Consider the following 115,343-nt stretch of genomic DNA (forward strand, 5'->3'; position numbering starts at 1 on the left):
TCAGAGATGTGTATAAGAGACAGGTCCTGAATATCGCCCGCGATCAGGCCGGCGCTGACGTACGCGAAGTAGATGCCGACGAACAGAATCCAGAAGAACGAGTAGATCTCCGCCGCGATGAAGCCCTCGATGGTGTGTAGTTGTTCGATTCCAAATAGCTCGAACATGAACCCGGGGAACGCCTCTTCGAAGACGTCCATCTCCTCCTGAACGCCCGGGAACATCGAGAAGTAGAGCGCCGATAACACCGCGAAGACGGCAAGCAGAATAGCTGACCCACGAACCCGCTTTCTGGATTCGATGCGGAGGATGGCCGTCATGGTCGACTCCTCAGAGATCCCTCCGGACGAAATAGGCAGTCGCGAGCCCCACCAGGACAAGAAAGACCGCGAGGAGGAGTCCGGCGTCGAGGAGGGCGTACTCCTCGTGGACGAGGATTGCCGTCGGATCGTAGTACCGACTCGGCGTCACGGTACCGACCCACTCGAAATCGGGGTTCAGCTGGGCGAGGCCGTCGACGAGCCAGAGAACGAACACCAGCCCCAACGCGGCGGCCTGGGCGGTTTCAACCCGGTCGAGGACGACGGAGAAGACGAGACCGATTCCGGCACAGACGAGCAGGTACGGGACGCCGAGCAGGTGGACCATCGCGAGCGCGATTGGATTGACCGACTCCCCGAGAAGGGACACGCCGAGCAGGAGCGTGCCGAGCAAGGCGAGCGACAGCGCGACCAGTGGAACCCACAGCGCCCCGATCTTCTGGAGAACGACCGATTCGCGAGAGACGGCACTCGAGAGGGTGAGATCCATGCGTCGCGTTCGAACGTCTCTCGAGATCATGCCGGCGCTGACGTACGCGAAGTAGATTCCAGCGAGGAGCACCCAGACGAACGGGAAGATGTACCCGCCGAGAAAGCCCTCGATCGTGTGGAGCTCTTCGACTCCGAGCAGGGCCAGTATGTACTCTGGGTACACCTCTTCGAACAGCGCTGCCTCCTCCTGGATACTCGGGAAGACGACGAGAAAGAACGCCGACAGAACGACGAGCAGGCCGGTCAGCGTCAGCGTTCCGCGCAGCAGCCGCCCGGACTCGGTGCGCAAGATTGCGGTCATCCGATCTCCTGGGAGTCAGTCCCGTAGTAGTGTTTGAACACCTCGTCCAGCTGTGGATCGCCGATATCGACGTCCGTCACGTCGTACTGCACGAGGTGCTCGAGTAGCTCGATCGACTCTCCCGTATAGGTAAATCGAGCCGTTCGGTCGACGAGTTCGACGTCGATCATCTCCGTCGTGACGAACTGGTCCGGATCGACTGGTCCCGCGAGTTGCACTCGGACGTCCTTCCCGCCTCGCTCGAGTAACTCCTCGATGGTCTCGAGTGCAACTAGCTCGCCGTCGCGGATGATCCCGACGCGGTCACAGACGCGCTGGACTTCGCTGAGAACGTGTGAGGAGAAGAAGATGGTCGTTCCAGCGTCGCGTTCGTCCTCGAGAAAGCGGTGCAACCGATCCTGCTTGAGCGGATCCAGGCCCGACGTTGGTTCGTCCATGATCACGAGATCTGGATCGTGCATGAACGCCTGGACGATGCCGAGCATCCGGCGATTCCCGTGCGAGTAGGTTTCGACCGGTTTGTCGAGCGGCGGCCGAAACAGCTCCAGCAGTTCGTCCCGTCGCTCGTCACCCCGCAGTCGGGCGAAGTACTCGAGTACCTGGCGGCCAGTTAGCCGTTCTTCGAACCCGAGCGTGTCAGGGAGATAGCCGACGTTGGCTTTGGCTCGGGTAAGGGCTCGTCGGTCGCGAATATCTGCACCGAGCACCGTTGCAGTGCCGGAAGTCGGCTTGAGCAGGCCGAGGAGGAGCCGGATCGTCGTCGTCTTCCCTGCGCCGTTCGGTCCGAGGTAGCCGAATATCTCGCCGGGTTCGACGGCGAAGCTGACCGCGTCGTTGGCCATGACGTCGCCGTATTGCTTGGTGAGACCGTCTAGCCTGATTGTGGCTGTGTCGGCAGTGGGTTCAGCCTCGCGTGCCGCAGTCTGGCCAGACATGAGTTGTCCTCTCGGGGTGTGACGTGGTCGGATGCCGCGACGTGCTATGCTACGCGACTCGACATCGTCACCGGGCATAAACTCCTGTCTCCCCTGCTACGACTGTTCACCTTCCCAACGGAACTGAGTGGGAAACAGGCCGTGCCGTCTGTCCCCGTTAGAACGCCGTGTCGGTTGCCGTCGTCAGTCGTCGCGTAGTCGCGTAGCGGCCACTAGTGAGGGAGCAACAACTGCTGAGATAGTGGTCAAACGATCGTTTCAGTTAGCCGTACTGTTTTGTTATCGAATTGCGTCAGTGACTGCATGGACAAACTCGATCGACGCCACCTGCTCGGACTCAGTGCGGCAGGCTTCGGGGCCGTTGTCGGCTGTCTGGACAGCAACCCGGAGGCAACGGCAGAGAACGGCTCGGACGAGCCAGATGGGAACGGCAGCGAGGGCGAAGATGGAGACGGAGACGAGAACGCGAGCGGAGACGAAGACAGGAACGGAACCGAAACCGCCCAGCACCCACCCTGTCCCGACTACGGCGATTCAGTCGACCGTGTCGTCTGCTACGACGCCATCGACCCCGAAACCGAACCCACGTACCTCGAGCCGTCGGCTCGGACCGTCGAGGAGGGAACAACGGTCGAGTTCACCCTCACGAACGATTCGGACGAGACCCTGGCGACGAACTTCTACAACTGGCGCGTCGACAAGTACGTCGACGGCGAGTGGTACCGGGTTGCGCCGCTCGGACATCCCGATCCGCTGATGTACGTCGAACCCAGCGAGCAACATACCTGGACTGTCACCCCCGATAACGACGGTATACTGGACAGCGACCGAATCGCGTCGGGCGGCGGAACGGAGGAACTGACGCTCGTCGGCGTCGGATCAGGGACGTACGCTTTCCGCGCTCGCGGCTGGTTCGAAGACAGCCGTGACGACGAAATCCTGGCGTTCGCGACGACGTTCGAACTCGAGTCCGCTGACCTCACACTCGAGTCGACGGACGCGATCGAGGAGGTCGAACTCGAGTCGGGTGACGATATCGACGGTGACAGCAACGACGCCGGCGATGATGATGGCGACAGTGCTGACGAAGATAGTGACACACTTGTCGCACACTCCACCCGTGGTGACTCCGACGACGAGTATCATCGTCTCGCCGCGTTCGAACTCGAGGTGGTCGACGAACCGAGCGACGAGGGCAATGCAGATCCCCAGCACGTCATTACGGAGCAACTGCTTCGGTTCGAACAGCTCTGGGATGCGATCGCGCTCGCGGACGAACACGACGTCTCCGCGGTTCGTCTCGAGGAGTACGACGCGACGTATCCGGTCTTCGGGCGTGGTTCAGACGGACTCTACGAGTACCAGGGAGAGTACTACCGTGTTCGAACACGGGAACTCGAGGAGTGACCGGAGCAAGAATAACGAGGGACTGGTCAGGCTGTCGCGTGCTGTTGTTCGAGTGCAGCCTCGCACTGTTTCGCCCGAATCGCGAGCGCGAGAAACAGCGCGAGCAGCGTGAACGTCACCTCGCCGGCGGCGATGACCCCGAGTGCATCGGCCTGCAGGAACATTGGTTCGTCTCGCGCGACGGGAATCGCGGTGTGATGAGGGTCGCCGACGATTGGGATGAAGTAGTCGACGAGTAGGTTGCTCGTATACCAGCCGAGCGCGACTGCGACACCCCAGACGGGAAAGTCAGTGATCCGGTAGAGGACGAGCGCCTGGACGACCATCCCGAGGTGGCTCCAGAAGAGGAACTGGAACATCAGCGGATGGAGATACGAGTAGGAGTCGTAGAACGCGAGCAGGGTGTACGGCGTCCAGAGCCCGAGGATGACGTTCCCGAAGAACGCGAGTGCGGTTAGCCACGGCAGCTCGTAGCCCAGTTTCCAGGCGGCGATAGCCAGTGCGATGAACAGCGTCGCCATCGGACTGTCCGGCACCCAGGGCCACATCACGGCCGGCGTCTGGGCGAACTGTCCCGAGTAGTACCAGAAGCCAAAGACCGTCCCGAGGAGGTTGATCGCCACGACGAGCCAGGCGAATCTGAGTCCGAGGTTCTCGAGTAGCCGCGGGACTGGCGCGAGGTATCGCGGCAACCGGTCGTGGTCGCGATCGCGAATCTGCGGCCTGGTCGACGTTGACATCGATTCTGTCCGGTTCGATGGGATGAATCCGCAAAACAGTAGCGGTTAACGTCAGCGGCGGATTTTCCGAACCATGTCCAAATAATGGTGTGGATAGGAGAACTGTGGTTGAAAGTAGACCATTCTTATAAACGAGTTATAACTAACGGCTCGTCCGCAACAGATACGCGTAAGTGCCATGGGTGAAAACGCCACACTATGGCAGAGACCACAGATCTCGAGGAACTTCGACGTGGGACCGATCTCATCAAGCGCGGCTTCGCACAGATGCAAAAGGGCGGCGTCATCATGGACGTCGTCAACCCCGAACAGGCCCGTATCGCCGAAGACGCGGGTGCAGTCGCCGTCATGGCACTAGAAGCAGTGCCAGCAGACATCCGCAAACGCGGCGGCGTCGCCCGGATGGCAGATCCAGCAGACGTCGAGGAAATCGTCAACGAAGTGTCGATCCCGGTGATGGGGAAGGCCCGAATCGGACACACGAAAGAAGCACAGATACTCGAGTCCGTCGGCGTTGACATGATCGACGAGTCGGAGGTGCTCACTCCCGCAGACGACGCCTACCACATCGATAAGCGCGACTTTACGGCTCCGTTCGTCTGTGGTGCGCGCAACCTCGGTGAAGCGCTTCGCCGGATCGAGGAGGGAGCGGCGATGATCCGGACGAAGGGCGAAGCCGGCACCGGCGACGTGAACCAGGCTGTCCACCACCAGCGGACGATCAAAGGGGAGATCCGCCAACTGGAGGGAATGAAGCACGAGGAACGCGAGGCCTACGCCCGCGAGATCGAAGCACCTGCGGAACTCGTTCACGAAACGGCCGAGATGGGGCGTCTCCCGGTCGTCAACTTCGCCGCTGGCGGTATCGCGACGCCCGCAGACGCGGCGCTCATGATGCACCACGAGTGTGACGGCATCTTCGTGGGCAGCGGTATCTTCGGCGCAGAGAACCCGCCAGTGATGGGCGAGGCAATTGTCGAGGCTGTGAACAACTGGGACGAGCCGGACGAACTCGCAGAGATTTCGAAGAACCTCGGCAAGGGGATGAAAGGCGACGCGAACGTCGATCTCCCCGAGGAAGAGAAACTCCAGGACCGCGGCGTCTAAAAAGAACACCCCTCGAACTCGGCAGTGGGTTGCGGGAGGTCGAACGGCGAACGACGGAACGCGACGAGTCTCGTTGCAGACGACGCGGGCAGTCAGTTCCGACAGTTCGTCACGTTACTTCGTCTTTGCTTTGTCCTTCTCGTCCTTCTTGTCGTCTTTCGCTCCTGCTTCCTCGGCTGCCTTGCCCTTTCCGTGATCTTTGCCCTTCTTGTGAGCGTCTTTCTTCCCCTTCTTCGTCGGCTTCTTCTTGATTTTGGCCACTGCTCCAGCGTTAACCAGCCCGGCACCCTGCTTTTTCGATGGGAGCCCGAGGTCGGTCGCCGTATCGGTCATGACGTAGCGGGCTTCCTTCGCGGAGTAGCCCTTCGCCATCAGCAGCGCTGCCGTTCCGGTTACGNCCCTGCTTTTTCGATGGGAGCCCGAGGTCGGTCGCCGTATCGGTCATGACGTAGCGGGCTTCCTTCGCGGAGTAGCCCTTCGCCATCAGCAGCGCTGCCGTTCCGGTTACGTGCGGCGTTGCGAACGATGTCCCGGTTGCAACACCGTACTCGCCACTTGGGAGCGTTGAGAGGATCTCGACACCCGGTGCAGCCAGTTCGATCTCGGGGCCGTAGTTCGAGAACTCCGCGAAGCCATCGTCCGGCGTCGTCGCACTCACTGCGACGACTTCTTTTGCGGATGCCGGATAGGAGACCTCCTCGCCGCCGTTGCCGGCCGAGGAGACCATCAGAAGGCCACGCTTGTGTGCGAACTGAATCGCCCGCTGGACGAGCGGCGAGTACGGCCCGCTCAGACTCATGTTGGCGACATCACAGCCCTTGATCGCAGACCAGATGATCCCCATTGCAACGTCGGAGGCGTAGCCGACACCGTCCTGGTTCAGTACCTTCACGGCGTGGAGCGTCGACTTCGGTGCAACACCGACGACGCCGAAGTCGTTGTCGGCTGCAGCGATCGTTCCGGCAACGTGCGTGCCGTGGCCGTTGTCGTCAACCCAGTTGATCTCGGGATAGCCAACCGCGCGGTTGTACGCGATACCGTCGCCGATATTCCCGGCGAGATCCGGATGGGTCGGGTCGATTCCAGTGTTGATCACTGCAACGTTCGCACCCTTTCCGCGCTTGCCCGCGGCGCTGGCTTTCCGGGCACCGATTCGTTCGACACCCCAGGGAACGACCTGTCCACTCCCGTTGTCGGTATCATCGTTCGTATCCGAGCCGGCGTAGTAGGTCTGGTCCACCGCAACGAAATCGATATGACCGGACTCCGCGAGTGCCTCCATCTCCTCGAGTGTCGACTCGACAGTGAGGGTGTTCACGGAGTGAATCGCGTGGATCACGTTGTCCGCCGCGTCCTTGGTTTGCGTTTCTCCCATCTCGGTCGCGTATCCGACGTTGAACCGACTCGGCTCATCGCCCGAGTCAGCCTGTACGCTCGATACGCTCGCGAGCCCGCCCAGAGCGATTCCCGCACCGCTGACCGCTTTGAGCACGTTCCGTCGACCGGTACCGTTGTGCGTCATTTCATCCGACATGACAGTCGCACCCAGAATATCGACGTAAATTGTATAATCCCGTCTACCAATCAGTATCCGAAACCTGAACTACTCGAGTACAACACTCACTTCGAATCTAACGTGCTGACAGAATCGAGCGCCGCGTATCGAGACGATAGGTTGGCGTACGTGAAGGTTTCGCCACGATAAACGGTAAATACTCCACAAACAGCGGCCAGCAGCGAGTAGCAGTCCACTCAGCGATTCTCGCCGCCGGTCTTCCACCAGGCCTGAAGTGGCGGCAAGAGCCCCATACACCAGGCTAGGAGCAGCGTACAGTAGGTGACGAGCGCACCACAGCCAAGCGAGAGGACCACGACCGGAGCGAGCCATGTCCCACCAACTGCGAGCAGCATTGTGAGTACGAGCGCCCCGAACTGGACCGACCAGTGCTCCCAGTACTGGCGAACGTGCGCCGGATCGCGAGCCGCGAGTAACTCAAAGCCGACCGTGAGCATGCCGCCGCCGGCGAACAACAGCGGCGAGAGCGACGTGTCAGTTGCCAGCGCAAGGACGGCACCAATCGCGAGGGTGAGCACGGCAAGCGCGGCGTCGACTCGAGTACCCATTGCTGTGTCTGTGGCGGTATGCAGTACAGAGGGGATAGCGGTATCGCTGTAGAGTTGTATAGTGGTGTTGGAACCGTTACAGGTCAATCCGGACGAGCAACGAGCCAATCGGAGAACACCACACGCCGATCAGGAACGGTCGCCATAGACGTGCGTTCCCTCGCCGATCGCCGTCTGGTAGGCACGACTCTCGATTCCTGCGTCGTCGAACGCATCGAGCATCGCGCCGGCGACCGCGCCGCGGTCCGACTCGGTCCGGCAAATCGCGAGGATGGCAGGGCCGGCACCGCTGACGGTGACGCCAGTCGCACCGGACTCGAGTGCGGCCTCGCGGACGGTGTCGTAGCCGTCGATCAGGGCGCTGCGCTCGGGGGTAACGATTTCGTCTGCCATGCCGCGACCGACGAGTTCGGGATCGTTGCGCGTCATGCCGACGGTGAGGGTGGCGGCGTGGCCGACGGTGTCGACGACATCGCCGAGTCGGGCCTGCTCGGGGACGACGCCGCGTGCGTCGCGTGTCGAGACGGTTGTCTCGGGCAGGCAGACGACGACGGGGAGCGACGCATCGACCTGCGTGATCCCGTCGTCGGTGACGATGACGAAGCCGCCGAGCAGCGACGGGGCGACGTTGTCGGCGTGAGCCGTGCCGGAGACGATCGCTTCGCCCTCGGCGGCGATGGGAACGAGTTCCTTTCGAGAGAGACCGCGGTCGTAGAGTTCGTTGAGGGCGACGGCAGCGCCCGCTGCGCTGGCAGCCGAGGACCCAAGGCCGGAGGACGGCCGGACGCCTTTGTCGATCTCGATGTGTGCGGGTGCGTCGAGTGCTTCCGCGACGGCACCGACGGTGTTCTTCGCTGGATCTTCGGGAATGTACTCGCTGCCAGTTCCGGTCACGGTGATCGTCGTTTCGGTGGCACGTGACACCCGGACGATGTCGGCGGGTGCGCCGAGCGCGACGCCGAAGACGTCGAAGCCGCTCCCCAGGTTTGCGCTCGTCGCTGGAGCCCGCACGGTGAGCATGGCGAATCATTGCGACACAGCAGGCAAAAAGGTAGCGGAGCGCGGTCGTCGACTGGCTCCGGTGGTTGCAACGGTTCTGGCCGTTGTGACGCGTGTCCGCTGAACGCGCTACTCGGTTGGCCAGGACGTTATTCGTTACTCGTCACTCGTCGTCCGATGTGTTGTCGAACGTGAAGACGTCCTCGGCCTCGTCATTGCCGTCTTCAGCCTCGACGTCCGCGGTCTCGTTCTCGTTCTCGCTCTTGACCTCGTCCTCGGAACGGTCCGAGCCGGTGTCGGCATCGCCATCGTCACCATCATCATCGCCATCGCCTTCGACACCCTCGGCACCCACATCCGCTCTCTCCGACCCACTGACAGGGCCGAGCGGATCGCCGCCAGTGCTCGAACTCGAGTCCAGTTCGATCTCGCCGTCGGCACCCTCGTCACCGCCCGCCTCGACGGCGAGTGGATCTGGCTGGTCCTCGACCGTGGCTGCATCGCGACTGTCCGCTGCGGTCGATTCGTCGGCGGACTCGAACGCTGTCTCCTCGTCGAACGTGATGCCGGCATCCGCGTCGGTGTCCGCATCCGTGTCGGTGGCCACGCCGTCGCCGAGATCGAGTGCCGACCGTCCGGCCTCGAGATCGACGTCCGGATCGAGTTCGGCCTCCTCGACGTCGGTGTCAAACCGGTCGAGGGCTGCCGAAAGCTGGCCGGACTGCTGGGAGAGGTTCGACGCCGAGTTCGTGACCTCCGTCAGCGCCGTCGTCTGCTCTTCGGCGGCTGCCGCGACGTTCTCCGCTTCGCTCGTCGTCTCCTCGGAGACCGTCGCTGCGTCGTCGACCATCGCGACGACTTCCTGGGTCGAGGCCGCCTGCTGTTCCGTCGCCGCCGAAATCTCCTGGACGCCGACGTTCGTCTCGCGGGCGAGTTCCGCAATCTCCTCCAGCGCATCCACTGCTTCTTGCACCTGCTGCCCGGCGTCGACGATATCCGAACTCGTCCCCTGCACTTCCGCGGCCGATTGTTCCGTTCGTTCGCGGATGGACTCGAGTCGGTCCTCGGCTTCGTCGGCGGCTTCGGCAACGNTGTTCCGTTCGTTCGCGGATGGACTCGAGTCGGTCCTCGGCTTCGTCGGCGGCTTCGGCAACGTCTTCGGAGAGCGCCTTGACCTCCTTTGCGACGACGGAGAACCCTTCTTCGTCCTCGCCGCTGGCGGAGCGGGAGGCTTCGATATTGGCGTTCAGCGCCAGCATGTTGGTCTGCCGGGCAATTTCCGAAATCGTCGCAATCAACTGGTCGATCTGTTGGACCTCTTCCTCGAGGCGTTCGATTTCGTCGACCGCACCGCCGGCCTCGGCTTCGATCTCGTCCATCGCAGCGATCGCGTCCTGGGCAGCTTCCTGCCCGTCCTGGCCGGTTGTGACCGTTCGCTCGGCGATATCTGCGACCTGATTCGAGGACGCAGCGATCTCTTCGGTCGTGGTCGAGAGCGCGCTCATCTCCTGGTTGACCGACTGCAGCGACTGATTCTGTCGCTCTGCGCCGTCGGAGATTTCCTGAACCGATTCGGTGACCTGCTGAGAGGCCGAGCGAACCTCCTCGCTCGAGGCGGTTACCTGTTCGGAGGCCGTTGCGACGTCCGTTGCGAACTGGCTCAGTTCCGCGACGGTTTGCTCGATCTCCTCGAGCATGACGTTGAAGTCCGTCGCGATATCGGCCATCGCCTCGTTGTCGGTCTCGGTGTCCATTCGAGCGGTAAGGTCACCGTCGGCGGCGGCCTCCATTACGTCGCTGTACGCATCAGCCGTTCGCTCGAGTTCGTCGTTGATCTCGGCGATGCGTTCGCGTTCGTGTTCGGCCTCCTCACGCGCAGTTTCAGCTTCGTCGATCGTTTCAACGAGCGAACCGCGCATGTCATCGAACGAGTCGTAGAGAACGCCGATTTCGTCGATACGTGTAGATTCGACGGTCGTATCGTACTCGCCGTCTCTAATCGCCACCGCACGGTCGGAGAGATCACTCAGCGATCGGGCGGTGTTCCGGCCGAGAATCGTCCCGAAGAGACCAATGAGTGCAACCCCGGCGAAGGTGATCAGCAGGCCGAACTGGGTTGCGCTGTTGGCAAAGCCGAGCGCGTCCGCTTCATCCGTGTGAACGAGGACGGTCCACCCGTCACCAGTCGTGTAGTAGCCGGCGACGTACCCCTCTGGATCGAAGTTGTACGGCTCGCTCTGGAGTGTCTCGCCTGGCGGACTGTCGACGCGGATCGAGCCGCGTGCGTCCTCCTGGCTCGCCTCGAGAACGCCGTTTGCATCCTCGTACTCCATGAGGAACGTCTGTTCCTCTTCACCCATGTTGCCGCCGAGATAGGCGTCGTCGCCGACGATCTGTCCCTGTTCGTCGACAACAGTGAGAACCGTTCCCGAGTCAGCCGCAGAGACCATCCCCGTCGAGCGCTCGGCGAGATCAAAGCTAAAGATCAACGCTCCGTCGCCGCCATCGACGCCGATGTAGTAGGAGACAACCGCCTGCTCGTCGGTCGCAAGCCCGGTCTGGTCCGGCGTCGCGTACGGCTCCGTGCGCTGGACGAGGTTCGTCGAGAGGTCCTCGTTGAGTTCGTCCGTATCAGGGAACTCGAGTTCCTCCACCGTCTCGGCATCGCTACCGATACCGGTGAGAACCTCACCGGACTCCGTGTCGACATAGAGCGCGTTGATACGCGCTTCAGAGAGATCGTAGTAGACGCTCTCGAGATAGGAGTCGATCGCCGCCACGTCACCGCTCTCAGTTACCGGCGCATCAGCCGTCGTGGCAACCTGATTCTCGTTCTGTGTGAGCCACTCCTCGAGTGCGACTCCTTCCTGGTACGCTGCATCCTCTCGCTCATCGAGCGACGTAGCCTCGACGTTTTCCGTGAGTAACGTCGTCGAAACCAATCCGAGGCCTCCGATCGAGAGCCCGAGGACGAGGAAGACGATACCAAACTTCACTGCGAAACTTCGTCTGATGAACGACGGTATGAGACGCCGTCCCTTCCACACCATAGGTGCTAACGATAAGCAATGTACTTAATTCTTATCGTTAAACGTGATTATCAGTGGATACTACACCAGTCGCGTGGATTGAACAAAATAATCGGCTGGAACGAATTGCCCACTTCGTATAATTTGTGCGACATACACAGCCGTTCAATCGAACACACAAATCGATGCTACCGACCGTCCAGCGAACGCGTTACTCCTCGTCTGGCGTGTTTCCGAACGTGAACACGTCGTCGGTGTGAGCCCCGTCTTCGCCGTCGCCGTCGCGCTCGTCGTCCCCGTCCTCGTCTTCGTCTTCATCCAAGGCGACCTCGTCAGCTCCGTGCGCGCTCTCGGCTTCGTCCTCGCCGTCAGTGTCGCCCAACTCGCTCTTGGTACCCCACTCGTTGTCCGCCTCCGAACCGATGGCAGCCGCGGACTCCGCATCCTCATCTGCACCGTCGACCGGCCCGAGCGGATCAGCGCGGGTACTCGAGTCCGGTTCGTCGAGAGCGCTGTCGTCGGCAGGTTCGGGTGGTGTGCCAGCGTCGTCGGAGTGAGTCCCCGAGTCGGTATCCGACTCGAGTGACTCCAACGGCGAGTCGAACGCTGTCGACGCCGTATTTTGATCGAGTGCGAGTGGATCAGAGTCGTCGGCGTCTGGAGCAAGCGGGTCGGATTGTTCGGTATCTTCGGTATCTTCGGGAAGCGAGTCAGACTGTTCGGTATCTTCGGCAAGTGAATCAGACTGCTCAGTACCTTCGGCAAGCAGGTCAGATTCCTCGACAGGATCGGCGAGCAGATCTGACTGCTCGGCAGGTTCACTGCGCTCTGTCTCGGAGTCGACTGGATCGAGCAGGTCATCCGTCGTAGTCGACTCGTCGACGGATTCGAACGCTGTCTCCTCGTCGAACGTGATGCCGGTGTCTGGGTCCGTATCCGCGTCTACGCCACCGTCCACGTCTACATCCCCGTCCGCATCTGTGTCATCACTCACAGCATCCACGTCATCGCCGAGATCGAGTGTCGTCTGTTCGCCCTCGAGATCCACGTCCGGATCGAGTTCGGCCTCCTCGACATCGGTCTTGAACCGGTCGAGCGCCGCTGAAAGCTGGCCGGACTGCTGGGAGAGGTTCGACGCCGAGTTTGTGACCTCCGTCAGTGCCGTCGTCTGCTCTTCGGCCGCCGCTGCGACGTTCTCCGCTTCGGTCGTCGTCTCCTCGGAAACCGTCGCCGCGTCGTCGACCATCGCGACGACCTCCTGGGTCGAGGCCGCCTGCTGTTCCGTCGCCGCCGAAATCTCCTGGACGCCGACGTTCGTCTCACGGGCGAGTTCCGCAATCTCCTCTAATGCCTCGACTGCCTCCTGGACGCGCTCGCCAGCGTCGACAATATCCGAACTCGTCCCCTGCACTTCCGCGGCCGATTGTTCCGTTCGTTCGCGGATGGACTCGAGTCGGTCCTCGGCTTCGTCGGCGGCTTCGGCAACGTCTTCGGAGAGCGCCTTGACCTCCTTNTGTTCCGTTCGTTCGCGGATGGACTCGAGTCGGTCCTCGGCTTCGTCGGCGGCTTCGGCAACGTCTTCGGAGAGCGCCTTGACCTCCTTCGCGACGACGGAGAACCCTTCTTCGTCCTCGCCGCTGGCGGAACGGGAGGCTTCGATGTTGGCGTTCAGCGCCAGCATATTGGTCTGTCGGGCAATTTCCGAAATCGTTGCGATCAGTTGGTCGATCTGCTGGACTTCCTCCTCGAGGCGTTCGATCTCGTCGACTGCATCGCCGGCCTCGGTTTCGATCTCGTCCATTGCCGCCATTGCACCACGAGCAGCCTCCTGACCGGTCTGGCCGGTCGACACCGTCTGTTCGGCGATGTCCGCGACCTCGTTTGAGGAGGCGGCAATCTCCTCCGTCGTGGTCGAGAGCGCGCTCATTTCCTGGTTGACCGATTGGAGCGACTGATTCTGTCGCTCTGCGCCGTCGGAAATCTCCTGAATCGACTCGGTGACCTGCTGGGAAGCCGAGCGGACCTCCTCGCTCGAAGCGGTCACCTGTTCGGAGGCCGTTGCAACGTCCGTTGCGAACTGACTCAGTTCCGCGACGGTTTGCTCGATCTCCTCGAGCATGACGTTGAAGTCCGTCGCGATGTCGGCCATCGCCTCGTTGTCGGTGCCACCCTCGATTCGAGCGGTAAGGTCACCGTCGGCAGCGGCCTCCATTACGTCGCTGTACTCGTCGGCGGTCCGCTCGAGTTCGTCGTTGATCTCGGCGATGCGTTCGCGCTCGCGTTCGGCCTCTTTGCGGGCGGTTTCGGCCTCGTCGATCTGCTCGCGGAGTGCGGCGCGCATGGAGTTGAAGCCGTCGTAGAGCCGGCCGATGTTGTCGATGCGCTTGGTTTCGAGGTCGACGTCGAGGTCACCGTCTTCCATCTGACCGGCCTTGTCCGTCAGGCGATCGATCGAAACGGCCGTGTTCCGGCCGAGCACCGCTCCGACCATCCCGATCATGAGGACGCCGACGATCGTTGCGATGTATCCCCAGTCGTTGACCGTGTTGACGAAGCCGTAGGCCTGATCGGTCGGTTCGTGCGTCAGGACGACCCAGTCAGTGCCGTAGACGCGGGCCGAACTGACGACGTACTCGTCAGTGTCGAAGTCGTAGGTGTCGAGAACGCTCGCGCCGTTGCCCGACACCTCCCACGTGCTCGCACCCTCCGTTCGCGCGGTGTCGAGGAGGGTGTCGTCGCCGCCGTAGGCTTCGCCGAGTGCCGCGTAGTCGTCGCCGTAGCCGGCGTTGTCGAGAACGACCTCGTCGTTGTCGTCGACGACGACGGTCGCGACCTGTTCACCGTCCTGGAACTGGCCGCCGTAGGCCTCGAGTTCGGCCGTGTAGACGATTGCTCTGTCGTCCTGCCCGGGAACGGTCAGTACGTACGTGATGACCGCGGCATCCTCGCCAAGTTCGCCGTCGAGAACGTACGGTTCAGAAACCCAGGGGACTTCAGCCGTCGCCTCGTCGAAGGCAGTTTCAGGAACGGACTCGAGTTCGTCCGTCGACGCGCCGCGGACATCGCTGTCGGTGCTTGCGACGATTGCACCCTCGTCGGTGTCGGCGTAGCTGATCGAGAAGATATCGGCGTCGAGGTGTTCTTCCCAGTCGAGCAACCGTTGTTCGATCGCGGCTGGCTCGTCACTCGCGACGACGTCCGAGTGTGCGAACGTCGCGATTGTCTGTTCGTTCTGTTCGTTCCACATCTGGAGTCCCTGTGCTTCCTGTCCGGCGAAGGATGTCTGATCGGCCTGGACGCGCTCTTCGACCTCGTGTGTGATACCAGCGGTTGCCACGAACCCGATCAGCCCCACCGAAAGTCCGAGCACCAGTAACGCGATACCGAACTTGACCGCGTACCGGCGTCGGATCGCTGCAGGTACTACTCGTCGGAGATCCATCGATATGCAACGCGTGTGATCGTTCCCACATAAATTGTCATTTGAGAGTATCAGTTCCGATAATCGGCCAGAAATGCAGTAATTACCAGTGTTTGCTGAACACGTCGGCGATATCGGAGCACACTACGGACGGTTGTAACCCTCATACATACGTTGTTACTACACTGTTAGTTTCAGGAAACAGTCCTATCAACTCCGCGGGAGCCACGGGTGTGTCACCTGTTCACCTCCGGAACCGTTAAGAAATCTAGGTCGAAAGGACATTCCAGTATGACTGACTCTACCGGGGACCGGTCGACTTCGTCACCAGTCAGTGGGGAACACAGGGAGACAGCGACACAGCAGGGGCAGGCGGACGGCGACAAGAGTGGGGCTCGGTCGCTCCGCCGTCGTCGATTTTTGCAGGCAACCGCTGCGACGACCGCAACGGCCTCGCTCGCCGGCTGTACGGACAGCTACGAGACGCTCGTCGAGAGCGCAACGTCCAACGAGGACGACGACACCGTCACGATCGGCGTTCTCGCACCAAATCCGGACAGCGACTTCATCGGTCGGTCGATGGCACAGGCGGCACAGGTCGCTGTCGAGGAACTCAACGAAAACGGCGGGATTAACGGCCACGAGGTCGAACTCAGTGTTCGGGATACGAACGCGAGCGCGTCTGAGGCCCGTCGACAGTACCAGCAACTCATTCTGGAAGACGGCGCAGTCGCCACGACGGGCGTCTTCGACAGCCCCGCGCTCGTCAACATCATGGACGACATCGCCGAACAGGAGACGATTCACCTGACGACGGGTGCAGCAGCCGCACACGCGACACGACTCGTCAACGAGCAGTACGACGAGTACAAGTACCACTTCCGGGTGGGCGTCATCAACGAATTCGACCTCGGACGGGCCAAAATTGACTTCCTCGACGATATGGCCGACGAGATCGGCTGGGAGTCGATCGCCGCGCTCGCGGAGGACTACCAGTGGTCCGAGGGCATCTGGGAGGCGACACAGGATCGACTCGACGACCTCGACCTTGACGTCGTCATGGAGGAACGCTATCCGCCCGCGACGGACGACTTCACCGACCTCTACAGCGAGGCGGCAGCGGAGGGCGCAGACGCCGTGCTCATCACGGCGGCACACACGGGCAACGAGGCCACCCTCGACTGGGCCTATCCGAACCGACCCGAACAGCAACCCCAGCCACAGCCGTTCGCGTTTGGCGGCACGCACGTCCCGATGCAGTTGCCCTCCTACTACGAGCAGACCGACGGTGCCTGCCAATACGGGTTCAGCCAGATCAACGCGACGGCCCAGAGCACCACCGGCGAGCTAACCCAGGAATTCGTCTCGACCTACCAGGACCGATTCGACGGCGAGAGCCCGGTGTACACCGGCTACGGAACCTACGACGCAGTTCTCGTCTACGCCGAAGCTGTCGAAGCCGCCGGAACATTCGACGCCGACGACGTGGTTCCCGAACTCGAGTCCATTCAGTTCTCGGGTGCGTCGGGTCCGGTCGAGTTCTACGATCCGACCCACGAGTTCGCCCACGACCTCGCCTACGAGGCGAGCGACCCGCTGTACTTCCAGTGGCAAGAAGACGACGACGGAACGGGCGTACAGGAGATTATCTGGCCGGAAGAAGAGGCGACGAGCCAGTATCAGTCGCCAGCGTGGCTCCAGTCCCCGAGTCCCTAGTTCCTAGCCCTTAGCCGCTAATCGCGGCTCCCGTCACCGCTGGATCCAGACTCACCGTTACTGTCATCGGCGTCGGCAACCGTCTCCCCACTCACGCCGACCGCCTGTGAGACATCGACGTCTTCCGGTTCTTCCTGTCCGCCAACGACGAGTTCGCCAGACTCCGTTTCGACGTAGACGTCGTCCGCGAATCCGCCCTCCGCATGTGGGTGTTCGGGGTCCTCGAGTTTCTCGGGCGTCGAGGGCGCTTTAGTCAGCCCTTCCGGTGGTTTGAACTGGCCGAGTGGCTCGTCGATCGTGATATCCCAGCGCTCGAAGAACTCCCGGTAGCGATCGTAGTGAGCCTCGACCTCGTCCGTCGGAAACTCCATCATCTCCGTCCAGCCGTGGTTGTAGAAGTCGAAATTGGCCTGAATGTGCGTAATTTCGCGGGCTTCGGCCTCCGAGTAGCCGTCGTTGAGCGCCCGCAGGTACGTGTCGACTGTCGCCTCAAAGAGGTCGTCGAGGTGGGCCTCGCGCTCGTCGGCGTGCTCGGGGGCAGCTTTCTTCAAAAAGACGCGGGTGTGCAGTCTGACGAGCCCCGATTTGGCGACCGACCGAACGACGGGCGTCTCGAGTGCCGTTCGCGATGCGAAGTGGCGCGCGTTCTGACGGAGTTTCATACGTGACCCATAGTGGTGCGACCCTAAAGAGGCGTTCGGGGCCGCTGTGCCCGCTGCGGATGCGGACCGTGTCTGTTCCCGAACACTATGTTAGCAATGTTCATGTTTAGTAGCGAATCGGTGAAGAACGTTCAGGAATTCGAGATCGAAGGGAAAAATGACTGAGATAGCAATCCACTTTAACCCGCATTACGAACGGTCGGGATATGACAGAGTACGTCATCATCGGAGACGGGATCTCGGGTAGTTCGGCCGCCGAGACCCTCCGGGAGGAAGACCCGGAGTCGACGATCACCGTCATCACCGATGAGGGGGAGCCACTGTATAATCGTATTCTCATCAAAGAGCACGCGAAAGGCAAACTTCCCGAAGCGCCGATCTCGATCCACGACGAGGAGTGGTACGACGAACGCGATATCGAGCTTTCGCTCAACACGCACGTCTCGTCGATCGACGCCGACGAGAACGTTATCCACACCCACGAAGGCGAGGAAATCTCCTACGACAAGCTGCTCGTCGCAACCGGTGGCACGCCGACCCAGCTGCCAGTCGACCACAGCGACGCCGAGGGCATTCACCACTTCTGGACGTTCCAGGACGCCCGCCGAATCCGCGAAAGCGCAGAAGCCGCAGAGAAGGGCGTCATCGTCGGTGCCGGCCTCCTCGGCATCGACTTCGCCGCGGTCTGTGGCGCACAGGGCGTCTCCGGCAAGTACCTGATGCGCGGCGACCGCTGGTGGCGCTACGCGCTCTCGGAAGACGGCGCGGAGATCATGCACGAGGGGATGCGCGATGTCGGCGTCGAACCGGTCTTCGACAGCGGTGTCGACCACTTCGAGACGGACGACGAGGGAACGGTTACGGCCGCCGTCGACCCCAACGGCGAGCGCTACGAGTGTGACTTCGCAGGCGTCGCTATCGGCCTAACGTTCAACACGGAGTTCCTCCGCGGTGTCGACCTCGAGATGGACAACGGCATCGTCGTCGACGAGTACATGCAGACGAACGTCGACGACATCTACGCGGCTGGGGACATCACGCGCTTCTACGACGTGCTGCTCGGCGAGCAGGCCCAGAACGGCTCCTGGGGCTCGGCCAAGGAGCAGGGTCGCGTCGCCGCGGTCAACATGGCTGCAGACGACGAGGACGAGGTCTTCGAGTGGGTCTCCTCGTACTCGATTACGCACTTTGACTTCCCGTTCCTCTCGTTCGGCCACCCGACGATCGGTGACGAGCACGTCGAACGACGCTACAGCGACACCGAGTGGCGCCGCATTGCCTTCAAGGACGGCAAGGTCGTCGGCGGCGTCCTCATCGGCGACCTCTCGCCACAGAGCACGCTCAAGCAGCTCATGCGCGAACAGCGCGAGGTTGCCGACCAGGCAGCGGTACTACTCGAGCAGTCCGTCGACGCTGACAAGCTCGCACCCACACAGGAACAGTAACGGCAATGTCCACGTCTGGCCTGATCGGCCAGTTTCGGATCCTGTGACGTAGCCGCACACTACCGAACGATCGTCACCGGTACCGGTGCGCGCCGAGCGACTCGTTCTGCAACACTCCCTAACAACGCCCGCGAGACACCCGTCCGCCCGTGGCTCCCGATGACGATCCGGTCGACCGGGTGCTCGCGCGCATAGTCGACGATCGCCCGCGCCGGTCGCCCCTCGATCAGTTCTGTCTCGAAGGAGTGGTCTCCGCTGTGGTCTCGCGCCCGCTCGAACAGCTCCGTCGCCCGCTCGCGTCGCTGCTCGAGCATCGTCCCCGTCCCCAGATGGCCGACCTCGCCGTACCCACTCTCGGAGAGGTCCACCACGTGAACCACCGTCAGCTCGTCGTCCGGGTGCTCAGCGAGGGCGTACTCGAGTGCAGCCCACCCAGGTTCTGACTCGTCGAGGGCGACGAGCAAGTGCATACGTCTCCCTACGGCCCCATCACACTTGAGTTTGTGTATCATACGCATGGTGAGGAGCGAGTGGCGGGAGCCGACCTTGCAAGGCCAACGTTCGAAACGAAAGGTATCGACGGGGAAGAACAGTGGTGCAGATTCACAATGAGCACGAAATCCCCGTCGAAGGCCGACCTGTTGCGGCCGATTCGAGAGACATCGACGGCGTACTACGTTCTGGTTGCCGTCGCAGCACTCGCGTTCGGTCTCTTCTTGCTCGGGTGGGCCTACCAGCTCGCGGAGGGGATGGTCGTCACGGGACTGGGCGACTGGGGAACCGGCGGCGGGGTCACCTGGGGCGTCTACATCGGCGCGTTCATCTGGTGGGTTGGCATCGCCCACGGCGGAATCATCCTCTCGGCTGCAGTGCGACTCCTCGGAATGGAACGCTACATGCCAGTCGCGCGGCTGGCCGAGTTGCTCACGATCGGCGCGCTCTCTGCGGCCGGCTTCTACATCGTCGTCCACCTCGGGCGGCCGGATCGGATGGTGACGAGCGTTATCGGCCACTACCACATCACCGTCCACGCATCACCGCTCGTATGGGACGTGACGGTTATCACGGCCTACTTCGTGCTGACGGCGACGTATCTCGGACTGACGCTTCGGTACGACATCAGCCGGCTCAGGGACGACCTTCCGGACCGATATGGGCCGATTTACGCCCTCCTTACGATCGGCTACTCCGAGCGCGAGGATGCGGTCATCCAGCGAATGGTCTGGTGGATCGCCCTCGCGATCATCATCATGGCACCGCTGTTGCTCCACGGCGGCGTCATTCCGTGGCTGTTCGCCGTGATCCCGTCGATGCCACGCTGGTTCGGTGCCGTTCAGGGCCCGCAGTTCCTCACCATCGCCCTTACCTCCGCGATCAGCGGTGTCATCATCCTTTCGGCGGCGTTCCGGCGAGCGTACGACTGGGACCACATCATCACTGACGATGTCTTCCGTGGCCTCCTGCTCTGGCTCGGCTTTTTCAGCCTGCTGTTCCTCTGGCTCCAGTTACAGCAGGTCACCACCGGGAGCTTCGCCCCACCGATCGACCTCAGTGTCGTCTGGTCTGCGACACTGGGCGACCCGATCTACATCGTCGCCATGTTGCTCGTCGGACTCGTTCTCGCGTTCATCTTCGCGCAAACGCTCCGCCCCTCGCTGTTCTCCAGGGGACGTGCAATCGTCTGCGGTGTTGCCGTCCTCACCGCGACGCTCCTCGAGAAGGTTCTGTTCGTCGTCGAGGGAATGTACCACCCTTCGTTCGAGATTTACGCCGCCACGCCCGGTCACTACTTCCCGAGCCTGATCGAAATTGCGTCCGTCATCGGCACGATCGGGATGGTCTCGCTGTTCTTCCTGCTCGTCGCGAAAGTCGTCCCGGTACTCGAGTTGCACGCGATCGAACACCTTCAGGTGGACCATCAGGAGGACCGGACGAGCGACCACACGAGTCGACAGTCGGCGTCGGAAGACGAGTAACGCGGTGTCGCTGACTTCCGTACTCGTCTCCACCTTCCTCACCGCGCCCTCACGTATTCGAGTCGCCGTCCGACGGCATCGCCGCTGCAACTGCTCGAAGCCACGCCTCGAACTCAGCGGAATCGGTGGAATTGGCGGACTCGGCTGAATCGACGGACTCGGCGGCCTCGAGCGCCGCTGAGGCGGCACCGGTCGCGTCGACGCCACAGTCGAACGCCCGCTCGACGTCCTCGGCGGTTCGAATCCCGCCACCGACGAAGACGCTGGTTTCCGGAGCCTCCGCAGCAACAAACTCGACGAACGACTCGAGTACATCCGGATTCGACCGCACCATGCCACCCTCGGAGGCGATATCTGCGGGCTGTTCGAACAGCAGGCAGTCCGGCGCGGAGTCGAACGCGAGCGCCGCCGCGGCAGTCTGGTGGTCCGGGACGCAGACGATCGATTCCAATCCGAGTGCGTCACAGCGCTCGACGAGTCGGCCAACGGCCGCAAGGGTGTCCTCGTTCTCGGGGTGATTGACGAAGACGCCGTCAGCGCCGGCAGCGGCGACCGCCTCGCAAGTCACGTCGCCGATACTCGCATCTTCGTGACGGACAGCCGTCTGGGCGACGATCGGAAGCGTGGTCTCCGACGCGACGAGGCGAATATCGGGCACCTGCGGCGCGAGCGCGAACCGATGGCCGGTGTCGGCTGCGACGCGCTCGACCGTCGCTGCGAACTCGCGGAGGTCGTCGCCCACGACCTCGGGGCTGGTCTTGGTGTTGACCAGAAAGAAGGGGTACTCGAGCTCGTGCATATCCGCGCATTCGACGGGGCGGTGTATCGCAGTTGTGGTCCCTGGTGCGTCGTACTCTGCGGACGAGGCAGGTGGGACAACAGACTGTGGGAACCGAAGTCACACGCAGGCAAGATTGATTAGCTCCCGTTCGGATGGACGACTATGGTCGACAAACACGTCGTTCGACGGAGCTACGACCAGCTCGCGGCGGCGTACGCCGCCGAGCGAGCGGCGGGCGAGCGTGAGGCCGAACGGGCGGCGCTGGCGGTGGTACTCGAGTCCCTCCCCGCTGGCGGTCGAGTGCTCGACGTTGGCTGTGGCCAGGGGACCCCGGTGTTGTCGGCGGTTGCGGACGGAGAGTGGAGCGAAGACGGAGATGGGGACGGGGACGGGGACGGGGCTGCAGGCGAGTACCAATATGACACCGTCGGAATCGACGTCTCACGAACGCAACTCGAGTTCGCGACCGACACCGTACCCGCCGCGTCGCTCGTGCAGGGAGACATAGACGCGACTGCCGATCCGTGCCGACTGCGTCGACGCCGGTATCGCGCTCCACTCGATCGTTCATCTGCCGCTCGCGGAACACCAGACGTGTCTCGATGAACTCGCTCGCGTGTTACGCCCTGGCGGGCGCGTCCTCGTCTCTGAGGGACTCTCGGAGTGGCAGGGGTCGAACCCGGACTGGCTCGACAGTGGCAGCGAAATGCAGTGGCATATGGCCGGCGCTGACGCGACGCGGGAACAACTCCGGGACGCTGGCTTTGCGATCGTCGACGAGTGGGGAGCGACGGAACGCTTCGCCGATCAGGACGAGCGCTGGCAGTATCTCGTCGCGGAGCTCGACACCTGAGCGCGAAAGGTGGTGTGTGAGTGTAAACGCGGCTCGTTCACTCCGAATACCCCTCCTGCAGGAACGTCCCACTAGTCTCGTACATCGAAACCAACTCCTCGATGAGTTCCTCGTGTGACTGATCCTCCTCTAGGTGTTCGTCAAGTCGATTCTTGAGCTCATCACTGATCTCGAGTGTATGGTTCATGTGAAATCGTGTTACCGAATCGCACTCCAGTGACATAGACGTACGGCGCGCAACAGACGGCCCTGTCGGTAGCGCGGGGGATGACCGCGGCCGGCACCAGACGGCCCGACCTTTAGGCGTCGGTTCCGCATATCGGGTGGTATGGCAGCAACGCTAACTGACGACGAGGTCGGGAAGACGGTCGTCGACGCAGAGCAGAAGGAACTCGGAATCGTCGCGAAGGTCGAAGACGGCCGTGCCTACGTCGACCCCAACCCGTCCGTAGCCGAACACGTGATGGCCGCAGTGGGCTGGGAGGGCGAAGACGAGGAGGACTACCTCGTCACGGAGGACATGATCGCCTCTGTCGGGGACGAGATCGTGTTGCAGGGCGATCTCTAACGTCAACTGTTCGTCTCGGTGCTGTCCCCGTGCTGACCGCCGCCGTTCTCATCGTTCCCGTCATTCTTCTCCCCTGAGTCACCCGCCGACCCAGCCGCCGCAGCCGCCTCGTACATCGTCTCGCGCTCCTCGAAGTACACCGGTGCATCGGTCTCCGCCTCGAAGCGAATCACCCGCTCGAGTGCGGCCTGTCCGTCGGCCGCCTCGGACTGTAACTCCGCAGCTAGATCGGTATACTCCGCCGCCAGCTGCTGAAACGCCTCCATTCGCGTCTGTTTTGCCTCTACGAGGAACTGCTTCTCCTCGACGTCGTCCTCGAGTGCCTCGATCTCGTCGAGGTCCGCCTCGTCCGAATCGGAGCCGACGCCGGTTCCCGTGGTTCCCGCCGTTCCGGCCGACGGGGTTGCCGTGCCGTTGACGCCAGAAGACTGGGACTCGAGTCGGGACCGGATTTCGGCCATGTCCTCGTCGATGTCGTCGAGCAGGTCGTCAGCCTCCTCGCGCATGGTTTCGACGTGGCCCGTGAGTAGTCCCGCCTGGGTTCGACAGTACTCGACGAAGTCGTCGACCGAGAGCGTGTTCCGACCGTCGCTGTCGTCGCTCATGGGTGGTCATTCGGGGTACCGACCGAAGATACTTTGGTCGCCCCAGTCGGCTGTTCTCAGTGCTAGCAACTACCACGTCATTTGGCTTTCAGACTCGTTAAGTTGCTTCGGCCACTGACACAACTACAATGATCGAGCACCGTTGCTGCGACCGCTGTTCTCACGGTATTCGACGAGGAACGACCGATGAGTAAGGAGACGATCGAGGTACGCGGTGCGGAAGAACACAACCTGAAGGATATCGACGTGACGATTCCCCGCGAGGAACTCACCGTCGTCACCGGCCTCTCGGGTTCCGGGAAGTCCTCGCTGGCGTTCGAGACCGTCTACGCCGAGGGCCAGCGCCGGTATATCGAGAGTCTCTCGGCCTACGCACGAAACTTCCTGGGTCAGATGGACAAGCCCCAGGTCGAGACCGTCGAAGGCCTCTCGCCGGCAATTTCGATCGACCAGAAGAACGCGGCGAACAATCCGCGCTCGACGGTCGGGACGGTAACGGAGCTCCACGACTACCTCCGCCTGCTGTACGCCCGTGTCGGGACGCCTCACTGTCCCGAGTGTGGCCGTGAAGTCGGCGAGCAGTCGGCCCAGAACATGGTCGAGCGGATTCTCGAACTCCCGGAGGGAACGAAGGCCAAACTCGCCGCACCCGTTGTCCGCGACCAGAAGGGTGCGTTCGAGGACCTCTTCGACGAATTAGTGTCTGAGGGGTACGCCCGCGTCGAGGTCGACGGCGAGGAGCACGACCTCACGCTCGACCGCCCGGAACTGGACGAGAACTTCGACCACACGATCGACGTGATCGTCGACCGCGTCAAGGTCTCGACCGAGGCCCGCCCGCGAATCGTCGACAGCGTCGAAACCGCACTCGACGAAGCTGAGGGCGTCCTGAAGGTCATCCTCCCCGATGCACCCGAAGCGGTGGCGGCCGAACTCGGCGAGGAAGCCCGCCGAACCGGTGCACTGGGCGACGAGTTCGAGGACGACGACCGCTCCGTCGTCGAGTTCTCGAAGGATCTCGCCTGCACCCACTGTGGTATCGACGTCCCGGAGATCGAGACCCGCTCGTTCTCCTTCAACTCGCCACACGGTGCCTGTCCGGAGTGTGAGGGGCTCGGCGAGACAAAGGAGGTCGACGAGGACCTCGTCATTCAGGACCCCTCGAAACCCATCAAACACGTCTTCGAGGCCTGGAGTTACAACCGCTCGTACTACAAGACGCGCCTCGATTCCGTCGCCGAACACTTCGACGTCTCGCTTTCGACCCCGTTCGAGGATCTGGACGAGGACGTCCAACAGCAGTTCCTCTACGGCACCGACCGCGAGGTCGTCTTCAAGCGCAGCACCAAAAACGGCATCCGACGCAAGCAAAAGCGCTTCGAGGGCGTCATCCCGAACCTCGAACGGCGCTACCTCGAGACCGACTCCGACTCTACCCGAGAGCACATCGAGGACTACATGTCCGTCACCGAGTGCCCGGCCTGTGATGGCACCCGTCTCAAACCCGCCTCCCGCGCCGTGCTCGTCGACGACACCGCCATCACGGAGATCAACGCGATGTCTATCGGCGACGCGCTCGATCACTTCGAGTCGATGGAAGCCGACCTCACCGAACGCGAGAAGGTCATCGCCGAGGAGATTCTCAAAGAAATCAGGGCTCGTCTCGGCTTCATGGTCGAGGTCGGACTCGAGTACCTCACGCTCGATCGGGAGGCCTCGACGCTCTCCGGTGGGGAGAGTCAGCGCATTCGGCTGGCGACCCAGATCGGGTCCGGACTCGTCGGCGTCCTCTACGTCCTCGACGAGCCCTCGATCGGGCTCCACCAGCGGGACAACGATCGACTGCTCGACACCCTAGAAGAGCTTCGGGATCTGGGCAACACGCTGTTGATCGTCGAGCACGACGAGGAGACGATGCGCCGTGCGGACACCGTCATCGACATGGGTCCCGGACCGGGCAAGCGCGGCGGCGAGGTCGTCGTCAACGGCCCCGTCGATGAGGTCAAAGACTGCGAGGACTCGGTCACGGGCGACTACCTCTCCGGCCGCCGGCAGATTCCGGTGCCCGAAGAGCGACGCGATCCAGATGGTGCACTAACGATCCTCGGCGCGCGCCAGCACAATCTGAAAGATCTGGACGTGGACATCCCACTCGGCTGTTTCACGGCGATCACGGGCGTCTCGGGCTCCGGCAAGTCGACCCTGATGCACGACGTGCTCTACAAGGGCATCGCCCGCCAGATGAACGACAACACGAGCGTCATCCCGGGCGACCACGACAGCCTCGAGGGGCTCGAGGACGTCGAGACGGTGCGCCTGATCGACCAGTCGCCGATCGGTCGCACGCCGCGGTCCAATCCCGCGACCTACACCGGCGTCTTCGACCACATCCGCGACCTGTTCGCCCAGACCAAACTGTCGAAACAGCGCGGCTACGAGAAGGGGCGCTTCTCGTTCAACGTCAAGGAAGGCCGCTGTGAGGAGTGTGGCGGCCAGGGCACGGTGAAGATCGAGATGAACTTCCTCTCGGACGTGTACGTCCCCTGTGAGGAGTGTGACGGCGCGCGGTACAACGACGCCACGCTCGACGTCACCTACAAGGGCAAGACGATCTCGGACGTGCTGGAGATGGAAGTCGACGAGGCCTACGAGTTCTTCGAGTCGAACTCCCAGATCCGTCGCCGCCTCAAACTGCTGAAGGACGTCGGACTGGACTACATGACCCTCGGCCAGCCCTCGACGACCCTTTCGGGCGGAGAGGCCCAGCGGATCAAACTCGCAGAGGAACTCGGCAAGAAAGACAGCGGCAACACTCTCTACCTGCTCGACGAGCCGACGACCGGCCTGCACAGCGAGGACGAGCGCAAACTGATCAACGTCCTCCATCGGCTCACCGACAACGACAACACCGTCGTCGTCATCGAGCACGAACTCGACCTGGTGAAAAACGCCGACCACGTCATCGACCTCGGACCCGAAGGTGGCGAAAACGGCGGCGAAATCGTCGCGACGGGAACGCCGGAGGAGGTCGCCCGACTCGAGGACTCCCATACCGGCCGCTACCTGCGGGATCTGCTTCCAGCCGTCGACATCGACGGGCCACGCGGCGAACGTGTCGAACCCGTTTCGGCACCGATGGACGACGACTGAGGTGGAGACGCGCGACTGTTCGGGTTCGTCTCGCGGATTCTCTTCGTACAGGTGCTCCGTCTCGCGGTTTCTCACAGGAAAACGGATAGAAACTCGAGCCATCAACACTGCCATCGTCCGAAACCTTCGCTCGTTGTGACTCGTTGCAACGAACGAATGCGCCAACGATCCGTTCGAAAGTGTTGTCGGGGAAACTATTATATGGCGATTGGTGATAACCATAGTTGGTGTCAATGAACCGACGAACCATCCTCAGACGAGCCAGCGCAGCAGGACTTGGACTCGCTACGATCGGTGCGGGAAGTGCCGCCGCACGAAACGACGACCCGGAGGTCCGCCGAGTCGAAATCGACGGCGAAACGTACCTCGTGTTCGGCGACGCAACTGTTGACGACCTGAGCGAGGACGATCTGTGCACCTGCGACAACTGTGACCCCGTCCTCTGTGACTGGTGTGGCCCCTGCCGATAACCGACGCCCAAACACGGCTCATTTTTCGTGGCGACGAATCGGAATCGAGAGTCCGTGCTCGATACTCGAGTACCACTTCCATTCTCCCAAGCAGTGCCGCGATTCACTGTGCGTCGGGACAGTGCTGTCAAACGAGGTGCTGGCGGTCAGTCCGGGTGTAGTCGGAACCGACCCATCAGAGACACCGAAGAGATGAGCCGTAGTCACAAAGATCTTGTTAACTACATATACAACAATATTAACACAAAACACTCAGTGGACACCGTCGACGCCAACGAAAACCCGAACGATTACCGGAGCCGACGCAAAACCCACTCATAGATACGTATGCGAGGGATTCGATGACGGCGGACACGCTCCAGCGGCGACTGCTCGGCGGCGGCCTCGTGGCTCTCCTCGTTGCGGCCGGTCTGCTCACTCTCGACGGGGCAGACGCCACACTCAATCAATTCATCGTGGGCTGGCTCGCAGCCGGTGGCGCGCTGCTTGTCGTCGCCGGGATCCGAAATCGGTTCCTGCTCGGCGTCGCGACCGTGGGCTGGCCAAAACTCGCCGCTGCCGGCCTCGCAATTCTCTCGGTCGGCTCGAGTACCGTCGGCTTCCTCCAGCTATTCGTCGCCCCCGTCGGCTGGGGCCTCCTGAACGGCATCCTCGCCGTTCTCGCCGCACTGGTGCTCGCGCTGGGTGCACTCGAGTGCTGGCTGGGTGGTGTGCTGCTCGATGCGGAGTTATTCGCGGTCGAGTGAGCGCGATTTAGCCGCGACGCGACACAGCCCATCGCGATTCGAACGGGACCAAACCACGACTCGTTTGTGCAGTGACTACATACCATACCGTATGCGCGTCTACGTAGCGCTGCGAAACCGGCTGCTTCGCTGTTCGACCGACGGCACGTCGTGGGAGACCGCGACCCGACTCGAAGGACGGGCACTCGAGTGCGTCGCCGCCACACCTGCCACACCCGACCGCGTGTTCGTCGGGACCTTCGAGAGCGGGCTGTTCCGGAGCACCGACGGCGGGGAGACGTTCGAGCGACTCGAGACAGACGACGTCTTCGCGAGTGATGCCGTGATGTCGCTCACGATCAGCCCGCACGATCCGGACGTGATCTACGCGGGGACGGAGCCGAGTCGAGTCTACCGCAGCACGGACGGCGGCGAGTCCTGGACGCACCTCGACGGGCTCATCGACCTTCCCTCGGCGTCGGAGTGGTACTTCCCGCCGCGTCCGGAGACGCATCACGTCCGCTGGCTCGAGGTGGACCCGTTCGATCCGGATCGGCTCTACGTCGGCATCGAGGCCGGCGCGTTCGTCTTGAGCGACGACGGCGGCGAGACGTGGCGCGAGCGCCCCGACGGTTCGCGAATCGATAACCACAGTCTGGCGACACACCCGGAACGCGAGGGACGCGTCTACACTGCGGCCGGCGACGGCTACGCGGAGAGCGACGACGGCGGCGAACACTGGGAACAGCCACAGGATGGACTCGACCACCGCTACTGCTGGAGCGTCGTTCCCGATCCGACCGATCCCGAGCGCGTGCTCGTCTCGAGTGCGAGCGGTGCGTCGTCGGCTCATACGGCGAGTCGGGCGGAGTCGTACGTTTATCGCAGGTCGGGGTCGGGGTCGGAGTCTGGGACAGGATCGAGGTCTGGCTCGGGGTCCCGGTCAGCGTCAGAATCACCAGCCGAGGGCGAGCCGTGGGAGCGCCTCGACGGAACCGGATTGCCGATGGGTGACGGTGTCGTCCGCGCCGTCTTCGCGGCTGCCGAGGAATCCGGGGCGATCTTCGGGGTGAACAATCAGGGGCTGTTTAGAACCGAAGATTTCGGCGATTCCTGGGACCGGGTCGACATCGAGTGGCCCGAGGGAGCAGAGACGCAGACGCCGCGAGGGCTGGCGGTAGTCGAGACGTAGCGAGGGAGGGATTGAAGGCCGGGCTACGGTTCCAAGGGAACCCCAGACGCCTCATCCGTCCGCCGATACTCGAACAGCGAGACGATCATCGCGGCGTGCAGCGGCGCGATGAGCGCGCCCGTCAGAAACGTCCCAACGACCGGCACGCTGGCGAGGACCCAGGCACAGATACCAAGGAGCAAAACCAGTCCGAGCACCGTCCAGCGCTCACCGCGGACCACATCCTCGCTCCAGCGGATCGCAGTCAAGGGCGACGCGCCAGCAGCGACGAGTCCGGGCGTGGGAAAGAGCAGGACCAGCACGAACAGGATGAGCACCAGCGGAACGATTCCCAGCAATCCCATGTTCTGGAGGAATTCGACCGAACTGAGCAGCCGATTCCCTAGATCGAGCCCAACGACGAGACCGAAGTACGACGGAAGCGGCCCGAGGTGTGCCTCGCCGTCCAGAAGCGCAGTGAACGTGAGCACACCCGCGGCGCTAACCGCGAGCAGTGAGATGAGGTAGAGACCGAATCCCCAGACGAGATACGGGAGTTCGAGCCCAGCGAGCGCCTCGAGCGGGAGCGTCGTCTGCCCGATCGCGGTTGGGTAGCCAGCGTACTCGAGATGGATCGTCGCCTGCTCGAGGTCGCCGTACTCGAGTACCGGGATCGGGTCGTGGCGCCGCATCGTGTCGATGACTGCGAGGACGAAGCCGGCGAGTGCGAAGGGTATCAAGAGGGCGGGGGTACTGTGGAGTCGGGAACCGGCGGCCAGGAAGGCGGCCTCGACGGACCAGTTGTGTTGGCGTCGGGCTGTGTCCTTCGAGTCCGGGTCCAGGTCTGGATCCGAATCCGAATCCGAGTCCGAGTCCGTCTCAGACACGATTAGCTCCCCTCCGCAAGCGCCAGCAGTCCCTCGTTGCTGAGGACGTACACCACGCCGTCACCGACAATCGGCTGCGTAAAGTAGATTGAATCCTCGTACGCCCAGCGCCGTTCGCCGGTGGCGGCGTCGATCGCGACCAGTTCGGCCATCTGGTAGCTGAGGTAGACGACGCCGTCGGCGACGATGGGATGCGTATCGGGGCTGTAGTCGGCCGTCCACTCGCGCTCGCCGGTTTCGAGGTCGACCGCGTGCAGTGCCTCCGTGCCGTCCGTGACGAATACCGTCCCGTCAGCGACCGCAGCGCTCCCGTCGATGCCGTTCCCGTCGTGGAAGTAGTCCCACACCAGACTGCCGTCGGCGCGGTCGAACAGCGCGACGCCGTTTCGGTCGGGAACCACAATTCCCGCATCCGTCACCGTTGGTGCCTGAAACTCGCGGTACTGGAGGGCGCTTTCCTCGCGGGGAGCTGGGCGGGCCTGCCAGCGAGTCGCTCCCGTCTCCGCGTCGAAGGCGACGAGATCACCGGGGGTACTCGAAACGTAGACGGTGCCGTCGGAGACGGCGGGTTGGTTCGTCCCGCTCGATAGTTCCTGACCGACGACCCGCTCCCATCGCTGCTGGCCGCTACTCGCGTCTAGCGCGATAACTCGGTCGGTTGCGGGGGTGATTGCATACACAATCCCGTCCACAGCGACAGGGGAAGGTTCGCGTGCCGGTGAACCGGACCAGTTGCTGGTATTCTGGCCGGGCGCATGCCAGCGCTCGGTGCCGATGGGGCGTCCGAGCAGTTCGTAGCCGCCGCTGGCGTTCAGGCCGTAGACACCCGTTCGGCTGTAGACGGCGAGCGTGTCGCTTCGGTAGGCCGTCGCCTCGGCGCGGGCCGGCGTCGACCAATACGATCCCGACCGCTCGAATTGGATCTCACCGGTGTCGCGGTCGAAGGCAACCAGGGAGTCACGGCCAACGCCGTACAGGGTGTCACCGACGAGTATCGGTGCCGTCATCCCGTGCATCGAAGCGTCCGTATCCTGTTGCCATACGAGTTCGGGGGTCGATTTCGGACCTGATGCGTCAGGGTTGTAGGCCGTTCCGGCGGGGTCGTATCGCGCCAGGGGCCACTCGATTCGATCAGCGCGGTCGGCGTCCACCTCACCGCCGGCGAGTATCGTGTTCGTTCCGGCCAGCGCCGCGGCCGTCGCAGTAGTGCCGACGGCACCGGCAATTCCGGCAGCGCCGACGAGGAGGTGTCGTCTGGAGGGCATCTGTCCGGCAGTTTAGTCAGACAAATACTATGTCTTTTCGTTAGTCGAGAGCGGCGGTTATACCCGCGTCGAATCGGTACACAACGGACAACGCTTGACGGACCACTGGACTGGCGACGTGCTGTTCGGATCGTGGCGATTCCCCGGCAGCCACTAAGCGCTTCGAAATCCTTTTAGGCGCTACACGGGGATAGTAGGGTAACTGAGTGATATCATGGACGTCGACATCATCTCCGAATCGGAGAACCCCATGTTGCACCGGACGGACGTCACGTTCGAACTAACCCACGAGGACGCCACCCCGGAGCGACTCCAGGTGCGTGACAGCCTCGCAGCGAAGCTAAACAAGGACGCCGACGAGGTCGTCATCCGCAAACTCGAGACGAAGTTCGGGATGCGAAAGACCGTCGGCGAGGCCAAGGTCTACGAGAGCGCAGACCACGCCCGCGACGTCGAGCAGGACCACATGCTCGAGCGAAACAAGATCGGCGTCGACGACGAGGCCGAGGCAGAAGCCGACGCGGAGGAAGCATAAATGGCGCGCTACGAACTCTACGGCGACGACGGCACCACCGAAGGCGACCAGTGCCCTCGCTGTGGCGACGTCTTCCTCGCCGACCACGGCGACCGCAAGCACTGTGGCAAGTGCGGCTACACCGAGTGGGAGTAACGACGCCCACCGCTGAGTCGTGACCACAAGTTCAGCCACACGAACACGCGTGCTCGGCATCGAAGGCACCGCCTGGGCCGCCAGCGCGGCCGTCTTCGACACCGAGACCGACGACGTTTTTATCGAGACCGACGCCTACGAGCCAGACAGCGGCGGCATTCACCCCCGCGAGGCCGCAGAACACATGCACGACGCCATCCCGCGCGTCGTCGAGACGGCACTCGCACACGCCCGTGAAACGTTCGACGGGCCCGACACAGAGCCGCCCGTAGACGCCGTCGCCTTCTCGCGCGGCCCCGGCCTCGGTCCGTGCCTGCGCACAGTCGGCACGGCAGCGCGGGCGCTCGCCCAGTCGCTCGACGTGCCGCTTATCGGCGTGAATCACATGGTGGCTCACCTCGAGATCGGCCGCCACACGGCTGACTTCGACTCGCCGGTCTGTCTGAACGCGAGCGGGGCGAACGCACACCTGCTCGCCTACCGCAACGGCCGCTACCGTGTGCTCGGCGAGACGATGGACACCGGCGTCGGCAACGCCATCGACAAGTTCACCCGCCACGTCGGTTGGTCCCATCCCGGCGGGCCGAAGGTCGAGGAGGCCGCGAAAGACGGCGAACTCATCGACCTGCCCTACGTGGTGAAGGGGATGGATTTCTCCTTCTCGGGGAGTATGAGCGCCGCGAAGCAGCGCTACGACGACGGTGTCCCCGTCGAGGATATCTGCTACTCGCTGCAGGAGACCATCTTCGCCATGCTGACGGAAGTCGCCGAGCGCGCACTCTCGCTGACCGGCAGCGACGAACTCGTCCTCGGCGGCGGCGTCGGACAGAACGCCCGCCTGCGCGAGATGCTCGCGGACATGTGCGAGCAGCGCGGGGCGGACTTTCACGCACCCGAGCCGCGATTCCTGCGCGACAACGCGGGCATGATCGCCGTCCTCGGCGCAAAGATGTACGAGGCCGGCGAGACGCTCGCCATCGAAGACTCGCGCGTCGATCCGAACTTCCGGCCGGATCAGGTGCCCGTCACCTGGCGAACGGACGAACCGGAACTCGCGGTCGGCCGCGGTGGAGTCGGCTCAGGCGAGGAAACGGGGCAGGTTCAGGGTGCCGAAGCCGTCGTTGACCTCGACCCCACCGCAGACTGCGTCACCAAACGCCGACGGCCCAAAGCCTACCGCCACCCCGACCTCGACGAACGCCTCCGCACGGAGCGGACTCGCCTCGAAGCCCGCCTGACGAACCTCGCCCGCCGCGAGGGCGTCCCCACCCCCGTGCTCTCGGACATCGATCCGCAGGAGTCAGTACTCGAGTTCGCCTTCGTTGGCGACTGCGATCTGCGCGCGGTTCTCGACGACGAGGCGGGGACGACACACGTCCGAGACGTGGGTCGCCACCTCGCTCGACTTCACCGGGCTGGCATCGTTCACGGGGATCCGACGACGCGAAACGTGAGAATCGCTGCGGACCGCACCTACCTCATCGACTTTGGCCTCGGCTACCACACCGACCACGTCGAGGACTACGCGATGGACCTGCACGTCTTCGACCAGAGTCTCGTCGGGACCGCGAACGACCCCGAGCCGCTCCGCGAAGCGGTCCGTGAGGGGTATCGCGAGGTCGGCGAGGAGCGGGTACTCGAGCGACTGCTCGATGTCGAAGGGCGCGGCCGGTACGTCGGCGGCGAGAGCTAACGGCCGTTTACGATCTCAGCGAGGACCGAGGGCCGAGGGCCGGTTCACGGCTGCGTTCGGTTAGCCCCAGTCGGCTCATCGGGTGCCGAGACCCAGACACTCTTGTCCCGACGCGAACAGTCACGACCAATGGAGACGAGTACGAGTACCGAGACACGCAGCGACACCGACGCGACTGACGACACAGCGCCCACCGTCCTCCTCACCGGCTACGAACCCTTCGGCGATTTCGAAACCAACCCCGCCCGCCAGCTTGCCGCGCGCCTCGACGGCACCGCCCTCGGCACCCACACCGTCGTCGGCCGCGAACTGCCCGTCGTGTTCGATCAGGCCGCGGACGTACTCGAGTCCGCTATCGACGAGCACGACCCAGACATCATCTGCGCGCTCGGGTTGGCCGGCGGTCGGAACACGCTCTCGCTCGAGCGCGTTGGGATCAACCTCCGGGATACGGGCGCCTCCGGCATTCCGGACAACGACGACCGACAACCTGTCGACGAGTGCGTCGTCGCGAATGGGCCGGACGCCTACTTCACGACGCTGCCGGTGCGGGAGATGAAAGAAGCAATGCAGGACGCCGGCGTGCCGACGACGCTCTCGACGGACGCCGGAACGCACTGCTGTAACAACCTGCTGTACGCCGCGCGCCACCTCGTGGAGACCGGTGTCGTCGACGACTGCGACGTGGGGTTCGTCCACGTCCCGTTCTCACATGTGCAGGCAGCGGCACGCGACGAGGGTGAGCCGAGTATGGCACTCGAGACGATGCAGGAGGGGCTGCTGGTGGGACTGGAATCGGCGTGTTCTCGGTGACAGCCTGTTGGCGGAGGACGTGCCGAATTCGGCGAACGAGTCGAAAACCGAGAGTGACCAATTTCCACAGACGAGACGGGCACACAATACTCTTAATGGGGAAGACCGTACTGTCCCGTATGGCAGATAAACCGACCTCCGGTGAGATTCTTGGCGTCCCGTACAACTTCGAACGACCGAGCTTCGGCCGCATGCTCTCGTCGTACTGGCAGCCCGGCGAGGGGATGCTCGTCGAGAAGCCCTTCGGCGTCGGCTACACGCTGAACCTCGCCAACTGGCGGTCGTGGGTCGTTGTCGCGGTCGCTGGCGCACTCCTCTGGCAACAAGAGCAGGGTTCCTCGGCGGACACCGAGGAGGCACAGGACGAACCCGTCGAAGTAATCGTCGACGACGACGAGAACTGACGCGCGAGACGACTGTTTTCCTGATACCCAGTACCCCGACCACATCCAAACGCGCCTGTCTATTTGGACGTGCATTCTTCCCATGGAAGACGATGGCGGCGGCGCACTACAGGTCGGTTCGAATACCGCTTCCGCGGGCAGCAACCGACGGCTATATTCCCGCGGCGGCCGCCGCCTCGAACATGGCTATCCGCTTCGTCACCGGTAACGACGGCAAGGCACGCGAGGCGCGGACCTACCTCGACGGCATCGAAGCCGTCGAGCAGGTTCCCTACGACTACACCGAAATCCAGAGCGACTCACTCGAGGAAATCGCACTCCGCGGGGCCGAGGAGGCACACGCGGAACTCGAGGGCGGGGACCCAATTCTGGTCGGCGACACCGGCCTGTTCGTCGACGCGCTCGGCGGTTTCCCGGGGCCGTACTCGGCGTACGTCGAGGACACCGTCGGCGTCGAGCGTCTCTGGCGACTCGTCGAACCGGAGGACAATCACAGAGCCCGATTCAAGACAGTACTCGGCTTCACGGACGGCGAGCGGACAGAAACCTTCGAGGGGACGCTCGCGGGGACCATCGTCTCGCCGCGGGGCGACGACGGCTTCGGCTACGACCCGATCTTCGAGTTCAACGGGCAGACGCTGGCCGAGATGGATGTCGAGGAGAAGAACGCGATTTCCCACCGCGGGCGGGCGCTGGCGACGTTCTCAGACTGGTACGCAGACCAGTAACGCACGCGGAGACAGGCGACCACCGTATTTGACTACTCGCGAGGGTCACAGTTCGGGCCCGGATACGACCCGTCTTCAACCGCGGGATACAGCTTTTCAGGGTCGAATACCGCCGCGAACGCGTCCGGCGTGCGCACACTGATCGAGAGCCGCGGCTGCATCGAGAGCCCCGCCTTCGCGGAGTTCAGCCGCTCGTCGTAGGAGAGCAAATGCGCCGCCTCGCCGCGGTAGGCCGAGGCCAGCGCCGGATGGTCGTCGTCTGGGTGGTCGACCGCGACGCGATCGGACTCGAGTCGGTCTCGATGCGCGGCCGCCAGATCGGAGTCTGCGAGGTCGGCGACGAGGGCCTCGGTCGCCGCGAGGAGGTGGTCGCTGGCGACGAGGTCAATCCAGGAGTGACTGCGGACCAGGTCCAGCGCCCGACGAGCGTCGCCATCGACGAACAGGTCGGCCGCGAGGACGGACGAATCCGCGACGACGCGGGCCGGATCGGGGTGGTCTGTGTCCCCTCGGGATCCGTTAGCCATCGGTCTCACCCGACGCCGACTCGTCGTCGGTCAGTTCCGCAGCAATCGAACGGATTTCTTCGAGTGTGATGTCAGTGGATTCCGCGCGGTCGAAGAGGTCGCCCCAGGTGGCTGCCATTGGTCGAAATTCGAGACAGGGAAAGAAAAGCCACCCGGAGATCGGAGTCCGGAACCGCGAACGTTAGGGTCGAGGCTGCCACCTCGCTATCACTCGGAGAGTAGCCAGAACACGACCGCACCGAGGACGAACGCGACACCGACGTTGACGACGAGGCCAACAACGCCGACGCCGGCGACGAGGGCGAGCGCGCGGCGATCCGTGAACGGAATCGGATCGAACGCCGCTCGGCCGAGTTCGATGGCGACGACGACCAGTAGGACCCCGAGCAGGGCCATCGGAAATGCGGCCAGCAGCGCGCCAGTTGCGATGAGTGCGAGGGCGATGTAGCCCACACCGAGCAGCACGTTCGCACCCGCAGTCCGCGCACCGAAGGCGTACTTGCCCGCGAGGCCGCCGCTACCGTGGCACATCGGCACGCCGCCGGCAGGAATTGCTGCGAGGCAGGTGACGCCCATGCTCTGAGAGAGCCTGTCGGCCGACACGTCGCGGTCGTAGAGATCACCACAGAGCAGCGCAGTCGCGATGGCCGCGTTGCCGATCGTCATCCCGAGCTGCGCGACGGTGCCCTCGAGTGCCGCGCCAGAAATCGTCGGCGAGCCAGCGGGGAAGAGCGCGAGTTCGGGGAGCCGCGGGGCGGGGACGCCAGCTGCGAGCACTGCGGCGACGCCACCGAGTGCGAGCACGACGAGGACGCTCGACTGGCGGTAGCCGAGGAGTGCGAGCAGGCAGACGAGCGCGAGACCGGCGACGGCAATACCGGGCGCGCCGAGCGAGAGGTCGACCGCGGCCTCGAGTAGCAGGAGTGCGACCGCGAACTGCACACCGCGGATAACGGGTTCGCCGACGACGCGCTGGAGGTGTCCGACGAGGCCGAACGAGCCCACGACCAGCAGGACGCCGCCGGCGAGCAGCCCGGCCGCCGCGAGTTCGGGATAGGAAAGCGAGCCGACGATCGCCAGGCCGACGAGGGCCTTCATCGGCTCGACGGACAGCGGCATCCCGTAGTACAGCCCCCAGACGATCTGGAAGACGCCGAAGCCGACGAGCACGTGTGCAAGCGAGACACTCGTCGTCGCAGCGAGCGCGACGAGCAGCGGCAGAACAGTAACCGAATCCCCTAGCGCACCCGTGAGTTCACTGGCCGAGAACTCGAGTTCGGTCTGTTCGTCGCTCCGGAACGAGTACGCCATTCGGTGGTGCTTTGCCGGGCAGCGGTTTCACTGTTTTCAGAAATCGAGTATGGTTGCGTCAGCGGTCGTCTAAAACCAGAATCAGTTACGGTCCGGAATGCGTGCTGGCACCGCAGGTCGTCCTCACCGGCACTGTCCGCGAGCGGGGACTCGAGTACCACCGGACGGCCACGCAGTGCCACGTGTTCCAGTCTATCCAGGCAAACGAGCCAGCGGCTGTTACCGACTGCGGATCAGCAGCCTGAAGAGCGGCCGCTGGGAGCGTGTTCGTATGGCTGATCTCGGTAAGATAGATCGCGAGTTCTTCGAGCGCCGGATCGCGCCGAATCTCGGTGCTGACCGTGACGACGTGGCGCTCGGGCCGACCCACGGTGTCGACTTCGGCGTGCTCGACATCGGCGGGCAGGCGCTCGTCACCGCGACCGATCCGCTCTCGATCCCGCCCGCGCTCGGGTTCGAACGCGCGGCACGGTTCGCGCTCGACCTCGTGCTCGCGGACGTGGCCGTCAGCGGCGTTTCGCCGTCGCACCTCTCGGTCTGTTTCACGCTTCCCGAGACGATGTCCGACGAGGAGTTCGCGACCGTCTGGGAGACGATTCACGAGGAGTGCGTCGATCTCGGGGTCTCGGTCGTAACGGGTCACACCGCTCGGTACTCGGATCCGTCCCATCCGTGGGTGGGCGCGGCGACCGCGATGGGCGTCGGCGAGCACGGCGATATCGTCCGCCCTGACGGAGCGCGCGTCGGTGACCGGCTCCTGCTGACGACCGGGCCCGCCGTCGAGTCTGTGGGGCTCCTGAGTACGATTTTCGCCGACGAGATCGACCTCCCGGCGGACGTGCTCGCCGACGCACAAGAACGCCTCGACGAGGTGTACGCCGTTCGGGACGCGCTTACGGCAGCCGCGGCAGGTTCAGGAGCAGTCACCGCGATGCACGACGTGACCGAAGGCGGGCTCGCCGGCGCGCTGAACGAGATGGCCGCCGGCGCGGGCGCTCGGTTCGCGATCGATCGCGAGGCCGTACCGATGCGTCCCGGCGTCGCTGAGGTCTGTGAGTACCTCGAAATCGACCCCTGGGCGATGACCAGCAGCGGTTCGCTTCTCATCGCGGTCGACCCCGACAGCGCTGCTGCAGTCACGGCTGCACTCGAGAACAGAGGCACTGTCGTCGCGGACATTGGTCAGGTAGAACGCGCCGAGTCCGAGGACGACTCCGCGGCAGGGGAGGTCGTCGTCGATGGAGAGCGACTCGATCATCCGAACGAGGATCCGTCGTGGGCGGCGTACGCGAAGCTTGCAACTGAGTAGCATAGCCTGACGTAGCTGCAGGGTGTGCGCTGAGTAACCCGAACCAATCCGAATTACCCACTCCGCAGCGAACAGTGCACCATCATCGATTTGTATAACCAGTGAATACCAACAGCTATGAGAACACCAGCACCCGACAGCCGCCCCGTCGCGCTCACGATCGCGGGCAGTGACTCCGGCGGCGGGGCCGGCATCCAGGCCGACCTCGCGACGATGACCGCCCACGGTGTCTTCGGCACGTCGGCGATCACCGCCGTTACCGCCCAGCACACCCGCGGTGTCGAACGCTCGTTCGCCCTCCCCACCGAGGAGGTCGCGGCCCAGATCGATGCCGTCACCGGCGACTTCGCCGTTGGCGCGGCAAAAACGGGAATGCTCGCGACGACCGAACTCGTCGAACTCGTCGCCGAGAAGGCAGCCATGTTCGAGTTCCCGCTCGTCGTCGACCCCGTGATGGTCGCGACGACCGGCGACCGGTTGCTGGAATCTGATGCCGAGCGCGCCTACGAGGACCTCCTGGCGGAGGCGGCCCTTGCGACGCCGAACACGGACGAGGCCGAGGTACTGACGGATATCGCGGTCATCGACGAGGAGACGACCCGCGAGGCCGGTGAGGCGATCCGTGACCTCGGCGTCGACGCGGTGCTGGTGAAAGGCGGCCACGTTCCCGGTGAGACAGTCACCGACCTGCTCGTCACGGAGGCAGGGACGACGGCGTTCGAACATCCACGGGTCGACACGGCGGCGACCCACGGCTCGGGCTGTACGCTAGCTGCGGCCATCGCGGCCCGCTTGGCGACCGGCGACGACCTCGAGACCGCGGTCGGCGGCGCGACCGACTTCCTCGCCCGCGCGGTGCGCTACGCCTACGACGTTGGGGAGGGTGACGGCGCGGTGAATCACGCCGTCGACCTGCGAAACCAGGCCGCACGGGAGCCGACCGCCGAAGCCGTCCAGACGGTCGTCGACCGGCTGGTCGATGCCGACGTGGCCCCACTCGTCCCCGAGGTCGGAATGAACGTCGTCGGCGCGACGCCCTACGCCGAATCCGTCGACGACACGGCCGCCGTCGAGGGACGGATTACGCGCACTCTGTCAGGCATCCAGTCGAACCGCGGCGTTCGCTTCGGTACTTCGAGCCACGTCGCCCGCTTCCTGCTCTCCGCGCGCGAATTCAGTCCGAATCTCCGGTTCGCCGTCAACTGCCGATTCGGGCCAGACATCGAGGCGGCGCTCGAGGAACTCGAGTGGCCCATTGCCGAGTATGACCGCAGGGACGAGCCGGCGGACGTAGCTGCACGAGAAGGCGAGACGATGGGGTGGGGCGCACAGCAGGCGTTCGGAGGCCGTAACGACGAGAAGTCGCAGGAGTCGCAGGCGTCGCCCGCAGCCGTGATCGACCGCGGTGCAGTCGGCAAGGAGGCGATGACGAAACTCGTCGCGGCCGATCCGGCAACGCTCGCGGAGCGTGTCGTGGCGCTCGACGCGGCACTCGAGTACTGAGACGACCCGCTCTGTAAGCAGCCAGGTCGTCACGGAACAGTCGCCGCAAACCGAACGCTCATTCCCCAGCGCACCGACACCACCTCGCATGGTCGAGAATCCATTCGATGTCGAGATTCGCGTCGGTGAAGTACTCGAGGCCGAGGCGTTCCCGGAAGCGAACAAGCCCAAGATGACCAAACTCTGGATCGATCTGGGCGACAAACACGGAGAGATCCAGTCTGCGGCGCAGTACGACCACCACTACGAGCCCGAGGAACTCGAGGGACGGCGAGTGCTGTGTGCGACGAATCTTGGCTCCGTCCGCATCGCGGGCTTCAAATCCGAGGCGCTGACGGTCGGTGTTCCCGACGAGGAGGAGTATCCGGTGCTCGTTGAACCGGACCGAGACGTGGACGTGCCGCTCGGCGGCCTGCTATTCTAAGACGGTAATCACTTCCACTGCGGATCCCGCAGGGTTTTTGGGATGGAAAGCCAGGCTCCGAGTATGACAGAGGCGACGGGCATCGTCGGGGAGTTCTTCTCGCTCAAGGAGGGCACCGACGCGGAGTTGCTGGCGATGCAGTGTGGCGATTTCTACGAGTTCTTCGGCGAGGACGCAGAAACGGTCAGCGACGAACTCGATCTCAAGGTTTCCCAGAAGTCCTCGCACGGCTCGTCGTACCCGATGGCCGGCGTGCCGCTCGACGACCTGACGCCGTATCTCAAGGCTTTAGTCGAGCGCGGCTACCGCGTCGCCGTCGCCGATCAGTACGAGACCGACTCCGGCCACGCGCGTGAGGTCGTCCGTGTCGTGACGCCCGGGACGCTACTCGAGACGAGCGACGCAAATGCGCAGTATCTGGCGGCGGTGGTCGACGGCGGCTCCGGCTCCACGGCCAACGGCGCGCGCTACGGCCTCGCCTTCGCCGACGTGACTACCGGCCGCTTCCTCGTCGCCGAAGCCGCGGACACGGACGAAGCGCTGACGGAACTCTACCGGTTCGATCCCGTCGAAGTGCTTCCGGGGCCCGAGAGCCGAACGGACGACGACTTGCTCGGAACGGTTCGGGAGCGCATCGGCGCGACTCTCACGCTCCACGAGACGGAGGCGTTCGCACCGAAGCGCGCCGACCACGCAGTACAGGAACAGTTCGGCAGCGAGACCGTCGACCGACTGGCGGTCGGCGAGGCGGCCATCGCCGCTGCGGGCGCGATCCTCTCGTACGTCGAGGAGACCGGCGCGGGCGTGCTCGCCTCGATGACGCGGATCCAGTCCCACCACGGCGACGACCACGTCACCCTCGACGCGACGACCCAGCGCAACCTCGAACTGACCGAAACGATGCAGGGCGAGCGCGACGGCTCGCTGTTCGCGACGATCGACCACACCGAGACCAGCGCCGGCGGCCGACTCCTCAAGGAGTGGCTCCAGCGCCCTCGGCGCGCACTCGACACCCTCGAACAGCGCCAGGAGAGCGTCGCAGCGCTCGCTTCGGCCGCGCTCGCTCGCGACGAAATGCAGGACACGCTCGGTGAGGCCTACGACCTCGCGCGGCTGGCCTCCAAGGCGACCCACGGCAGCGCGGACGCTCGCGACCTCGTCGCTGTACGCGAGACGCTCGCCGTGCTGCCGGCGCTCGCGGAGACAATCGAATCCGCGCCAGACCTCGCTGACTCGCCGCTCGCTGACATCATCGATCGACCGGACCGCGAGGCCGCACGCGAGCTTCGGGAGGCACTCGAGAACGCCATCGCTTCGGACCCCCCATCGACGGTCACCCAGGGCGAGCTCTTCCAGTACGGCTACGACGACGACCTGGACGAGGTCATCGACCGCCACGAGGAGGTCAAGCAGTGGCTCGACACGCTCGCCGAGCGCGAGAAGCGCCAGTACTCCCTCTCACACGTCACCGTCGACCGGAACAAGACCGACGGCTACTATATCCAGGTCGGCAAGTCCGCCGCCGACGGCGTCCCCGACCACTACGAGCAGATCAAGACGCTCAAGAACTCGAAGCGGTTCACGACCGACGAGCTAGCCGAGAAGGAACGCGACGTGCTCCGACTCGAAGAGAAACGAGGGGAACTCGAGTACGAACTCTTCGAGGAACTCCGGGAAGAGGTCGCCGAGCAGGCGGAACTCCTGCAGGACGTGGGGCGGGCGCTGGCGACGGTCGACGCGCTGGCGAGTCTGGCGACCCACGCGGCCGAGAATCGCTGGGTCAAGCCCGACCTGCACCACGGCGACGCGCTCGACATCGACCAGGGTCGCCACCCCGTCGTCGAGCAGACGACCGAGTTCGTCCCGAACGATGTCCGACTGGACGGGGAGCAGCGAGGTTTCCTGGTCGTCACCGGTCCCAACATGTCCGGGAAGTCGACCTACATGCGCCAGGTCGCGTGTATCGTTCTGCTGGCCCAGATCGGGAGTTTTGTCCCGGCCAAGGAGGCCGAGATCGGCGTCGTCGACGGCATCTTCACTCGCGTCGGCGCGCTCGACGAACTCGCACAGGGCCGGTCGACGTTCATGGTCGAGATGAGCGAACTCTCGAACATCCTCCACGCGGCGACCGACGAGTCGCTGGTTATCCTGGACGAAGTCGGCCGCGGGACGGCGACGTACGACGGGATTTCGATCGCCTGGGCGGCCACCGAGTACCTGCACAACGAAGTCGCAGCGAAGACGCTGTTCGCGACGCACTACCACGAACTGACCGGGCTTGCGGAGAACCTGCCGCGCGTCGCCAACGTCCACATTGCAGCGGACGAACGCGACGGCGACGTGACCTTCCTCCGAACCGTCCGCGACGGTCCGACGGACCGGTCGTACGGGATCCACGTCGCAGATCTGGCAGGCGTCCCCGGTCCCGTCGTCGACCGCGCGCAGGACGTCCTCGAGCGCCTCCGCGAGGAGAAGGCCATCGAGGCGAAAGGCGGAAACACGACCGAGCCTGTCCAGACAGTGTTCGACGTGGGAAGCGGCCAGTTCCGCGGGCCGGCGAACGCAGATGGCGGTGAGCCGGACGACACGACGGACGAGAGTGTGATCGACCCCGAAACCGAGGCTGTACTCGAGGACCTCGAGAATCTGGACGTGAACGCGACACCGCCCGTGGAGCTAATGTCGAAGGTGCAGAAGTGGCAGGAGCACCTCTCTGAGTGAGTCTGCTTCGACGGCGGGGATCCTCGTCCATTGTACAACTCCTGTCGGGCTGATTTTACATCGGTAAATCTATACGCCGATTCGCCATTGCATAGCACGATGCACGAACCAGACTATGACGTGGTGGGCGAGACCGCCATCGTCACCGGCGCGAGTCAGGGAATCGGCAAGTCGATCGCGGAGACGCTCGCCGCGAGCGGGGCGAACGTCGCGATCTGTTCGCGCTCGATCGACCGTGTCGGCCCGGTCGCGGAGGCGATCAACGACGCCGAAGACGTACCGGGTGAGGCCCTCGCCGTCGAGTGTAACGTCCGCGAGCGCGACCAGGTCCAGTCGTTCGTCGACGACACCGTCGAGGCGTTCGGCGATATCGACATCCTCGTCAACAACGCCGGCGGCGAGTTCGTCGCGAACTTCGAGGACATCTCGGAGAACGGCTGGAAGACCATCGTCGACCTCAACCTCCACAGCACGGTTCACTGCACCCAGCTCGCCGGCGAGGTCATGCGCGAGGGCGACGGTGGCACGATCATCAACCTCTCGTCGGTCAACGGCCAGCACGCCGCGCCGGGCGAAAGCCACTACAGCGCCTCGAAGGCGGCGATCATCCGACTGACCGAGACGCTCGCGACCGAGTGGGCCGGCGACGGCATCCGCGTCAACTGTGTCGCACCCGGCCTGATCCAGACACCCGGCGTCGCCGAGACGCTCGGCATCCAGAGCGAGGACATGCCACCGCGCGAGAAAACCGAGCGCCGGATCGGCCACACCGAGGAAATCGCCGACGCCGTCCAGTTCCTCGCCAGCCCGGCCGCCTCGTTCATCACCGGCGAGACGCTGACTATCAAGGGCGTCCCGCGCGCCGGAAACTCGATGTCGCAGGGTCTTGGACTCGAGTAGCTAGTGACGGAGACGGCGTCTCGTCCCCCTCGCACGGACGCTGGCACTGTTTTTGTTGCTCACGTTGACGCTGCACCTGACGTCTCCTCGACGAACTGTTCGCGCAGCCGTGCGATTCGCCGGTGTGTTGGCGGATGCGTCGAAAACGGCGACAGGGAGTCTGTCGGAACGATACAGAACGCGTTGAACCCGGCGACCGTCCGGAGGTCTGCATCCGGCGGCGTGGGTTCGCCGTGCAACGTCGCGAGAGCGCTGGCGAGGGCGTACGGATCACCAGTGATCGCAACGGCACCGCGGTCGGCGGCGTACTCGCGATACCGCGACAAAACGAGCGTTCCCGGCAGGCTGGCGAGATACACCGGCAGCCCGACGAACAGCAGGTAGGTGCCGAGCAGAAACGGCAGGCCGATCAGGTACGAGCCGAACGTGAACGTCCGTCTCGCAGTCGACAGTGCGACCGCCGAGACGACCATCGGGAAGCCGGCAACGGTCAACACCGTCGAGTCGTCGTTCTTGAGGTGTGCGAGTTCGTGCGCGAGGACCGCCTCGAGTTCGTCGTCGTCGAGCGTCCGCAGGAGTCCGGTCGTCACGCAGACGACGGTTCTGTTCCCCGTTCCAGCGGAGAGGGCGTTCGGCTCGTCCGACGGGATCACGGCGACTGGCGGCACCGGGAGGTCGGCCTGGCGAGCCAACCGCTCGGTGGTGTCGTACAGCAGCGGATACTGTTCGCGGTCGATGGCGATGGCGTTCGTCGCCCAGTAGGCGATGTAGTCGGCCTGCGAGACGCTCGTCAGGATAACGACAGCGAAGACCGCACAGACTACGAGCGCCATTGTCGTCGACAGCACCGAGAGTACGATCCAGCCGAGGACGGCGTATCCGGCGAGTGTGAGGACGAGCGCCAGTAGCATTCGCCACTGGAGCCGTCTGTCGGCGGACCAATCCATACGGGACGTTCACCGGCACGAGTCAAATAGCTAACTGAAGAGCGTGCCCGATCGAGTCTCACCGCCCTCACAGCGAGCCAGCGCGTGAGCAAGTCGGCCAGCGGGCATCGACGACGGGCATACGCTTTTGCAGATCCCGACAAGACACCCACGTATGACCCTTCGACAGTCACTCACCGGAATTACCTGCCCCATCGTCACGCCGTTCGACGAGACGGGAGCCGTCGACGAACGCGCACTCGGAGACCTACTCGAGTACCTTCTCGCAGGCGACATCGACGGCCTCTTTCCCTGCGGGACGACTGGCGAGTTTGCCAGCCTGTCGCGGGACGAGCGCCGGCGGGTAACCGAACTCACCGTCGAGCAGGCCGACAGTGAGGTTCCGGTGCTGGCCGGTGCGGCCGCGACGAGCGTCGACGACGTGCTCACCGCCATCGAGGACGCCGCTGCGGTCGGTGCCGACGCTGCCGTCGTCACACCGCCGTACTTTCACACGGCGAACGCGCCGGCCGGCAATCAGCGGTTCTTCGAGACCGTCGCGGACGAGTCGTCGCTGCCCCTGTTGCTGTACAACATTCCGGCCTGTACCGGACAGGAAATCGCGCCGGAAACCGTAGCGGCGCTCGCGAGTCGTGACGACGTGCTCGGCCTGAAGGACTCGAGTGGCGACCTCGAATACTTCCTCGAGACGATGCGCCGGACGGCCGACACCGATGCGGATTCGGACTTTCTCATGCTGCAGGGCTACGATGCACTCCTCGTCCCGGCGCTACGGATGGGTGCCGACGGCGGCGTGAACGCGCTCTCGAACGTCGCACCCGAGGCGTACGCCGACCTGTACGAGACGGCCACCGGCGGTCGGGGAGCGGCGCTTCAGACCGCCGTTACCGACCTGTTCGACGCCTGCGGCGAGTACGGCTTCGCGCCGGCGACGAAGACGGCACTCGAGTACCACGGCGTGCTTCCTTCGGATGCGGTTCGGCCGCCGCTCGTCTCCGTTCCCGACGACGGGCGGGCGGCGATCGGACGGGCCGTCGACAGTCTCGTACAGTCGGAAGATTGATACGCCGAAGTAGTGATGTGCTGACACATGAATGACCCCGCACCTGACTCGACGGCGGGTGTCGGTGGGATGGCCGATCTGACCAACCCATCCGACCAAACCGACCTTGAGGTCGGCGTGAGCACGCCTGCCGCCGTCGGACTCTATCTTGCCGTCGTCGCGGTGGGAGTCACCGCGCTCGTCTCGGTCACCACGGGCGCGACCGCCGAGGTCCTCCTTACGTCCCTGCCGACCGCGTTCACGGGAGGGGTTCTCGGTGGGATCGTTCTCGCCCGGATTCGCCCCGCCCTCCTGTTCCGCCTCGGTCGCTTTCGGTGGCGAACGCTTGCCCTCTGGCTGCCCGCACCGCTCGTTGCTGGCAGCGCACTCGTCCTCGATTCGACGGGTCTCGTTCCAGAAACGGGGCTCGCGCTCCTCCTTCTCATCCCGGCGGCCGGCATCCTGCTGACGGGATGGCTCGCAGCACACGCCGCACACGATCTCGCCGTCGGTGCGACGGTCGATAACGGAGAGCCGATCATCGAGTGGACGTGGTACCAGTCGGGACCCAACCCGCCGCTGATTGCACTCGGGATTGGATCGTTGTTGTTCGCTGGTCTCACGTACACGCTTTCGGGGTCGAACAGACTCTCGACTCGGCTTGGCGCGCTCGGCGCACTCAGCCTCCTTGTTGGCTGGGCACCGACCGTTCGACTCCCGTCGTCGGGCGATACGCCAACCACGCTGTTCTCGGTCCCCGACTTCGAGTACGCTCGTGCCGAGATTCGGGCCTACGCAGACGGCCTCGTTGTCGAACCACGATTTCGGCCGTCCTACCGGCGTGTCGTTCCCTGGGACCGACTCACCGGCGTCCGCCTGACCGAAGATCACCTTATCCTCGAGCGGCGCTGGTGGCCAGATATCCGGTGTGATCGCTCGGCGATAGACGATGTGGACACTGTGCTGGAGGCCGTCGAGACGAGCGGCCGGAACCGACCACAGCGAGTCGACCCAGTCACGGCTGACGAACCGCAATTCTGACCTCCCTCGAGCCCCAGTTGGAACCAGACGCCGACCGCCATCGTCCGGACCGACATCGGAGTTGTGCTCGTGCTCGTACTCGAACTCGCACTTGCATTTGCACTCGAGTCGGTTCGAACTCTCGCCAACTGTGCTCGAACCATGACCGACACACAACCACCGACCGACGAAACCGAGATTCACCAGTTAGACGAGGACACCGTCGCCCGCATCGCCGCCGGCGAGGTCGTCGAGCGGCCCGCAAGCGCCGTCAAGGAACTCGTCGAGAACAGCCTCGACGCCGGGGCCTCGAGCATCGACGTCACCGTCGAGGCCGGCGGCACCGACCTCGTCCGCGTCGCAGACGACGGTCACGGCATGACGGAAGCCGACCTTCGCGCCGCCGTCCGCCAGCACACGACGAGCAAGATCAGCGGTCTCGACGACCTCGAGTCAGGCGTGGCCACCCTCGGCTTCCGCGGCGAGGCCCTGCACACCATCGGCTCCGTCTCGCGCCTGACCATCCAGTCGCGCCCGCAGGACGGCGACGGCGCGGGAACCGAACTCGTCTACGAGGGTAGCACCGTCGAGTCGGTCTCGCCGACCGGCTGTCCCGCGGGGACGACAGTCGAGGTCGCGGATCTCTTCTACAACACGCCCGCCCGCCGGAAGTTTCTCAAGACGACGGCGACCGAGTTCGCCCACGTCAACCGCGTGGTCACCCGCTACGCGCTCGCCAACCCCGAGGTGGCCGTCTCACTGACTCACGACGGCCGCGAGGTGTTCTCGACGACTGGCCAGGGCGACCTGCAAGCCGCCGTGCTCGCCGTCTACGGTCGCGAGGTCGCCTCCGCGATGATCCCCGTCGACGCCGACGGCGACGAACTCCCGCCGGGGCCACTCGAGTCCGTCGCCGGGCTCGTCTCCCATCCCGAGACGAATCGCGCGAGCCGAGAGTACCTGGCGACGTACGTCAACGACCGTGCGGTGACCTCGGACGCGCTTCGAGAGGGGGTTATGGGTGCCTACGGGACGCAACTCGGTGGGGACCGCTACCCGTTCGTCGTGCTCTTTCACGAGGTCCCCGGCGACGCCGTCGACGTGAACGTCCACCCGCGAAAGCGGGAGGTGCGATTCGACGACGACGATGCAGTGCGCCGGCAGGTCGATTCGGCGGTCGAAAGCGCCCTCCTCGAGCACGGCCTGCTTCGCTCGCGAGCGCCGCGCGGTCGCTCGGCGCCGGGCGAGACGCGGGTGACGCCGACGCAGGAGGAACTGGCAGAGCGGGCGGGTGATAGAGCCGAGACGAGTGCAGCGGAAACGGGTACGTCCACGTCCGAAGGCGACGCCGACGAGTCGGGGGTACTCGAGAGCGGTGACACAGCGAGCGGTACGAACGAGGAGACAGCCACGAGCGCTGCCGGTGGCGATCGAAAACCGACGACGCCGGATCGAGCAGAAGACCCGAACTCGGCAGAGTCGGTGGATGCGACGGAGTCGCCAGCGGGTGAGTCGACGGAATCGGCCACCACCGAGTTCCAGTCGGCTGCAGAGTTCCACCCAGACGATGATTCGACTGATCCCGGCTCCGTCGGATCGTCCAGTTCGCCGAGCGGTGCGGGTGACCCAGGCGAGCAGGTTCCGGATTCGGACTCGGACTCGGAGCCGGAACTGGAACCAGATTCGGAATCCGCAGCCGACTCCTCGATGGAGACGCCGGAAACCACCGAGACGAAGGGTGGAAGCGGCAAGTTCGACGCCGCAACGGAACAACGAACGCTCGCAGGCGACGCTGCGACAGGCGGAGATTACGACCACGAGTTCGACTCGCTGCCGCCCCTACGGGTGCTCGGCCAGCTCAGCGACACCTACCTCGTCTGCGAAACCGACGACGGCCTCGTACTGATCGACCAGCACGCCGCCGACGAACGGGTCAACTACGAGCGCCTTCGGGCTGCGTTCGGCGAGGACTCGTCCGCGCAGGCGCTTGCGTCACCAGTCGAACTCGAGTTGACCGCGGCCGAAGCGGAGGCGTTCGCGGCCTACCGCGATGCGCTCGCCCAGCTCGGCTTCTACGCGGATCGGGTCGACAACCGGACGGTGGCGGTGACGACCGTGCCGGCGGTGTTCGAGAAGACGCTCGATCCGGATCAGCTTCGGGATGTGCTCGTCTCGTTCGTCGAGGGGGACCGCGAGGCGGGCGCGGAGACGGTCGACGCGCTGGCGGACGAGTTTATCGGCGACCTGGCGTGTTATCCCTCGATTACGGGCAACACGTCGCTGACGGAGGGCTCCGTCGTCGACCTACTCGCGGCGCTCGACGACTGTGCGAATCCGTACGCCTGCCCCCACGGGCGGCCGGTGATCGTGCAGTTCGACGAGGCCGAGATCGAGGATCGGTTCGAGCGAGATTATCCGGGCCACAGCGGCTGAGGTGCCGCTGTGCCGGTTTCCGGTCGCTATTCTGCGCGGTGTGTCTCCGGCTCGTCGAGCGAGCGGGCTGGGCTCTCAGAGTGGCGTTCGTGGTAGTAGAGCCAGACGCTACAGAGGAGCGCGACGAGCGCTGCACCGGTCGCAATCACGAACGCGATCTGGTAGCCGGTTTCCGTGTAGACCCGGACGCCGCCGACGAGTTCGCCGGTCCAGTAGGCGTCGAGTATCCAGCCCATCACCGTCGGGAGCATCGCCGCGCCGAAGAACGCCGCGCCGTTGACGGTTCCCGTCGAGAGGCCGCTGGCGCTGCTCGGGTGACGGTCCTTGACCATGGCGTAGCCGAGCAGAAACGAGCCGAGCAGCGTGCCGGCCATGAAGAACGCGAGCCCAACGATGGGTAGCGGCGGGTTTCCGAGAATCGCAAGCACGGCGAAGCAGGCTACGAAACCGGTCCCGCCGGCGACCATCAATTCGACCCGCCGACCGAGTCGGTCGGAGAGCCAGCCAAACGCCGGTGGCCCGATCATGATGCCGACGCCACCGAGCAGGGTGAACGTCGAGGCGTAGGCGACCGAGACGTCGTACAGCTGGACCACGTATGGGATCCCCCAGAGACCGAACAGCGTGAGATTCAGTCCGGTCGTACAGAACAGCATGATGCTGACGACCCAGATCCACCGGTCCCGAAGGATGTCAGAGAGGTACGTGCGAAGCTCTGCGTTCGTCAGCGTCGGCTGTCCCGGTACGCCTTCGATCGGATCGAAGCCGGCGCTTTGGGGTGTATCACGAACGAAGAGGAAAACGCCGACGCTCGCGACGAGACCGGCGATGCCGAGCCAGGCGATCGAACTCCGCCAGCCGACCGCGTCGACGGCGAGCGCGAGTGGCGTCGTCGCGAGAACCCCGCCAACGCCGGAGACGGCGAAGGTGAGTCCGCTCATCGTGGCGAACTCGTCTGCCCGATACCAGTTCGCACAAAAGCGCAGAATACAGACGAAGATGACGCTCCCACCCAGCCCGACGAGCCCGCGGGCCGCGATTGCGCTCAGGTAGCCGTCCGCGAAGGCAAACCAGACGACGCCGACGTTCATCACCAGTCCGCCGATCGTGGCGGTCCGTCGCGGCCCGATCCGGTCGGCGAGGATGCCCGTCGGAATCTGCATGAACGCGTACACCCAGAAGAACATCGCGTGAAGGGTTCCGAGCTGTGCGCCGGTCGTCCCGAACGACACCATCAGCTCCTCCGAGAGCACCGCCGACGAGAGCCGGTTGAGGTTCACCAGCAAGAAGACGACGCCGAGTGTCAGCCACAGTATCCAGCGCCGTCGGAGCGGGTCGGCCCAGAGTCGCATTCGCTGGGAATCTCCGCCGAAGCACCGAAAACGTTCACGAAGCGGAAGTATGTGCCGCCCGCTCACTGGTGAGTCGCTGTGTCGACAACGAAACGGCACTCCAGCCCGTACCTGCTGCTATACTATGACCACGCTCGAACTCGACGGCGAACACGCCGGCGGCCAGTTCCTGCGAAGCGCGCTCGCGCTCTCTGTACTCGAGTCCAGACCGATCCGGATCGAGAACGTTCGCGGCGACCGACCCACACCGGGATTGGGCCACCAGCACCTGGCGGTACTCGAGACGATGGCCGAACTCACCGACGCCGAGGTGTCGGGTGCCGACCACGGCGCGGAGACCGTCGCGTTCGATCCCGGGGAGTCGCGGCTCGCAGGCGGAGAGTACGCCGTCGACATCGGTACCGCCGGCAGCGTGACGCTGCTGTTCGACGCCGTCCTCCCGTTGGCGACCGTACTCGAGTCCCCGCTGTCGCTGACGGTGACCGGCGGGACGGACGTGGCGTGGTCGCCGCCGCTCGATTACACGCGGTACGTGAAACTGCCACTGCTGCGCCGATTCGGCCTCACTGCCGCGATCGAGTGTGAGCGGCGCGGGTTCTATCCCGATGGTGGTGGACAGGCGACGCTCCATCTCGCGCCGTCCAAGATCGACCCACTCGACGCTCCCTCGCTGGTCGAGCGGCCGAATGTGGCCGGCGTTCGTGCGTACTCGACGGAGGCCACCGCGCTTGCAGAGCAGGACGTAGCACACCGACAGACTGCGGGTGCACTGAATCGGCTGGGACTCGAGTCGGTGGGAGCTGAGACCCCCGGCACTGACTCAGCGCTCGCCGAGTGCGAGGTCGTCGAGCGGATCGAGGCGACCGCGGCGAGCGCCTGTCCCGGCTCGGCGATCGTGCTCCGACTCGAGTCCGAAGACGGCGTTCCGGTTGCGGGCTGCAGCGCACTCGGTGAGCGCGGCGTGCCAGCCGAGCGCGTCGGCGAGGACGCCGCGAACGCCGCGAACCGATTTCTGGCCGGCGACGCAGCCGTCGACCGCCATCTGGCTGATCAGCTCCTCGTCTTTCTCGCACTCGCCGGTGGCCGAGTTCGCGTTCCCACCGTCACCGATCACGTCGACTCGAGTTGCGACCTTCTCGAGTCGTTCGGCGTCCCGGTCGAGCGCGTCGGTGAGGGGGCGGGAGAGACGGCCACGGTCGCCGTGGAGTCGGGTGCCGAAGTCGGTGAAGTCGGCGGCATCTGAGCCGACGGGGACGCTCACGTGACACCAGAACAACTTATACCGACAGCGTTCGATGGTCGCGGTATGACTCGGACAGACGGCACTGGCCGACGGCGGAGGGTCGACTCGTGAGCGAACTCGTCACCTTTGGCGAGTCGATGCTCCGACTCTCCCCGCCCGGACACGAGCGACTCGAGAACGCGACCGAACTCGAGGTCCACGCCGGCGGTTCAGAGAGCAACGTCGCCATCGCGGCGCAGCGATTCGGGACGGACGCCACCTGGCTGTCGAAGGTTCCCGAGACGCCGCTCGGCCGACGCGTCGTCGGCGAACTCAGACAGCACGGTATCGAGACCGACGTGGTCTGGAGCCACCGCGGCCGGCAGGGCACCTACTATCTGGAACAGGGTGGCTCGCCCCGCGGCACGAACGTCATCTACGACCGCGCGGATAGCGCCATCACGACCGCCTCGGCTAGCGAGTTCAATCTCGATCTGATTCAGAACGCGCAGGTGTTCTTCACCAGCGGGATCACGCCCGCACTCTCGGAATCACTTCGGGACGCCACAGCGAACCTGCTCAAGGCGGCCAGACAGGGCGGGACGACGACCGCGCTCGACTTCAACTACCGGCGCAAGCTCTGGACGCCCGAGGAAGCCGAGTCGACGATGACCCGACTCTTCCCCGGCATCGACATTCTCGTCATCGCCGCTCGCGACGCTCGCACCGTCCTCGGCTTCGAGGGCGACCCGCGCCAGCTCGCACACAAACTCGGCTCCCAGTACAACTTCACCACCGTCGTCGTCACCCGCGGCGACGAGGGGGCAATCGGCTGGCACGACAGCGTCGTCCACGATCAAGCTGCCTACGAGACCGATACCGCCGACGCCATCGGTACCGGCGACGCCTTCACCGGCGCGTTCATCGCCCGCCGACTCGACGGCGACGACGTCCCGACGGCACTCGAGTACGCGGCCGCAACGGCGGCACTGAAGCGGACGATTCCCGGCGACGCGGCGCTCGTTACGGAAGCGGAGGTCGAGGAAGTCGTTTCGGAGCGCGGCGAGGATATTTCGCGCTGACAGCTGTTGGCTGGAAGCTGGAGTTCTGTTCTCGTCTCTGCGTGATCCGCCGCTCTTCTATGTGTACCTCCACCAACTGTGAGACACCGACTCCAAGACACCAACTGTGAGACACCAAGACACACCAGGCCAGTACTTTTGCCGACTACGTCTGAAATTCCATTATGGACTGGACTATTCGCCAGGCACCGCCGTCGGCCGCAGCAATCATCCGGGAAATCGCCCGCGAAAGCTGGCACGCCGCCTACGACGAGTTCCTCGGCGCGTCGCAGGTCGACCGGATGATCGACGACTGGTACGAACTGGACGAACTCGAGTCCTCCATCGCGAACGCAGCCGACCAAGCGGGGGCGTCGTTTCTGGTCGCCGTTCCGCCCGAAGACGACGACCCAGCCAGTGACAAGCACGCTGGCAACGCTGAGAACGCTGCAGCCGCCGTCGGCTTCGCACACGCTGGCGTCGATCCAGACGAGCCCGAAACCGCATACCTCCCACGGCTATACGCCCGGCCGACTGTCTGGGGCGAGGGAGTCGGGACTGGGCTGATCGAGCGCGTCGAGGCCGACCTGCGCTCACACAGCGAGCGGCTTCGCCTCACCGTCCTCGCGGACAACGAGGTCGGGGTCTCGTTCTACGAATCGAGCGGCTTCGAGCGAATTGAAACGCGACCGTCGGATCTGGAGCCCATCGATGGTGAGGGTGTACTCGAGGAGCACATCTACGAAAAGTCGCTGTAACGTGTCGCTGTGGTAATGGCGTGCTGCTGGCGCACGCGCTCCAGTGGGTCTGCGGTCTCCCGCGGTCCCAGTTCCGCTTACAGCGTCTTCTCGGCTTCGTCGTCGTCGACGATTTCGATCCCGCGGTTGTTGACCGCCATCGGATCGAGGCCGACCTCCTGCAGGAACTGCTTGTACTCGCGCTCACACTGTTCTGCGTCCTTCTGCTTATCACTCGCGCGGTCACAGAGTTCCACGAGATTCTCGGGCACGTCGTTCTGGTAGACGATCCAGTGGTTGATCAGGTCCGAGAGCCGGCGGATCGGGCTGGTGAAGTGGCCGTAAATCTCGAAGTTCAGCGCGTGGTGGCCGCCGAACGGGTCGTTCATGTACTTCGCGCGGGGCATCACCTTCATCACGGCCCACTGAATCTTATCGAGCTGTCGACCGGGTGCCTCCTCGAGCGTCGCGTTGACGGCCTTCCGTGGGTCCTCCCAGGTGTCGCCGGGGATCGAGACGCCGTCCAGATCCTGAATCTCGCGCAGCGCCTCGGACCACTCGTCCGGGCTTGGCTGCGGGTGGACGCGGTACATCGCCTCGACGCCGCGGTCCCACATCAGCGTGTGCGTAACGGCCTTGTTGGCCTTGAGCATACACTCCTCGATGATCGTGTGTGCGCGGTCGCGGCTCGGGTTCAAGACGAGCGAGCCGTCTTCCTTGCGCTGTTCGTGCATCCGGTCTGCGACTTCGTGGACGAGTTTGTTCTCCTCGTGCAGCGGCGCGTCGGGATCGTCGAGTCGGTTCTCGGCCTGTCTCTTATACACATNCCCTCGCGCCATCAGAGATGTGTATAAGAGACAGCCTTGTCCAGGTGCATCTCGACGGTGTGGGCGAAACGCTCCTCGTTCGGCACGAGCGAGCAAACCGACTCCGCCAGAATCGGCGGCAGCATGTGGATCGTATAGCCCGGCAGATAGACCGTGTTACTGCGCTCGACGGCCTCGTCCCACATCGCCGTCTCCGGGTTGACGTAGTGGGTCACGTCGGCGATGTGCACCCAGAGAACGTACTCGTCCTCGCGCTCTTCGATCGAGAGCGCGTCGTCGAAGTCCTGGGCGTCGATCGGGTCCGTCGTCCAGGTCGTCAGGTCTCGCAGGTCCTTTCGGTCGTCGATCCCCTCCGAAATTTCCGACTGTACGTTCTGCGTTCGCGCTTCGGCCTCCTCGAGTACCGCCTCGGGGAACTCGTCCCGAATCTCGAACTTCTCGAAGAGGTCGTCGCGTTTGTTCTCGAGATGGCGGGCGAGGTCCTCCGAGATCTGGACGGGACCCTGCCCTTCGGCCGTGCCGGCTTCGGCCTGTGCGTCGTCGCTCATGGCGAGGGGTACGGACGAGAGGGTGAAAGTCGTGTCGGGATCGGGTTTCGAAACGGTTCCGGGTCGATACGTCGGCGAATCGAACGCGAGAGGAGGTTTCTGTGGTATTAGACCGCTTGTTCCCGCTCGGTTTTCCCGTCCTGGTCGTCTTGGCTGTCATGGTTGCCCTGACCGTCCGTTCCCCGCTGCTCTTCTCGTCCATCTCGCTCGTGTGTCGTCTCCACCGGCAACGTAAACGAAAACGTCGCACCCTCCCCCGGTTCTGACTCCACCCAGATCTGCCCGTCGTGTCGCTCGACGATCCGCTTGCACAGTGCGAGTCCAATACCGGTTCCGGAGCGCTCCTCGTGGCTGTGCAAGCGCTGGAATACTTCGAAGATCCGTTCCTGGTCATCCGCCTTGATACCGATCCCTCTGTCGTGAACCGAAATTTCCCACTCTATTCCCCGTTGTTCCGCCGTAATCGTGATCGCTGGCTGCTCGTCGCCGCTGTACTCGATCGCGTTCGAGAGCAAGTTCTGGAACAACTGGCGCAACTGATCCGCATCCCCAGCCACCGTCGGCAGTGACTCCGACTCGATCCGTGCGTCGTGCTCCTCGATCATTACCTGCAGATCCTGTCTGACGTCTACGAGCACGTCATCCAGCTCCGTCGGCGTCAGCGGATCGCCCTCCGTGTCGATCCGAGAGTACTCGAGTAACGCGTCGATCATGCTGCGCATTCGATCCGCGCCGTCGATGGCGAACTCGAGGAACTCCTCGCCGTCTTCGTCGAACCCGTCGCTGTAGCGCTGTTCGATGAGCTGGAGGTAGCTCGAGACCATCCGCAGGGGTTCTTGCAGGTCGTGGGAGGCGGCGTAGGCGAACTGCTCGAGTGACTGGTTGGACGCTTCGAGCTGTGAGATGTAGTGGAGGAGGTCTTTCGACTGTTCGCGGCGGACGAGCAGTGAGTTGAGTCGGCGAAAGAGCAGCGTGCGGTCCATCGGTGCGTCGATGATGTCGTCGATGAGGGAGGGAGTTACGCGCTCGTCGACGTCTGGAAGCGTAATTTGTGGATTGCTGTCGGCTCGACGGATGAGGACGACAGGACAGAAGACGGGTTCGCTTTCGGCGACGCGCTCTTCGAGGGCGGCGTGGTAGTCCGGGAACGAGTGATCGTCGACGAGGTAGAGGTCGGCTTGTCCGATGGATTGTGTGGTCCTGACCTCGTAGTGGTCCTCGAGGAGTTTGCGGATCGCGGCGCGATTTCCCTCCTCGTTGATGAGCAACTGTATCGTGTTGGTCTGGGTTCCGGCTGTGGATGTGTTCGAGCTCATAGATGGGGTGTCTGTCCTGTGCGATCTGCGTGCGTTGGTTTCGCCGTCTGTGGTGTGTGAGCCGCCTGTGGTGTGTGAACCGCCTGTAATGTGTGAGCCGTGTGTAGCGCACAATCCACCTGCCACGTCTGGACCGCGTGAGATCTGTGAACCACGTCCGACGTCCAGGTCGGCTGCAGTGTATCGGTCGACCGTGATCGCCAGTCTCCACTGCCCCTACACCGATCAGGACGCTGCGCCGACACACCATTCGTCCGATCCCCATCTGCATCCCCGTTCGTAGTCGATACGTCCAGTCGACTGCCTCTCATTCGTAGGAGTTCGGTTCAGTCGGCCCGCCCGTTCGCGGCGTTCCCTGGAGGATGCCGTAGAGTCCGGTCAGGGGTTCACCGACACGGATCCCGCTGCTCGCGATTTCGAACTCTCGGAGATTGTGCTCGAAACTCCCCGAACGCTTCTTGAGAACACCAACGACCTTCCGGAGGCTGCCGTCCATCTCGACGTAACTCAGGAACATGAGATTGTCCGCGACGTAGCTCAGATTGTTACTCGTCGCGTTCGAGATGCCCGTAATCTCCGAAATTTCGTTCGTGATCATCACTGTCACGCCCCGATTCTTGAGATAGCGGGTAAGCGCGTGAAGCTTTCGGACGAGCATGTCCTCGTTGCCCTGAATTGAGGTCGTGTAGCCGTCAAGTCCGTCGATCATCACGATATCCGTCTCCCGCTTGTCGACCTCCTGTTTGACCATGTGCGCGAACTCTTCGCCTGAAAGTGTCCGCGGTTCGATTTCGGTAATCGACAGCGTCCCCTCCTCGCGCATCGACGTTACCGGCATTCCGATCGCCTCGGAACGATGCTCGTAGGTCTCCATATCCTCCTCGAAGAGGTACACTGCCGATTTCATCCCGTTTTTCGCCGCCTGTGCGAGAAACTGCGTCCCCGTCGAGGTCTTGCCCGCTCCCGTCGGACCGCTGATGAACGTCACGGTGCGCTTATCGAAGCCGCCGCCGACGAGTTCGTCCAGCCCCTCGATACCGAACTCGAGTTGGATCGATTCGAACGGGTGCTCGTGGCGCTCAGGGACCAGTTGCGGGAAGATTTCGAGGCCGTTGCCACGGATCTCCATCCCGTGGTCACCCTCGCGCTGGCCGAGTGCACGATGCTTGGCGACCTTGATGCGGCGACCGCCGTCGCCGCGTGTGAGTTCGACGATGCCGTCGCTGAGCGAGCGGATTTCGGTGTCGTACTCCTGGTCCGTGGAGGGCGTTGCGGTCGTGACGACGGTGATCTCACGCTGTTTGAGAAACCGCATGAACGCGAGGATCCGTTTTCGGAACTGGTAGTCGTTCGCCTCGACGTACCGTAGCTGGGTGATAGGGTCGACGACGACCCGGTCGGGGTCGATCTCCCGAATTGCGTCGTGGATGTCCTGCGTGTATCGATCCTGTTCGATATCGCTCGGGTCGACCAGATCGTAGGAGTAGTCTTCGGTGAAGAAATCCGAGTCCGGGCCGAGATCGAGAAATTCCGCGTCCGTGACGTCGATACCGACTGCATTGCCGTTCGCGATGATCTCCTCTTTCGACTCCTCGCCGTGGATGAACAGTACCGTCTCGTTGTTGTTCAGCCCCTCCTCGAGAAAGTGCATCCCGAGCAACGTCTTCCCGGTGCCGGGTTGGCCGTGAACGAGATACATTCGCCCCGGAACGAACCCGCCGTGTAGAATATCGTCGAGGCCATCGACCCCGCTACTCACCGGGGACGTTCGATGTTTCATGTAGGGTTTGAAAGCACTTGAGTGCCATTAAGTAATCGCTTGCGGGTGAGGAAAGAACTCGCGCTACACGATAGCGTCTACCTGCCGCTAACTGCCGTTTTGGGTGAGATCGATCACCACAGATCGACGACCAGCCAACAGGAGCCGCGGCGATTACAGCTCGTACGTTTCGCCGTCAAGTGCCAGCGGCTCCACAAACGCATCGTCCGCCGGATAAAAGTGTGCGATGTGGACCAGCCGCGTTTGCGTGGCACCGAGATCGTCCGCGAGCGCGAGTGCACCCTCGCGCGTCATGTGTTTGGTTCCGAAGGTCCGCGCTACTCCCTCCTCGTCCTCGTGTCTCCCCCCGATCGGATGTGCATCACAGAGTTCCGCGGGAACAATGGCGTCCGCCAGCAGCAGATCAGGGTCGGCAAGCACCTCACGCGAAGCCTGCGGAATCGCATAGCTCGTATCACCCGACAGCGAGAGCTTCGCCCCGGTTTCGGGATCCTCGATGGCGAGCCCGTAACAGACGAGCGGCGGATGGTCGACCGGGACGAGCGTCACGTCGAACCCACAGATTCGCGTGGACTCGAGTGGCGTCGTCGGCTGGACGGTGACGGCGTCGAGGTAGTCGTAGTCGCCGGCGACGGTTTCGGCGACGCTTTCGCCGATTTCGGGGTCGGTTTCGTCGGCGGCGTAGACATCAAGCGAGTCGAAGACGCGAAAAACGTTGCCGAGACCGTCGAGGTGGTCGAAGTGGATGTGGGAGACGATAGCGGCGTCGGGGAGCGCGACCGACTCGCGCAGGAACTGGTACCGAAAGTCAGGGCTAAAGTCGACGAGCAGGGACTCGCCAGTGCGGTCGTTCTCGACGTGGACCGAGAAGCGCGTGCGCTCGATGTCGCGCTCGCGGGCGGTTTCGCAGGTGTCACACTCACAGCCGACGGTGGGTGTGCCGGTCGTATCACCGGTGCCGAGGAGCGTTACGCGCACGGGGTGGTCACCATGGTTGGACTGTATCGCCCTGCTTCGGCCCGTCCCTGCTCACGGCCGATCGGTCGCCGCCGATTACACATACGTCTGCCCTTCCGCCAGCGCCTGCTGGATCAACGGATGATTCGGTTGCGATTCGAACCGCTTCGCTGGGATGACGTACACCGAGACGACGATGCCGTGCTCGATGCCGATCGAGTCGCCAAGCGACTCGAGTTGGCGCTCGATTTCGTCGTCGAGTGCGTCCTCAGCGAGACCGACCAGAAGTTCCACGGACGCGTGGGCAGGGCGGTCGTTCTGGACGGCGTCACCGAACGCGACGAGACGGTCGATCGCGTCGCCGTACTCGGTCTGTGCCTGGTGGGCGAACGCTGCAGCGGGGTCTGAGGGAGAACGAGAACTGGTACTGGTGTTCGTACTGGAACTGGTACCGGAACCAGAACCGGCCCCACTGTCGACTCTGCCATGATCCGAACCGCGACGTGTGTCTCGGTTCGTCTCGCGGTTGCTCCGACCGTCAGCGTCGTACTCTCGGTCGCCTGGTCGTAGCCCATCAGTCATTGTTAGCTCGTTTATCGCCATCGCATAAAGGGTATGCTGATTATGGAGGCGGCCGGTAACATGTACGCCTCTGCATGGGTCTTCCTCCCTCGATGCGGTTGCAACCGGACCGAATCAGCCTTACACTGCGGAGGGAGAACGTTTTTCTAAAGCAACCAATCAGCACGCAATGTGGGAGAACGCGACACAGCCGTTCCACGGCTCAACGGCTACGGAAAGCTGACCGCCGGGAGTCTCATAGCCGGTCTCGCGGCGCTCGTTCTTGGCGACTCGAGTTCGTTTGCTATCTGGTTCGGTGGGCTCGCTGTCGTCGTTCTGGCCGTTGCGATGTATCGAAGTCCGGACGACGAGGACGACGAGGACGAGAACGACCGACGACGCGAAGACGAGACTGACTCCGGAACAGAACGAGTTCGATCGAAAGAATCTGTCGAGGAGTTCGATTTGTAACTGTGTGAGACCGGTGTCGGACGGTGCGTCGATTCGGAGTCCGACGGCCGACGCGGACTGCGGTACGGTCTTGTACGGTCAGTGGTCGTGGCTGTGATCGTGATCGTGATCGTGGTCGTGGTCATGGTCGTGATCGTGACCATGTCCACCATCGCTCGCTGTCCCCTCGATATCGCCACCCGCGACGAGCGCGTCGTGGTCGCCCTCGATCATATCCATGTTCTTCAGAGTATCCCGCTCTTCGAACTCTTCGACCGCGTTCAGCAGGTCCTCTTGCGTGAGGGTAGTTCGGTCCTCAGTGAGCGCCTCGAGTACCGCCTCGCGAAGTACCATCCGAAGGTCGCTACCGGTTAGCCCTTCCGTGGCCTCGGCGATGAGTTGCGGATCGAACTCCTCGATATCCATCGTACGGGTGATGACCTGCAGAATGTCCGCGCGCATCCCGTAGTCCGGCTTCGGGAAGTTGATGATCTCGTCGAAGCGCCGCCAGGCCGCGTCGTCTAACTGGTCGGGGTGGTTCGTCGCACCGATCAGCAACACGTCGTCGTCGATCAGCGAGATATTGTCGACGGCTTTGAGCAGCGTGTTGACCGCACGCTTTAACGCCGCGTGCTCGTCGCTGCGGCGGGTCTTGGCGACGAAGTCGAACTCGTCGATAAAGAGAATACACGGCGAGAGTCGCTTTGCGACCTCGAACGTCTTGTCCACGTTTTTCGCCGTCTCGCCCAAGTACTGCGAGGTAATCATCGAGAGTTTGACCTCGACGAACGGGAGGTCCATATCTCGTGCGAGCGCCTGTGCAGTCGAGGTTTTCCCGGTTCCCGGTGGGCCGACGAACAGCAGTTTCCCGATCTCGCGCAGACCGATCTCCGCGAGGTAGTCGCGGTGTTCGATCGCCTTCGAAATCTTGTCGATTTCGGCCTCCTGGTCGCCCGTCAACACCAGATCGTCGAGCGTGATGTCGACCTCCTCGGGCGCGCGAACGTCGACGAGATCGAGCATCTCCTCGTCCTCCTCGGTATCGAAGTACTCCTCGAGAAGGCTGTCGATCCAGACGCGGTCGGCCTGAATCGGTCGGTTGCGTTCGCGGGCCTCTTCGTGGCTCACATCGCCGTCGATAGCGTCGTGATCCGCAAAGTGCTTTGCGAGCGTTGGATTCTCGTGCAGGCGGTCGGCATCGACACGCTCTGCAAACCAGGATTCGGCCATCTCCTGTTGTGTCAGCGAGAGCGAACCGGAGAACTCGTCGCGGTCGGTGAACATCAGTTCGGAGACGGCGTCCCACGGCCGGTCGACGCCGGTTGCCTCGCGCGCGGTGCTGTTGGTCGCCGAGAGCGGGCGGCTGATACCGGTGTGGCGATGACGGTTCGGTTCATCCTCCTCATCCTCCTCGTTGTCGACACCGCCGGTCCAGAATACCCGGCGGAACGACGGCGGGAGATCGTTCTCGTCAAGCGTCCTGTCGTCCGAGTACACGCTCGTCGTGAGCAGGAACTCCACGACATCGAGCGCTGCATCACTCATTCGGTCATCGTACTCACCACACGGTCTTAACAGCGTCGTCACGTCCATCGTGTGTGAGTGACTCCCGACATCGTCTCCGCCAGTTGCCCGTCGTCTCTTGTTACCACGGCTGTGCTGGAACAGTGCCGGCAGACAACGGAGACTAGAAGACTAGGAGACAAGAGGACCAAAAGACCAGAAGAGCAGAGACCAGGAGACAACTGGCGACGGCACAACGATTTTCGTCCCCCGGTGCACACCAATCCGTATGAACGTACTCGTGGGACTCGGCGGGAGCGACGAATCGATCAAAACACTCCGCCAAACCATCGATCGCACACAGGACGTTGGCGACGACCTCACCATCGCCGTCCTCGAAAAACCCGAATCGAAACGCAGCCAGGACGAAATGTACGAGGAAGCCAACGCCCTGCTCTCTGAGGCCGGCGTCGACGCCGATCTCGTCCGACTCGAGGGCGACCCTGGCAGCGCGCTCGTCGACCACGCCGAACAGGGTGAGTTCGACCAGCTGGTCATCGGCGGCGGGACACTCAGCCCGATGGGGAAAATTCAGCTCGGCCCGATCACCGAGTTCGTCCTGCTAAACGCGCCGACGACCGTCAAACTGGTGCGATAACGATGGGACGTGCGCGACTCTACCCCGACGAGCCGTCGGGACCGTTCCCATCGCCGCCGTCGACTATCGAGGACCGCGAGGGCCGGGACATCGAGATTCAGGCACCCGGCGAACTGACGACCGATCTCGACGCGGTCGTCGAAATGTACGACCGGTTCGACCCCACCGACCGCGCCCAGGGGATTCCACCGACGGGCGAAGACCGGATCCGAAACTGGCTCGAGACGATTGCCGAGGAGAGCGTCAACGTGATCGCCCATCACAAGCCGAATGACGACGATATCGATGTCGACAGCGGCGCTGACAGTGGCGGCGACGTCATCGCCCACGCAATGCTCGTCCCCGATGCCGACGACCCCGCGGCAATCGAGAACAACAGCGACATCGAGTGGGAACTCGCCATTTTCGTCCTACAGGACTACCAGCAGGCAGGGATCGGCACCCACCTGCTCAAACACCTACTCGGCCACGCCAGCGACGTCGGTATCGAACGCGTCTGGCTCACCGTCGAACGCTGGAACAATCCCGCCATCGCACTCTACGAACGCGTCGGCTTCGAAGCCTCCGGCACCGAGAGCTTCGAACAGGAGATGTCGATCCGACTCGAGTAGCCCGTCCTGACACCGGACCTCATTTTGGCCGCGCCACTCAGACAGACAGCACCGGCTGACTCGCATAGGACAGCACGTACTCGGCGACCTTCTCGAGTACCTCCGCCGACGCGGCGTCGGTAACGGGCTCGCGCGGGAGGACGATGAAGTCGGCATCGACGTCGTCTGCGGTGTCGAGGACGACGTTGCCGGGGTGGCGCGTCTTGCGGGTCTGGGAGAAGCCGTCGTCGATGGAGGTCGACAGCGCGACGCCTCGTTGGTCGGCGATCCGACCCACGTCTTCGAGGAAGCCCTGGGAGTTCTCGGCGACGGCGGCTTCGTCGACGGTGCCGGCGTCCATCCCGCGGACGACGCCGTGGCCGAGCACGTAGAGGACGTGGACCGACGCGTCATAGCGGTCTGCGATCGCGACGGCGTACTCGACGGCGGTCGCGGACTCATCGCTTCCGTCGACGGGGGCGAGAACGGTATCGATGGTCACCGGCTCGCTGTCGTCCATGGACATATGGAGAGGATGTGCGCGCAGTCGGCAAAAAGCCTCGGACCAGAACCGGTGTCGGAGGCAGTGATGGCTGCAGCACCCACTGGCAGGACAGTTCCCAGAGCCAGACGATCTCGTTTCGAACCGTGTCCAATTGAGAAACAGTTACAGCAGTTGGGACGCCAGCATAGAGACACACCGACGCACGGTCCCACATCGAGTCATCGATTCGGCCCGCTGCTGGTCTGACTCGAGTACGGACGTGCACGGCGAGTGATCACAATGAGCGACGACATGGGACGCGACACAGCCGACCTCGACGAAAAGGACATTCAAATTCTCAAAGCGGTCGCCGCGAAGGGCGTCACCAGCCCCGACAAGATCCATCAGGAGACCGGCATCCCCAAATCCACGGTCCACTACCGCCTGGATCAGCTACAGGACGCGGGGGTACTCGAGAACGACCGCTACGACATGAACCTCGAGAAACTGGGGCTATCGATTACCCTCATCTCGGAGGTTTGGGCGGAGTTCGACGAGGGGTATCACCAGACGGTGGGCGAGAAGCTCACCGCGATTGAGGGCGTCAATCAGGTGCACTTCACGATGGGCGAGACCGATTTCGTCGTTATCGCACACGTGCCGAACCGGCAGATGGTCGAATCGCTGGTTGCGGACTACGAGTCGATCGACGAGATTCGGCGCACGAGTTCGAAGTTCGTCATCACGACGCTCAAGGACGAGCCGTTGCCGGTCAACGATTTCGAGTACGAGACGCTCGTTCACGCGTTGACGGATGCTGAGGTTGCGGTCGAGGGTCAGGACGTGGACGAGGACTGAGACGGAGACGGGCACAAACACGAACACGAACACAGAGACGGCCAACTGACTCCCATCGACGGCCATCCGCCGTGAGGGTTTATAGCGACGGCCACCCAATCGTCGCCCATGTTCGACACGGTCGTCGTCGCCACGGACGGCTCCGACAGCGTCACCCGCGCCATCGACGTCGCACTCGACCTGGCCGACCGATTCGACGCCGAGGTCCACGCCCTCTCGGTCGTCGACGCCAGCGAGGTCGACGCCTCACCCCAACAGCTCCGCGAGGAACTGCGCACCGCACTCGAGACGACCGCCGACGCCGCGCTCGCCACCGTCGAGGATCGGACAGACAACGAGATTACGACTGCGGCGCGCGAGGGGCGTCCCGCGGCCGAAATCTGTGAGTACGCTCGCGAGGTCGACGCCGACCTCGTCGCGACCGGTACCCGCGGCCGCCACGGCGAGAACCGCCTGCTGCTCGGCAGTGTCGCCGAGCGTATCGTCCGCACCTCGCCCGTGCCGGTGCTGACTGTGCGCCAACTCGAGTCGATAGCTGAGAGCGGAGACGATGCGGCTGCCGTGGCCTAACAGCGGTTAGTAACATATATTGGTATCTGAAATTATCTAGAAGTGAATCAGGTAGCCGATCACTGTACGTTCCAACCTTTTGCTCTGCGCTCCCTCGCTTCGCTCGGTCGCTCGGAAAAACGTCGATAAAAAGCACTGTGTCACCCCCTCAGCCGCGCCGATGGCGCGGCTTCGAGGGATTCCTTGGCCCGCTCGCTCACTCCGTTCGCTCGCGGTGAGTGCACACTTCTCCGCCTGTACTGACCGCGAGTTTCACGACTCACTCTGAACAAAACGACTCTGGTGAATCGCATGACTGCGTAGACTTCGACCGGTAGAACTAGAGAGTTGAAGCGGGAGGCGAACCATTAGGTCACGCTGCGATGGACGCGACGTTTTCGACCGCGAAAACGTCAGCAAACACTACTGCCGTCGGACGGATTATCGCGTCCAGACGCTCAAAACAACCGCACTCGTCGATACAGCGTCATAGGCTATCCTCGACGTTCACTGCACGACCGAGAAACGTCACGATACGCAGATCGGCTGGCAACTCGCCCGCCATAACGCGGGCGAGTTGCACAGCCTCGCTGCGGACAAAGGCTACGACTAGAAGCACTTACGTGAAAAATAGAGGGAAGAGGGCGTGACATCGCTGATCAAGCATCGGGAGTTCCGTGAAATTGTCCTGATGTGTGTTGTCTACAACATCAAGCATGCCATCAGACAATGAAATCAATCGCCGTATGGAGATTCACCACAGCCAACGAGAGGTAACAAATTCGTCGATTTCACCTATCTCAGCGAACAGCGAGCAGTACCAGACCTACAACGGCGAGGAACAGAACCACAAACACTAGACGCCAGCGGCCAACGGATGCGTGGTTTGCGGCACCGTGTTGGCGAAGTTCGTATGCGATCCAGGTTCCGACGACGATGGGAATCGCCCCGATGAACGCGAGAATCAGGACGACGAAATCGAGTCCGAACAGCGACGAGCCGACGATCCAGCCGGTTGCCAATCCCAGTAATCCTCCACCGAGCAGTGAGGCCGTAGTGATTGCCCGCGACAGGCCCAGTCCCGCGGTGGCAAGCGCCAGCGCGACGAGCCAGACCGCCACCAGCAGGTCGCCGAAACCCCGAAGCGGAGCAGCCGTCAGCGCGAACAACGACAACCCGGGAGCTATCGCACCGAAGAGGAAGGCTTCGCCGAAGGTGTACAGATCCGGCCTGTCGTCTTGTTCGTGTGTCATTTGTACACGGGTTGGTATGAATGAATATGATCTTTGTGTTATTATATTGCGTAGCTGTAAAAAGAAGGGGATGTTGTCGGACACTAGAACGTCCTCACGGCTAGATGGTCACGTACTCGAGTCAATCGAGGAGGTCGATCACCCGACGCTGTCTGTCGGATTAATCGGTGAGTACGCACGGAACGGCACGTCGTAGCCGAAGGCGCACGTTCGTTGCGACCGTCCGAGCGCAGCTCAGTAGTCGTCGAAGATATGGCTGACCCGGTTGTTGTGATCCAGCCCGACGTCGACAGTGGCTTCGTAGTGATCCGCAACGCCAGGAACGTCCTCCATAAACCGGTGTTCCGCATCAAGATACGACTGTGCGACGTGACCTAACCCGTCGCCGTGGACCACCGCGCTATCTTCGTGTGCGGCGACGAGGACCCGTCCGTTGTCGTAGTTCCAGAGGCGGCCGTGCCACCTCCCCGCGAATCCCAACGGTCCCGAGGCGACGGATGCTTCGTGCTGGGTGAAGTCGCCGTCGACCAGTAGATAACGGGCCGCGTCGGCTACGGTCGTCGTCCAGGCGGGATTTCGCCCCGACTTACACTCGTCTCTGATGTGACTGTCGAGGTCGTCCGCGTCACCGAACGAGATCAGGTTGATCGGACCGCTCTGTTCCCACAGCCCTTCGTCAGTGTTTCGAAAGTAGTACTTCGGAACTCCGTCCGGGTACGAAACGGTCGCCTGTGTACTCACGTCTGAACCGGTCGTCTCCGCGTCCTGAACCGGAATCCACTCCTCGGTCTTTCCCACGTACGAATCCCACGGTTTTCGCTCTACTTTCGTCGACTGCCGTTCCGGAAGCTCGTCTTCTTCTGGGTGAGTGCGTTCCTTGACTTCCGTCTGGTGGATCGCACCGATCCCGTACCGCCTGTTGAGTTCGGGGCTCTGTTTCGTGATTTCGTAAATTACTTCGTCGGGTTCGATCGTACGACGAATAATCTGCTGTCCCGTGACTCGGATATCCTCGCGGTCGACAGTGTCGTCCGCTCTAGCGCTACCGATGGTACCTACACCGGCGAGTGACACTACTGCTGTCAGCCCACCGATGAACGATCGACGGGACGTGCTACGGATTCGGTCCGGACACCGATTCTTGGATTTTTTATCCATCAACCCTATTTACAAATACATAATATAAATAATTTCCTAATATTGGGTTGCACTAATTCGAGTGATCGAGAAATATAGAACAGTGGCGCTACCCCCACTCTAGTCCACTTCATCCACGAGGCCGTAACCCGAAACGGGAGCGAGACGAACGCTGAGAAGTAGTTGCATACCAACGACTAATTTATATTAGTGATTCGAAGGTTATAACTGCAATAAGTTAATATACAAATTATGGATGAACAAAGTGGAAGTAGTGAACCGACTGGGCGTACGCTCAGCCGCAGGACTGTACTCAAAACGATGACGACCTCTACAGCTGTTCTCGGAACGAGTACGGCCGCTGTCGTAGCGGAGTCCGACCGGGACCAGACAGGTACCGGCAACGACGCGGCTGCCGTCGGACGGTACCGTGACGCCGAACGCTTCGCCGAGGCGCTCGAGTCGGAACGGAAGTTCCTGCAACTGCTCGTTGAGGAGGGTGTGCTCGAACACGCCGGAGACGAGTTGCTCGACGGCGACGTATCGCCGGCCCCCGCCGGAGCGGTCGACGGAGAGCTCGTCGGCACCGTCGACACGCGAGACGGCCCGGTCGTACAACTGAACGTGATCAAAGAAATCGACGACGGCGCGGTCAACGTTGTCATCTATCCTGAATCCGACCGCACAGCTTACGCCACGGTTACGCGCGTACGCGACGACACAATAGCTATCTACCGCCGCGAGAGAGGAGCTCCTGATGGCGCTCTTGAGGTGCTCATCGACGATTACGGTCTCGACGATGAAACAGTCTCAACCCAGGACTGGCCGAACTTCTGTGACTCGTGTCCGGACGATGATCGGTGCTGTGAGTGTCGTAAAACGTGTGTCAATGATTGCTGTCAGTCGAGTTGTACTCCCGTCTATGAGTATCGCTGTTTCTGTGGAATTCGGTGCCACGATCCGAGGTGCTGGTCAGACTGTTACTGAAACGGTCGATCGTACGGATCTACCGGAGACAAAAATTTCTCAAGATACCGATTTTGGCAAAAGATAGAATGACAACACCCCGGTAGGTGCTTCAGCAGGTGCAAGTTTGCGTAGGAAGTAAGCACTTTACGGCGCTTAGACACGAAGTTCATAATTTAATAATTAACAAATCCCAAGAATACCGGTAACTGCTTCACCTGTACTTGCCGCGGGTTTCGCCAATAACTCTGAAAGAAGAAATCCCATTACCAACCATAGCCACCCAAGACCGGCGGTTACTTCCCGCCCGCTCACCCAGTACCGGTATGTTCGACGAACTCATCGACAGCGGCGAGCTCCCAATCGCTCGCAAGTCTGTCCTCCCGGGCACCGGCTTCTTTCTCCCGGACGAACTCGAGGAGGACTTCGAAGACGAACAGACGCAGGCAGCACTCGAGGGCGCGGATGTCGCAGTCATCGCCGACCCCGACGCGGACGGTCTCGCCTGCGTCGCACTGATTCGCGAGGCGTACGACGACGTGCAGGCGGTGCCGGAGCCGGACGACGACACGGACATCGAGGACGCCGAGGGAACCGAAGAAACCGAAGCAATCGCCGCCGGCAACAACGGCGACGACCCACTCGAGGAACCCGAGCCAACACCCCACTCCGTCGCGCTCGTCCCCGCCAGCCCGCACAACGTCGAGGACGCCCTCGCCCGCGTCGCCGAGTTCGGCGACGACGGCATCGACCTCTTCGTCTGTGACCTCTGTCCCGACCGCTACGAGTACGTCGAGGACGAACTCGACGCCGCACTCGACACCGCCGACAGCGTCGCCTGGTACGACCACCACCAGTGGGGCGACGACGTCGCTGATGCGGTTCGCGATGCCGGTGCTGAACTCGTCGTCGGCGACTCCGACGAAGAGTGCAGCGCCGATGTTGTCTACCGGTCACTCGAGTACGAGTTCGATTCGATGTACGAGGAGTTGGCTGCGGTCACCCGGGATCACGACCTCTGGCTGCGCGAGGATCCGCGTAGCGACGATTTAGCGGATTACGCCTACTGGACGGACCCCGCGGAGTACGTCGAGGTCGTTCGCGAGTACGGCGTCGATCTGCCCGAGTGGGCCGAGGAGTTCATCGCCGAGCGCCGGATCGAGAAGGAGCAGTTGATCGATCAGGCGATCGGTCGCGCGGAGTTCCGCGAGATCGGCGACTACACGGTGGGGATCACCTACGGTCGGTGTTCGCAGAACGAGGTGGCAGAGGCGATGCGCGAGGACGGTGCCGATGCCTCGGTGATCGTCAAGCCCGCTGGCTCGGCGTCGATTCGCGGCACGGACGAGTTCGACCGCTGTCACGAGGTCGCGGGGAAGGTAAACGGCGGCGGGCATCCGAAGGCGGCGGGCTGTAAGCCCGATATCTACAACGACATGCTCGACTACGCGAATCACTGGACTTCCCGCGGTGCGGTGACGAAGCAGGTAATTCTCGATGCGTTCCGCGACGTAGTGGAATCCGCAGCCGAGGAAGCTGAAGCCGAAGAAAGCGATACCGACGCAAGCAGCGACGCCTGAGACGGGTTTCGTTCGATCTGTCGCGCAACTGCGTGAGAACCGCTAAAAGACTACTCCTGGGAGAGCACGTACCGCAACACCAGCTGGAGCACGTGGACGAAGACACCGGCCACGGCGATATAGACGCCGATCGTCTGCAACGCTGCCGAGGCGTCTCTGTTATCTCTGACCTGCCAGATCTCGTAGCCGAGACGAAGCAGAAAGCCGAGGAAGATCAGCACGAAGCCGACGAGCAACAGCACTGGCAGGACGAACGAGCCGACGAGGATCACGAGGACGCCGCCGATGAACGAGAAGTTCGCGAACCGCCCCCAGTGTTCGAACGTCGTACTCCGTGCGTAGACGTAGCCGGAGATCAGCGCGGTCATCACGGCGACGACGACCGCCGTCAGACCCAAAATTTCGACCTGCAATACCTGTGGCGCCTGCGAGAGGACGCCGGCTCCGAAAATCCCGAACGCGAGTTGCAGAATGAGCATCCCGACGAACGCGATTCCCATATCGCCGCCTTTGACGCCGCGTTCGGCGACGAGTTCGCCACCCATGATCGCCGCGCCGTAGACGATCACGCCGAGAATCGGTGCAACCCCGAACAGGTAATTGTTGATCTCCGCGAGCTGTGGAATCTGTGCGAAGGCGTACATCAGGACGACGTTGATCCCCATCAGTATGCTCGCACCGCCGATGACGCGCGCCTCCCGACTCGAGAGGCCGAAGCCGCGCTCTGTCTCCTGTGGTGTCTCGAAGGAACTCATTGGACGGTGCTACCGCAGCAGGGCTGAAAAGCGTGGTCCTTGCTGTCGGGCGATTACGACAGTGACACAACCCCCTGCGTGACCGTCACGACCGAAAGACTGTCGGTAGCGCCACAACAAGTGCCGATATTCGGATGGCACTACTGGACGAGCTCTCGGGCTACGAGTTCGAGGACCTGATGGTGGACGTCTTTCGCCACCTTGGCTACGAGAACGTCCGCCAGTCGGCGCGCACGGCCGACGAGGGACGCGATATTCTGATGGAGGAAGTCGCCGACGGCCGGCGGCGCGCGGTCGTCGTGGAGTGTAAACACACAGACACGGTCAGCCGCCCCGTCGTCCAGAAACTCCACTCCGCGGTGGCGACGTACGACTACGATGGTCCAAAGCGCGGGATGGTGGCAACGACCGGTCGGTTCACCGGGCCGGCCAGAGAGTACGCCGACGAACTCGGAACCACCACCGACGGCGGCGTCGAACTCGTCGACGGCACCGACCTCCGCGAGATCGGCGATGAAATCGGGATGGACCTCTACAACGGGCGCATCGAGATTCTCTGTGAGGAGGCGCTCGCGCCAACTCACCCAACGGCCGGCCGCGACGCACCTGTCTTCGAGACGCTCCGAGACGTCAGAAACATCGACCCCGAAACGATTCCGACACCCGAGACGAGCGTCGCGTTCGAGCCGATGGTCACCGTGAGTGCCAAAACGAGCGCGACCTTCGAAACCTCCGTTGGCGTCATCCACAGCCTAAACGAGACGACGGAGCTGGTGCTCCACGCCGGCGGCGACGAACCGCGCGTCGCACGCGGCGACCGGCGGGACCTGGTCACCGACCGAACTGCACCGCGGGTTTCCCTCAAGGAGCGGGAGACTGAACTCGAGTGCACGTTCGATGGACTCGAGTACACGCGCTTCGGTCGGACCGAAACGGCGTACAAAGAGTGGGCGATCGACCGGCTTCGGCAGGTCCATACGACGACGGTTCACTACACGGGCGACAACAACGTCGACTACGAGAAGACGTGTACGCCGAACCAGTCTGACGTGTCGGTACGCTCGATCGACCCGGTCTACCTGCCGCGCGTTCGCTCGCGACTCGCACTCGGGGAGTACGAGTACCGCTACGTGTACGATGCAGCGGGCTCGTCGCGGGCAGTGGTTCGAAACGAGTTCCGCGAGTGTGTCCACTGCGAGACCGGCGGCGCTGACGGCTCGTACACCTACTGCGACAACTGCGGGAGCATCAACTGTGAGGCGCACACGAAGACGGAGCGACTCGAGGACGAGCCGGTCTGTACCGGCTGTGCAGTTACCGAACGGTTCGCGTTGAAGACGAAGTACTTCTACGACGAGGAGAACCGGGAGGCGTTTCGCGCGGAGTACGAGGAGATGGCGCTGCACGAGAAGGCGATGGAGAACGTCCCACTCGCCGTCGGGAGCGTCCTCGCGCTGCTGTTCACGCTGTTCGTCGTTGCGAGTTCGGCTGGCGTATTCTAGTGTTCTGACCTCGACGGTGGGGTCGCTGTCCGTGCTCAGGCGTCCGTCGACCACGGCTCACCGAGTGCCGGCGCGCTCGCGTCGAATCCGTCTGCTCGCAACTCGTCTGCGAAGGCGACACACCGGTCGCCGTGGTTCACGAGAACCGTGCTGTCGCGATACGACTCGAGGAACGAGCGCAGTCCCTCGCGGTCTGCGTGTGCAGAGAAATCGTACTGCTCGACCTGCGCGCTGACGGGCATCATTCGGCCGTCGAGTTCGGCGCTGCCGGTGTCGAGCAGGTCGCGGCCGGGTGTGCCCTCGACCTGATAGCCCGTCATCGCGATTTTGTTCACCGGGTGCGAGCGAATCGCTGGAATGTACGTCATCGCCGGCCCGCCGTGGAGCATCCCGCTGGTGGTGATTATGACGGTGTTTTGTTCGGCGATCCGCTTGCGTTGTCCGCGAGACGGCCCCCGTCTCGCGTGGCCAGCAAGAGCTCCGCTCTTGCGCTGCCCGTCGCGACCGTCGACGAATCGGGCATTGCCCTTCGCACGCCGGACCAGTTCAGGATCGCGCAAGAAGTCTCGATTCTCCGACTGCAGGAACCGCTCCGCGACGCGAGTTCCCAGCCCGTCGACGTAGCACTCGAGATCGTGCTGTTCGCAGATGCACATGATTTCCTGAGTGCGCCCGATAGCGAACGCTGGGACGACGACGGTGCCACCCTCCCAGAGCGTGGTTTGGACGCTCTCGACGAATTCGGCTTCAATCTCACTTCGTGGGCGGCGACTCGTATCCGAGTAGGTGCTCTCGCAGACGACGATGTCGGCGTCGGGACGGGCCGTCGTTCCCGAGAGGAGTTGCTGGTCCTCGGTGTGGAAGTCGCCGGTGTAGAGCAGGCGCGTCTCGCCGTCGTCGATCAGGACGTGGGCGCTGCCAGGAACGTGCCCGGCGTCGTAGAAGGTGACCTCGTAGCCCGCCGCCTCGAACGTTTCGCGGTAGCCGTGGGTTTCAGAGACCTGCGTGAGCCGAGCGAGTTCGGCCTCCGTAAACGGGCAGTCGTAGGTCCCGCCATGGAGTTTGAGGGTATCTCTCGCCAGGAGCATCGTGAGGTCGTACGTCGGCGGCGTCCAGTGGACTGGCGGGCGGGCATCGCCAGCGAGCAGCGCGGGAATCGAGCCGACGTGGTCGAGGTGACCGTGGCTGACGACGACCGCCTCGGGGTCGACGTCGCCGACCGGAAACGCGGGCGGGTTCCCCGAGTCCATCCCGAAATCCAGCAAGAGCGTGTCGTCGACGACCAGCGCGCTTCGTCCGATCTCTCGCGCGCCGCCGACGAACTCGAGTTCCATCGGCTCGTGGTCGGGACTGGCGGGGTTTTCCTCTGTCGATTCGCTGGTGGGGCTACTTCGGTACGCCGTTGACGCCGTTCGATGGTTCGGAACGGGCTGCAAGACCGAGCAGGTAGATGTCGAGGAGACAAATGATGAGGACTGCCAGTGGAACCGCAACGTCGGCGTAGTTCACGGCGTCGAACTGCAGTGCCGTGATGACGAACGGTTCGCTGAGATCGAACGCACCAGAGAGCGTGCGCGCGCTCAGGAACGCGAGTGCAAGCACGTAGAGGCCAAACCAGCTCGCACCGCGTTTCCACTGCCCCAGATACCAGTGACCGAGTCCGGCAACGAACACAGAGAGTGGGTAGGCAGGCCATCGCGGGCGCGAAAGGGCTGTTTCGGGTCCGGAGTCAGACGCTGATTTTGCGTGGGAGTCTGCTCCTGGCTCTGCCTCGGAGACCGACGGTGGCGTGGGCTCGTTCTCGGACTCAGTATCAGTCATCGTCTGTGTGGTCTGTTCCGGGCGCACCGGATGGGATCGGGGCTGACCCCCCATTGCCGACCGGGACGCGTGTCGCCTGCTCGAGTGCAGTACGAACCGAATCCCGCTCGGAGTGGGCATCGCCCGTACCATCGTCGAGCGCCGCAAGTGCAGCACGCGCAGCGTCGAGTGCGTCGTCGCGGCGCTGTTCGTGTGAGTGTCTTCGATCAGGCTCACGGTCGTGAGTCTTGTCAGGCTCCCCCTCACCGTGGTCGACAGACAGCGATGGCAACCGGTAGTGTCGGTACACGTCCGCTGGGACAGTCGCATCGGGGTCCGTAAACGAGAGTGTGAGGCTCCCATCGCTCGGCGACAGTGTCTGCTCCTGCTCTCGGGATGCCGTCCAGCCTGAAGAGAGTACAGCGACAGCGTCTGCGACAGGTGATGGCTCGTCAGCGGTCGCGTCACCGGCCGATTCGGTACCGTGATCGGCGTCACCATCGGGACTGTCAGCGTCAGTGCCACCAGCAGCGATAGTGGCAGTGCCAGCGCCATCATCAGCATCGGTACGAACGCCAGCGTCAGCGCCAGCACCAGTGCCAGTGCCAGCGCCAGCGCCAGCGCCGGCAACACCAACAGCAGCCGCCACAAGCCCAGCCGTCAACGAACCGCTGTAGGACCGCAGTTCAGCTCTCGTCGCATCGGACGCACCCGCAGCGACAGCACCGAGTTCGGCTGCCGTCTCGGAGAGCGTGACGAGTGGATTCGGTCGGCTGACACCGTCGTCACCGATACTGGCCGCCGAAGCAATAGTCGCAGCCGTCGATCGAATCGAACCCGACTCTGTCCCCGACTCACCCTCCGTGCAAGCACGGCCAACCGTCTGACCCTGCGAAACAGCAAGGAGCTGGTGTGAGAGCCGCGTCGATGCACCCGTCAGCAGCCGGTACAACTCGAGTGCCCGCCGATCTGAGAGCGGTGCCTCAGCAACAGCGGCGTACGCGCCTGCGTGGAGGAAGTCACTGGCGAGGATGGCGGCGTCACGCGCCCGCGGATTCGTGTTGGGATAGCGGTCAGTTACGAGCAGATCGAGACGGAGCCGGACATAGGCCTCGAAGTAGGAGACTGCGGTTTCGACCGGTGTCAGAATCCTCTCGAGGTCGGGTGAGCGAGATGAGGTCGTATCCTCGGTGCTCGAGTTCGGGTCCGAGCCTGAGTCCGAGCCCGAATGTGCTCCAGAACCGGTCCCGCTCTCACGGTGTACTCGAGTGAGTTCGGCGGCGGCTCGACAGAGCGAGACTGGAAGTGACTGTGCCTGTGGCAGAACTGCATCGCGTACGATCGTCTGCATCGGTGGGGAGCGGCCAGCGAAGGACTCGGCGGCCATCGTCGTCGGTTCGTTAGTGGAGGTGTATTCGCTCATAGCTGGACTGAAACGCTACCGTGTTTGGTGTGGTTATGTGGTGTTGCCGTCGGTGTCGGCGTTGGCGTCGGTGTCGGCGTTGGCGTCGGTGTCGGCGTTGGCGTCGGTGTCGGCGTTGGTGTCGGCGTTGGTGTCGGTGTCGGCGGTGCTGTCGGAAGTAGTACCGTTGTTCGTGCTGTTGCTGTTGTCGCTGCTGCCGGAACCCCTGGTATCGCCAGCGTCGGCAGCGGTGTCACTGCTGCTGGCGGTCCCAGGGTCTCCGTTCGAGTGTCCGCGACGGCTCTGTTCGGGAGAGGCGTTCTGTCCGTTGCGGTCCGGGAATTCGACATCGTCTGCCAGAATATCATCGAAGATGCGATCGACGGCAGCAGACCGGACCTGATCGACGTAACTGTCGCGGTCGAGTGTAAGCTGTCGAATCCGGGCACCGTCGAGGGTTGCCATCAACAACGTCGCCATCTCCTCGGTGTCGTGGTCGATGAACTGGCCCGCTTCGATGCCGTCTTGCAGGATCTCTTCGAAGAGGTCTCGAAGGAAGTCGTCACTCTTTCGCAGGTTTTTACGGTACGGTTCGTGGTAGGGTGCCTGCGTTCGGAGTTCGAGCATCGCCGTGTGGAACGACTGGCGCTCGTCGTGGTCGTCGGACGAGCCATAGAGGAACCAATCGACGATGGTTGCAAGCCGGTCGACCGGCGAAAGCGATGCCGTCTCGACTGCGCGCTCGTCGAACCAGTCGACCAGATACTCGACGAACTCGGCAACGAGCTCCTCTTTCGAGTCGTAGTGATAGAACAGGAGCGACTTGCTCTTGTCCGTTCGGTCGGCAATAGACTGTGCCGTGAGCTCACTGTACCCATGCTCGCACAGCGCCTCGTAGGTGGCACGCATGATTTCCTCGCGAACGTCGGAGTCGGTCACTACTGACTCTTTGGTCAGGAGCCCATAAAAGTCGTTTCGTTCGCCGTAGCTGTCACGTCCTGTACGCTCGAACCCCAAATCGGGCGTATCCACCAAACGCGAGTTCGAGCGAGCCGATCCACCAGTTCCACCGGTCAGCGACCGAACCGTCCGGCGCGTCAGCCAATTCGTCGACGACGACTGCAGCGGTGAGTGTTACGGCAGTGTCCCGTTCGTACTGGCCCGAATCAGCGAGATCGACCGCCTGCCGGACGACGACCCGACGTTCGCCGACGCCGCCGGAGTATTCCGTGGCCAGCAGATCGTCGAATCGATCCCGATCGAGTCCCATATCGGTACTTCGGGCGCGAGGATCCTAACGGTATCCCGGTTGGCAGAACGACCATCGATCGCCACCGTTCACCGGAACAGTCGGGTCCAGACCCATCCCAGAGCGGCCCGTGTTTCGATGTGTTTTTGAGCGGCGACCGTTTTTTCCCGTGCATGGTAAGTTTCACTGTTGTCGTTGGCGACCCCGAATCCGGGTCGTCCTACCAGCTCGAAGCGGCGGAACAGGACGCAAACCGATTCCTCGGCAAGGAGATCGGCGAGGAAGTCGACGGCAGCGCCGTCGGCCTCGACGGCTACACGCTCGAGATCACGGGTGGCTCCGACGACGCCGGCCGCCCGCTCAACGGCGAGGTTGCAGGTGCGAACCTGACCGAAGTCCTGATGGAAGGCCGCCAGACCGGCTACAGACCCGAGCGTGACGGTGAACGCCGCCGCATCACCGTCCGTGGACGCGAAGTCTCCGACGCTGTCGCACAGGTCAACGCCTCGATCGTCGATCGCGGCAGCACCGACGTCGACGACCTCCTCGGCGAGGGCGAGGACGGAGACGACGAGTAATCCAATAGCGCGAGTTCAGTTCTTTATGGCAGATAGAATCGCGAGCGATCATCCGTCAGTGCAGACGGTTCGTTCCACGTGTTCGGAGACAGCGACTGGTGTACAGCTTGCAATCCCGGCCGACGACCGCGAGGCGTTCACGACCGACGACATCGTTCGAGTCGTCCTCGACGGTGACGAGTGCTTCGCACAGGTCGAGCGCGCACTCGTCGGTGACGAACTGACGATTCCCGGCGTCTACGAAACACCTGACCTCGCGCGCGATCCAAGCGGCGGGACGGATCGCCTCGAAGCGTGGGTCGACGACCACGCCATTGCGAACGACGGGTCAGTTCTGGTCGACATCGTCGAACCCGGCTTCCTCTACGGACTCCGCGAACCGGGATCGACCGTCTACTACGACGCCCACGAACCGCCAAGCGATAGCCTGTCCTCGATTGCGAAGGATCTCGAAGAATAACGCCGGCCCACGGAACACACCGGAACACTCACCCGGCCAGCTCGAACGGATCTGTGTAGCGGTTTTCCGGTGAGTAGTCCAGCGGAGCGGCGTTCGCCGGACTCAAATGACGGCCATCCGTCTCAGTACCGCGAGAGAAACACCGCGAGCAAGAGCCCGAACGCGAGATGCTCGAGCATCGTCTGTTCGAGCGTCGTTTGAACGGCGGGTTCGTCTGCCGTCGAGTACTCCTTGGTTCGGACTTTGGTGTGCATCGAGAGATAGCCGCTCTCCTCGAGTGCGTGGAGCGCCGGGTACACCGTTCCCGGGCTCAGATCCGTCCCGAAGTGCTGTGACAGATCCGTCAGGAGCTCGTCGCCGTGCGAGCCGTCGTGGAGCGCGATCAGGACGAGCAGGATTTCGTCGAGGTTGTGTTTGACGAGCTCATCGCTGAATTCGACCTCGGGAACGGGCAGTTCGGCCAGTGCCTGTGCCAGGAGTTCGTCGAGTTCAGAGTCGGCACTATCAGTGTCCTCGGTTTGCCGTTCGAACCCCGGGTTTTGGCCGCGCTCCCCCGAGGCGGCGCCAGCCCTGTCGGCGTTCTCAGTCCTGTCAGTGTCCACCGGTTGTTCGCTAGACAGTTCGGTCGTAGCCGTTTTCGAGAGCGCCTCGAAGAGTGTATCAGTTTTCTGTGACGTATCTCGCATTCACGATCACCACATCCCAGTGTGGTATCCGCCTGATCTCGGCCGTGGACGGCCGGGTGGCAGACCACACTACTCACATCGAGTGAACGTCTGGACTTACCAATGTATAAACGGCAGGGTGTCAACCATACAGAACGTAGATAAATCAACAGTCATGAAGTGACATAATAACAGTTCGTTCAGCAGAGATCGATCTTTTGTCGATCCGGAACCAATATCTCGACTCCCATCCAACATGTGCTGTTTAAAGTGTTCATATGTCCACCATAGAACGGAAATAGAATACACTGATAAGCATTGTGGCCGATTGTCGCTGAAAACTCGAGTATTGTGGCCGCAAATATCTCGGGCGCGGACGACAGGCGAGGGCAACTCTAGTCCATCCATCACGTATGTTTCGGTAGTGGCGATTCAGCAGCCACACAGCCACGACGTACTCTCGTATATGGAAACCGATACGACGCGGCAGCTGTCCGTCCACAACCGTGGTGTCATCCGACGAACAGCGGCCTTTTCCACGTCGAGCGCCAACCGCCGGCCATGAGTACCTCACGCGAGGAGTTCCTGGCCGGCGACCGGCCCGACGACGTCGCGTTGTTTCTCGCAGAATCGTACGTTTCAGACGAGCGTCTCGAGTCCTTCGGCGAGTCAGTCGAGGGTGGCGTCCTGATCATCGTCGACGGCGAACGTGGTCGAAACGCCTTCGAGGCGGCGACCGGCAGCCAGGCGATGGAGTTCGCTCAGTCCGCGATGGGACTCGAAGGACTCATCGACAGCGACCTCGCCGGTGGCCGATGTCCGGAACGCCCTGCCAGTGAAACACCCAGTGACGACGATGGCGAGGCAGACGGCCAGACTCACACCCAGAACCAGACCGACCACACGATTCAGTACGTCTTCGCCTTCGCCGAGGAGCAGAACGAAGACGTCGGCGGCATCTACGCCGAGGGCGATGTCGTCCACGCGTACGCGCAGTGTTCATGTGGAACCGCCTTCTCCGACCGCTGGAACGTCCAGCCGATCGACTCCTAACTGGGCATCTGCGCGCAGAAACGTCTTTGAACTGTCTGCCATGCATCCGCTATGCCACCCAACTCCGACGACGGAAAGCATCCGCCCGACGCAGCGCTTGACCTCTCGGACGCAGAACGCGACGCCCTGCACGATCTCCAACTCGGGATCGAACACGTTCACCGAGCCTACGGCACGCTACTCGAGTTCCATCATCAACTGGGCCATGCAATGGATCGCATAAGCGACGCCGAAGACGAACTGCGCGAGGCCGGCCACGAGGAGTGGGCGGATACGATTCGCGACCAGCATCTCCCGGCGGGGGCGATCAGCGATCAGTGGACCTACGAACTCGTCGAGGAGTTCTCTGCGGAGTTCATCACGGAGATCGACGACTTCGAGACGGCGGTACGAGACGATCTGGCTGACGGTGTCGGCCACGTTCGCGAGCGGCGCCAACAGCGCCGGATTCGTGAGCGGGCGGCTGACGATTCTTGACTCTGGATTCCTGACCTGCCCCTCCCCGTCCTCTTCACTTCACGTTCACCCCGCGTTCGACCGCTCCCGACAACTGCGAGGGTGAGGAAGAATTTTCGACACCCCGGTCGTATCATCGGCTATGACCGAACGGTACGACGTCATTGTCCTCGGCGTCGGCGGCATGGGAAGTGCAGCCGTCTCTCACCTCGCCGACCGCGGCGTCGACGTCCTCGGCCTCGAGCGCTACGACATCCCGCACGGCTACGGCTCCTCCCACGGCATCACGCGCATCTTCCGACTCGCGTACTACGAACACCCTGCCTACGTCCCGCTCCTCCAGCGCGCCGACGAGCTCTGGACGGCACTCGAGTCCACCCACAGCCAGCAGCTACTGCACCGCACCGGGTCGATCGACGCCGGCCCGCAGGACAGTTCACTCGTCGAAGGATCGAAACGCTCCTGTGCGGAACACGACCTCGACCACGAGGTGCTCTCGAGTAGCGAACTCACAGAGCGGTATCCAGGCTACCAGCTTCCAGCGGGGTACGAGGCACTCTACCAGCCCGAGGGTGGCTTTCTGGTTCCCGAGGAGTGTATCGTCGCACACGTCAATCGGGCACACCACAACGGGGCGACGGTTCGGGCCCGCGAACGGGTCGTCGAGTGGCAGCCGACGGACGATGACGGCGTGCGCGTCGAAACCGACTACGGCGTCTACGAGGCCGACAGGCTCGTCATCACCGCGGGTGCGTGGGCGGCGAAGTTCGTCGACGAACTGGAAGCCATTGCGGTCCCCGAACGACAGGTCCTCGCCTGGCTCCAGCCCGACAAGCCTGCCCGCTTCGAGCCCGACGCGTTCCCCGTCTGGAACCTGCAGGTCCCCGAGGGACGGTACTACGGCTTCCCAGTTCACGGCGTCCCAGGGTTCAAGTTCGGCCGGTACAACCACCGCGAGGAGACCGTCGACCCCGAGGCGTTCGAGCGCGAGCCGACACAGGCCGACGAACGCCTGCTGCGTGAGTTCGCCGACCAGTACTTCCCCGACGGTGCAGGCCCGACGATGCGCCTCGAGACCTGTCTGTTCACGAATACACCCGACGACCACTTCGTGATCGACACGCTGCCCGACTGTCCCCAGGTCTCCGTCGCCGCCGGCTTCTCGGGTCACGGCTTCAAGTTCGCCAGCGTGGTCGGCGAGATTATGGCCGACCTGGCACTCGAGGGCGAAACCGAACACGAGATCGAGATGTTCTCGCTGGACCGGTTCTGAGTGGCGTGGCCTCGCTGGATCGGTTCTGAGTAGCGTGGCGGTACTCGAGTTGGTTCCAGTTTCCAACCTGCCGCAGCTCTCGATTTCGACGAGCCTACTGCGTCGTCGACGACGGGTTGGCGTCCTGAGCGGTCGGCTCGGTGTCCGTTTCAGCATCCGATTCTGATTCCGACGCCACCGTGTCACGTCCGTTCGTTTCACCGACCCACTCGAGTGTGTCTTCGTCCTCGCTGTCGTCGCTACCTTCGCACTCGCTTTCACTCTCGTCTTGCATCTGCGCTTGCTCTCGTTCCTGGTACGCCTGGTCCTGTTTCGGTTCCTGTTCCCGGTCCTGCGTCCGCCCCCGCCCTCGCTCTCCCTCACTGTCCACAGCCAGCACCCCAGTACTCGGCGGCTCGAATACGTACACCACATCCACACCTCGAACCAGGTACCGCTCCGTTCGCTCGTCGAACACCAGTGGCGACTCGAGATCGATCGCCAGCTCAGCCAGCGCTGCCAGCGTCTCGACCGATGCCGTCGGCTCCGCGACCGCCGGTTCGGGTAGCACCACCCGCGTCGTCATCGGATCGAACTCCGCGCGCGCATCCAGGTACTCGAGTCGAGCCCGATCGGCGGGCGTCAGTTCTGGGAACCGACGCGAGGCAAGGGCGGTCCCCCCAAGACCTGCGAGTCCGAGCACGACCAGCAGCGGGCCGCCGAGAGCCTGGGACGGACCCGGGTCAGCCGGCACGGTGGCAGTTTCGTGTTCGTCGTGGCGCTCGGTGTAGGCATCCCCCGCGGTGTCGGTCTCGAACTGGTAGGTCGATCCGTCGGCTGCCACGGAAATCGGGACCTGATAGTGGTCGACGACGACCTGGGAGGTGCCGTCGAACGTCCCCTCGATTTCGCGTTCGAACGCGAGGACGAGTTCGGCTTCACCGGGCGTTGCACCGACCTCGTCGCGGATGGACTCGAGTGTCGCGTGGGCGTCGGTGACGTTCAGGTCGAACGAGGCGGTGATATCATCGGTCGAACTGACCTCCGATTCAGAGACGGTCGTGAGGTGCTCGCGTTCGGTCCAGTAGACGGTGCTATCACCAGTCGTACTGGTTTCGCCGCTATGTTGACTCTCGCCAGTGGTCTCCTGATAGACCAGATCGACGGTTACCGTCACAGTGACGTCTTCTGCGGTCGTTTCCGGCGCGAGGTCGTAGCCTGCGGTAACTGTCCCCGTCGCAGTCGGCGTTACGGCGGTGTAGTACAGGGGCTCGTCGGTGAGTTCCGCGCCTTCGTCGTGGACCGTCGTCGGTTCCGTGACGACTGCTGCGTGGCTGACATCGCCGGTTGCCGTCCAATCGGTGACGACCTGCTGGTCGGTCTCGGTGCCGGGTGCGGCGTACGCGCCGTAGCTCAGCCAGATCCCCACGCCGAGCAACGCGACGGCAAGGAGAGACAGCACAACCCGGTACTCCCAGAGCAGGGCTCGAAGTCGGAGTCTGCGATGAGCTTCGTCGCCAGGCTTGGCCGTGTTCTGTCTGTCGTTGTCACCGTCACCGTCGCCGTCCCCGTCACCCCGACGGACGCCATCACGGTCGTGTTCATCCCTCGATACTCCCCCAGACGTCGACTCATCCGATGTGTGCATTGTCAGTACAACCTCCGAACGAACGCGTGTATTCGCGACCGCCGCGACCGCTGTGATCTCCGTGATCGACGCAGTCGGCCGCGATTCGAACCCTGTTGTGGCGTCTCCGATCCAAGCAGTAACCGACCGAGTCCGTAGATTCCGCCACCGAGGACGGCCAGAATCGCTCCGAGCGGAACCCACGGATGAACGTCGTAGAGCACGTCGAGCACCGGTGCCGGTAGCAGGTGCAGATACCGGTACTCCGTCACGTACGCAGGATAGTACCCCGTCTCCTCGGGTGCCGTAATCGTGACCGCAACCTCACTCGTCGATTGCGGGGCTACCGTTTCCCGACTCGCGTCGAGTGTCGCGTGTTCGCTCCCCGACTCCACGTACGAGACGACCGGTACGTAGCCGGCGTTCGGAATCTGATAGGCCAGTTCATCCGACGTTCCGCGTTCGACGACGAGTGGCTGCTCCGAATCGAAATCCGCACTCACGACATCGTAGGTGTGCGTTCCGCCAGGAACGACCATCGCAGCCGCCGCACCAACGACGACTAGCACGGCAAACCCGGCACAGAGTTGGCGCTGCGTGAGGCCGGTACTCGAGTCCGAACCGGTGACCCGTGATTCGAACGTCTGTTGGCTGCGCTCGCGAACAGTCTCGACTGCGTAGAGCGTGACCGAGAGTGCAAGGATGAGGAGCGCGAGCCCTGAACTCCCGAGAAGTGACCGGACGCCGAGTGTCGTCGCGAGCCAGGTCTGGGCACGGTCAAGCGCCGACCCTGCAGCCATAATCGCAGTTCCAAGCGACGGAATCGTCACCGGCTCACCGCCGAGTTCCCACACAGAGGCGACGATCTGTCCGTCCTGAACGGGAGGTTCGCCATTGTCCTGGTCCGTGAAGGGGTTCGCGTCTCCCTGGGTCGTGTACCCGTGGTCGGCTTCCCCGACGATCCGGTGTGTCGTGAGTTCGCCGCCCTCGATCTCTTGTGCTTCGAAGACGACAACATCGCCGGGTTCGGGGCTGCCGGTGAGTGCCGCAGGGACGGCGACGAAGCCGTCACCGGTGTCGATCGTTGGCTCCATACTGCCGGTTTCGACGAAGCCGAGCAGGACCGGTTGGCCGAGTAGTTGGCCGGCGACGAGCGCGATAAGAGCAACTGCGATGATCCCCTGTACCGCGAGTTCGACGGCCCCCTTGCTCATTGTCTGTACGCTACCGCCAACGTGGCTATATATTGAACTTTTGGCCTCGGGCGAATGTTCCGACTGATGGGAATTACTCTATGGGTCGCCACAGACGACCCCCCTGACCCCGTTTCTGAGCCGATTCCCCGCCTCATGTGAGCCGGTACCGGAGTACGCCGATCGTGAGGACGATTGCAGCCACGGTGGCGGCGATCCCGCCCGGCCCAGTGCCGAAGACGGACGGAATCGAGTCGGTGACGATCGTTCCTGTCGTTCCGTCGTCGCCGCCACTACCGGATGCACCAGCACCCCTGTCTGCGGACTGGTCCCCTTCCCCGTCAGCACTGGGGCCACGGGGAGCATCACTGAGTGACTGTCCGGTCGCCTGGACAGTCCCTTCCGCAACGATGAACGAACTCGAGGACGGCGTGTACGCGTATGAGAGCTCAACCGCCTCCGCCGACACCGACTCGTCGTCCCCCCCACCACTGCTGGTCACACTCGAGTCCAGTTCCGAACCAAGGTCGAACGACACGTCGGTCGACTCGTTCGGGTCTACTGTCAGTGTCCGCTCGGTGACGTGCTCGCCGCCGACGACGAGATCGAGCGCCACAGCTGCTTCTTCGTCCACTTCGTTTTCGATCGTCGTACTGACGACCGTCGTCTCATCCCCGCTCGCCGTCGGTTCCTCGACGGTGAGCGGCTCGACGCGCAACAACGGCGCGTCGACACCGAGTGCGGTCACCACCGGCTCGCCACGGATGACACCAACGAGTTCCTCGTCGTGATCACCCTCCGTCTGTGCGCTATCGGCGAACTCGAGTTCGCGTTCCTGCCATGTCGTCCCGTCATACTGGTAGGCCGTCAGCGACGCAGTATCGAGTCCGGTCGTCTCGAGCCACGTCTGGTCGATTGCGACCGTCTGAACGGTCCCCAGCGGTTTCACGTCCTCCGTAGCCAGCCCACTGACGGTGTAGCTCCCGATCGGAGCCGAGCCGGTTTCCTCGTGAAGGTCACCGACGGATCGCAACGGCGATTTGGGGCTATCGGTATCACCGGTGTCGGCATCCGACGTAAGAATCTCGAACGAAACTTCATCACCGCGTTCCGCCTCGTCCGTGAACGCAATCGCCATCGACTCGAGTACCGTCTCATCACCGATCGGAAGCGACTGCAGCGGAATCCGCTCGGGCTTGCAGGGCTGGACGTCCGTTACGGAGACTGTCCGTTCACTCAGTGACGGCGAGTCAACGGCAACCGACGCTGGCTGACAGGTGCTGCCAGCCGGCGGAGCTGGTGTTGGTGTAGCCGAGCCATCCGAGTCGTCCGCATCGTCAAGACCGACCGCGTTCACCTCAACGACTCCATCGAGCACATCGCCAGCAGCATACCCCGTCGCATCAAGCGTTACTCCAACCGCAACGGACTCGTTCGGCTTGAGGACCACCCCTTCGTCTTCGCTTCCTATCGGTCCCGCAGCCGAATGGTACTCGAGTTCGGGACGATCGCTCTCGAGCCAGACCAGTGCCTGTTCGGTGCCGGTGTACGTAACCGTGAACACGTTCTGGATGTCGCTCACTGCGTCAGGTGGGACGCCAGTCCGGTCACCTGTTTCAGTGAGTTCGATCGCGAACGTCTCGTTTTCGACGACTGCGTAGACGCCGTTCGGCCCGTCGTGGGGCTCGAGGATGATATCGTCGATCACCGCATCCTGTTCGTGGGCAGAGTCCGCTCCAAAATCACTGACTGATTCGGTCGGTAGGGGTACGGCCCCGGTACCGACGGCAGAGGCTACGAACAGGACGGCGACGAGTAGGGTGAGGTGGACAGTTCGAGATTGGTTCATGACTGGATTCGGTAGGTGGTCTGTGCGGTTGGGTTTCGCCTGGCAGATGCTGCTCGTGTGCTGTTGTTAGTGCTCAGTTTTGTTGCGGTGGTCGGGTCTGTCTGGTTCGTCAGATCCGCCAGATCCGTCAAATCCGTCAGGTCTGTCGGGTTCGCCAGGTTCGGCGGGTTCGTTCGGAGGGTCAGCAGTGCGAGTCGTCGGCCGTGCCCACAGTTTGACCTCCGAGACGAGGACGTGGTCCTGCTGATAGCCGTCGATGTCGTAATCGACGGTAATGTAGGTAATTTCGCGGTCTTCGACGACATACGTGGTCTCCCTCGACTCCTCACGATAGCTAACGGCGTTCGTTTCAAAGTCACCCTCCGCTTTCGCGTCGACGAACGAGACGCGGTCGCCGATGTCGGGGATCACAATCGACGATGCATCGTAGATTGCGTCGACGAGTTCGTCGCTTTCGGATTCGTAAACGTAGAGGGAGATTTGATCGGTGTTCGGTCCTGCCGTTGGGTTGTGTACGTGTTCGTGTGTAGAGGTCATTCTGAGATGTGTCGTGTGTTCGTCGTGGAAGGCAACGGGCCAGTTGGGGGACGTATCTCGCTGCGGTATGAGCAGAGGCTGCATCACCCCTAGTGCGCCGAAGCGTTCGTGGGAAATCCACAGCAAGGGCTGTTGTTCCTGTCCATATTGTAATACGACTATTGACTACGACACCGACTAAATCAATGCATAGACTGTCTGTTTGTACAACAGTATGGACACCATTTACCAAATCAGGACACTACAATCGATCTTGAAATATTAGATTAGATGAGTCTCACGCACATTACAGCAGATCCAAAATAATTGGATATAGAAATAACACAGAATAATGATATTAAATGTGGCGAGTAGTTTGATACAAGACACAAGAAGGTCGTCGATTCAACGAGATATCTTGGCTACCATGTAATCCAACTTCAATCAAAAAAGTCGAAATAAAAGTCAGTGTGCTCGAGTGTGACTACTCGCTGGTGGCCGATCCGGTAATCTCGAGTATCTCGTCATATCGGTCGACATCTGCAACGCCAGAGGTATCAATTTCGAACCCTACCCGAAGTGCTTCACCGACACCGAGTGGTTCGTTGTCCTCTCGCTCTGAGAGGGTTTTCACCGTCTTCAGATCGGTTGGTGATCCGTCTGAATTGAGTGGTTCACCATCTGCATTGACAGGGAAGAGTCCAACCGACGGACCGTCTGTCTCTGGTTGCTCAGTCCTAACCTCGATTGAATTAGTACCTTGATTCGTGATCTTTAGCAATCCTGCGACACCATCTGGGCCCTCACCAGCATCGTAGATGAAACGGTATGTCGAGTCCGAGCCAAGACCGAGGTCACCGTTCTGGTCTTGTTCATCATGCGAAGGGAATCTAAAACGGACCGTGTCTGGAGTTCCAGATTCACGACTTCGTTCCCCCTCGCTTAGGCCGTCAAGTCCATCTCCGAGTTGCTGGAGCCCAAGATATGCGTCGTTGTCTTTCTTGACCTCAACTGTCAAGTCCCTCTCCGCTCGTGTGAAGCTAAACGCTCCGCTTCCAAAGCTAAGGGCAGACAGGCCGGATGCACCGGCAAACAGGCCAAGGACCGTACGTCGTTTCATAATCTTTCCCCTTTATTTAGACTTCGTCAGCCACGATGGAGAGGTGGTCGGGGAGATCGTCCTCGACGTTGTCGATCAGGTCGAAGATAACGTGGATAGAGATTGAATCTCCCTCCCCAAGCTCTGGATTGACATCGTTGACTTCATTGTCTTCCCAACCACCATCTTCCGAGTAGTACCAGGTTGCAGCGTCCGAACTGTATCCGATCTCACCGGATTCGTCATGGAACGAAATTCTGACGGTATCCGTCCCCTGGTTTTGGATTTTGAAAACGTCCGTGAAGCGCGTTGACGAATTTTCGTTGAGACCATCACCATCGGCATCATCAGCATCGTTCCAGTCCAGTTCCAGTTGGCCGCCACTGGTACCTGATGCGTACGCACTCGTTTCTTCGAGGCTGAGGTATGCCGCCTCATCACCTGCAACCTCAACCGAGATATCACGTTCCGCACGAGCGAAGCTGAACGCACCCGTGCCCATCGCCGCCGCTGCTCCTGATGCCAGTGCTCCCATTCCGATTACGAACTTACGTCGTTGCATTGTTGGATTCTCCGTGTGTTGTCGCCTGCACGTCGTCACCAGTGGACACGGCGTCCACCCCGACACCAGTCGTCACCGCCGCAATCCCCATCGAGGGATCACAGATCACGCATCTCGAGCACCGGGTATTGTAATATATTCGTGGACCGAATTCTGGGAAAAATTGAGTCCGGTCAACGGTGCCGAGAGAACAGACCCGGAGCAGTATCAGACGAGTTGAAGCAACACCGACACAGTAAACAGCGTATAGACCCGCGTCAACCGGTCACATCTCGCCGTCAAAACTCGTGGACGTCGAACGGGTTCGCAGCCGCTACAAACACAACCTGATCGAGAAGCGTCCCCGATCCGCCGTCTTCGAGGACCGTCGTATCGAGAACGATATCCACGCGCGCAGACTCTCCCGGACCGAACGACGCGGCTCGGACCGGAGCAGTCAGATCACTCTGCCCGCCATCCGGCCAGCTCTCCGTGGGAACGAACTGCACAACGTCTTCCGGGAGCGTTTCAGTTACGTCCTCGCCATCCGCAAAGAGGCGGGCACTGACTGCGCCACGGTCGTGCGGTCCCGAGACGTTTGATCCCTGGTATCGGAGTGTGAACGCTTCCGCGAGTCGTGTTACGGCGTTTTGATTAACTCCTTCACCGGCTGTGACACTTCCATCGAGTCGCACGCGAAACTGACCCGTCTCGTCCTGATCGACGAAGTCGGTCGAGTTCTCGGTCGCATCCAGTGCAAGATAGGCCGCCGAATCGTCTGCAACCGTTACGGAAACCGAGCGGCTTGCTTCGACACTCGAGAACGCACCCGTTCCGAGTATCGTACCTGTTCCTGCGGTGAGGGCTCCCATTCCGAGTATGACTGTGCGTCGTTTCATTGGTCGAGTTGGTTGTCTTTTAGTCGGCACCCCCGGGCGAAGCGACGAATACCCGCTCTGAAAGCGGGTTCTGCTCGGACGACAACGCTTCGATGAGGGACTAGTTCGGTGGTGGTTCGTCTTAGTTATTGTAATTGGTGAGTGTACGAAATGCTGTGAACCAGAGAGCATGTTCAGGCTGTGCCAGAACGGCGATTCGGACCGATCATGCGACGAACGTGGGAGAGAGTGGGAGAGAGTGGTGAAGCATTGACGCTGGAACCGGTGACGAACACTGCTGGATAACGGACACCTGCAGACGCAGTCGGTTGCAGGTCCCGTATTGGCGCAGTTGACCGTCGTTCAAGCTCGACCAGAGCATGGACAACCGCTAGATATGTGCTGTTGACTCCGTGCCGATCAGGTATCACTACGCTTGACGAACGGTACGCAGACTCATGTGCTACACTCACTCACTGATAATGCCCTGAAATCGCGTGCTATCGAACGTCTACTACCTGCTCTCGTCCACATCCCGGATTGGTAATAGCCGAGTTTACTTCAGAAACCTTGAACGATAGATAGATTTATCTATAGAAATGTTGACCCACCAACTGATGCGGGGGACCGGAATTGACTACACAACGGACGTACACGTCTCACAATCGAGTCAGGATGGGCTCACCGAGGACGAACTCTTCGAGTTGCTGTCGAACCGGCGACGGCGACACATTCTCCACACGCTCATTACCGAAACCGAGCAGGTCGATATCGGGACGCTCTCACAGGAGATCGCCGCCGAAGAAGACGAGCTCGCGTTCGACGAAGTAACGAGTAGCGACCGAAAGCGCGTCTACACTGCACTCCAGCAATCACACCTTCCGAAGATGGACAACGCGGGCGTACTCGAGTTCAACCGTGATCGTGGCACCGTCGAAGCGACGCCCGCGCTCGAGGATGTCGAAATTTACATGGATGTCGTCCGAGGGCGGGAGCTTCCGTGGAGTGACTACTATCTGGGACTGACGGCGGTTATCGCCGTCGTTCTCGGGGGTGCGACGCTTGGACTCCCACCGTTTAGCTTCCTGACGATGACTGCGTGGGTCGCGTTTGTCGTCGTCGCACTCGGCGTTTCGTCGATCTCACACCGGTATTACGCGCGCAAGAACCGCCTTGGAATCGGGTCATCACCACCAGGGAGTACTGATACTGAACTCGAGTATGACGAGTCTGCGTCCAGGTAACGACGTGGGAAGAGCAGGGCAGTCGGTTCAACGGAGCGAGAGACCAGAACGAGGCCTATGAGAGACAGCACAGAGACGAACGGAACGACAGAGATGGGGCGAGACGACAGTCAGAACGGTGTTGCCGAATCTGGACGAATTGGCGGATACAAGCGGCAGAAACGGGGCAAGCGAGACAGGCAAGACAAGCGGCACGAGCGGGGAGTGGCACTGAACAGAAATGAGACACACCGCGGACAGACAGCGCAATGAAACGGACACGGCGTGGCGCGCTTGCACTGATCGTCGGTTCGAGTAGCCTACTTGCGGTCGAAACGCTCGGGTACTCGAGTGGCAGTGTAGATCGGTCGCTCAACGTCGATGTTGTCGACGACGAGCGGGCGTATCTGGGGCTCGATGAGGAGAGTCCGAACGACGGACGGTTGTTCGACAGTTCGCGGCTGGCACCGGCGGTGTTCGACATTGCGAATCAGTTTCCGGTGCCGATCGAGGTTTCGGTTGCACTCGAGGCTGGTGACGGTAGTGAGAAAGTGACGAGGAGTGAGCGTACCGACGGAAACGAGAACGGGAACGCGAACGCGAACAGAGGCGGAACCGAGAACCACCAGCAACCCGACAATACCAGGCCTGATCTCCGAGTCGGTACCCTCAACGCAGACAACTACATCATACCGGGAATCCACGCGTCACTCGCTCCCGGTACCCAACAGTCCAGACTCGCCATCGATCTGAACCCCTGTGGCATCAGTCGCGGCGAACTCGCCGCCGAGCGGTCCGGAACGCTCCACATTACCGCCAAAAACAGTGCCACTGCCGCAGAGGGATCGGAAGCGATGGCGACAGTATCCAGATCGTTCGTACTCGAGTCGAATCTGCTCGCACGGATCGGCGTGCCGTGGTCAGATGCAGTTGCGGTGGTTAGAGAGCACCACGACGCCGAACTGGTGATCGAAGTCGTCGACTGTCCGAGCGGAGAAACCAGGGCTCGTCTCGAGAGTGGGCTACGACTGCCGGGGATTCTGCGGCTGGTTCCGGAAGTCGATGGAGAGTCGAGTTCACGACGACCGCAGCAAGAGTACCACGAGATCGTTGTCGATTCGACCGACGAAATCGAGGCATCGATTGAGGGGACGATGTCAAATGCGCCCGAAAATGGTGGCAGTGGGTCGGGAGAGAACCCCGGAAGTGGTCCTGAAAACGATCCAGGTGAGACGCCCGGAAACGGCTCAGGAAATGGGTCAGGGAACGGATCGCCGAGTACATCCGACGACGGGGACAGTGAGGACACCGAATCTACCGAAGACAACGAAACTGACGACGGAGCGACACAGCAGGGCCAGGGTAGTGAGCCGTACGTCGAACTTGCACCCGACTCACTCACCCAGGGTGAAGCGAGCGCTGACGTTTCAACTGAAACGATTCGAATCCCGTTTCCGACGACTGACTGACCCCGAAACCGGCACTTCGAACGGGGTTTTCAGGTTCAAGTGTCACGTTCAGCTTTCACCGTCCTGCTTTCGAGAGGGCTGCTCGTAGTTGCTGGACAGTCACGCTCAGTGACGGGCCAGAATCCCATCGGCGAACCGCTCCAGTCCACGCTCTGCATTCTCGTTTTCAACCGAGACGATCACGTGGTCGAGACCCAGCGCGTCGAGTCGCTCAAAATAGTCCTGGAACCACTCCATTCCGGCCCGATAGCCGAGATGAAGCGGTTCTGGCTCCGCACCAGGGTCGTCGGCGAATTCGACGCGAACCGCAATAGCGAAGGGCTTCTCGCCGGCGGCCTCGCGCCACTGCTCGAGGTAGCTCTCGAGTGTCGGCTCTGGCAGATGGTAGAACAGCCAGCCGTCGCCGTGCTCGGCGATCCAGGCGTCGGACTGGCGTGCGTTGCCGGTCGGCAACAGTGGAATCGTCTCCGTCGTCGGCGTCGGAACGAGATCGAGATCGCCTGCAAGGTGGCCCCACTGGCCCTCGCGTTCGACGAAGTCCTCGCGCCAGAGCGCGCGGACGGTTTCGACGGCTTCGCGAAACAGCGCGCCGCGGTCCTCGCGTTCGACGCCGAACGCCGCATACTCGGGGTCGCGGTCGCCGGAGGCCACACCGAGGACGAGCCGGCCGTCCGAGAGCTGGTCCACCGTCGCGGCGGATTTCGCGACGTGAATCGGGTGCCGAAGCGGAAGAACGACACTCGAGGTGCCGAGTGCGATTTCGTCGGTGTGTGCCGCGACGTGTGAGAGCCACGGCCAGGTGTCGAACGTCTGGCCGGCATCCCCGAATTTCGGCCAGTAGGTCGGGACGTCACGCGCCCAGAGTCCGTCGAAGCCGAGTGTCTCGGCTCGCTGTGCGAGTTGTATCTCGGCTCCAACGTCAGGCATCGACCGATTCGTACCCGTTATGGGGAAGCCAGCACCGAACGTCAGACCGTCACCACCGAACAGCCGCCGATAGCCAGCGTTTTCGTGTCCAGTCGGCATTCGTCCGAGCTATCGGTGCCGAGCGGATGACGGTATCGGTCTGTACGCACGCCGAGGGGAAACGCCACAGTCGATGGCCTGCTCACAGATCGACTTCGAACGGCGCGAACTCGTCCGCACGGCTCGCGAACGCGCCAAGCAGCGTCGCAATCTCCTCGAGATCGTCCGTATCGATCACTTCGACGGGCGTGTGCATGTAGCGATTTGGTACGCTGACCACCTGCGAGGGGATCGCCCCCGCCGCAGTGAAGAAACTGTCCGCGTCCGTCCCGGTTCCGCGACCGAGCGCTTCGACCTGCAACTCGAGTGTCCGCTCGTCCGCGATCGATCGCAGCGCGTCGAAGACGGCCGGATGGTTCGTGCTACCGCGGCCGAGCGCTGGGCCACCGCCGAGTTCCATCTGACTCGTCTTCTCGCTCGGCGCGGAGGGGTAGTCGACCGCGTGACCGACGTCGACAACGAGGACGGCGTCGGGTTCGAGGTCGAAGCCGACCATCTGTGCACCCTTTCGGCCGACTTCCTCCTGAACCGTGGAGACGGCGTAGACGGTCGCATCGGTGCCGGTTTCGACGGCTTGGCGGAAGCCTTCGGCTGCTGCCCACGTCCCGACGCGGTTGTCGAGCCCGCGGCCGGCGAGGCGCGTCTCCGAGAGCCACGAGACCGTCGAGGAGAACGTGATCGGATCGCCGATCTCGATGCGCTCGCGCGCCGCGTCCTCGCTTTCGGCACCGATGTCGATCCAGAGATCGTCGATGTCGGCTTCTGACTCGTCTTCGCGAAGGTGGATCGCGTTCTGCCCGATCACACCCTCGACGGACTCGTCGGCGGCGTGAATCGTAACGTGCTGGCCCTGTGCGACCGTCGGATCAGTACCGCCGACGCGGCCTGGTCGGACAAAACCGTTGTCGTCGATCGACTTGACGAGGAAGCCGATTTCGTCCACGTGGCCGGTAAGCGCGATTTCGGGTGCGTCACCGTCGTCGGCACTGGCCCCCTCGTGTACCGCAACCGCGTTTCCGTAGGCGTCCGTCCGAACTTCGTCTGCGAACTGGCTGACGTAGTCGATCCAGACGCGCTGGCCGCGCGTTTCGTAGCCCGATGGCGAGGGCGTCTCGAGTAGATCCGTGAGAAAGGTACGCGAATCGTCGTGCATAGTGATCGATTCGAACCGTTGTACTTTACGTCCCGTGGTTTCCGTGTCGTCACGGTTGGCCGGTTTCGCCACTGGTGGGTGGAGTTGGGAAGACTGTGGAGTCAACGGTTTTCGGTCGGCGCGTAAAAATGAAGACTAGTTGTCGAGCGGTCGAGCCGGGCGTGATCAGTGACCAGCGGTCAGCGGTCAGCGATCAGTCGTCAGCCGGCGTCGCGCCGCTTGCGCCCTCTGCCTGCTCGCGCGTCCAGGCGAGCTTGCCACCGGCGGCGAGGATGTCGCGCTCGCGCTCGGAGGCGTCGAGGGTTGCGGTGAACTCGTCGTCGCCAACGCGGACGGTGAATTCTTCCTGACCGCTCGTGACGGCGTCGTAGACGTCGTCGACGATCTCGACCTCGTCGCCCTGGTCGATCGACTCGTAGGTGTCCTCGTCGATCGTCAGCGGGACGATACCGAAGTTGAAGAGGTTCGCACGGTGGATCCGGGCGAAGCTCTGTGCGAGGACGGCCTCGATGCCGAGGTACATCGGACAGAGGGCTGCGTGTTCACGCGAGGAGCCCTGGCCGTAGTTCTCGCCGGCGACGAGGAAGCCGCCGTCGGCGTCGAGTGCGCGCTCGGCGAAGGTGTCGTCGACACGCGAGAGGGTGAACTCAGAGAGCTTGGGGACGTTCGACCGGTACATCAGGATGTCCTGCGTTGCAGGGATGATGTGGTCGGTCGTGATGTTGTCCTCCATCTTGAGGAGTGCCTCACCCTCGACGTCGCTACTGAGCTGGTCGCGGATCGGCACGTCGCCGATGTTCGGACCCTTGATGAGTTCGTCGTCGACGGCTTCGTCGGGTGCGATGAGGTCCGTCTTGGAACCGTCGTACTCTTCGGGGAGTTCGACGCCTGGGGCCTCGAGATCCTCTTCTTCCTCTTCGAGGTCTCGTGGGTCGATGATCTCGCCCTTGATCGCCGCGGCGGCGGCGACCTCCGGCGAACAGAGGTAGACGTTGTCGTCTTCGATACCCGAGCGACCCTCGAAGTTGCGGTTGAACGTCCGCAGCGAGACGGAGTCGCTCGCTGGCACGTGACCGATACCGATACAGGCACCGCAGGTTGCCTCGGAGAAGTTGACGCCGGCGGCCATCATCTCCGCGACCCAGCCCTCACGGGCGAGCATCTCGGAGGCCTGCTTCGAACCTGTCTCTTATACACATCTCTGNCAGAGATGTGTATAAGAGACAGGTACAGGAGCCGACGATGACCTGTTCGACGTCCTCGCCAGCGACTTCGCTGACCGGGACGACGTTGTCAGGCATGGACGGCTGGGCGATGAGCGGTTCGAGGTCCGAGAGGTCGACGACGATTTCGTCGTCGTACTCGGCGTCCTCATCCGGCTGGATCTCGACGTACTCGTCGCCACGACCGACGCGCTCGAGGTAGTCCTCGGTCTGCTCGTCGGTTGGGAAGATCGATGTCGTCGCGCCGAGTTCCGTCCCCATGTTCGTGATCGTCATCCGCTCGGGTGCGGTGAGCGTCTCGACACCGGGGCCGGTGTACTCGAGAATCTTGCCGACGCCGCCCTTCACGGAGAGACGACGGAGCAACTCGAGGATGACGTCCTTCGCCGTCGCCCACTCGGGGAGCTCGCCCTCGAGGCGGACGTTGACGATTTCCGGCATCTCGATGTAGTACGGTGCGCCACCCATCGCGACGGTGACGTCGATCCCGCCAGCGCCGATGGCGAGTTCGCCGAGGCCGCCGGGGGTTGGGGTGTGGCTGTCGGAACCGAGCAGCGTCTTGCCGGGCGCTGCGAAGTTTTCGCGGTGAACGTTGTGACAGATACCGTTGCCGGGGCGAGAGAAGTGAGCGCCATATTTACCGGCCGCAGAACGGAGGAAACGGTGATCGTCAGTGTTCTTGAAGTCAAACTGATACGTCTGGTGGTCGCAATACTGGGCCGCAATTTCGGTCTGGACTTCGTCCAGTCCCATCGCTTCGAACTGGAGCCAGACCATCGTCCCAGTGGTGTCCTGGGTAAGTACCTGGTCGATCTCGATCCCGATCTCCTCGCCGGTCTCGAGTTCGCCCTCGACGAGGTGATCGTCAAGAATCTTTTCGGTGAGAGTCTGTCCCATAGCACCCAAATCTCGGGTGGCCGGCATGATAAATCCAGCGTGTTCTTTCCAGATAAACCATGGCAATTGCGCCCACATGCATTGTTTTCACGCAACTTTTGCAGTTCACCGACGTTCGTCGAGGCTGGCGCACACAAGTGTGTGATATCGTCACCCGCCGGCCGCAGTTTAACAGTCAACGACCAGCCGATGTGACCACCAATACCAGTGTCCAGGGTGCGAGCGGAAGCCGTGTGAACAGGACTCGAGTCGACCTGAAAGGATACGCTTTTCTCGATACCAGCATCTCTCCGGCATACGATCATGTTTCGCTCCGGAGCCTTCGTCGCAGACCACGTCACACCCACCGAAGACAGCCAGATCCAGCCAAACGGGGTCGACCTCACCCTCGATCTCGTCTTCGAGCAACTCGAGCCCGGTCGCATCGGTCGCGACGGCAAGCAGATCGGTGACCGCGTCGCCCGGCCACTCGAGGAACTCGAGCAGCGCGATCCGGACACCTACTACCTTCCGAAGGGTGCGTACGTCGCGCGGTACAACGAGCGCATCGCGATTCCGGAGGGGCACATCGGTTTCGTCTACCCGCGTTCGTCCCTGATGCGTAACTCCTGTATGCTCAACACAGCAGTTTGGGACGCCGGCTACGAGGGTCGTGGTGAGGGACTCTTGCAGGTTCACCACGATGTCGAGATCGAACGCGACGCCCGCATCGCACAGCTGGTGTTCGCAGAGGCGAACCACGAAGACGTCTACGACGGTAGCTATCAGGGAGAAAACATAGAGTAAGGAGATTCGCTGTCTGTCCGATGCATGGACGAACGACGCTGGTAAACGAGTTCCTCAACGTTGAAACAACGACTCTGCTATTGGGCAGGCGCGATGGGAGCAAGCGAACGCAACGCGCTCGCGATTGACGGCGCGTCCGTGAGGTGAGCGAAGCGAACCACGGGCCCAACGGGATTGTGAACCACGGTCGGAGCAAAGCTCCTCCCTGATTCAAATCCCGCGCGGTTCGCTATTCGTGTTCGCTGTCGCTCACACAGAATAGCGGGCGCGACGGGAGTGAGCGAACGCACCGCGTTCGCGATCTACGTCGCGTTCGTGAGGTGAGCGAAGCGAACCGAACGGGCGCGACGGGATTTGAACCCGCGACATCTTGGTCCGGAACCAAGAACTCTGTCCACTGAGCTACGCGCCCTTTCCTGTTCGTAGGGCGACCGTCAGCAAAACAATTCCCGTTCCGGACAATCACGGGTCCCAGGCCACAGGTTACGAGTGATCGATACAGCGCTCGCTCACGAGTCTGACAGACACCAGACGCACACCCCAATTAAATCGTCGGCTCAGTGTTGACTATGCCACCCGCACCGTCGGTGACAGCACTGTCCTCACCGAGGGAGATCTCCACAGTCTCAGTTGCCGTGTCGTCCGTCGCTTCGACCGTCACTCGACGGCCGTGGTAGATGAACTCGAGTCGGTCGAGTCCAGGACTCGACTCACAGAGCGAATCGAGTACGTCGGGATCGATGACGTTGTAGAGTGGCTCGAGTTCGATCGGATCCACACCGTCAACGCGGGCGATGAGGTCGACGACGGCCATACTTGGGCGTTGATCTGCGACGGCGACGGAGACTGACTGCGCGCTGTGCGAGTTCATAACTAATGCTGTGGGTACCAGTGGTAAAGAAAATGACCCAATATTGCAGCCACAGTAGTCACGAGAGAATGAGTGTCAGGTGAGAGACCACGAGTAGCCGTGTATCTCCTGAGACTCCGGTTGTGGGTAGATAGCGGCGACGGTGGCATAATCTTTCCGGTGTTCTATGCTGCGACCACAGGCAGTTTGAGCAGGGGAGTAGTCCAGTGTCGGGAATTACGGTCGGAACAACCCGCCGATGGCCAATTTTTGAACGGTGGTTAGCAGACGAGGGCTGCCGCCCAGATGAGGAGATGGACGAAACGTCGAAGAAACAACGAACCTGCTCAGTCGCGGCGCTGAACCTCGTGGCGACCGAAACCGTAGCGCAGCCGATTCGCAAGGCGTCGAGAGAACCGACCGTCATCGGCCCGCGACCCAAACCGTTCGGAGAGAGCCGTATAGATCAGCGGCAACGGCACCTCCTGCTCGAGTGCTTCCTGTACTGTCCAGGTACCGGTGGAGCCGCCCTCAATGCGGTCGGCAACATCCCCGAGGTCGCTGCCCTCCTCGCGGAACGCCTCTTCACACAGTTCGAGGAGCCACGAACGGATCACCGCGCCGTTGTTCCAGACCGAGGCAACGTTCTCGAGGTCGAGGTCGTACCGGCCCTCGTGGAGTAATTCGAACCCTTCGCCGTAGGTCTGCATCAGCGCGTACTCGACACCGTTGTGAATCATCTTCACGTAGTGGCCGGAGCCTGCGGGACCCATTCGTTCGTGGCCATCAGGACCGGTCGCGACAGCATCAAAGACCGGCGTGAGTTCATCGTAGGCCCAGGCCGGTCCACCGACCATGAGCGAGAAGCCGAGTTCTGCGCCGGCGGGACCACCGGACGTGCCACAGTCGAGGTACGCCGCGGAGCAGGCCTCCGCACGGCGAACGGAATCCTCGAAGTAAGAGTTACCGCCGTCCACCACCACGTCGTCGTCCGTGAGATGGGAATCGAGTTCGTCAAGCGTCGCGTCGACTGCCTCGCCGGCAGGAACCATCAGCCAGATGCGTTTCCCGCTGCCGAGTCGGTCCGCGAGGTCCGCGACCGAGTCCGCCGGTTCAGCGCCGGCATCGGCAGCCGTTGCGACCGCTTCGGGGTTGAGGTCGAAGGCGACGACATCGTGGCCTGCATCGAGGACACGGTCGACGACGATCTGTCCCATACGTCCGAGTCCGATAACGCCCAGTTGCATAGCGGTCGGTCCGCGGCGGAGCGAGGTAGTGGTTGTGATTTTCCAGCCCGACCACCTACGTTGTGATGCTGGGACGCTGTCGTCGACTCCAGCAAGTGGGCAGCGAAAAGCGAGTCCTGAGGTCTGGGGTGGGAACTGTCAGTGTCAGTGTCTGTGCCGTTACCTGTAACATCACGCTACCAAGTGTACTCGAGTACCCGTGCTATCGCGTGACCGCGCGACGAAGATCTACTGCAGTGGTTCTTCGAGGTGAGCCCAGCCAATTGCATCGAGGACGACGATGCGGTTGTCGTACTGGACGTAAACACCGTTGTACTCGCCGCCGGTCCCCTCGTAGTAGGGGAGTGATTCGCGGACGGCGTCGACGATCGACCAGGCGCCGTCGCGCTCTAAGGTGACGTGTTCCCACTCCTCGTGGGCGTCGTGGCGGACTGCGCGCGCGAGTGCTCGTCGGGCACCGGGGATGTCGTCGAGTCGACGAGAAGAGATATCGACGACGGTCGCACCGGCAGGGACCGACGAGGGGTGGACGATACGCGCGCCGAGGTTCGCCTTGGATCGGGCGGCGGAGTCCGCAGAGCGGCTCGAACTGAGTACGTACCCGGCAACGGCGGCTGTTCCGACCGCGAGAACAGAGAGTGCCATACCTTTCCCCCTGAACATCATGAGAGTACCTTACAGTAACTGACTAAGTATCTTTCGCAAGAATGTTGGTTGCTCGCAGCTATACGATACAAAAAAGACGGCTTGCAGGATCCGGGAAGCGAACGAGTCGGAATCGGAAGAGATAGCCTACAGCGGCAGCGACATCGCGAGGTTCGTCGTGATCGCGCCGGCGACGACGAGTAGTGCGATGGCGACGACGGCAGCGAGCCGATACAGACCAAGCGCGTTCGCCGCGGGTTCGCGGAGTTTCTTCCCGTTGAGGCCGCTTTCGAGTCGCTTCGAGCCGATCTCGACGAGTGCAGCGAGCAACAACCAGAGGCCGACCATCGTGAGCACGAGTTGGCCATCGATCGACCCGAACAGGCGCTCAGACGTGTATCGGGTGGCCGCCAGGTGACTGCCTGTGAGCAACAGAACGAGTGCGCTCACGCGCGAAATCGTCGTCAGCTTACTCGAGATGACTTCGAGCGGTGCCGTCGAGTTGAACGCGCCGTCGCGGGCGAGGGGCAACACGACGAACGCCACGTAGAAGACGCTTCCCGCCCAGATCGCGGCGAAGACGAGATGCAGCGTCTGTGTAACGAACGTCTCGACCATGTCACAGTCTTGGAGACTGATGGTATCAGCGTTCCGACTCGGGAACGATAGTGTGAATGTGTGGCACGCTTCGGTCGCTTACCGTCTAAAAAGACGCTGTTGTGTCGCCGGAGATTGCGAGCTACTCGAGCCACTCCCACTCAGCAGTCCAGTGAATCAGCCGGCGGCGAAGGAGCGCGTAGACGAGTGAGACGGCGAGACCGCCGAGAATCGCCGCGGACACCCAGCCGTCGAAGACGAGCAGTGCTGGAACGGCGAGGGTGGTGGCGAGCACCGCGTCTTCAGGTGCGCCGTCGTAACGGATCCACCGCCGGGGACGAATCCAGCGCCCGCGGACGTGGTCGTAGACGGCTCGCTCCGTACGGTTTTGCCAGGGGTCCATCTCGGGGCCACCGCCGAGTGCGTCGCTGGCGGCGTGGAGCCAGGCTGCGGCGACGAATGCGGCGAGACTGGCGGTTACAGCACTGGGAGAGAGCGCTGCGAGGGCAACCGCACCCAGAGCAGGAGCGACGCCGGCAACCGGGAAGTGAAACGTCCGCCGGTGACTAAACGGCAAGTCGAGATCCGGCGCGATCCCGCCCGCGATTGCGCCGACTGCGAGCGGTCCAGACAGCTCCGGGGCGAGATACGCAACCGGGGCAACGAGTGCGAGACCGGCGAAGACGTGGGTCGTCGCCATCATCGGAGGGGATCACCGGCCATACTCGACGTTCGGTGCAGAGATGCAAAAGCACTCGTTCGCCGGCAGTTCAGCCTCCGAGAGTCGCTCGTGTGAACGCAAAGTTGGAGGGAAAGCAGAGTATGCCGGAGTGTCGCCGTCAAACAGGGTTACAAAGCGCCCACACGTCCTCGGTCGGCTCGAGTCGGTGTGGTTCTGCGCCTCGACTCGTCAGAATCCCCGTGTGGTACAGCATTGCCTTGAGCTGGAACACCGTCGGCGCGTGGTAGACCTCGCCATCCGTGAGTGCCTCGCGCCGGAGGGTCCCATCCTCGGTCAACACCCGCCGCCGCACGGCCTCGTCGCCGCGGACGAACAACTCGATGGTGAACGTCGGGTACAACTCGTGGCAGTGCGTGACCAACTCGACGAGTGACGGGTCGGTATTCCAGTCGTCGTGCATCGTCTGTAACTCGCCGACGAGCAGTTCCGTCGCGGGGTACTGAAAGACGACCCGACGCGCCAGCCAACCCCACGCTGGCGCGAGGTCGACGAATCGCTTTCGCGAGCGGTACCACTCCTGGAACTCCGCGAGCGCCGCCTCGACCGACCCGCAGTGGGCCTTCGCGAAGCGGACGACTTCCTGGCCGAGCGACGTGAGTGCGACGCGTTCGCGGTCTTCGATCAGACCGAGAAACGCCGCTCCGCGCTTGGCGTCGTCGACGGCCCCGACGACATCGTATTCGGTGAGGAGCGTCGCCGTATCGCCGTCCGCGTAGTGTGCCAACGGATAGCCGAGATAATTCTTCGGATGGTTCAGCCCGAACGACCTGTCCGCGACACCCTGCGCACTCGCCTGGAAGCGCAGCGCCGAGGCCTCTGTCGTCGTTCGGTTGCCCACCAGTCGGGGCCGCTCGAGTACATCCACGTCGCCGCCCACCGTCACGCCGAGAACGCCGACGTTCAGCTCCCGGGCGAGCGTCCGATCGGTGCTCGTAATCGCCGTCGCCGGCGCGGCAATGTACGCCGCGTTCGCTTCGTGGAGCCGGTCGTAGGCCTGCATGATGGCGCGCTCGGTGTCGACGCCGTTGCTCGTGCCCGTGCTCGTGTGGCCCTTGGCCTCGACGGCGACCAGCGGCGGCTCCTCACCGAGGCGGTCGACCGCGAGCAGGTCGGACTCGAGTACCTGCACGCCGACGAGGTCGGGGAACCCACCGCCGATTTCGACGTGGTTGAACGGGGCCAGACAGTCGCGGACGGCGGGATCGATGGGGTGACCGGGGAGCCATTCCTCCTGGGAGAACTGCGTGTCGGCGACGACGTAGGACCGGTCAGAAGCGGGGAAGAGTCGCCGCTTGGTGTGGGCGAGGACCTGCGGTTCCGAGAGCGGCCGGGCCGCACTGCTCATGGCGCAGCATTGGTGACGGGAGGCAATAATGTTCTGGCGGCGGCCGAGGGGTGGTGGCAATAACTAGCCACGCCGAGACGACGACGAGACGGACGAGTACCGCCACCGACAGCAAACCGACACAGTACTGGTTAGTAACTGGCGGACGAGTATCACATATGGAGACACCGACACTCGTCTACGACGACGATTGCGGGTTTTGCACCTGGTGGGCGGACTATCTCACATCGCAGTCATCGATCCGACTCGTCGGGTTCAGCGAGCTCGATCAGACGCCCGAACTGCGAGCGGCGTTGCCGGAGCAGTACGAGGACTGTTCGCACCTAGTTACCGAAGACGGCGTTCACTCCTGTGGCGAATCGATCGAACAAGCGTTTTTGCGCGCCGATATCGGTGGCCCGGTTCAGGACCTCGTTCGGTTCGTTCACCACTTCGAGGAGTACCAGCAGGTGCGAGACCACGGCTACGAGTGGGTTGCGAACAACCGGGATCTACTCGGGAACTACCTCTCGAAGACGCCGCCGGCACGGGCAGATGGACAGGGTGACGAGTGACGGGCACGGTGAGTGATGAGCACAGCGTCAGCAGCGACGACGAGCGGGTGACAGATCACGCGCCGGTGTGTCGGCTGTACTCCACCGCCCAGCGAAGGATATTCGACGCCGTGGTGTCTGCACTCACCCATGACAGACGCACTCTATCTCGAGGACTCCGAACAGACACAGTTCGTGGCGACTGTCGACCGTACCGCCGGCGACCGCGTAGTACTTGACCAAACGGCGTTCTACCCCGAAGGCGGCGGCCAGCCAGCCGATACCGGCAGCCTCAAACTCAAGGACGGTGACGAATCGTGGTCCGTCACCGACGTTCAAAAAAAGGATACCATCTACCACCACCTCGAACTCGAGAACGGCGCGGAACCGCCCGCCCCAGGAACGACAGTCGTCGGCGAACTCGATGCCGACCGCCGCCGTGCACACAACCGCTACCACACCGCCCAGCACCTGCTCTCGGCGGTGCTACTCGAGGAGTTCGACGCTCAAACGACGGGCAACCAGCTCTATGCCGACCGCGCTCGCCTCGATTGCGCGTACGAGCGATTCGACGACGCCGACCTCGAGCGACTCGAACAGCGGCTGAACGACCTCGTCGACGACGAACTCCCAGTCACGTGGGAAACCCTCGACCGCGAGGATGCCGAAGCGCGCCTCGACCCAGACCGAACGCGACTCCACCTTCTCCCGGAGTCGATCACCGAGGTTCGAATCGTCCAGATCGGGACCGACGACGCCCTCATCGACCGCACTGCCTGTGCTGGTACGCACGTCGAGAACACGGCCGAGATCGGCCGTCTCGAAGTGACCGGACGCGAAACCCGCGGTCCTGACGAGGAACGAGTTCGGTTCCAACTCGGTGCCGATCCGAGACAGTAACAATTTCTTGGCAGTCGGTCACGAACAGCGCGCATGGAACACATCTCGATTGACAACATCGAGTCAACACCGTACGACGACCTCCACACCGATCGGCGCGACCTCGCGGCCCCACTCGGCACCGACCATCTCGCCATCACGCACTACGTACTCGAGTCCGGCGAGCGATTCAGCGGATCGGTCCACGCGCATATGGATCAGGAGGAAGTGTTCGTCGTACTCGAGGGGGAGGTGACGTTCGAGGTTGTGCGAGTGGATGGAGAGCACGACGAGCAGGACGAGCAGAACGGGTTGGACGAGCACGACGAGTACGATGAGCAGGACGAGCGGGACGAGACGGACGGAGTGGAACTCACTGTCGCCGAACGGGAGGCCATTCGCTTCGCACCGGGGGAGTTCCAGTCCGGGCGAAACGACGGCGACGAGCGAGTTGTCGCGCTCGCGCTTGGGGCACCGCGGGACAGCGACGACGTTCGAATCACGCGGATTCCGGTGCTCGACGACAGGGATGTCTCGTGTCCGGACTGCGACCACGACCACCTGCGAATTGGACGCGAGGGCGAGGCCGAACTGATCTGTCCGGAGTGCGGTACGGGAGTCGAGATTGCGGAGTGAGCTGTGTTGCACTGGCCTACTCACCCGCTCGATAGCCCTAACAACTCGAATAGTAACGATCTACGGCCGCAATGCCCACCCCGCGAACACGACGACCAGTCCGCCCGCCGCGAGCAGCCCGAATCCGGGAACGAACGAACCGGTCGCATCTCGGAGCGCGCCGATCAGGACCGGCCCGAAGAAGCCGCCAATCTCGCCGACCGCGAAGATGAAGCCGACCGCAGTTCCGGTCAGTCTGGCACCGATGCCCTCGAGTTCGGGTGGGATCGCGCGAACCAGCGGCGAGACGCCGCCGGTGCCGATACCAGCGACGACGATGCCGAGAACCGCCAGCGCGCCAGTGGTACCCGCGATGAGGAGCCCGACGCCGGCGAAAGCGGCCGTCCCACACGTCATCAGCGCCTGTCGCCGCGCGTCGAATCGGTCTGCCAGTTCGGGAACCGCGAGGACGCCGCCGACGTAGGCGACGACGAACAGGCTTGTCGCCTGGCCCGCACGGCCGGCCGAGAGTCCGCGGGATTCCAGCAGCGTCGGGAGCCAGCCCTGCATGCCGTGGTTGAGCAGGAGGTACATCGCGCCGAGCACGACGACGAGCTGGAGCTGGCGGTGGGTGAGAACGAGCCGGAGATCAGTGCGGACGGACTCGAGTGAGAACGAGTCGTCGGTGCCGTGCTGGGCGTCGTTCGTGCGGCCGTCGAGCCGCGTCCGGAGCGCGACGAGGAGCCAGAGGAGGCCGTAGAGGACCGACACGATGCCACTCCAGAGGAACAGGGCGCGCCAGCCGCCGAGGGCGGGCCCGAGGATGGGGCGGCCGACGGCGAAGACGAACGCGGAGCCGGCAGAGGCACCGACGAGGTAGATCGAAGAGGGGCGACCGGTTTTACCGGGCGGGAAGAGGACGCCGACGAGTTTCGGGAGGCCGAAGGTGATCGCAGTCGCGCCAACGCCGAGCAGGAGCGTCCAGGCGAGCAGCGAGGGGAAGCCGGTGGCGACGCTGCGGCCGATCTGCGCGACGCCGTAGCAGAGGACGCCGGCTGCGAGGCTGCGGCCAGGGCCGATGCGGTCGACGGCGAGCCCCGAAAACAGTGCAAGCGGGATGTAGGTCAGTGGGACGGCACCGGCGAGGAGGCCGGCCTGCGTGCTCGTGAGGTCCAGTTCGCCGATGATCGTCGGGAGGTACGCCGGGAGGGAGAACCAGACGAACATCAGACAGGTATAGCTCCCGGTGGCGAGGAGGACGAGCCGGTAGGCGCGGCGCGTGTCGACGGTGGTGCTCGCCGTCATCGCGACCGGCCGCGCAGGTGGCGACACGCACAGTGTAGTAGCGACAACATCGACGCTGTTCCTCGGACGTGAGCGGGATGCGATCCGATGGTCCGAGTAATTTGCCCTCGCGGTGGAATCCGCCGGCTCGCTGGCCAGTGGCGTCGCTACTGTACGGGGAGTTCCTGCTTGGCGCTAGAACGAGAGCAGCGACCGCCACGAGTTCGCCGCGATGAGTCCCGCAGTCCCCACGACACCGATCGTCGTGAACAGCGGGTTCAACACACCCATAACTGCGAGCGGAATCACGAGCGCGTTGTAGCCGAACGCGAGTACCAGGTTCTGGTACACTCGACGACGGGCAGCCCGTGCGAGTTCGAACGCGCGTTCGACGCCCGCGAGGTCGTCATCGACGATGGCGAGGTCAGCCGCGTCGGCAGCCAGCGCCGTTCCGCTGCCAAGCGAGATGCCGAGATCGCACGCGGCGAGCGCCGGCGCGTCGTTCGTCCCGTCGCCGACCATTGCGACGCGGTTTTCCTCACAGAGCCGGCGAATCGCGGCGGTCTTGCCATCCGGCGGGACACCTGCGAAGACGTGGCTCACGTCTGCGTGAGCCGCGAACGACGACGCGGCGTTCCCCTCGTCGCCGGTGAGAACGACGACCTCGATATCAGTCGCCGCAAGCGCCGTGATCGTCTCTTTCCATTCCGCCCGTGCTTCGTCGCCGACGACGATGATCCCCTCCGCACGACCGTTCCGGCCGACGAGCACCGGCAACTGGCCCGCTGACCGTGCCGCCGCCGCGCGCTTCTCGAGTGAGTCTGGACAGTCCCACCCGCGGGCTGCGAACAGCTCCGGGTGGCCGACGAGCACACGGTTGCCGTCGACGAGTCCCGAGACGCCGCGCTCGTGTGCGGCGAACTCGTCGATGCGCTCGACAGCGGAATCAGCGGTAACCGTTTCAGAACCCGTGATCGCCCCACCGTCGGCGTCGTCACCGCTCGGTGACGCGGTACCGCCATCGGACCGGACCGATCCCGACCCCGCAAAGGCATCTGCAATCGCCTTCGCCACCGGGTGTGCGCCACGGTACTCGAGTACCCCCGCTGCCTGCAACAGGTCGGCCGGTGCGTCGGCTTCGAGGACGCGCATCTCGCCGGTAGTGAGGGTGCCGGTCTTGTCGAAGACGACGACGTCGATGCTGCGGAGGCGTTCGAAGACGGTTTCGTCGAAGACGATGATGCCGTGGGCCATGGCCTCGCGGATGCTCGCGGCGACGGAGCAGGGGGTGGCGAAGCCGAGCGCCCACGGGCTGGCGACGATGATCGCAAGGAGTGTCGCCAGTGTGGCCGTCGTGTAGCCGCCGCCGTGCAGGAGTGTTGCGACGGCGACCGCTCCGGCGACGACGAGGACGAGCGGGAGGGCGAGCGCGGCGAGGTCATCCGCGCGGCGCTGGAGACCGTGGGTCGCACTCTGGAGGTTCCAGACGACCTGCGTGAGTCTGTCGATGCTGCTCGTCGGGTGTTCGCCGACGGCGACGACGGCGGCGTTGTCTAACACGACGGAGCCGCCGACGATCTCCTCGCCCGCCGTCTTCGTGACGGGAAGGGATTCCCCGGTGACAACCGCCTCGTCGACCCGACAGGTGCCGGTCGTGAGCGTGCCGTCGACGGGAATGCGCTCGCCTGCCCGGACGAGGACGCGGTCGTCGGGCGAGAGGTCCTCGACGGAGACGGAACGAGTGTCTGTCGCGTCGTCATCGGCTGTTGGAGTTTGCGTCTCGTGGCCCTGGTCACCCTGGCTTGGGTCGTACAGCCTCGCCGTCGAGACCTGCGAAATCGTGAGATCTGTGAGCCGGTCCATCGCCTGGCGCTTGGCCATCGCCTCGGCGAAGAACGCGGCCATGACCAGCGCGGCCACGAGCACCGTGAGGTCGTAGTAGATGTCGTTCCGACCGGCGAAGATGGCGATAGTCCCGTAACAGAACGCGGCGCCGACGGTGAGCGCGGCGAGCAGGTGCGTACTCGCTCGGCGGCGTCGGAGACTGATGTAGGCTCCGCGAAGCAGCGGCATCCCGGCGAGGTAGAGCACGGCACCGGTGACCGTGAAAAACAGCGGCAGGATTAGTGTCCCGTCGAACCGCTGGAATGCCTCCTCGTAGAGCGAGAGGATGCCCCAGTCGACGACGCCGGCGAGGTACGTCGGATACAGCAGTGCGACGTAGGGCACGAGCAGGAACGAACCGAAGACGATGCCGACGATATACCGAATCTCGAGCATGTCGTCCGTGCGGCGCTTTCGGATGCCCGTCATCTCGCGCGAACGCTGCGTGCCGCCGGTCGATTCGGCGGGGGCGCTGGTGGCGGCCTCTGCGTCTGGTTCGGACTGTGACCCCGGCGTTGTCGGTTCCTGGGTCCTCCCCAGCGCCTCCTCGCGACGGTAGGCCGTGTAGCCGGTTCGCGTCAGGACCGACTCGAGTTCGGCCGCAGAAATCAGGTCGGAGTCGTGATCGACGCGGACGGTTTCGGTGACGTAGCTCGCGGTGGCCTCGTGGACACCGGGCGTGGATTCGGCGACGGACTCGAGATAGGATTCACAGAGGGCGGCGTGCATGCCATCGATGCGGAAGAAGCTGCGAGTGTAGGCGTCGGGTGTGGACGTCTGCGTTTGTGGAGACCTGTCTGTGTTTGGCTTCGTCTCAGACTCTGGCTCTGACTCTCTCCCCGACTCCGCAGCATCGACCGGCGACCCGAGTGCGGCCGCGACATCTCGGCAGCCGCGAGAGCAAAACGACTCCTCGTTCTGGGAGGGACGACCGGCGTTGCCGTCGCTTTCGGACTGGAAAACGGGCTCCTGACCGTCCGAAAGCGTGGCTCCGCACAGCGAGCAGTGCCCGCCCCCCGATCGCGATCGCCGGTCAGGAGTCACAGGCGAGTGTGGTCCGCCGAGTCAAATAACGGTACGCACGCGCTCGACGCGTGATAGGTCCATGGGTCCCATGCCAGGTAGTCGGTCCGATACTGGGTAGAGGTCTTGGTACCGGGTAGAGATCCGATACTGGGTCGCCGTTCGCCGCTCCGGTTTACCTCCGTACCGACACCGACGCGCCAGCCGCTCCCCCAGACTACCGCAGCGACTGCGCCGCGTTCAACAGATCCCGGGCGAACGGGCGTGGATCCCTCCAACTGAGATAATCGAACCGTGGTTCCGCAACGATAGATCGGCTAATATCCCACAACGCCGTCGAAAACCGTGGCTTCTCCACCAGTGGCACGTCCGCCGTCAGGATCGAATGGAGGTGCAACAGCTCCCCCCGGAGGAGGTGGCCACCGATCCCCACCTCGTAGCTGTGGTCGATCCGCTCGCCCTCACCCGTCGCGAGCAGCCAGTAATAGTACGGAAAGTCTGCCCCCGTCTGCACCGTAAACGGCAACGACGACCAGAACCGCGGGTTGATCTCCATCAGCTTGAACTCGCCCGTCTCCTCGTCGCGCAAGAACTCCACCATCGCCAACCCGTGCCACCCGAGTACATCGAGCAGATTTCGGCCGGCCGTCTCGAGTGCGGGGATTCGAACCGACTCGCGGTAGGAACTCGGGCCGCCGGCGTAGCTGTAGCCCCGCCGCTGGCGGTGCTGGAAGGTCGCGACCGGTTCGCCGTGGTCGTACAGCGCGAAGAAGGCGTACTCGTCGCTCGTCGGAACGTACTCCTGGACGATCGGGGTGTGGTGCATCTCGGTGCGGAGGGACTCGAGTACCGCTGTTGTGGTGTCGGCGGTGTCGCCATCACCGTCGGCACCATCGCCTGCGAATGGCGAGGGAGACGCTGCACTGGTCCCGCCGTCGGTATCGAGGTGCTCGTGTGAGTAGTCGGTGTCGGCAGCAGATGGACGGGCGGAACTGGTGGTCGCCGTCGCGGTCAGTGTATTGGCACGAACGTCGCCAGCCCCGTCGTCGCCAGCGGAGTCGGCCGTCGGGGATCCAGTGGCGCTATCGTCGATGGCTGAGGCGGATCCGGTCGAACCGTTCTCGGAGGTGGGCCTCCCGCTCGCCGGTGCGACCTCAATCTGCTGGGCGTCGTCGTGATCGAACTCGAGGTAGCGAGTCGACGGTGGCGCGAGACAGGTTTCGGGACCGTATCGGTCGACGTACTCGGCTGTAAGGATCGAATACCGCGGTTTGACGATCCACTGTCGGTTCGGGTCGGGAACCTCGGTACACAGTGTCGTCTCGGGGATAGACACACCTGCCTCCGACGCGGTGTCGAAGAGTTCGATGCGATCCTGAACGCGTGCGAGCGTCTGCAGGTCGGGCCAGGGCGTCCCAATGTGGTCAGCGAATTCGTCACGGTAGGCTGCAAGAACGTAGACGTCCGGCTCGCGCACGGGAACGATCGTTCCTACGTCAGGGCGTTTCGCGAGCGACAGCAGCGCGTCCTTGTACGCGAGCAGGTTCTCGTGTGGCGACGGCACGACGATTGCCTCGTCGCAGTAGCGTGATCGGAACGATGGGGTCTGCTCGTCGCTCGAGACGACAATGGTCCGGATTCCCCGTCGCGCGAACGAACGCAGACACGCGAGCGAACTCGGCGCGGTGATCCCCGGCACGACGACTGACTTGCGCCCACCCCAGACGTTCGATTCCATAGCGAGCGGTCCACAGCGGGGAGAAATGTTATGTTGTGTCTAAATCGAGCCGCGAGAAACACCAGTCGGCTGCCGAACACGTTTCGATTCCGCCCGCTGTGTTCACACCAGCGCGAGCATCGTCACCCACGAGATCGCGTACCAGCAACGTCCGACAGGCTGGCTGCAGGATCGTCGAGAGCGGAAACCGCGTATCCGGATAGAACCGGTACCGAAGCGGCTTCGGCAGCGTCTCCCCGAACGCCGTCACGAACGCCCGCTCTCGTGCATCGGCCAGCGCCCGCACCAGAAGGGACTCGAGTGCATCGCTCTCGGCCTCGAGGTCGCGTGGCAACGTCTCGATGATCTCGATGGACTCGCCGGCGGCGGTGCTGTTGGGGACGGTGACGAGTGCGGCAACCGGTTCGTCACCGTGTGTGGCGACGTACGTTGGATAGGTCTGGGTTGGTCGATCGAAGCGCCACCGGTAGAACGTCTCGCTCCGGTCGGTGTGGAAGCCGTCAGGGATCGAACGCTGATAGATCGCTGCGAGGACTGCGGCCGGTGGCCGGTCGTGTTGCTCGATGGTGTGCTCGGTGTCGGTTGTCGCGAGCAGACGGTCGCCAGCCCGATGGACGGTCGGCACTGCAGCCGTGACCGACTGCGCGACGCGGTCGGCCGCGCGAACGCCGCGGCCGTCGGCGACTGAACTGGCGTCCGTTGTGTTGGCTGTCGTCGCTGTCGGCGATGGGGTGTCAGTTCTGGGGGGCGACTCCGGCAATTTCGCCGGGTGAGGTGTCGAAAGTCGTGTCGAACCGCCTGCTATATTCGACCCAGCCGATCCCGCTGTTACAATCGATCCGGCTGACTCTGTCGCTTCCGTCGCTTCCGTCCCTGCTGTCCCGCCCGTCACCGCTCGCAACACAGTACTGGGATCCTGGGGCCGATAGTACATCGGCACCGTCCCCACGTCCCGCCAGCCGTGGTTTATGTTTCCCTGCTTCGAGTGCTCGTTTGGAAAGTTAAAACAGAACGCCGGGTTCTGCGCCTGGCCAGTGTAGCGCTGGAGTGCCAGTTCGTTCATCCGGCCGAACAGCCCCTGTCGCCGATGGTCGGAATGGACCATCGTGTCGCAGGGCTGGAACGCTCGGAAGACGGTTTCCTCGTTGCGGATCGGTTGCGCGAAGAACGACCGCGCGCCGACGAGTTCGCCGTCCCGCTCGGCGACGATAATCGGCACGTGGTCGACGAATGGATTCCGCTCGAATTTCCAGCGGAACCAGTCAGTTCCGCGTTCCTGGTCGAAGACCTGTTCGTAGAGGGAGAGGAAGGCGCTCCGATCGCTCGGTCGAAACGGCCGGACCGTGTACGACGCCTGCGGACGCGGTCGAGTCGAGCGGAACTGGGTCATGGGGAGTGTCGATACCGACGGTGGAGTGGTCGCTTCGTCACGTCATGTCACGTCTCGTCTCGTCTCGTCTCGCCCCCGCGTTCACGTCGGTACGACAACAACCCCTTCAGTCGCGTTGAAAAAAGCGGTTGAGCCTGAATACGCAGCGCTTACCATCCAGCTAACCAGTTCGTTCACGCCACCCTGTTGCGATTTCGACTCTGAACGTCTACGAACGTGGCTGTCTCACCCCGGCGGTATTGTCATTCGTTACCATCCTCTGGTTGGCCGTATCGTCCCTGTTGGATGATCGTTCCAGCAGTACCCACTGCGATACAACGGCCTGAGACGATAGAAACGGCGTGTAGGGCGTCTATATCGTCGCTATCGAAGGATCCAAAGTCGTCATCAATCGGCGACCATGACGCTGGCGACGTACGCTCGAAGAGCGAGCCGTCGTCGCTGCAGGCCACTGTCCGGTTGCCGTCGCGAGCGATTCCGGTCAGCGCTGTCGACGACACTCGCTCTGGTGTCCAGTTCGTGCCGTCATAGCGGTGGACGACGCCATCGTCGGCACTGAGCAGGACCGACGACGGTGGTCCGTCGCCAGGGTGTCCATCATCTGTTTCCATCACGGCTCGCACCGCAACGTCAGTCAGCGTCCCGTCCGCACCCTCGATTCCGATCCGGTCGAACGACTGGCCTCCATCAGTTGTTTCGAAGACCCCGTCATTCGTATCGCAGCAATAGCCGGTCGTGGCGTCGGCCAACGCGACACCGCTCAGACTCGAGCCGCTGCCGGGAGAGACTGGTTCGTCCCACGTCACGTTACCGTCGCGGTACTGTCCACGAACGACGGTTCCCGAGCCGTCGGCGAGCAGGACCGTCTCCTCGCCGGTCGAGCCGCCGACTGCGAGCCCGAGCCAGTTATTCGTGATATCTCGCGGTGCCGTATGGTCGGTGTGGCGACCCGTCTCCGTCTCGAGCCGCCCCACCGTGCCGCTGTCGCCAGCGACCCAGACCGCGTCGCCGTCGTCGGTCGCGTCGACACCGACGAGATCGTTGCCGGCGGCACCGGGGCCGTCCTCGAGAACGGTCGTCCACTCGTCGGCCTCGGTGAGCACGACGCCGCCGTCGCCGACCGCGTAGCCTCGACCAGTCTCGGTGACGACCACGTCGTGCAGTGTCGCCGTTGTCGGGACCGACGGGAGCAGCCACTGGTCGGACTCGTCCGGACTGTCGGCGTCGTCAGCAGTGTTGGTGTTGTCGTCAGCAATTTCGGTGTCGCCGTCAGTAGTTTCGGCATCAACATCAGCAGTTTCGGCGTCAACACCAGCAGTTTCGGCGTCGTCACCAGCAGTTACAGCGTGAGAGTCGGCCATTGCATCAGACGCAACGTCTCTCTCGGCAACGTCGTCAGCACCCACCTCGGGCTCAACCGTCCCGTCCCGCGCTTTCTCCGGTGTCCTCTCTGGTTCGTCGGACTGCTCATCGTCGGGCCGGTCACCACGAGACTGTCGACCATCGCGTGTTGCCGACGTTTCCGAGTCCGTCGCTGTCTGATCGACCTCTGGTTCTGTCTGATCGGTCTCTGCTTCGGGCTCAGTCTGGGCGGGACTCGAGTGCCCCGAGAAAACGTCCAGGTCACCCGCCTGTCTGCGCCAGCGGATGTAGAGGATGATCGGGGGAAGCAGATACGAAGCGAATGCGAGCGCAGCGAACCAGCGATGAACGAACGTCAGCGTCCCGAAGGCGGTGAGGCCGACCGTCGCGACGGTGTGAACCCACGTCTTCGTATAGGTTCGAAAGAAGGTTCCGAAACCGCGGTTTCCCGCCTCTGTGTCGGTGCTGTGTTCGTTCGCAGACATTTCACGAGTCGTACGGGAATGGCGAGGGTTCGATACGGCTGTTCTGGGCGCGAGACAGTCGGCCGAACACGAAGGCAGTCACGGCCCACAGTTCCAGCGCGAGCGCCAAAACGGCGTTGCAGGCACAGCGAGTGGACGCGAGTTACAGATAGCCAAGGTCCGCCAGCCGCTCTTTCGTCCCCTCTCGCATCGCGACCTCGTCCGTCGAGTCGGGTTCCGACTCGGCCAGCGGATCGAACCGCTCCTTGAGTTGCGCCTGGAGCGCGCTGACGGTATCGGGTTCTGCCTGGACGAGATTCGACTGCTCGCTCGGGTCGGTCGGGATGTGATGGAGGCGCTCGAACCCGTCGTCGCCGCGGACGTACTTGTACTCGTGTGTTCGAATCGCGCGAAGGCGGCGATCGAACTCGCGGACACGGTCCGGAATGTCGCCGAAGCGCGCTTCGAGGCGGTCGATCGATGGCTGTGGGGCAACGTACTCGGCGAAGACAGCGTCTCTTGGTTCGTCCGCCGAGGCGGGATGGAGCGAGCGCCCGCTCGCCTGTTCGCGCAGTTCGGGGTCGGAAATACCGACTGCGTCGAGGAGTGTCAGCGGGAGGTCGAGCAACTGGACGAGGTCGTCGCGGTGGGTTCCTGTTGGGCCGTCAGTTTCGTTCTCGACCCCAGTTTCGTTTCCGGTGCTGGTTTCAGACGTATGCTCAGCGTCGGTAAACGGCCCCCCGTGACAGACCAGCGGCACGTTGATCAGCGTATCGTACAGGTTGTACTGGTGGCCGAAGAAATCGTGTTCGCCGATGTGCTCGCCGTGATCACCACAGACCACGAAGATCGTGTCCTCCCATTCGCCATGGGACTCGAGTACCTCGCGGAGGCGACCGACCTGTGCGTCGGCGTAGGCGAGTTCGGCGCGGTAGAGACCGCGAAGCAGTTCGAACTCGCGGTCAGTAATCTCGTAGTCCGCACAGTCGTAGGCGCGAGGATCCTGTCTGATCGCGGTTGCCTCTTCGTAGGTCGCACCCTCGGGGAGGAATCGCTCTGCGTACTCCCGCGGCGGGTCGTACTCGACGTGTGGTTCGATGAAGTTACAGAACAGGAAGAACGGCTTGTCGTCGTCGCGGTCGCCGAGCCAGCCGTCGACCCAGTCTGCAGAGCGGGCGGCACCGTCGTCACCTGACGGCTGCAGGACTTCGCTGTAGAGGATGTTCGCCGCGTTGACGACGGGGTTGCCGTCGAACAGTCGGTTGCGGGTTGCCTGGAGCTTCTCGCGGAGGTCTTCGCCGCGGACGACAGCACCCATATCGGCGTCTGATTGGATGTACTGCCACCCTTTCCGGAGGTCGTCGAAGCCGCGGTCGAAGCCGAACTCCTCGGTGATCCAGGTGTTGTTCGAGATGCCGACGGTCTCGTAGCCGGCGTCGGAAAACGCCTCAGGTAGCGTGCGAAGCGCCGGATCGAGGAAAGTGTGGCCGCCGTGGGTACCGTGTTCGGAGGCGTAGAGCCCGGTAAACATCGACCCGTGGGAGGGAAGCGTCCACGGTGCGGTCGCGAACGCATTCTCGAAGACGGTGCCGGTTTCGGCGAGTCGGCACAGCGTCGGTGTGGGCTGTGTCGGACCGTGGGTCTCGGCTGGTTCGTCTTCGGCAAGGACCTGCGAACGTGCGTTCGCGGTCGGCCACTCGCCGACACTCGTCGCACGAGCCGTGTCGAGAACGACGAAAACCACGTTCCGGGCTGTCGAATGTGACTCCGATTCACGTCCGTTAGCTGCAGTCGCTGATTCCTCCGCCATGGTTGGCAATGCTCCGCCACACGTGGGGAAGGCTACCAGCCCGGAACGTGCAGGTGATTAACGATATCGTGATGCCACAGCCGACGTATCGATTCTGTAGAAAATCAGCCGGACCTGTCGCTCACGGCCGCTATCACGTCCGAACGCTTACTCGGGCGGTCGGTGTAGCCCACCTGCATGACCAGCGATCGCCCGAACATCGTTCTCGTCCACTGTCACGACCTCGGAACGTATCTGGGCTGCTACGGCGCTGACGTAGAAACCCCCCATATCGACAGCCTCGCCGCCGACGGCATCCGG

At 62.9% G+C, this 115,343-nt stretch carries 104 protein-coding genes, 1 tRNA gene and 6 pseudogenes (1 of these 111 running past the window's edge); 49 read left to right on the forward strand and 62 right to left on the reverse strand.

Going from position 1 to position 115,343, the window contains the following annotated elements; genetic code table 11:
• The 3 genes and pseudogenes from C483_RS05970 to C483_RS05980 form a co-directional block, all read right to left on the reverse strand.
• Positions 1-320 (reverse strand): annotated as a pseudogene (locus C483_RS05970) (ABC transporter permease); the annotation flags it as partial.
• 10 nt (positions 321-330) lie between these two features.
• Positions 331-1,113: an ABC transporter permease subunit gene (locus C483_RS05975; RefSeq protein WP_006652460.1), complete on the reverse strand. Its 783-nt coding sequence runs from the start codon at positions 1,111-1,113 to the stop codon at positions 331-333.
• Positions 1,110-2,048, reverse strand: coding sequence for an ABC transporter ATP-binding protein (locus tag C483_RS05980; RefSeq protein WP_006652461.1), 939 nt, complete (start codon positions 2,046-2,048; stop codon positions 1,110-1,112). The genes C483_RS05975 and C483_RS05980 overlap by 4 nt, the downstream gene beginning before the upstream one ends.
• A 303-nt stretch (positions 2,049-2,351) precedes the next feature.
• Here C483_RS05980 and C483_RS05985 point away from each other — a divergent pair, with 303 nt between their 5' ends.
• Entirely contained in the window at positions 2,352-3,455 is a 1,104-nt protein-coding gene (locus C483_RS05985) for a hypothetical protein (protein WP_006652462.1), read from the forward strand.
• A gap of 26 nt (positions 3,456-3,481) precedes the next feature.
• Here C483_RS05985 and C483_RS05990 read toward each other — a convergent pair whose 3' ends face one another.
• Entirely contained in the window at positions 3,482-4,195 is a 714-nt protein-coding gene (locus C483_RS05990; protein ID WP_006652463.1) for a DUF1405 domain-containing protein, read from the reverse strand.
• Between the two features lie 198 nt (positions 4,196-4,393).
• On the opposite strand from C483_RS05990, the gene pdxS reads away from it, so the two are divergent.
• Positions 4,394-5,302, forward strand: a complete 909-nt coding sequence (pdxS, locus tag C483_RS05995; RefSeq protein ID WP_006652464.1) for a pyridoxal 5'-phosphate synthase lyase subunit PdxS — start codon at positions 4,394-4,396, stop codon at positions 5,300-5,302.
• Between the two features lie 114 nt (positions 5,303-5,416).
• Here pdxS and C483_RS19890 read toward each other — a convergent pair whose 3' ends face one another.
• From C483_RS19890 to C483_RS06020, 6 genes and pseudogenes are all read right to left on the reverse strand, one after another.
• Complete coding sequence (locus tag C483_RS19890) at positions 5,417-5,635, reverse strand: hypothetical protein (protein WP_152419841.1); 219 nt, start codon at positions 5,633-5,635, stop codon at positions 5,417-5,419.
• A complete protein-coding gene (locus tag C483_RS06000; RefSeq protein WP_006652465.1) occupies positions 5,574-6,836 on the reverse strand; it encodes a S8 family peptidase in 1,263 nt (420 codons plus the stop codon). Before C483_RS06000 ends, C483_RS19890 begins: the two co-directional genes overlap by 62 nt.
• 218 nt (positions 6,837-7,054) lie before the next feature.
• Positions 7,055-7,426, reverse strand: coding sequence for a hypothetical protein (locus C483_RS06005; RefSeq protein ID WP_006652466.1), 372 nt, complete (start codon positions 7,424-7,426; stop codon positions 7,055-7,057).
• Positions 7,427-7,555: 129 nt separating this feature from the next.
• Positions 7,556-8,446 carry a homoserine kinase gene (locus C483_RS06010; protein WP_006652467.1) on the reverse strand — a complete coding sequence of 297 codons (891 nt, stop codon included), beginning with the start codon at positions 8,444-8,446 and terminating at the stop codon, positions 7,556-7,558.
• A 142-nt stretch (positions 8,447-8,588) separates the two neighbouring features.
• Positions 8,589-11,475 (reverse strand): annotated as a pseudogene (locus C483_RS06015) (methyl-accepting chemotaxis protein).
• Between the two features lie 190 nt (positions 11,476-11,665).
• Positions 11,666-14,896 carry a methyl-accepting chemotaxis protein gene (locus C483_RS06020; RefSeq protein WP_006652470.1) on the reverse strand — a complete coding sequence of 1,077 codons (3,231 nt, stop codon included), beginning with the start codon at positions 14,894-14,896 and terminating at the stop codon, positions 11,666-11,668.
• 270 nt (positions 14,897-15,166) lie between these two features.
• On the opposite strand from C483_RS06020, the gene C483_RS06025 reads away from it, so the two are divergent.
• Positions 15,167-16,591, forward strand: a complete 1,425-nt coding sequence (locus tag C483_RS06025; RefSeq protein ID WP_083860403.1) for an ABC transporter substrate-binding protein — start codon at positions 15,167-15,169, stop codon at positions 16,589-16,591.
• A gap of 17 nt (positions 16,592-16,608) precedes the next feature.
• Here the strand turns inward: C483_RS06025 and C483_RS06030 are convergent, their stop codons facing one another.
• Positions 16,609-17,253, reverse strand: coding sequence for a DUF6149 family protein (locus C483_RS06030; protein ID WP_006652472.1), 645 nt, complete (start codon positions 17,251-17,253; stop codon positions 16,609-16,611).
• Positions 17,254-17,459: 206 nt separating this feature from the next.
• Between C483_RS06030 and C483_RS06035 the strand changes: the two genes are divergently transcribed.
• Entirely contained in the window at positions 17,460-18,698 is a 1,239-nt protein-coding gene (locus C483_RS06035) for an NAD(P)/FAD-dependent oxidoreductase (RefSeq protein ID WP_006652473.1), read from the forward strand.
• A gap of 59 nt (positions 18,699-18,757) precedes the next feature.
• Here C483_RS06035 and C483_RS06040 read toward each other — a convergent pair whose 3' ends face one another.
• Positions 18,758-19,168 carry a universal stress protein gene (locus tag C483_RS06040; protein WP_006652474.1) on the reverse strand — a complete coding sequence of 137 codons (411 nt, stop codon included), beginning with the start codon at positions 19,166-19,168 and terminating at the stop codon, positions 18,758-18,760.
• A 138-nt stretch (positions 19,169-19,306) separates the two neighbouring features.
• Here C483_RS06040 and nrfD point away from each other — a divergent pair, with 138 nt between their 5' ends.
• Positions 19,307-20,674 (forward strand): NrfD/PsrC family molybdoenzyme membrane anchor subunit, encoded by a 1,368-nt coding sequence (gene nrfD / locus C483_RS06045; protein ID WP_006652475.1) that lies wholly within the window; start codon positions 19,307-19,309, stop codon positions 20,672-20,674.
• A 49-nt stretch (positions 20,675-20,723) separates the two neighbouring features.
• Here nrfD and C483_RS06050 read toward each other — a convergent pair whose 3' ends face one another.
• A complete protein-coding gene (locus C483_RS06050; protein WP_006652476.1) occupies positions 20,724-21,473 on the reverse strand; it encodes a triose-phosphate isomerase in 750 nt (249 codons plus the stop codon).
• 144 nt (positions 21,474-21,617) lie between these two features.
• On the opposite strand from C483_RS06050, the pseudogene C483_RS21225 reads away from it, so the two are divergent.
• Positions 21,618-22,308: pseudogene (locus tag C483_RS21225) on the forward strand (class I SAM-dependent methyltransferase).
• 37 nt (positions 22,309-22,345) lie between these two features.
• On the opposite strand, the gene C483_RS20370 reads toward C483_RS21225, so the two are convergent.
• Positions 22,346-22,495 (reverse strand): DUF7557 family protein, encoded by a 150-nt coding sequence (locus C483_RS20370; protein ID WP_006652477.1) that lies wholly within the window; start codon positions 22,493-22,495, stop codon positions 22,346-22,348.
• Between the two features lie 141 nt (positions 22,496-22,636).
• Between C483_RS20370 and C483_RS06060 the strand changes: the two genes are divergently transcribed.
• Positions 22,637-22,876 carry a hypothetical protein gene (locus C483_RS06060; RefSeq protein ID WP_006652478.1) on the forward strand — a complete coding sequence of 80 codons (240 nt, stop codon included), beginning with the start codon at positions 22,637-22,639 and terminating at the stop codon, positions 22,874-22,876.
• 2 nt (positions 22,877-22,878) lie between these two features.
• On the opposite strand, the gene C483_RS06065 is transcribed toward C483_RS06060, so the two are convergent.
• The gene (locus C483_RS06065) at positions 22,879-23,481 is read right to left on the reverse strand and encodes a hypothetical protein (RefSeq protein WP_006652479.1); all 603 of its coding nucleotides are present in this window, start codon (positions 23,479-23,481) and stop codon (positions 22,879-22,881) included.
• A gap of 186 nt (positions 23,482-23,667) precedes the next feature.
• Here C483_RS06065 and uvrA point away from each other — a divergent pair, with 186 nt between their 5' ends.
• The 4 genes from uvrA to C483_RS06085 all read left to right on the forward strand — a co-directional run bounded on the left by uvrA (position 23,668) and on the right by C483_RS06085 (position 29,018).
• Positions 23,668-26,631 carry an excinuclease ABC subunit UvrA gene (gene uvrA / locus C483_RS06070; RefSeq protein WP_006652480.1) on the forward strand — a complete coding sequence of 988 codons (2,964 nt, stop codon included), beginning with the start codon at positions 23,668-23,670 and terminating at the stop codon, positions 26,629-26,631.
• Between the two features lie 233 nt (positions 26,632-26,864).
• Positions 26,865-27,101, forward strand: a complete 237-nt coding sequence (locus tag C483_RS06075) for a hypothetical protein (protein ID WP_006652481.1) — start codon at positions 26,865-26,867, stop codon at positions 27,099-27,101.
• 341 nt (positions 27,102-27,442) lie between these two features.
• Positions 27,443-27,847: a hypothetical protein gene (locus C483_RS06080; protein ID WP_006652482.1), complete on the forward strand. Its 405-nt coding sequence runs from the start codon at positions 27,443-27,445 to the stop codon at positions 27,845-27,847.
• A 91-nt stretch (positions 27,848-27,938) separates the two neighbouring features.
• On the forward strand, positions 27,939-29,018 hold the full coding sequence (locus tag C483_RS06085) for a WD40/YVTN/BNR-like repeat-containing protein (protein ID WP_006652483.1): 1,080 nt from the start codon (positions 27,939-27,941) through the stop codon (positions 29,016-29,018).
• Between the two features lie 23 nt (positions 29,019-29,041).
• On the opposite strand, the gene C483_RS06090 is transcribed toward C483_RS06085, so the two are convergent.
• Together C483_RS06090 and C483_RS06095 are read right to left on the reverse strand one after the other, a co-directional pair.
• Entirely contained in the window at positions 29,042-29,884 is an 843-nt protein-coding gene (locus C483_RS06090; protein ID WP_006652484.1) for a hypothetical protein, read from the reverse strand.
• A 2-nt stretch (positions 29,885-29,886) separates the two neighbouring features.
• On the reverse strand, positions 29,887-31,149 hold the full coding sequence (locus C483_RS06095) for a PQQ-binding-like beta-propeller repeat protein (protein WP_006652485.1): 1,263 nt from the start codon (positions 31,147-31,149) through the stop codon (positions 29,887-29,889).
• 214 nt (positions 31,150-31,363) lie between these two features.
• Between C483_RS06095 and C483_RS06100 the strand changes: the two genes are divergently transcribed.
• The 6 genes from C483_RS06100 to rdgB all read left to right on the forward strand — a co-directional run bounded on the left by C483_RS06100 (position 31,364) and on the right by rdgB (position 35,457).
• Positions 31,364-31,684: a 30S ribosomal protein S24e gene (locus C483_RS06100; protein ID WP_006652486.1), complete on the forward strand. Its 321-nt coding sequence runs from the start codon at positions 31,364-31,366 to the stop codon at positions 31,682-31,684.
• Positions 31,685-31,819, forward strand: coding sequence for a 30S ribosomal protein S27ae (locus tag C483_RS06105; RefSeq protein WP_004217187.1), 135 nt, complete (start codon positions 31,685-31,687; stop codon positions 31,817-31,819).
• A 19-nt stretch (positions 31,820-31,838) separates the two neighbouring features.
• Entirely contained in the window at positions 31,839-33,512 is a 1,674-nt protein-coding gene (locus C483_RS06110) for a bifunctional N(6)-L-threonylcarbamoyladenine synthase/serine/threonine protein kinase (protein ID WP_049912466.1), read from the forward strand.
• A gap of 129 nt (positions 33,513-33,641) precedes the next feature.
• Entirely contained in the window at positions 33,642-34,325 is a 684-nt protein-coding gene (pcp, locus tag C483_RS06115) for a pyroglutamyl-peptidase I (protein WP_006652488.1), read from the forward strand.
• A gap of 119 nt (positions 34,326-34,444) precedes the next feature.
• Complete coding sequence (locus tag C483_RS06120) at positions 34,445-34,729, forward strand: DUF5808 domain-containing protein (protein ID WP_004217190.1); 285 nt, start codon at positions 34,445-34,447, stop codon at positions 34,727-34,729.
• A 182-nt stretch (positions 34,730-34,911) separates the two neighbouring features.
• Positions 34,912-35,457 carry an RdgB/HAM1 family non-canonical purine NTP pyrophosphatase gene (gene rdgB, locus C483_RS06125; RefSeq protein WP_049912477.1) on the forward strand — a complete coding sequence of 182 codons (546 nt, stop codon included), beginning with the start codon at positions 34,912-34,914 and terminating at the stop codon, positions 35,455-35,457.
• Positions 35,458-35,489: 32 nt separating this feature from the next.
• On the opposite strand, the gene C483_RS06130 is transcribed toward rdgB, so the two are convergent.
• From C483_RS06130 to C483_RS06135, 3 genes are all read right to left on the reverse strand, one after another.
• Positions 35,490-35,984, reverse strand: coding sequence for a DUF7384 family protein (locus C483_RS06130; RefSeq protein WP_006652490.1), 495 nt, complete (start codon positions 35,982-35,984; stop codon positions 35,490-35,492).
• The gene (locus C483_RS21060) at positions 35,977-36,102 is read right to left on the reverse strand and encodes a hypothetical protein (protein ID WP_006652491.1); all 126 of its coding nucleotides are present in this window, start codon (positions 36,100-36,102) and stop codon (positions 35,977-35,979) included. The genes C483_RS06130 and C483_RS21060 overlap by 8 nt, the downstream gene beginning before the upstream one ends.
• A gap of 89 nt (positions 36,103-36,191) precedes the next feature.
• Complete coding sequence (locus tag C483_RS06135; protein WP_006652492.1) at positions 36,192-37,295, reverse strand: putative sulfate/molybdate transporter; 1,104 nt, start codon at positions 37,293-37,295, stop codon at positions 36,192-36,194.
• 271 nt (positions 37,296-37,566) lie between these two features.
• On the opposite strand from C483_RS06135, the gene C483_RS06140 reads away from it, so the two are divergent.
• The 5 genes from C483_RS06140 (at position 37,567) to C483_RS06160 (ending at position 44,152) form a co-directional block, all read left to right on the forward strand.
• A complete protein-coding gene (locus tag C483_RS06140) occupies positions 37,567-38,604 on the forward strand; it encodes an AIR synthase family protein (RefSeq protein WP_006652493.1) in 1,038 nt (345 codons plus the stop codon).
• Positions 38,605-38,721: 117 nt separating this feature from the next.
• Positions 38,722-40,107, forward strand: coding sequence for a bifunctional hydroxymethylpyrimidine kinase/phosphomethylpyrimidine kinase (gene thiD / locus C483_RS06145; RefSeq protein WP_006652494.1), 1,386 nt, complete (start codon positions 38,722-38,724; stop codon positions 40,105-40,107).
• Between the two features lie 88 nt (positions 40,108-40,195).
• Positions 40,196-40,531, forward strand: a complete 336-nt coding sequence (locus C483_RS06150) for a tRNA-binding domain-containing protein (protein ID WP_006652495.1) — start codon at positions 40,196-40,198, stop codon at positions 40,529-40,531.
• Positions 40,532-40,594: 63 nt separating this feature from the next.
• Positions 40,595-43,252 carry a DNA mismatch repair protein MutS gene (gene mutS / locus C483_RS06155; protein WP_006652496.1) on the forward strand — a complete coding sequence of 886 codons (2,658 nt, stop codon included), beginning with the start codon at positions 40,595-40,597 and terminating at the stop codon, positions 43,250-43,252.
• 99 nt (positions 43,253-43,351) lie between these two features.
• Positions 43,352-44,152 carry an SDR family NAD(P)-dependent oxidoreductase gene (locus C483_RS06160; RefSeq protein WP_006652497.1) on the forward strand — a complete coding sequence of 267 codons (801 nt, stop codon included), beginning with the start codon at positions 43,352-43,354 and terminating at the stop codon, positions 44,150-44,152.
• A 59-nt stretch (positions 44,153-44,211) separates the two neighbouring features.
• On the opposite strand, the gene C483_RS06165 is transcribed toward C483_RS06160, so the two are convergent.
• Complete coding sequence (locus C483_RS06165; protein WP_006652498.1) at positions 44,212-45,099, reverse strand: M48 family metalloprotease; 888 nt, start codon at positions 45,097-45,099, stop codon at positions 44,212-44,214.
• A 154-nt stretch (positions 45,100-45,253) separates the two neighbouring features.
• Between C483_RS06165 and C483_RS06170 the strand changes: the two genes are divergently transcribed.
• From C483_RS06170 to mutL, 3 genes are all read left to right on the forward strand, one after another.
• A complete protein-coding gene (locus tag C483_RS06170) occupies positions 45,254-46,162 on the forward strand; it encodes a dihydrodipicolinate synthase family protein (protein WP_006652499.1) in 909 nt (302 codons plus the stop codon).
• A 27-nt stretch (positions 46,163-46,189) separates the two neighbouring features.
• Entirely contained in the window at positions 46,190-47,182 is a 993-nt protein-coding gene (locus C483_RS06175; protein ID WP_049912467.1) for a hypothetical protein, read from the forward strand.
• Positions 47,183-47,323: 141 nt separating this feature from the next.
• On the forward strand, positions 47,324-49,594 hold the full coding sequence (gene mutL / locus C483_RS06180) for a DNA mismatch repair endonuclease MutL (RefSeq protein ID WP_049912478.1): 2,271 nt from the start codon (positions 47,324-47,326) through the stop codon (positions 49,592-49,594).
• A 26-nt stretch (positions 49,595-49,620) separates the two neighbouring features.
• Here the strand turns inward: mutL and C483_RS06185 are convergent, their stop codons facing one another.
• Positions 49,621-50,946, reverse strand: a complete 1,326-nt coding sequence (locus C483_RS06185) for an MFS transporter (RefSeq protein WP_006652502.1) — start codon at positions 50,944-50,946, stop codon at positions 49,621-49,623.
• A 124-nt stretch (positions 50,947-51,070) separates the two neighbouring features.
• Between C483_RS06185 and rtcA the strand changes: the two genes are divergently transcribed.
• From rtcA to C483_RS06200, 3 genes are all read left to right on the forward strand, one after another.
• On the forward strand, positions 51,071-52,189 hold the full coding sequence (gene rtcA / locus C483_RS06190; protein ID WP_006652503.1) for an RNA 3'-terminal phosphate cyclase: 1,119 nt from the start codon (positions 51,071-51,073) through the stop codon (positions 52,187-52,189).
• Positions 52,190-52,296: 107 nt separating this feature from the next.
• A complete protein-coding gene (gene kdgK1, locus C483_RS06195) occupies positions 52,297-53,250 on the forward strand; it encodes a bifunctional 2-dehydro-3-deoxygluconokinase/2-dehydro-3-deoxygalactonokinase (protein ID WP_006652504.1) in 954 nt (317 codons plus the stop codon).
• A gap of 164 nt (positions 53,251-53,414) precedes the next feature.
• Positions 53,415-53,987: a GNAT family N-acetyltransferase gene (locus C483_RS06200; protein WP_006652505.1), complete on the forward strand. Its 573-nt coding sequence runs from the start codon at positions 53,415-53,417 to the stop codon at positions 53,985-53,987.
• A gap of 77 nt (positions 53,988-54,064) precedes the next feature.
• Here C483_RS06200 and C483_RS06205 read toward each other — a convergent pair.
• The 5 genes and pseudogenes from C483_RS06205 to C483_RS06225 form a co-directional block, all read right to left on the reverse strand.
• Positions 54,065-55,341 (reverse strand): annotated as a pseudogene (locus C483_RS06205) (RNB domain-containing ribonuclease).
• A gap of 107 nt (positions 55,342-55,448) precedes the next feature.
• The gene (locus tag C483_RS06210) at positions 55,449-56,657 is read right to left on the reverse strand and encodes a sensor histidine kinase (protein WP_006652506.1); all 1,209 of its coding nucleotides are present in this window, start codon (positions 56,655-56,657) and stop codon (positions 55,449-55,451) included.
• A 307-nt stretch (positions 56,658-56,964) separates the two neighbouring features.
• Complete coding sequence (locus C483_RS06215; RefSeq protein ID WP_006652507.1) at positions 56,965-58,437, reverse strand: ATPase domain-containing protein; 1,473 nt, start codon at positions 58,435-58,437, stop codon at positions 56,965-56,967.
• A gap of 153 nt (positions 58,438-58,590) precedes the next feature.
• Positions 58,591-59,415, reverse strand: coding sequence for an MBL fold metallo-hydrolase (locus C483_RS06220; protein ID WP_006652508.1), 825 nt, complete (start codon positions 59,413-59,415; stop codon positions 58,591-58,593).
• A 75-nt stretch (positions 59,416-59,490) separates the two neighbouring features.
• Positions 59,491-59,976 (reverse strand): hypothetical protein, encoded by a 486-nt coding sequence (locus tag C483_RS06225; RefSeq protein WP_006652509.1) that lies wholly within the window; start codon positions 59,974-59,976, stop codon positions 59,491-59,493.
• Positions 59,977-60,147: 171 nt separating this feature from the next.
• Here C483_RS06225 and C483_RS06230 point away from each other — a divergent pair, with 171 nt between their 5' ends.
• Positions 60,148-60,426 (forward strand): hypothetical protein, encoded by a 279-nt coding sequence (locus C483_RS06230; RefSeq protein ID WP_006652510.1) that lies wholly within the window; start codon positions 60,148-60,150, stop codon positions 60,424-60,426.
• A 78-nt stretch (positions 60,427-60,504) separates the two neighbouring features.
• Here C483_RS06230 and C483_RS06235 read toward each other — a convergent pair whose 3' ends face one another.
• Positions 60,505-61,950 carry an ATP-binding protein gene (locus tag C483_RS06235; RefSeq protein ID WP_049912479.1) on the reverse strand — a complete coding sequence of 482 codons (1,446 nt, stop codon included), beginning with the start codon at positions 61,948-61,950 and terminating at the stop codon, positions 60,505-60,507.
• Between the two features lie 247 nt (positions 61,951-62,197).
• Here C483_RS06235 and C483_RS06240 point away from each other — a divergent pair, with 247 nt between their 5' ends.
• A complete protein-coding gene (locus C483_RS06240) occupies positions 62,198-62,566 on the forward strand; it encodes a universal stress protein (protein WP_006652512.1) in 369 nt (122 codons plus the stop codon).
• A gap of 2 nt (positions 62,567-62,568) precedes the next feature.
• Positions 62,569-63,177 (forward strand): GNAT family N-acetyltransferase, encoded by a 609-nt coding sequence (locus tag C483_RS06245; protein WP_006652513.1) that lies wholly within the window; start codon positions 62,569-62,571, stop codon positions 63,175-63,177.
• Between the two features lie 37 nt (positions 63,178-63,214).
• Here C483_RS06245 and C483_RS06250 read toward each other — a convergent pair whose 3' ends face one another.
• Complete coding sequence (locus C483_RS06250; RefSeq protein WP_006652514.1) at positions 63,215-63,676, reverse strand: universal stress protein; 462 nt, start codon at positions 63,674-63,676, stop codon at positions 63,215-63,217.
• 264 nt (positions 63,677-63,940) lie between these two features.
• Between C483_RS06250 and C483_RS06255 the strand changes: the two genes are divergently transcribed.
• From C483_RS06255 to C483_RS19405, 3 genes and pseudogenes are all read left to right on the forward strand, one after another.
• Positions 63,941-64,498: an Lrp/AsnC family transcriptional regulator gene (locus tag C483_RS06255; protein ID WP_006652515.1), complete on the forward strand. Its 558-nt coding sequence runs from the start codon at positions 63,941-63,943 to the stop codon at positions 64,496-64,498.
• Positions 64,499-64,606: 108 nt separating this feature from the next.
• The gene (locus C483_RS06260; protein WP_006652516.1) at positions 64,607-65,068 is read left to right on the forward strand and encodes a universal stress protein; all 462 of its coding nucleotides are present in this window, start codon (positions 64,607-64,609) and stop codon (positions 65,066-65,068) included.
• A gap of 341 nt (positions 65,069-65,409) precedes the next feature.
• Positions 65,410-65,780 (forward strand): annotated as a pseudogene (locus C483_RS19405) (transposase); the annotation flags it as partial.
• 67 nt (positions 65,781-65,847) lie between these two features.
• Here the strand turns inward: C483_RS19405 and C483_RS06265 are convergent.
• Together C483_RS06265 and C483_RS19710 are read right to left on the reverse strand one after the other, a co-directional pair.
• Positions 65,848-66,300, reverse strand: coding sequence for a hypothetical protein (locus C483_RS06265; RefSeq protein ID WP_006652517.1), 453 nt, complete (start codon positions 66,298-66,300; stop codon positions 65,848-65,850).
• A 234-nt stretch (positions 66,301-66,534) separates the two neighbouring features.
• Positions 66,535-67,458, reverse strand: coding sequence for a hypothetical protein (locus C483_RS19710; protein WP_152419842.1), 924 nt, complete (start codon positions 67,456-67,458; stop codon positions 66,535-66,537).
• 300 nt (positions 67,459-67,758) lie between these two features.
• On the opposite strand from C483_RS19710, the gene C483_RS06275 reads away from it, so the two are divergent.
• Both C483_RS06275 and C483_RS06280 read left to right on the forward strand, forming a co-directional pair.
• Positions 67,759-68,424 (forward strand): hypothetical protein, encoded by a 666-nt coding sequence (locus C483_RS06275; RefSeq protein WP_006652519.1) that lies wholly within the window; start codon positions 67,759-67,761, stop codon positions 68,422-68,424.
• 305 nt (positions 68,425-68,729) lie between these two features.
• On the forward strand, positions 68,730-69,983 hold the full coding sequence (locus C483_RS06280; RefSeq protein ID WP_006652520.1) for a DHH family phosphoesterase: 1,254 nt from the start codon (positions 68,730-68,732) through the stop codon (positions 69,981-69,983).
• Between the two features lie 50 nt (positions 69,984-70,033).
• On the opposite strand, the gene C483_RS06285 is transcribed toward C483_RS06280, so the two are convergent.
• Positions 70,034-70,738: a hypothetical protein gene (locus C483_RS06285; protein WP_006652521.1), complete on the reverse strand. Its 705-nt coding sequence runs from the start codon at positions 70,736-70,738 to the stop codon at positions 70,034-70,036.
• A 134-nt stretch (positions 70,739-70,872) separates the two neighbouring features.
• Between C483_RS06285 and C483_RS06290 the strand changes: the two genes are divergently transcribed.
• Positions 70,873-72,240, forward strand: coding sequence for a restriction endonuclease (locus C483_RS06290; RefSeq protein WP_006652522.1), 1,368 nt, complete (start codon positions 70,873-70,875; stop codon positions 72,238-72,240).
• Positions 72,241-72,275: 35 nt separating this feature from the next.
• Here the strand turns inward: C483_RS06290 and C483_RS06295 are convergent, their stop codons facing one another.
• From C483_RS06295 to C483_RS06315, 5 genes are all read right to left on the reverse strand, one after another.
• Positions 72,276-73,574 (reverse strand): MBL fold metallo-hydrolase, encoded by a 1,299-nt coding sequence (locus C483_RS06295; protein WP_006652523.1) that lies wholly within the window; start codon positions 73,572-73,574, stop codon positions 72,276-72,278.
• 52 nt (positions 73,575-73,626) lie between these two features.
• Positions 73,627-73,914 (reverse strand): hypothetical protein, encoded by a 288-nt coding sequence (locus tag C483_RS06300; RefSeq protein WP_049912468.1) that lies wholly within the window; start codon positions 73,912-73,914, stop codon positions 73,627-73,629.
• Positions 73,915-74,053: 139 nt separating this feature from the next.
• Positions 74,054-75,463 (reverse strand): hypothetical protein, encoded by a 1,410-nt coding sequence (locus C483_RS06305; protein ID WP_006652525.1) that lies wholly within the window; start codon positions 75,461-75,463, stop codon positions 74,054-74,056.
• 33 nt (positions 75,464-75,496) lie between these two features.
• A complete protein-coding gene (locus C483_RS06310) occupies positions 75,497-76,381 on the reverse strand; it encodes a TetR/AcrR family transcriptional regulator (RefSeq protein WP_006652526.1) in 885 nt (294 codons plus the stop codon).
• A gap of 52 nt (positions 76,382-76,433) precedes the next feature.
• Positions 76,434-76,712, reverse strand: coding sequence for a hypothetical protein (locus tag C483_RS06315; protein ID WP_006652527.1), 279 nt, complete (start codon positions 76,710-76,712; stop codon positions 76,434-76,436).
• Positions 76,713-76,864: 152 nt separating this feature from the next.
• Here C483_RS06315 and C483_RS06320 point away from each other — a divergent pair, with 152 nt between their 5' ends.
• Both C483_RS06320 and C483_RS06325 read left to right on the forward strand, forming a co-directional pair.
• A complete protein-coding gene (locus C483_RS06320; RefSeq protein WP_006652528.1) occupies positions 76,865-77,269 on the forward strand; it encodes a 30S ribosomal protein S6e in 405 nt (134 codons plus the stop codon).
• 25 nt (positions 77,270-77,294) lie between these two features.
• A complete protein-coding gene (locus tag C483_RS06325; protein ID WP_006652529.1) occupies positions 77,295-77,729 on the forward strand; it encodes a DUF7112 family protein in 435 nt (144 codons plus the stop codon).
• A 122-nt stretch (positions 77,730-77,851) separates the two neighbouring features.
• Here the strand turns inward: C483_RS06325 and C483_RS06330 are convergent, their stop codons facing one another.
• Positions 77,852-78,415 (reverse strand): PadR family transcriptional regulator, encoded by a 564-nt coding sequence (locus tag C483_RS06330; protein ID WP_006652530.1) that lies wholly within the window; start codon positions 78,413-78,415, stop codon positions 77,852-77,854.
• 540 nt (positions 78,416-78,955) lie between these two features.
• Here C483_RS06330 and C483_RS06335 point away from each other — a divergent pair.
• The 3 genes from C483_RS06335 (at position 78,956) to solA (ending at position 81,176) form a co-directional block, all read left to right on the forward strand.
• On the forward strand, positions 78,956-79,447 hold the full coding sequence (locus C483_RS06335) for a DUF5807 family protein (protein WP_006652531.1): 492 nt from the start codon (positions 78,956-78,958) through the stop codon (positions 79,445-79,447).
• Between the two features lie 51 nt (positions 79,448-79,498).
• Positions 79,499-79,924: a hypothetical protein gene (locus C483_RS06340; protein WP_006652532.1), complete on the forward strand. Its 426-nt coding sequence runs from the start codon at positions 79,499-79,501 to the stop codon at positions 79,922-79,924.
• Between the two features lie 121 nt (positions 79,925-80,045).
• Positions 80,046-81,176 (forward strand): N-methyl-L-tryptophan oxidase, encoded by a 1,131-nt coding sequence (gene solA, locus C483_RS06345; RefSeq protein WP_006652533.1) that lies wholly within the window; start codon positions 80,046-80,048, stop codon positions 81,174-81,176.
• A gap of 94 nt (positions 81,177-81,270) precedes the next feature.
• Here the strand turns inward: solA and C483_RS06350 are convergent, their stop codons facing one another.
• The 8 genes from C483_RS06350 to C483_RS06375 all read right to left on the reverse strand — a co-directional run bounded on the left by C483_RS06350 (position 81,271) and on the right by C483_RS06375 (position 88,879).
• Positions 81,271-82,803: a DUF5305 family protein gene (locus C483_RS06350; protein ID WP_006652534.1), complete on the reverse strand. Its 1,533-nt coding sequence runs from the start codon at positions 82,801-82,803 to the stop codon at positions 81,271-81,273.
• 2 nt (positions 82,804-82,805) lie between these two features.
• Positions 82,806-83,996 carry a S26 family signal peptidase gene (locus C483_RS06355; RefSeq protein ID WP_006652535.1) on the reverse strand — a complete coding sequence of 397 codons (1,191 nt, stop codon included), beginning with the start codon at positions 83,994-83,996 and terminating at the stop codon, positions 82,806-82,808.
• A gap of 133 nt (positions 83,997-84,129) precedes the next feature.
• A complete protein-coding gene (locus tag C483_RS06360) occupies positions 84,130-85,824 on the reverse strand; it encodes a hypothetical protein (protein ID WP_006652536.1) in 1,695 nt (564 codons plus the stop codon).
• Between the two features lie 66 nt (positions 85,825-85,890).
• Positions 85,891-86,361, reverse strand: coding sequence for a hypothetical protein (locus C483_RS06365; RefSeq protein WP_006652537.1), 471 nt, complete (start codon positions 86,359-86,361; stop codon positions 85,891-85,893).
• Between the two features lie 463 nt (positions 86,362-86,824).
• Entirely contained in the window at positions 86,825-87,460 is a 636-nt protein-coding gene (locus C483_RS19895; protein ID WP_152419843.1) for a hypothetical protein, read from the reverse strand.
• Between the two features lie 16 nt (positions 87,461-87,476).
• Positions 87,477-88,001, reverse strand: a complete 525-nt coding sequence (locus C483_RS06370; RefSeq protein WP_083860404.1) for a DUF1102 domain-containing protein — start codon at positions 87,999-88,001, stop codon at positions 87,477-87,479.
• Entirely contained in the window at positions 87,988-88,110 is a 123-nt protein-coding gene (locus C483_RS21065; protein ID WP_275039989.1) for a hypothetical protein, read from the reverse strand. The genes C483_RS06370 and C483_RS21065 overlap by 14 nt, the downstream gene beginning before the upstream one ends.
• A 169-nt stretch (positions 88,111-88,279) precedes the next feature.
• Positions 88,280-88,879: a hypothetical protein gene (locus C483_RS06375; RefSeq protein WP_049912470.1), complete on the reverse strand. Its 600-nt coding sequence runs from the start codon at positions 88,877-88,879 to the stop codon at positions 88,280-88,282.
• 596 nt (positions 88,880-89,475) lie between these two features.
• Between C483_RS06375 and C483_RS06380 the strand changes: the two genes are divergently transcribed.
• Together C483_RS06380 and C483_RS06385 are read left to right on the forward strand one after the other, a co-directional pair.
• On the forward strand, positions 89,476-90,102 hold the full coding sequence (locus C483_RS06380; protein ID WP_049912471.1) for a DUF7344 domain-containing protein: 627 nt from the start codon (positions 89,476-89,478) through the stop codon (positions 90,100-90,102).
• Between the two features lie 248 nt (positions 90,103-90,350).
• On the forward strand, positions 90,351-91,550 hold the full coding sequence (locus tag C483_RS06385) for a hypothetical protein (RefSeq protein WP_006652541.1): 1,200 nt from the start codon (positions 90,351-90,353) through the stop codon (positions 91,548-91,550).
• A gap of 105 nt (positions 91,551-91,655) precedes the next feature.
• Here the strand turns inward: C483_RS06385 and C483_RS06390 are convergent, their stop codons facing one another.
• From C483_RS06390 to C483_RS06400, 3 genes and pseudogenes are all read right to left on the reverse strand, one after another.
• Positions 91,656-92,576 (reverse strand): TIGR03571 family LLM class oxidoreductase, encoded by a 921-nt coding sequence (locus tag C483_RS06390; protein WP_006652542.1) that lies wholly within the window; start codon positions 92,574-92,576, stop codon positions 91,656-91,658.
• A gap of 82 nt (positions 92,577-92,658) precedes the next feature.
• Positions 92,659-93,729, reverse strand: a complete 1,071-nt coding sequence (locus C483_RS06395) for a M20/M25/M40 family metallo-hydrolase (protein WP_006652543.1) — start codon at positions 93,727-93,729, stop codon at positions 92,659-92,661.
• Positions 93,730-93,922: 193 nt separating this feature from the next.
• Positions 93,923-95,849 (reverse strand): annotated as a pseudogene (locus C483_RS06400) (aconitate hydratase).
• 303 nt (positions 95,850-96,152) lie between these two features.
• On the opposite strand from C483_RS06400, the gene C483_RS06405 reads away from it, so the two are divergent.
• A complete protein-coding gene (locus C483_RS06405) occupies positions 96,153-96,635 on the forward strand; it encodes a deoxyuridine 5'-triphosphate nucleotidohydrolase (protein ID WP_006652544.1) in 483 nt (160 codons plus the stop codon).
• 339 nt (positions 96,636-96,974) lie between these two features.
• Here C483_RS06405 and C483_RS06410 read toward each other — a convergent pair.
• From C483_RS06410 to C483_RS06440, 7 genes are all read right to left on the reverse strand, one after another.
• Positions 96,975-97,047: transfer RNA gene (locus C483_RS06410), tRNA-Arg, on the reverse strand.
• A gap of 132 nt (positions 97,048-97,179) precedes the next feature.
• Positions 97,180-97,506: a HalOD1 output domain-containing protein gene (locus tag C483_RS06415; protein WP_275039990.1), complete on the reverse strand. Its 327-nt coding sequence runs from the start codon at positions 97,504-97,506 to the stop codon at positions 97,180-97,182.
• A gap of 326 nt (positions 97,507-97,832) precedes the next feature.
• A complete protein-coding gene (gene gnd, locus C483_RS06420) occupies positions 97,833-98,732 on the reverse strand; it encodes a phosphogluconate dehydrogenase (NAD(+)-dependent, decarboxylating) (protein ID WP_006652546.1) in 900 nt (299 codons plus the stop codon).
• Positions 98,733-98,960: 228 nt separating this feature from the next.
• Positions 98,961-99,377, reverse strand: a complete 417-nt coding sequence (locus C483_RS06425) for a hypothetical protein (protein WP_006652547.1) — start codon at positions 99,375-99,377, stop codon at positions 98,961-98,963.
• Between the two features lie 147 nt (positions 99,378-99,524).
• Positions 99,525-99,995 carry a hypothetical protein gene (locus C483_RS06430; protein ID WP_006652548.1) on the reverse strand — a complete coding sequence of 157 codons (471 nt, stop codon included), beginning with the start codon at positions 99,993-99,995 and terminating at the stop codon, positions 99,525-99,527.
• A gap of 121 nt (positions 99,996-100,116) precedes the next feature.
• On the reverse strand, positions 100,117-100,677 hold the full coding sequence (locus tag C483_RS06435) for a metal-dependent hydrolase (RefSeq protein WP_169331417.1): 561 nt from the start codon (positions 100,675-100,677) through the stop codon (positions 100,117-100,119).
• Between the two features lie 136 nt (positions 100,678-100,813).
• Entirely contained in the window at positions 100,814-102,061 is a 1,248-nt protein-coding gene (locus C483_RS06440) for a hypothetical protein (protein WP_006652550.1), read from the reverse strand.
• Between the two features lie 158 nt (positions 102,062-102,219).
• On the opposite strand from C483_RS06440, the gene C483_RS06445 reads away from it, so the two are divergent.
• The 3 genes from C483_RS06445 to C483_RS06455 all read left to right on the forward strand — a co-directional run bounded on the left by C483_RS06445 (position 102,220) and on the right by C483_RS06455 (position 104,109).
• On the forward strand, positions 102,220-102,615 hold the full coding sequence (locus C483_RS06445) for a DCC1-like thiol-disulfide oxidoreductase family protein (RefSeq protein WP_006652551.1): 396 nt from the start codon (positions 102,220-102,222) through the stop codon (positions 102,613-102,615).
• A gap of 129 nt (positions 102,616-102,744) precedes the next feature.
• The gene (locus C483_RS06450; protein ID WP_006652552.1) at positions 102,745-103,494 is read left to right on the forward strand and encodes an alanyl-tRNA editing protein; all 750 of its coding nucleotides are present in this window, start codon (positions 102,745-102,747) and stop codon (positions 103,492-103,494) included.
• A 33-nt stretch (positions 103,495-103,527) separates the two neighbouring features.
• A complete protein-coding gene (locus C483_RS06455; protein WP_006652553.1) occupies positions 103,528-104,109 on the forward strand; it encodes a cupin domain-containing protein in 582 nt (193 codons plus the stop codon).
• Between the two features lie 60 nt (positions 104,110-104,169).
• On the opposite strand, the gene C483_RS06460 is transcribed toward C483_RS06455, so the two are convergent.
• From C483_RS06460 to C483_RS06485, 6 genes are all read right to left on the reverse strand, one after another.
• Positions 104,170-105,393: an MFS transporter gene (locus C483_RS06460; protein WP_006652554.1), complete on the reverse strand. Its 1,224-nt coding sequence runs from the start codon at positions 105,391-105,393 to the stop codon at positions 104,170-104,172.
• A 174-nt stretch (positions 105,394-105,567) separates the two neighbouring features.
• Positions 105,568-108,300: a heavy metal translocating P-type ATPase gene (locus C483_RS06465; RefSeq protein ID WP_049912473.1), complete on the reverse strand. Its 2,733-nt coding sequence runs from the start codon at positions 108,298-108,300 to the stop codon at positions 105,568-105,570.
• Between the two features lie 196 nt (positions 108,301-108,496).
• Positions 108,497-110,017: a carboxylate--amine ligase gene (locus C483_RS06470; RefSeq protein WP_006652556.1), complete on the reverse strand. Its 1,521-nt coding sequence runs from the start codon at positions 110,015-110,017 to the stop codon at positions 108,497-108,499.
• A 28-nt stretch (positions 110,018-110,045) separates the two neighbouring features.
• Positions 110,046-111,407 carry a GNAT family N-acetyltransferase gene (locus C483_RS06475; RefSeq protein WP_006652557.1) on the reverse strand — a complete coding sequence of 454 codons (1,362 nt, stop codon included), beginning with the start codon at positions 111,405-111,407 and terminating at the stop codon, positions 110,046-110,048.
• A 242-nt stretch (positions 111,408-111,649) separates the two neighbouring features.
• On the reverse strand, positions 111,650-113,254 hold the full coding sequence (locus tag C483_RS06480) for a hypothetical protein (protein WP_006652558.1): 1,605 nt from the start codon (positions 113,252-113,254) through the stop codon (positions 111,650-111,652).
• A 142-nt stretch (positions 113,255-113,396) separates the two neighbouring features.
• Entirely contained in the window at positions 113,397-115,043 is a 1,647-nt protein-coding gene (locus C483_RS06485; protein ID WP_049912474.1) for a sulfatase-like hydrolase/transferase, read from the reverse strand.
• A gap of 177 nt (positions 115,044-115,220) precedes the next feature.
• On the opposite strand from C483_RS06485, the gene C483_RS06490 reads away from it, so the two are divergent.
• Positions 115,221-115,343 carry the 5' end (the start) of a sulfatase family protein gene (locus C483_RS06490; RefSeq protein ID WP_006652560.1) on the forward strand. The gene runs 1,359 nt beyond the window's last position, so only the first 123 of its 1,482 coding nucleotides appear in the window; it begins with the start codon at positions 115,221-115,223; its stop codon lies beyond the right edge, outside the window.

The organism is Natrialba hulunbeirensis JCM 10989 (assembly GCF_000337575.1).
GTDB lineage: Archaea > Halobacteriota > Halobacteria > Halobacteriales > Natrialbaceae > Natrialba > Natrialba hulunbeirensis.

Coding starts and splice junctions, on each gene's coding strand:
- C483_RS06295 (WP_006652523.1), bottom strand. CDS start 73,574: ATGGAACTCGAGTTCGTCGGCGGCGCGCGAGAGATCGGACGAAGCGCG.
- gnd (WP_006652546.1), bottom strand. CDS start 98,732: ATGCAACTGGGCGTTATCGGACTCGGACGTATGGGACAGATCGTCGTC.
- C483_RS19895 (WP_152419843.1), bottom strand. CDS start 87,460: ATGAAACGACGTACGGTCCTTGGCCTGTTTGCCGGTGCATCCGGCCTG.
- C483_RS06025 (WP_083860403.1), top strand. CDS start 15,167: ATGACTGACTCTACCGGGGACCGGTCGACTTCGTCACCAGTCAGTGGG.
- C483_RS06275 (WP_006652519.1), top strand. CDS start 67,759: ATGACGACCTCTACAGCTGTTCTCGGAACGAGTACGGCCGCTGTCGTA.
- C483_RS19890 (WP_152419841.1), bottom strand. CDS start 5,635: ATGACCGATACGGCGACCGACCTCGGGCTCCCATCGAAAAAGCAGGGT.
- C483_RS06320 (WP_006652528.1), top strand. CDS start 76,865: ATGGTAAGTTTCACTGTTGTCGTTGGCGACCCCGAATCCGGGTCGTCC.
- C483_RS06415 (WP_275039990.1), bottom strand. CDS start 97,506: ATGAACTCGCACAGCGCGCAGTCAGTCTCCGTCGCCGTCGCAGATCAA.
- C483_RS06340 (WP_006652532.1), top strand. CDS start 79,499: ATGCCACCCAACTCCGACGACGGAAAGCATCCGCCCGACGCAGCGCTT.
- nrfD (WP_006652475.1), top strand. CDS start 19,307: ATGAGCACGAAATCCCCGTCGAAGGCCGACCTGTTGCGGCCGATTCGA.
- C483_RS06210 (WP_006652506.1), bottom strand. CDS start 56,657: ATGAGCTCGAACACATCCACAGCCGGAACCCAGACCAACACGATACAG.
- C483_RS06290 (WP_006652522.1), top strand. CDS start 70,873: ATGGCACTACTGGACGAGCTCTCGGGCTACGAGTTCGAGGACCTGATG.
- C483_RS20370 (WP_006652477.1), bottom strand. CDS start 22,495: ATGAACCATACACTCGAGATCAGTGATGAGCTCAAGAATCGACTTGAC.
- C483_RS06160 (WP_006652497.1), top strand. CDS start 43,352: ATGCACGAACCAGACTATGACGTGGTGGGCGAGACCGCCATCGTCACC.
- C483_RS06010 (WP_006652467.1), bottom strand. CDS start 8,446: ATGCTCACCGTGCGGGCTCCAGCGACGAGCGCAAACCTGGGGAGCGGC.
- solA (WP_006652533.1), top strand. CDS start 80,046: ATGACCGAACGGTACGACGTCATTGTCCTCGGCGTCGGCGGCATGGGA.
- C483_RS06425 (WP_006652547.1), bottom strand. CDS start 99,377: ATGGCACTCTCTGTTCTCGCGGTCGGAACAGCCGCCGTTGCCGGGTAC.
- C483_RS06350 (WP_006652534.1), bottom strand. CDS start 82,803: ATGCACACATCGGATGAGTCGACGTCTGGGGGAGTATCGAGGGATGAA.
- C483_RS06135 (WP_006652492.1), bottom strand. CDS start 37,295: ATGGCGTACTCGTTCCGGAGCGACGAACAGACCGAACTCGAGTTCTCG.
- C483_RS05990 (WP_006652463.1), bottom strand. CDS start 4,195: ATGTCAACGTCGACCAGGCCGCAGATTCGCGATCGCGACCACGACCGG.
- C483_RS06215 (WP_006652507.1), bottom strand. CDS start 58,437: ATGAAACATCGAACGTCCCCGGTGAGTAGCGGGGTCGATGGCCTCGAC.
- C483_RS06480 (WP_006652558.1), bottom strand. CDS start 113,254: ATGTCTGCGAACGAACACAGCACCGACACAGAGGCGGGAAACCGCGGT.
- C483_RS06395 (WP_006652543.1), bottom strand. CDS start 93,729: ATGCACGACGATTCGCGTACCTTTCTCACGGATCTACTCGAGACGCCC.
- C483_RS06225 (WP_006652509.1), bottom strand. CDS start 59,976: ATGACTGATGGGCTACGACCAGGCGACCGAGAGTACGACGCTGACGGT.
- C483_RS06250 (WP_006652514.1), bottom strand. CDS start 63,676: ATGGACGACAGCGAGCCGGTGACCATCGATACCGTTCTCGCCCCCGTC.
- pdxS (WP_006652464.1), top strand. CDS start 4,394: ATGGCAGAGACCACAGATCTCGAGGAACTTCGACGTGGGACCGATCTC.
- rdgB (WP_049912477.1), top strand. CDS start 34,912: ATGGCTATCCGCTTCGTCACCGGTAACGACGGCAAGGCACGCGAGGCG.
- C483_RS06030 (WP_006652472.1), bottom strand. CDS start 17,253: ATGAAACTCCGTCAGAACGCGCGCCACTTCGCATCGCGAACGGCACTC.
- C483_RS06265 (WP_006652517.1), bottom strand. CDS start 66,300: ATGACACACGAACAAGACGACAGGCCGGATCTGTACACCTTCGGCGAA.
- C483_RS06285 (WP_006652521.1), bottom strand. CDS start 70,738: ATGAGTTCCTTCGAGACACCACAGGAGACAGAGCGCGGCTTCGGCCTC.
- C483_RS06460 (WP_006652554.1), bottom strand. CDS start 105,393: ATGACGGCGAGCACCACCGTCGACACGCGCCGCGCCTACCGGCTCGTC.
- C483_RS06330 (WP_006652530.1), bottom strand. CDS start 78,415: ATGCGAGATACGTCACAGAAAACTGATACACTCTTCGAGGCGCTCTCG.
- C483_RS06235 (WP_049912479.1), bottom strand. CDS start 61,950: ATGAGTGATGCAGCGCTCGATGTCGTGGAGTTCCTGCTCACGACGAGC.
- C483_RS06140 (WP_006652493.1), top strand. CDS start 37,567: ATGGCTGATCTCGGTAAGATAGATCGCGAGTTCTTCGAGCGCCGGATC.
- C483_RS06450 (WP_006652552.1), top strand. CDS start 102,745: ATGACAGACGCACTCTATCTCGAGGACTCCGAACAGACACAGTTCGTG.
- C483_RS06360 (WP_006652536.1), bottom strand. CDS start 85,824: ATGAACCAATCTCGAACTGTCCACCTCACCCTACTCGTCGCCGTCCTG.
- C483_RS06380 (WP_049912471.1), top strand. CDS start 89,476: ATGCGGGGGACCGGAATTGACTACACAACGGACGTACACGTCTCACAA.
- C483_RS06085 (WP_006652483.1), top strand. CDS start 27,939: ATGCGCGTCTACGTAGCGCTGCGAAACCGGCTGCTTCGCTGTTCGACC.
- C483_RS21060 (WP_006652491.1), bottom strand. CDS start 36,102: ATGGCAGCCACCTGGGGCGACCTCTTCGACCGCGCGGAATCCACTGAC.
- C483_RS06185 (WP_006652502.1), bottom strand. CDS start 50,946: ATGCGACTCTGGGCCGACCCGCTCCGACGGCGCTGGATACTGTGGCTG.
- C483_RS06475 (WP_006652557.1), bottom strand. CDS start 111,407: ATGACCCAGTTCCGCTCGACTCGACCGCGTCCGCAGGCGTCGTACACG.
- C483_RS06240 (WP_006652512.1), top strand. CDS start 62,198: ATGAACGTACTCGTGGGACTCGGCGGGAGCGACGAATCGATCAAAACA.
- C483_RS06375 (WP_049912470.1), bottom strand. CDS start 88,879: ATGAAACGACGCACAGTCATACTCGGAATGGGAGCCCTCACCGCAGGA.
- C483_RS05980 (WP_006652461.1), bottom strand. CDS start 2,048: ATGTCTGGCCAGACTGCGGCACGCGAGGCTGAACCCACTGCCGACACA.
- C483_RS06370 (WP_083860404.1), bottom strand. CDS start 88,001: ATGCAACGACGTAAGTTCGTAATCGGAATGGGAGCACTGGCATCAGGA.
- C483_RS06245 (WP_006652513.1), top strand. CDS start 62,569: ATGGGACGTGCGCGACTCTACCCCGACGAGCCGTCGGGACCGTTCCCA.
- C483_RS06040 (WP_006652474.1), bottom strand. CDS start 19,168: ATGCACTTGCTCGTCGCCCTCGACGAGTCAGAACCTGGGTGGGCTGCA.
- C483_RS06175 (WP_049912467.1), top strand. CDS start 46,190: ATGAATGACCCCGCACCTGACTCGACGGCGGGTGTCGGTGGGATGGCC.
- C483_RS06365 (WP_006652537.1), bottom strand. CDS start 86,361: ATGACCTCTACACACGAACACGTACACAACCCAACGGCAGGACCGAAC.
- C483_RS06355 (WP_006652535.1), bottom strand. CDS start 83,996: ATGAGCAAGGGGGCCGTCGAACTCGCGGTACAGGGGATCATCGCAGTT.
- C483_RS06440 (WP_006652550.1), bottom strand. CDS start 102,061: ATGAGCAGTGCGGCCCGGCCGCTCTCGGAACCGCAGGTCCTCGCCCAC.
- C483_RS06200 (WP_006652505.1), top strand. CDS start 53,415: ATGGACTGGACTATTCGCCAGGCACCGCCGTCGGCCGCAGCAATCATC.
- C483_RS06130 (WP_006652490.1), bottom strand. CDS start 35,984: ATGGCTAACGGATCCCGAGGGGACACAGACCACCCCGATCCGGCCCGC.
- pcp (WP_006652488.1), top strand. CDS start 33,642: ATGGAGACGAGTACGAGTACCGAGACACGCAGCGACACCGACGCGACT.
- C483_RS06455 (WP_006652553.1), top strand. CDS start 103,528: ATGGAACACATCTCGATTGACAACATCGAGTCAACACCGTACGACGAC.
- mutS (WP_006652496.1), top strand. CDS start 40,595: ATGACAGAGGCGACGGGCATCGTCGGGGAGTTCTTCTCGCTCAAGGAG.
- C483_RS06170 (WP_006652499.1), top strand. CDS start 45,254: ATGACCCTTCGACAGTCACTCACCGGAATTACCTGCCCCATCGTCACG.
- C483_RS06445 (WP_006652551.1), top strand. CDS start 102,220: ATGGAGACACCGACACTCGTCTACGACGACGATTGCGGGTTTTGCACC.
- C483_RS06435 (WP_169331417.1), bottom strand. CDS start 100,677: ATGATGGCGACGACCCACGTCTTCGCCGGTCTCGCACTCGTTGCCCCG.
- C483_RS06485 (WP_049912474.1), bottom strand. CDS start 115,043: ATGGCGGAGGAATCAGCGACTGCAGCTAACGGACGTGAATCGGAGTCA.
- rtcA (WP_006652503.1), top strand. CDS start 51,071: ATGACCACGCTCGAACTCGACGGCGAACACGCCGGCGGCCAGTTCCTG.
- C483_RS06165 (WP_006652498.1), bottom strand. CDS start 45,099: ATGGATTGGTCCGCCGACAGACGGCTCCAGTGGCGAATGCTACTGGCG.
- C483_RS06060 (WP_006652478.1), top strand. CDS start 22,637: ATGGCAGCAACGCTAACTGACGACGAGGTCGGGAAGACGGTCGTCGAC.
- C483_RS06280 (WP_006652520.1), top strand. CDS start 68,730: ATGTTCGACGAACTCATCGACAGCGGCGAGCTCCCAATCGCTCGCAAG.
- C483_RS06065 (WP_006652479.1), bottom strand. CDS start 23,481: ATGAGCGACGACAGCGACGGTCGGAACACGCTCTCGGTCGACGACTTC.
- C483_RS06470 (WP_006652556.1), bottom strand. CDS start 110,017: ATGGAATCGAACGTCTGGGGTGGGCGCAAGTCAGTCGTCGTGCCGGGG.
- C483_RS06315 (WP_006652527.1), bottom strand. CDS start 76,712: ATGGGACTCGATCGGGATCGATTCGACGATCTGCTGGCCACGGAATAC.
- C483_RS06080 (WP_006652482.1), top strand. CDS start 27,443: ATGACGGCGGACACGCTCCAGCGGCGACTGCTCGGCGGCGGCCTCGTG.
- C483_RS06075 (WP_006652481.1), top strand. CDS start 26,865: ATGAACCGACGAACCATCCTCAGACGAGCCAGCGCAGCAGGACTTGGA.
- C483_RS06150 (WP_006652495.1), top strand. CDS start 40,196: ATGGTCGAGAATCCATTCGATGTCGAGATTCGCGTCGGTGAAGTACTC.
- C483_RS06105 (WP_004217187.1), top strand. CDS start 31,685: ATGGCGCGCTACGAACTCTACGGCGACGACGGCACCACCGAAGGCGAC.
- uvrA (WP_006652480.1), top strand. CDS start 23,668: ATGAGTAAGGAGACGATCGAGGTACGCGGTGCGGAAGAACACAACCTG.
- C483_RS19710 (WP_152419842.1), bottom strand. CDS start 67,458: ATGGATAAAAAATCCAAGAATCGGTGTCCGGACCGAATCCGTAGCACG.
- C483_RS06335 (WP_006652531.1), top strand. CDS start 78,956: ATGAGTACCTCACGCGAGGAGTTCCTGGCCGGCGACCGGCCCGACGAC.
- C483_RS06430 (WP_006652548.1), bottom strand. CDS start 99,995: ATGGTCGAGACGTTCGTTACACAGACGCTGCATCTCGTCTTCGCCGCG.
- C483_RS06050 (WP_006652476.1), bottom strand. CDS start 21,473: ATGCACGAGCTCGAGTACCCCTTCTTTCTGGTCAACACCAAGACCAGC.
- C483_RS06390 (WP_006652542.1), bottom strand. CDS start 92,576: ATGCCGACTGGACACGAAAACGCTGGCTATCGGCGGCTGTTCGGTGGT.
- C483_RS06005 (WP_006652466.1), bottom strand. CDS start 7,426: ATGGGTACTCGAGTCGACGCCGCGCTTGCCGTGCTCACCCTCGCGATT.
- C483_RS06095 (WP_006652485.1), bottom strand. CDS start 31,149: ATGCCCTCCAGACGACACCTCCTCGTCGGCGCTGCCGGAATTGCCGGT.
- C483_RS06305 (WP_006652525.1), bottom strand. CDS start 75,463: ATGAGCGAATACACCTCCACTAACGAACCGACGACGATGGCCGCCGAG.
- C483_RS06035 (WP_006652473.1), top strand. CDS start 17,460: ATGACAGAGTACGTCATCATCGGAGACGGGATCTCGGGTAGTTCGGCC.
- C483_RS06325 (WP_006652529.1), top strand. CDS start 77,295: ATGGCAGATAGAATCGCGAGCGATCATCCGTCAGTGCAGACGGTTCGT.
- mutL (WP_049912478.1), top strand. CDS start 47,324: ATGACCGACACACAACCACCGACCGACGAAACCGAGATTCACCAGTTA.
- C483_RS06255 (WP_006652515.1), top strand. CDS start 63,941: ATGAGCGACGACATGGGACGCGACACAGCCGACCTCGACGAAAAGGAC.
- C483_RS05985 (WP_006652462.1), top strand. CDS start 2,352: ATGGACAAACTCGATCGACGCCACCTGCTCGGACTCAGTGCGGCAGGC.
- C483_RS06120 (WP_004217190.1), top strand. CDS start 34,445: ATGGCAGATAAACCGACCTCCGGTGAGATTCTTGGCGTCCCGTACAAC.
- thiD (WP_006652494.1), top strand. CDS start 38,722: ATGAGAACACCAGCACCCGACAGCCGCCCCGTCGCGCTCACGATCGCG.
- C483_RS06260 (WP_006652516.1), top strand. CDS start 64,607: ATGTTCGACACGGTCGTCGTCGCCACGGACGGCTCCGACAGCGTCACC.
- C483_RS06405 (WP_006652544.1), top strand. CDS start 96,153: ATGTTTCGCTCCGGAGCCTTCGTCGCAGACCACGTCACACCCACCGAA.
- C483_RS06385 (WP_006652541.1), top strand. CDS start 90,351: ATGAAACGGACACGGCGTGGCGCGCTTGCACTGATCGTCGGTTCGAGT.
- C483_RS06100 (WP_006652486.1), top strand. CDS start 31,364: ATGGACGTCGACATCATCTCCGAATCGGAGAACCCCATGTTGCACCGG.
- C483_RS05975 (WP_006652460.1), bottom strand. CDS start 1,113: ATGACCGCAATCTTGCGCACCGAGTCCGGGCGGCTGCTGCGCGGAACG.